The 114304-nt window shown below is 74.0% G+C and carries 106 protein-coding genes and 1 pseudogene (2 of these 107 running past the window's edge); 73 read left to right on the top strand and 34 right to left on the bottom strand.

The genetic code is table 11. The annotated features are described in order from the left end of the window. On the bottom strand, window positions 1-1962 hold the 5' portion of the coding sequence (locus L3X23_RS10940; protein WP_237192114.1) for a S9 family peptidase. It extends 78 nt beyond the left edge of the window; the window shows 1962 of its 2040 coding nt (coding positions 1-1962); it begins with the start codon at window positions 1960-1962; the stop codon falls past the left edge of the window. A gap of 192 nt (window positions 1963-2154) precedes the next feature. On the opposite strand from L3X23_RS10940, the gene L3X23_RS10935 reads away from it, so the two are divergent. Then, window positions 2155-2343, top strand: coding sequence for a hypothetical protein (locus L3X23_RS10935; RefSeq protein ID WP_237192113.1), 189 nt, complete (start codon window positions 2155-2157; stop codon window positions 2341-2343). A gap of 160 nt (window positions 2344-2503) precedes the next feature. On the opposite strand, the gene L3X23_RS10930 is transcribed toward L3X23_RS10935, so the two are convergent. Beyond that, on the bottom strand, window positions 2504-3739 hold the full coding sequence (locus tag L3X23_RS10930) for an LCP family protein (protein ID WP_237192112.1): 1236 nt from the start codon (window positions 3737-3739) through the stop codon (window positions 2504-2506). A gap of 391 nt (window positions 3740-4130) precedes the next feature. Here L3X23_RS10930 and L3X23_RS10925 point away from each other — a divergent pair, with 391 nt between their 5' ends. Continuing rightward, window positions 4131-4403 (top strand): hypothetical protein, encoded by a 273-nt coding sequence (locus tag L3X23_RS10925; protein WP_237192111.1) that lies wholly within the window; start codon window positions 4131-4133, stop codon window positions 4401-4403. A gap of 17 nt (window positions 4404-4420) precedes the next feature. After that, a complete protein-coding gene (locus tag L3X23_RS10920) occupies window positions 4421-4681 on the top strand; it encodes a hypothetical protein (protein WP_143029956.1) in 261 nt (86 codons plus the stop codon). A 10-nt stretch (window positions 4682-4691) separates the two neighbouring features. On the opposite strand, the gene L3X23_RS10915 is transcribed toward L3X23_RS10920, so the two are convergent. Further along, window positions 4692-5366 (bottom strand): MBL fold metallo-hydrolase, encoded by a 675-nt coding sequence (locus L3X23_RS10915; protein ID WP_237192109.1) that lies wholly within the window; start codon window positions 5364-5366, stop codon window positions 4692-4694. 412 nt (window positions 5367-5778) lie between these two features. Here L3X23_RS10915 and uvrA point away from each other — a divergent pair, with 412 nt between their 5' ends. From uvrA to L3X23_RS10890, 5 genes are all read left to right on the top strand, one after another. Further along, window positions 5779-8694, top strand: a complete 2916-nt coding sequence (gene uvrA / locus L3X23_RS10910; protein ID WP_237192107.1) for an excinuclease ABC subunit UvrA — start codon at window positions 5779-5781, stop codon at window positions 8692-8694. Window positions 8695-8923: 229 nt separating this feature from the next. After that, window positions 8924-10048, top strand: coding sequence for an ABC transporter substrate-binding protein (locus L3X23_RS10905; RefSeq protein ID WP_237192105.1), 1125 nt, complete (start codon window positions 8924-8926; stop codon window positions 10046-10048). Window positions 10049-10091: 43 nt separating this feature from the next. Further along, window positions 10092-10940: an ABC transporter ATP-binding protein gene (locus L3X23_RS10900; RefSeq protein ID WP_237192103.1), complete on the top strand. Its 849-nt coding sequence runs from the start codon at window positions 10092-10094 to the stop codon at window positions 10938-10940. After that, a complete protein-coding gene (locus L3X23_RS10895) occupies window positions 10940-11779 on the top strand; it encodes an ABC transporter permease (protein WP_093078330.1) in 840 nt (279 codons plus the stop codon). The genes L3X23_RS10900 and L3X23_RS10895 overlap by 1 nt, the downstream gene beginning before the upstream one ends. After that, window positions 11779-12681, top strand: a complete 903-nt coding sequence (locus L3X23_RS10890) for an ABC transporter permease (protein ID WP_093078327.1) — start codon at window positions 11779-11781, stop codon at window positions 12679-12681. Before L3X23_RS10895 ends, L3X23_RS10890 begins: the two co-directional genes overlap by 1 nt. A 68-nt stretch (window positions 12682-12749) precedes the next feature. Here the strand turns inward: L3X23_RS10890 and L3X23_RS10885 are convergent, their stop codons facing one another. The 4 genes from L3X23_RS10885 to L3X23_RS10870 form a co-directional block, all read right to left on the bottom strand. Then, entirely contained in the window at window positions 12750-13562 is an 813-nt protein-coding gene (locus L3X23_RS10885; protein ID WP_237192101.1) for an SWIM zinc finger family protein, read from the bottom strand. Further along, the gene (locus L3X23_RS10880) at window positions 13555-16608 is read right to left on the bottom strand and encodes a DEAD/DEAH box helicase (RefSeq protein WP_237192099.1); all 3054 of its coding nucleotides are present in this window, start codon (window positions 16606-16608) and stop codon (window positions 13555-13557) included. Before L3X23_RS10880 ends, L3X23_RS10885 begins: the two co-directional genes overlap by 8 nt. A 1398-nt stretch (window positions 16609-18006) precedes the next feature. After that, window positions 18007-18315, bottom strand: a complete 309-nt coding sequence (locus L3X23_RS10875) for a GNAT family N-acetyltransferase (RefSeq protein WP_237192095.1) — start codon at window positions 18313-18315, stop codon at window positions 18007-18009. Beyond that, window positions 18312-19298 carry a pirin family protein gene (locus tag L3X23_RS10870; RefSeq protein ID WP_237192094.1) on the bottom strand — a complete coding sequence of 329 codons (987 nt, stop codon included), beginning with the start codon at window positions 19296-19298 and terminating at the stop codon, window positions 18312-18314. Before L3X23_RS10870 ends, L3X23_RS10875 begins: the two co-directional genes overlap by 4 nt. Window positions 19299-19414: 116 nt before the next feature. Between L3X23_RS10870 and L3X23_RS10865 the strand changes: the two genes are divergently transcribed. Then, window positions 19415-20305: an SMP-30/gluconolactonase/LRE family protein gene (locus tag L3X23_RS10865; protein ID WP_237192092.1), complete on the top strand. Its 891-nt coding sequence runs from the start codon at window positions 19415-19417 to the stop codon at window positions 20303-20305. Next, complete coding sequence (locus L3X23_RS10860) at window positions 20302-20706, top strand: TIGR03668 family PPOX class F420-dependent oxidoreductase (RefSeq protein WP_237192091.1); 405 nt, start codon at window positions 20302-20304, stop codon at window positions 20704-20706. The genes L3X23_RS10865 and L3X23_RS10860 overlap by 4 nt, the downstream gene beginning before the upstream one ends. A 39-nt stretch (window positions 20707-20745) precedes the next feature. Here the strand turns inward: L3X23_RS10860 and L3X23_RS10855 are convergent, their stop codons facing one another. The 4 genes from L3X23_RS10855 to L3X23_RS10840 are packed head-to-tail and all read right to left on the bottom strand — an operon-like array spanning window position 20746 to window position 22978. Continuing rightward, complete coding sequence (locus L3X23_RS10855) at window positions 20746-21471, bottom strand: alpha/beta fold hydrolase (protein WP_237192090.1); 726 nt, start codon at window positions 21469-21471, stop codon at window positions 20746-20748. Next, on the bottom strand, window positions 21468-21824 hold the full coding sequence (locus L3X23_RS10850; RefSeq protein WP_093078309.1) for an MmcQ/YjbR family DNA-binding protein: 357 nt from the start codon (window positions 21822-21824) through the stop codon (window positions 21468-21470). The genes L3X23_RS10855 and L3X23_RS10850 overlap by 4 nt, the downstream gene beginning before the upstream one ends. Next, window positions 21821-22177, bottom strand: coding sequence for a VOC family protein (locus L3X23_RS10845; RefSeq protein WP_237192089.1), 357 nt, complete (start codon window positions 22175-22177; stop codon window positions 21821-21823). Before L3X23_RS10845 ends, L3X23_RS10850 begins: the two co-directional genes overlap by 4 nt. A 9-nt stretch (window positions 22178-22186) precedes the next feature. Further along, window positions 22187-22978 (bottom strand): AraC family transcriptional regulator, encoded by a 792-nt coding sequence (locus L3X23_RS10840; protein WP_237192088.1) that lies wholly within the window; start codon window positions 22976-22978, stop codon window positions 22187-22189. A 53-nt stretch (window positions 22979-23031) separates the two neighbouring features. Between L3X23_RS10840 and L3X23_RS10835 the strand changes: the two genes are divergently transcribed. Further along, on the top strand, window positions 23032-25422 hold the full coding sequence (locus L3X23_RS10835; protein WP_237192087.1) for a SpoIIE family protein phosphatase: 2391 nt from the start codon (window positions 23032-23034) through the stop codon (window positions 25420-25422). Beyond that, window positions 25410-25985: a nucleoside/nucleotide kinase family protein gene (locus L3X23_RS10830; protein ID WP_237192086.1), complete on the top strand. Its 576-nt coding sequence runs from the start codon at window positions 25410-25412 to the stop codon at window positions 25983-25985. Before L3X23_RS10835 ends, L3X23_RS10830 begins: the two co-directional genes overlap by 13 nt. 3 nt (window positions 25986-25988) lie before the next feature. Here L3X23_RS10830 and L3X23_RS10825 read toward each other — a convergent pair whose 3' ends face one another. Together L3X23_RS10825 and L3X23_RS10820 are read right to left on the bottom strand one after the other, a co-directional pair. Next, a complete protein-coding gene (locus tag L3X23_RS10825) occupies window positions 25989-28346 on the bottom strand; it encodes a transglycosylase domain-containing protein (protein ID WP_237192085.1) in 2358 nt (785 codons plus the stop codon). Between the two features lie 1859 nt (window positions 28347-30205). Continuing rightward, window positions 30206-30592: a nuclear transport factor 2 family protein gene (locus L3X23_RS10820; RefSeq protein WP_237192084.1), complete on the bottom strand. Its 387-nt coding sequence runs from the start codon at window positions 30590-30592 to the stop codon at window positions 30206-30208. A 291-nt stretch (window positions 30593-30883) separates the two neighbouring features. Here L3X23_RS10820 and L3X23_RS10815 point away from each other — a divergent pair, with 291 nt between their 5' ends. The 11 genes from L3X23_RS10815 to L3X23_RS10765 all read left to right on the top strand — a co-directional run bounded on the left by L3X23_RS10815 (window position 30884) and on the right by L3X23_RS10765 (window position 42267). Continuing rightward, the gene (locus tag L3X23_RS10815) at window positions 30884-32647 is read left to right on the top strand and encodes a hypothetical protein (RefSeq protein ID WP_237198202.1); all 1764 of its coding nucleotides are present in this window, start codon (window positions 30884-30886) and stop codon (window positions 32645-32647) included. Between the two features lie 159 nt (window positions 32648-32806). Then, a complete protein-coding gene (locus tag L3X23_RS10810) occupies window positions 32807-33250 on the top strand; it encodes a hypothetical protein (protein WP_237192083.1) in 444 nt (147 codons plus the stop codon). 34 nt (window positions 33251-33284) lie between these two features. Next, window positions 33285-34112 (top strand): hypothetical protein, encoded by an 828-nt coding sequence (locus L3X23_RS10805; protein WP_237192082.1) that lies wholly within the window; start codon window positions 33285-33287, stop codon window positions 34110-34112. A 73-nt stretch (window positions 34113-34185) separates the two neighbouring features. Next, a complete protein-coding gene (gene thrS / locus L3X23_RS10800; RefSeq protein WP_237192081.1) occupies window positions 34186-36228 on the top strand; it encodes a threonine--tRNA ligase in 2043 nt (680 codons plus the stop codon). 28 nt (window positions 36229-36256) lie between these two features. After that, a complete protein-coding gene (locus L3X23_RS10795) occupies window positions 36257-36775 on the top strand; it encodes an HIT domain-containing protein (protein ID WP_237197996.1) in 519 nt (172 codons plus the stop codon). Between the two features lie 65 nt (window positions 36776-36840). Beyond that, the gene (pgsA, locus tag L3X23_RS10790) at window positions 36841-37452 is read left to right on the top strand and encodes a phosphatidylinositol phosphate synthase (protein WP_237192080.1); all 612 of its coding nucleotides are present in this window, start codon (window positions 36841-36843) and stop codon (window positions 37450-37452) included. After that, entirely contained in the window at window positions 37449-38327 is an 879-nt protein-coding gene (locus tag L3X23_RS10785) for a phosphatidylinositol mannoside acyltransferase (RefSeq protein ID WP_237192079.1), read from the top strand. Before pgsA ends, L3X23_RS10785 begins: the two co-directional genes overlap by 4 nt. Then, on the top strand, window positions 38324-39397 hold the full coding sequence (locus L3X23_RS10780; RefSeq protein ID WP_093078278.1) for a glycosyltransferase family 4 protein: 1074 nt from the start codon (window positions 38324-38326) through the stop codon (window positions 39395-39397). Before L3X23_RS10785 ends, L3X23_RS10780 begins: the two co-directional genes overlap by 4 nt. Next, window positions 39394-39987, top strand: a complete 594-nt coding sequence (locus tag L3X23_RS10775) for an NUDIX hydrolase (RefSeq protein ID WP_237192078.1) — start codon at window positions 39394-39396, stop codon at window positions 39985-39987. Before L3X23_RS10780 ends, L3X23_RS10775 begins: the two co-directional genes overlap by 4 nt. A 24-nt stretch (window positions 39988-40011) precedes the next feature. Next, window positions 40012-40929, top strand: a complete 918-nt coding sequence (pdxS, locus tag L3X23_RS10770; protein ID WP_237192077.1) for a pyridoxal 5'-phosphate synthase lyase subunit PdxS — start codon at window positions 40012-40014, stop codon at window positions 40927-40929. Between the two features lie 249 nt (window positions 40930-41178). Beyond that, window positions 41179-42267, top strand: coding sequence for a glycoside hydrolase family 16 protein (locus tag L3X23_RS10765; protein ID WP_237192076.1), 1089 nt, complete (start codon window positions 41179-41181; stop codon window positions 42265-42267). Between the two features lie 12 nt (window positions 42268-42279). Here the strand turns inward: L3X23_RS10765 and L3X23_RS10760 are convergent, their stop codons facing one another. Continuing rightward, window positions 42280-42831, bottom strand: a complete 552-nt coding sequence (locus tag L3X23_RS10760; protein WP_093078269.1) for a helix-turn-helix domain-containing protein — start codon at window positions 42829-42831, stop codon at window positions 42280-42282. A 54-nt stretch (window positions 42832-42885) separates the two neighbouring features. On the opposite strand from L3X23_RS10760, the gene L3X23_RS10755 reads away from it, so the two are divergent. Next, window positions 42886-43560, top strand: coding sequence for an AzlC family ABC transporter permease (locus tag L3X23_RS10755; protein WP_237192075.1), 675 nt, complete (start codon window positions 42886-42888; stop codon window positions 43558-43560). Next, window positions 43557-43865, top strand: coding sequence for an AzlD domain-containing protein (locus L3X23_RS10750; protein ID WP_237192074.1), 309 nt, complete (start codon window positions 43557-43559; stop codon window positions 43863-43865). Before L3X23_RS10755 ends, L3X23_RS10750 begins: the two co-directional genes overlap by 4 nt. Before the next feature lie 12 nt (window positions 43866-43877). Here the strand turns inward: L3X23_RS10750 and L3X23_RS10745 are convergent, their stop codons facing one another. Beyond that, the gene (locus L3X23_RS10745) at window positions 43878-44477 is read right to left on the bottom strand and encodes a superoxide dismutase family protein (protein ID WP_237192073.1); all 600 of its coding nucleotides are present in this window, start codon (window positions 44475-44477) and stop codon (window positions 43878-43880) included. A gap of 116 nt (window positions 44478-44593) precedes the next feature. Here L3X23_RS10745 and L3X23_RS10740 point away from each other — a divergent pair, with 116 nt between their 5' ends. From L3X23_RS10740 to L3X23_RS36100, 4 genes are all read left to right on the top strand, one after another. Further along, a complete protein-coding gene (locus L3X23_RS10740) occupies window positions 44594-45994 on the top strand; it encodes a DUF2867 domain-containing protein (RefSeq protein WP_237192072.1) in 1401 nt (466 codons plus the stop codon). Between the two features lie 458 nt (window positions 45995-46452). After that, complete coding sequence (locus L3X23_RS35860; protein ID WP_308116892.1) at window positions 46453-48603, top strand: glycosyltransferase family 2 protein; 2151 nt, start codon at window positions 46453-46455, stop codon at window positions 48601-48603. Next, window positions 48600-49328, top strand: a complete 729-nt coding sequence (locus L3X23_RS10730; protein ID WP_237192071.1) for a hypothetical protein — start codon at window positions 48600-48602, stop codon at window positions 49326-49328. The genes L3X23_RS35860 and L3X23_RS10730 overlap by 4 nt, the downstream gene beginning before the upstream one ends. Further along, window positions 49325-51262 carry a glycosyl hydrolase gene (locus tag L3X23_RS36100; RefSeq protein WP_237192070.1) on the top strand — a complete coding sequence of 646 codons (1938 nt, stop codon included), beginning with the start codon at window positions 49325-49327 and terminating at the stop codon, window positions 51260-51262. The genes L3X23_RS10730 and L3X23_RS36100 overlap by 4 nt, the downstream gene beginning before the upstream one ends. A 59-nt stretch (window positions 51263-51321) precedes the next feature. On the opposite strand, the gene L3X23_RS10720 is transcribed toward L3X23_RS36100, so the two are convergent. Continuing rightward, window positions 51322-53415, bottom strand: coding sequence for an elongation factor G-like protein EF-G2 (locus L3X23_RS10720; protein ID WP_237192069.1), 2094 nt, complete (start codon window positions 53413-53415; stop codon window positions 51322-51324). Window positions 53416-53573: 158 nt separating this feature from the next. On the opposite strand from L3X23_RS10720, the gene L3X23_RS10715 reads away from it, so the two are divergent. The 4 genes from L3X23_RS10715 to L3X23_RS10700 all read left to right on the top strand — a co-directional run bounded on the left by L3X23_RS10715 (window position 53574) and on the right by L3X23_RS10700 (window position 56498). Next, window positions 53574-54983, top strand: coding sequence for an NAD-dependent malic enzyme (locus L3X23_RS10715; RefSeq protein WP_093078248.1), 1410 nt, complete (start codon window positions 53574-53576; stop codon window positions 54981-54983). Window positions 54984-55049: 66 nt separating this feature from the next. After that, window positions 55050-55649 (top strand): pyridoxal 5'-phosphate synthase glutaminase subunit PdxT, encoded by a 600-nt coding sequence (gene pdxT, locus L3X23_RS10710; RefSeq protein ID WP_237192068.1) that lies wholly within the window; start codon window positions 55050-55052, stop codon window positions 55647-55649. A gap of 34 nt (window positions 55650-55683) precedes the next feature. Continuing rightward, complete coding sequence (locus L3X23_RS10705; protein ID WP_237192067.1) at window positions 55684-56016, top strand: helix-turn-helix domain-containing protein; 333 nt, start codon at window positions 55684-55686, stop codon at window positions 56014-56016. Next, window positions 56013-56498: an SRPBCC domain-containing protein gene (locus tag L3X23_RS10700; protein ID WP_237192066.1), complete on the top strand. Its 486-nt coding sequence runs from the start codon at window positions 56013-56015 to the stop codon at window positions 56496-56498. The genes L3X23_RS10705 and L3X23_RS10700 overlap by 4 nt, the downstream gene beginning before the upstream one ends. On the opposite strand, the gene L3X23_RS10695 is transcribed toward L3X23_RS10700, so the two are convergent. Beyond that, window positions 56484-56795, bottom strand: coding sequence for a hypothetical protein (locus L3X23_RS10695; RefSeq protein WP_237192065.1), 312 nt, complete (start codon window positions 56793-56795; stop codon window positions 56484-56486). The two genes, L3X23_RS10700 and L3X23_RS10695, sit on opposite strands and share 15 nt — an antisense overlap. Before the next feature lie 227 nt (window positions 56796-57022). Here L3X23_RS10695 and L3X23_RS10690 point away from each other — a divergent pair, with 227 nt between their 5' ends. The 3 genes from L3X23_RS10690 (at window position 57023) to L3X23_RS10680 (ending at window position 61287) form a co-directional block, all read left to right on the top strand. After that, window positions 57023-57772, top strand: a complete 750-nt coding sequence (locus tag L3X23_RS10690; protein ID WP_093078233.1) for a YebC/PmpR family DNA-binding transcriptional regulator — start codon at window positions 57023-57025, stop codon at window positions 57770-57772. 75 nt (window positions 57773-57847) lie between these two features. Further along, the gene (gene polA, locus L3X23_RS10685) at window positions 57848-60601 is read left to right on the top strand and encodes a DNA polymerase I (protein ID WP_237192064.1); all 2754 of its coding nucleotides are present in this window, start codon (window positions 57848-57850) and stop codon (window positions 60599-60601) included. Between the two features lie 101 nt (window positions 60602-60702). Next, window positions 60703-61287: an AAA family ATPase gene (locus L3X23_RS10680; protein WP_237192063.1), complete on the top strand. Its 585-nt coding sequence runs from the start codon at window positions 60703-60705 to the stop codon at window positions 61285-61287. A 13-nt stretch (window positions 61288-61300) separates the two neighbouring features. Here L3X23_RS10680 and L3X23_RS10675 read toward each other — a convergent pair whose 3' ends face one another. Next, on the bottom strand, window positions 61301-61786 hold the full coding sequence (locus L3X23_RS10675; protein ID WP_237192062.1) for an MOSC domain-containing protein: 486 nt from the start codon (window positions 61784-61786) through the stop codon (window positions 61301-61303). Between the two features lie 17 nt (window positions 61787-61803). Between L3X23_RS10675 and L3X23_RS10670 the strand changes: the two genes are divergently transcribed. From L3X23_RS10670 to L3X23_RS10625, 10 genes are all read left to right on the top strand, one after another. Further along, window positions 61804-62214 (top strand): helix-turn-helix transcriptional regulator, encoded by a 411-nt coding sequence (locus L3X23_RS10670; RefSeq protein ID WP_237192061.1) that lies wholly within the window; start codon window positions 61804-61806, stop codon window positions 62212-62214. A gap of 28 nt (window positions 62215-62242) precedes the next feature. Continuing rightward, the gene (locus L3X23_RS10665) at window positions 62243-62653 is read left to right on the top strand and encodes a VOC family protein (protein WP_237192060.1); all 411 of its coding nucleotides are present in this window, start codon (window positions 62243-62245) and stop codon (window positions 62651-62653) included. Between the two features lie 77 nt (window positions 62654-62730). Next, window positions 62731-63315, top strand: coding sequence for a crossover junction endodeoxyribonuclease RuvC (gene ruvC / locus L3X23_RS10660; protein ID WP_237192059.1), 585 nt, complete (start codon window positions 62731-62733; stop codon window positions 63313-63315). Window positions 63316-63471: 156 nt separating this feature from the next. After that, a complete protein-coding gene (gene ruvA, locus L3X23_RS10655; RefSeq protein ID WP_237192058.1) occupies window positions 63472-64068 on the top strand; it encodes a Holliday junction branch migration protein RuvA in 597 nt (198 codons plus the stop codon). A gap of 53 nt (window positions 64069-64121) precedes the next feature. Further along, the gene (ruvB, locus tag L3X23_RS10650; RefSeq protein WP_255734650.1) at window positions 64122-65105 is read left to right on the top strand and encodes a Holliday junction branch migration DNA helicase RuvB; all 984 of its coding nucleotides are present in this window, start codon (window positions 64122-64124) and stop codon (window positions 65103-65105) included. 101 nt (window positions 65106-65206) lie between these two features. Next, the gene (gene yajC / locus L3X23_RS10645; RefSeq protein WP_237192056.1) at window positions 65207-65641 is read left to right on the top strand and encodes a preprotein translocase subunit YajC; all 435 of its coding nucleotides are present in this window, start codon (window positions 65207-65209) and stop codon (window positions 65639-65641) included. Between the two features lie 93 nt (window positions 65642-65734). Then, on the top strand, window positions 65735-67270 hold the full coding sequence (gene secD / locus L3X23_RS10640) for a protein translocase subunit SecD (protein WP_237192055.1): 1536 nt from the start codon (window positions 65735-65737) through the stop codon (window positions 67268-67270). A 1-nt stretch (window position 67271) separates the two neighbouring features. Continuing rightward, window positions 67272-68426: a protein translocase subunit SecF gene (gene secF / locus L3X23_RS10635; protein ID WP_237192054.1), complete on the top strand. Its 1155-nt coding sequence runs from the start codon at window positions 67272-67274 to the stop codon at window positions 68424-68426. Continuing rightward, window positions 68423-68965, top strand: coding sequence for an adenine phosphoribosyltransferase (locus L3X23_RS10630; RefSeq protein WP_237192053.1), 543 nt, complete (start codon window positions 68423-68425; stop codon window positions 68963-68965). Before secF ends, L3X23_RS10630 begins: the two co-directional genes overlap by 4 nt. 81 nt (window positions 68966-69046) lie before the next feature. Further along, entirely contained in the window at window positions 69047-71368 is a 2322-nt protein-coding gene (locus tag L3X23_RS10625; RefSeq protein WP_237192052.1) for a bifunctional (p)ppGpp synthetase/guanosine-3',5'-bis(diphosphate) 3'-pyrophosphohydrolase, read from the top strand. A gap of 89 nt (window positions 71369-71457) precedes the next feature. Here the strand turns inward: L3X23_RS10625 and L3X23_RS10620 are convergent, their stop codons facing one another. Continuing rightward, on the bottom strand, window positions 71458-72297 hold the full coding sequence (locus tag L3X23_RS10620; RefSeq protein WP_237192051.1) for a peptidylprolyl isomerase: 840 nt from the start codon (window positions 72295-72297) through the stop codon (window positions 71458-71460). Between the two features lie 77 nt (window positions 72298-72374). Here L3X23_RS10620 and L3X23_RS10615 point away from each other — a divergent pair, with 77 nt between their 5' ends. From L3X23_RS10615 to L3X23_RS10605, 3 genes are all read left to right on the top strand, one after another. Continuing rightward, complete coding sequence (locus L3X23_RS10615) at window positions 72375-73046, top strand: MBL fold metallo-hydrolase (protein ID WP_237192050.1); 672 nt, start codon at window positions 72375-72377, stop codon at window positions 73044-73046. Beyond that, window positions 73043-74314 (top strand): histidine--tRNA ligase, encoded by a 1272-nt coding sequence (hisS, locus tag L3X23_RS10610; RefSeq protein WP_237192049.1) that lies wholly within the window; start codon window positions 73043-73045, stop codon window positions 74312-74314. Before L3X23_RS10615 ends, hisS begins: the two co-directional genes overlap by 4 nt. A gap of 101 nt (window positions 74315-74415) precedes the next feature. Beyond that, window positions 74416-74985, top strand: a complete 570-nt coding sequence (locus L3X23_RS10605; protein ID WP_237192048.1) for a bifunctional 2-polyprenyl-6-hydroxyphenol methylase/3-demethylubiquinol 3-O-methyltransferase UbiG — start codon at window positions 74416-74418, stop codon at window positions 74983-74985. Between the two features lie 96 nt (window positions 74986-75081). Here L3X23_RS10605 and L3X23_RS10600 read toward each other — a convergent pair whose 3' ends face one another. Further along, window positions 75082-76191 carry a YibE/F family protein gene (locus L3X23_RS10600; protein WP_308116891.1) on the bottom strand — a complete coding sequence of 370 codons (1110 nt, stop codon included), beginning with the start codon at window positions 76189-76191 and terminating at the stop codon, window positions 75082-75084. Window positions 76192-76562: 371 nt separating this feature from the next. Between L3X23_RS10600 and L3X23_RS10595 the strand changes: the two genes are divergently transcribed. From L3X23_RS10595 to L3X23_RS10575, 5 genes are all read left to right on the top strand, one after another. Beyond that, entirely contained in the window at window positions 76563-77633 is a 1071-nt protein-coding gene (locus tag L3X23_RS10595; RefSeq protein WP_237192047.1) for an Rv2578c family radical SAM protein, read from the top strand. Window positions 77634-77667: 34 nt separating this feature from the next. Further along, window positions 77668-79434 carry an aspartate--tRNA ligase gene (gene aspS, locus L3X23_RS10590; RefSeq protein WP_237192046.1) on the top strand — a complete coding sequence of 589 codons (1767 nt, stop codon included), beginning with the start codon at window positions 77668-77670 and terminating at the stop codon, window positions 79432-79434. Beyond that, the gene (locus L3X23_RS10585; protein WP_237192045.1) at window positions 79434-80375 is read left to right on the top strand and encodes a DUF389 domain-containing protein; all 942 of its coding nucleotides are present in this window, start codon (window positions 79434-79436) and stop codon (window positions 80373-80375) included. The genes aspS and L3X23_RS10585 overlap by 1 nt, the downstream gene beginning before the upstream one ends. Before the next feature lie 61 nt (window positions 80376-80436). Continuing rightward, a complete protein-coding gene (locus L3X23_RS10580; RefSeq protein ID WP_237192044.1) occupies window positions 80437-81642 on the top strand; it encodes a hypothetical protein in 1206 nt (401 codons plus the stop codon). A 62-nt stretch (window positions 81643-81704) separates the two neighbouring features. Continuing rightward, on the top strand, window positions 81705-82514 hold the full coding sequence (locus L3X23_RS10575) for a GDSL-type esterase/lipase family protein (protein ID WP_237192043.1): 810 nt from the start codon (window positions 81705-81707) through the stop codon (window positions 82512-82514). Here L3X23_RS10575 and L3X23_RS10570 read toward each other — a convergent pair. The 4 genes from L3X23_RS10570 to L3X23_RS10555 form a co-directional block, all read right to left on the bottom strand. After that, entirely contained in the window at window positions 82511-82708 is a 198-nt protein-coding gene (locus tag L3X23_RS10570; protein WP_237192042.1) for a hypothetical protein, read from the bottom strand. The genes L3X23_RS10575 and L3X23_RS10570 overlap by 4 nt on opposite strands. Window positions 82709-82793: 85 nt before the next feature. Next, the gene (locus L3X23_RS10565; RefSeq protein WP_237192041.1) at window positions 82794-83948 is read right to left on the bottom strand and encodes an aminotransferase class I/II-fold pyridoxal phosphate-dependent enzyme; all 1155 of its coding nucleotides are present in this window, start codon (window positions 83946-83948) and stop codon (window positions 82794-82796) included. Further along, a complete protein-coding gene (locus tag L3X23_RS10560; RefSeq protein ID WP_218129726.1) occupies window positions 83945-84430 on the bottom strand; it encodes an Lrp/AsnC family transcriptional regulator in 486 nt (161 codons plus the stop codon). Before L3X23_RS10560 ends, L3X23_RS10565 begins: the two co-directional genes overlap by 4 nt. A 10-nt stretch (window positions 84431-84440) precedes the next feature. After that, a complete protein-coding gene (locus tag L3X23_RS10555) occupies window positions 84441-85610 on the bottom strand; it encodes a PLP-dependent aminotransferase family protein (protein WP_237192040.1) in 1170 nt (389 codons plus the stop codon). A 244-nt stretch (window positions 85611-85854) separates the two neighbouring features. Between L3X23_RS10555 and L3X23_RS10550 the strand changes: the two genes are divergently transcribed. Then, the gene (locus tag L3X23_RS10550; protein ID WP_237192039.1) at window positions 85855-86928 is read left to right on the top strand and encodes a hypothetical protein; all 1074 of its coding nucleotides are present in this window, start codon (window positions 85855-85857) and stop codon (window positions 86926-86928) included. Window positions 86929-87007: 79 nt separating this feature from the next. Beyond that, window positions 87008-88369 (top strand): replication-associated recombination protein A, encoded by a 1362-nt coding sequence (locus L3X23_RS10545; RefSeq protein WP_374204831.1) that lies wholly within the window; start codon window positions 87008-87010, stop codon window positions 88367-88369. Between the two features lie 136 nt (window positions 88370-88505). Here L3X23_RS10545 and L3X23_RS10540 read toward each other — a convergent pair whose 3' ends face one another. After that, window positions 88506-89393, bottom strand: coding sequence for a S1 family peptidase (locus tag L3X23_RS10540; RefSeq protein ID WP_237192038.1), 888 nt, complete (start codon window positions 89391-89393; stop codon window positions 88506-88508). Between the two features lie 87 nt (window positions 89394-89480). Continuing rightward, entirely contained in the window at window positions 89481-90719 is a 1239-nt protein-coding gene (locus L3X23_RS10535; RefSeq protein WP_237192037.1) for an arginine deiminase, read from the bottom strand. Window positions 90720-90738: 19 nt separating this feature from the next. Here L3X23_RS10535 and L3X23_RS10530 point away from each other — a divergent pair, with 19 nt between their 5' ends. From L3X23_RS10530 to rocD, 3 genes are all read left to right on the top strand, one after another. Then, a complete protein-coding gene (locus L3X23_RS10530; RefSeq protein ID WP_237192036.1) occupies window positions 90739-91185 on the top strand; it encodes an Lrp/AsnC family transcriptional regulator in 447 nt (148 codons plus the stop codon). A 183-nt stretch (window positions 91186-91368) separates the two neighbouring features. Next, the gene (gene ddaH, locus L3X23_RS10525) at window positions 91369-92133 is read left to right on the top strand and encodes a dimethylargininase (RefSeq protein WP_237197993.1); all 765 of its coding nucleotides are present in this window, start codon (window positions 91369-91371) and stop codon (window positions 92131-92133) included. Between the two features lie 8 nt (window positions 92134-92141). Further along, window positions 92142-93335 carry an ornithine--oxo-acid transaminase gene (gene rocD, locus L3X23_RS10520; protein ID WP_237197992.1) on the top strand — a complete coding sequence of 398 codons (1194 nt, stop codon included), beginning with the start codon at window positions 92142-92144 and terminating at the stop codon, window positions 93333-93335. A 6-nt stretch (window positions 93336-93341) separates the two neighbouring features. Here rocD and L3X23_RS10515 read toward each other — a convergent pair whose 3' ends face one another. Both L3X23_RS10515 and L3X23_RS10510 read right to left on the bottom strand, forming a co-directional pair. Next, window positions 93342-94412 (bottom strand): DNRLRE domain-containing protein, encoded by a 1071-nt coding sequence (locus tag L3X23_RS10515; RefSeq protein ID WP_237192035.1) that lies wholly within the window; start codon window positions 94410-94412, stop codon window positions 93342-93344. Between the two features lie 98 nt (window positions 94413-94510). Next, window positions 94511-95197 (bottom strand): TetR/AcrR family transcriptional regulator, encoded by a 687-nt coding sequence (locus L3X23_RS10510; RefSeq protein WP_237192034.1) that lies wholly within the window; start codon window positions 95195-95197, stop codon window positions 94511-94513. Window positions 95198-95711: 514 nt separating this feature from the next. On the opposite strand from L3X23_RS10510, the gene shbA reads away from it, so the two are divergent. The 6 genes from shbA to mltG all read left to right on the top strand — a co-directional run bounded on the left by shbA (window position 95712) and on the right by mltG (window position 101739). Beyond that, window positions 95712-96341, top strand: a complete 630-nt coding sequence (gene shbA, locus L3X23_RS10505) for an RNA polymerase sigma factor ShbA (RefSeq protein WP_308116983.1) — start codon at window positions 95712-95714, stop codon at window positions 96339-96341. A 134-nt stretch (window positions 96342-96475) separates the two neighbouring features. After that, on the top strand, window positions 96476-96871 hold the full coding sequence (locus L3X23_RS10500) for a DUF948 domain-containing protein (protein WP_237192033.1): 396 nt from the start codon (window positions 96476-96478) through the stop codon (window positions 96869-96871). After that, a complete protein-coding gene (locus L3X23_RS10495) occupies window positions 96868-97173 on the top strand; it encodes a hypothetical protein (protein ID WP_093078159.1) in 306 nt (101 codons plus the stop codon). Before L3X23_RS10500 ends, L3X23_RS10495 begins: the two co-directional genes overlap by 4 nt. Window positions 97174-97195: 22 nt before the next feature. Beyond that, window positions 97196-99856, top strand: coding sequence for an alanine--tRNA ligase (alaS, locus tag L3X23_RS10490; protein WP_237192032.1), 2661 nt, complete (start codon window positions 97196-97198; stop codon window positions 99854-99856). Window positions 99857-100009: 153 nt separating this feature from the next. After that, window positions 100010-100426 (top strand): Holliday junction resolvase RuvX, encoded by a 417-nt coding sequence (gene ruvX / locus L3X23_RS10485; protein WP_237197990.1) that lies wholly within the window; start codon window positions 100010-100012, stop codon window positions 100424-100426. Between the two features lie 110 nt (window positions 100427-100536). Continuing rightward, a complete protein-coding gene (gene mltG, locus L3X23_RS10480; protein ID WP_237192031.1) occupies window positions 100537-101739 on the top strand; it encodes an endolytic transglycosylase MltG in 1203 nt (400 codons plus the stop codon). Window positions 101740-101816: 77 nt separating this feature from the next. Here mltG and L3X23_RS10475 read toward each other — a convergent pair whose 3' ends face one another. Continuing rightward, a complete protein-coding gene (locus tag L3X23_RS10475) occupies window positions 101817-102674 on the bottom strand; it encodes a spermidine synthase (protein ID WP_237192030.1) in 858 nt (285 codons plus the stop codon). A 250-nt stretch (window positions 102675-102924) separates the two neighbouring features. Between L3X23_RS10475 and L3X23_RS10470 the strand changes: the two genes are divergently transcribed. The 5 genes from L3X23_RS10470 to aroQ all read left to right on the top strand — a co-directional run bounded on the left by L3X23_RS10470 (window position 102925) and on the right by aroQ (window position 107307). Next, entirely contained in the window at window positions 102925-103797 is an 873-nt protein-coding gene (locus L3X23_RS10470; protein WP_237192029.1) for a prepilin peptidase, read from the top strand. A 12-nt stretch (window positions 103798-103809) separates the two neighbouring features. After that, on the top strand, window positions 103810-105015 hold the full coding sequence (gene aroC / locus L3X23_RS10465) for a chorismate synthase (protein ID WP_237192028.1): 1206 nt from the start codon (window positions 103810-103812) through the stop codon (window positions 105013-105015). Further along, a complete protein-coding gene (locus L3X23_RS10460) occupies window positions 105012-105632 on the top strand; it encodes a shikimate kinase (RefSeq protein ID WP_237192027.1) in 621 nt (206 codons plus the stop codon). The genes aroC and L3X23_RS10460 overlap by 4 nt, the downstream gene beginning before the upstream one ends. A 158-nt stretch (window positions 105633-105790) precedes the next feature. Further along, on the top strand, window positions 105791-106882 hold the full coding sequence (aroB, locus tag L3X23_RS10455; RefSeq protein WP_237192026.1) for a 3-dehydroquinate synthase: 1092 nt from the start codon (window positions 105791-105793) through the stop codon (window positions 106880-106882). Then, entirely contained in the window at window positions 106879-107307 is a 429-nt protein-coding gene (aroQ, locus tag L3X23_RS10450) for a type II 3-dehydroquinate dehydratase (protein ID WP_237192025.1), read from the top strand. The genes aroB and aroQ overlap by 4 nt, the downstream gene beginning before the upstream one ends. Before the next feature lie 119 nt (window positions 107308-107426). Here the strand turns inward: aroQ and L3X23_RS10445 are convergent. Both L3X23_RS10445 and L3X23_RS10440 read right to left on the bottom strand, forming a co-directional pair. Continuing rightward, window positions 107427-108068 (bottom strand): annotated as a pseudogene (locus L3X23_RS10445) (MFS transporter); the annotation flags it as partial. A 21-nt stretch (window positions 108069-108089) separates the two neighbouring features. Further along, a complete protein-coding gene (locus L3X23_RS10440; protein WP_093078136.1) occupies window positions 108090-108791 on the bottom strand; it encodes an MBL fold metallo-hydrolase in 702 nt (233 codons plus the stop codon). An 18-nt stretch (window positions 108792-108809) separates the two neighbouring features. Between L3X23_RS10440 and L3X23_RS10435 the strand changes: the two genes are divergently transcribed. The 3 genes from L3X23_RS10435 to nusB all read left to right on the top strand — a co-directional run bounded on the left by L3X23_RS10435 (window position 108810) and on the right by nusB (window position 110942). After that, window positions 108810-109856 (top strand): Xaa-Pro peptidase family protein, encoded by a 1047-nt coding sequence (locus L3X23_RS10435; RefSeq protein WP_237192023.1) that lies wholly within the window; start codon window positions 108810-108812, stop codon window positions 109854-109856. Between the two features lie 101 nt (window positions 109857-109957). Continuing rightward, window positions 109958-110521, top strand: coding sequence for an elongation factor P (gene efp, locus L3X23_RS10430; RefSeq protein WP_093078130.1), 564 nt, complete (start codon window positions 109958-109960; stop codon window positions 110519-110521). A 1-nt stretch (window position 110522) separates the two neighbouring features. Next, window positions 110523-110942, top strand: a complete 420-nt coding sequence (gene nusB / locus L3X23_RS10425; RefSeq protein ID WP_093078127.1) for a transcription antitermination factor NusB — start codon at window positions 110523-110525, stop codon at window positions 110940-110942. 47 nt (window positions 110943-110989) lie between these two features. Here nusB and L3X23_RS10420 read toward each other — a convergent pair whose 3' ends face one another. The 3 genes in view from L3X23_RS10420 to L3X23_RS10410 are tightly spaced (at most 2 nt apart) and all read right to left on the bottom strand, a layout consistent with a single transcriptional unit that may run on beyond the window. Further along, entirely contained in the window at window positions 110990-111691 is a 702-nt protein-coding gene (locus L3X23_RS10420) for an SDR family oxidoreductase (RefSeq protein ID WP_237192022.1), read from the bottom strand. Then, window positions 111688-112611, bottom strand: a complete 924-nt coding sequence (locus L3X23_RS10415) for a DMT family transporter (RefSeq protein ID WP_237192021.1) — start codon at window positions 112609-112611, stop codon at window positions 111688-111690. Before L3X23_RS10415 ends, L3X23_RS10420 begins: the two co-directional genes overlap by 4 nt. Window positions 112612-112613: 2 nt before the next feature. After that, window positions 112614-114304: the 3' portion of a WS/DGAT domain-containing protein gene (locus tag L3X23_RS10410; protein WP_237192020.1), read on the bottom strand. It continues 730 nt past the right edge of the window; only the last 1691 of its 2421 coding nucleotides appear in the window; its start codon lies beyond the right edge, outside the window; the stop codon is at window positions 112614-112616.

Below are 114304 nucleotides of genomic sequence, written 5' to 3'. Positions count from 1 at the left end.
GTGCGTGACGCCGGAGAGCGGCAGCACCTCGTGCGCCCGGCCCGCGGCCAGCAGGGCGCTCGACAGCTGGAGCGTGTGCGCCGCGACCACGTTGTCGTCCGCGAGGCCGTGGATCAGCATCAGCGGGCGGTGGGTGCCCTCGGCCGCCGCGTCGGGGAACAGTGAGGACCGGTCGTACGCCGCCGACGGAGGCAGCCCCAGGTACCGCTCGGTGTAGTGGGTGTCGTAGAGCGCCCAGTCCGTGACCGGGGCGCCCGCCACGGCGGCGTGGAAGACGTCCGGGCGGCGCAGCACGGCGAGCGCCGCCAGGTAGCCGCCGAAGGACCAGCCGCGGATGCCGACCCGGTCCAGATCGAGGTCCGGGTGCTCGACGGCCAGCGCCTGCAGCGCCTCGACCTGGTCGTCGAGCACGGGCTGGGCCAGGTCGAGGTGCACCGCCCGCTCGAACTCCGGCCCGCGCCCCGGCGTGCCCCGCCCGTCGACCACCACCACCGCGAAGCCCTGCTCGGCGAACCACTGGCTGGTCAGGTGGGCGCCCCTGGCCTGGACCACGCGCTGGGCGTGCGGGCCGCCGTAGGGGTCCATCAGCACCGGCAGCGGGGTGCCGGGCTCCCACCAGCTCGGCAGCAGCAGCGCGGTGGCGAGCTCGCGGGAGCCCAGGCGGTGCAGGGTGATCCGCGGCTCCAGCTCCGGGACGATCGCGTGCGAGGTCAGCGGCCTGCCCGCCACCGTCGTCCGGGTGGGGGTGGTGAGGTCGGTGGAGCTCAGCACGAGCGTGCCGCCCGCCCGGGTGCCGGAGTGCAGCCCGGTGGCGGGGGACAGGCGCTCCAGACCGTCCGCGGACCAGCTCCACACCGCGGTGGACGTGGGCTCCTCCGAGGCGGTGAACAGCACGGCGTCGTCCACCCCGAGCACGGCCCGGACCAGGAGCGACGGCGGCGTCACCGGCTTGCCCGCGACGAGGAGCCTGCGCGCGTCGTCGACCTGCACGAGGCGCCCGTCGTCGGTCCGCGCGGGCACGCCCGGGACGATCTCCACCCAGACCGGGTCGGTGCGCTCGTCGAGCGGGGTCGTGGCGCCGGTGGCCGGGTCGACGGCGACGGTCCGCAGGGCCTTCTGGTCCCGCGGCTGGGTCTGGATCATCAGGCCGTGGGCGTCCCACACGACGTCGACCAGGTACTCGTCGGCGAACGGGACGGGGGTGCGGGTCCCGTCGAGCCCCACGATCTCGAGCGTGACGGCGGCGTTCGGGGTCCCCGCGGCGGGGTAGGCGACCTTTGTGGGCTCGCGGTCCGGATGCGCCGGGTCGCTGATCCACCACGTCCGCACGGGCGACTCGTCCACCCGCGCGACGGCGAGCTGCTCGCCCGACGGCGACCACCAGTACCCGCGCATCCGGCCCATCTCCTCGGCCGCGGCGAAGTCCGCCAGACCGTGGGTGACCCCGGGCTCCGCGGCCACGGTGGTGGTGCGGCCCGTGTCGATCTCGTGGACCTGCAGCGCGCCGCCCGCCACATAGGCGATCCGCTCCCCGGTGGGGTCCAGCCGCGGGTCGACGACCGCGCCCTCGGTCTCGATCAGCCGCGGCGCGAGGCCCCCGGCGAAGTCGGCGAGGAACAGCCTGCCGGACAGCGGGAACACGGCGCGGGTCAGCGCGCGGTCCGTGGCGTAGGAGACGATCCCGCCCGCCTGCTCGCGGGCGCGTTCGCGGCGGGCCCGCTCCTCGGCGGGGAGGTCCTCGTCTCCTCCCTTGCCTGCGTCCAGCTCGTGGGGGTCGACGACGAGCCGCTCCTCCGCCGTCGCGACCTCGTAGGACCACAGGCAGGTCACCGGGTCGGTGCCGGAGCCGCTGCGCAGGAACGCGACCCGGCCGCCGTCGGGGGAGACGGTGGCCCCGCGCGGTGCGCCGAGGGTGAAACGGCGGGTGCGGGCGTGCAGGCGGGGGAAGCTGTCCGTGCTCACGCGCGCAGTCTGCCGCAGGCGCGCCGGACCCGATCGCGGGACGGCGCCGAGCGGGCGGACGCACCCACGTGTCACCCGGGCGGAGGAATCGGCGTCCGCTCGTCCCACCGCCGCCACCACCCGCCCCACGACCCGTCGCCGCGGGGCCACCGATCCGTTGCCCACACATCCCCACCAACGGAGGTGTGAAGGATGATCAACGTGCCGTTGTCCGGGCGGGCCCTCGCGGCCGCCCGCTCGGTGGACCCGCTCGTGTCGCCCGCGGCGGTGCACGCCGCGGTCGAGATCGCGGTGGCCGAGCAGCTGCGGGAGGTGGCCACCTGGCCCGCCGAGCGGATCCGCGCCAAGGCGGACGCCATCACGGCGCCCCAGTCGAGCTAGTGCCCCGTGCGAAAAGGTTCGGCACCGAACTCGGCGGCCCAGCCGCACGCGGGCGGCGTTGCCGGCCCGCGCAGTACGCCCGGTACGGCCTGCGGACCGGCGGCCTTGCCCGCGAGCGGCTGGACCACCGATTCCGGCACCAACCTTCTCGCACGGGGCACTAGTTCACGCAGGGCACCCCGGCGGCGTCGAGCACCGGCCGGTTCGTCCACGGGTCGGCGGGCTGGGCCGTCGTCGTGGGCGCCGGGGCGGTGGTCTCGGTGGGTCCGCTCGCGCGGATCCGCGACGGGTCCGGCGTGGTCGGCGCGCTCGTCTCACCCGCCCGCGCGTCGGAGTACAGGACGGTGTGGGTGAACTGGCGCACGGCCGCGTCGTCGACCTCGACGGCCACGCCGTCCGCAGGGGTGCGCAGGTCCGGCCGCAGGGTGGGGATGGTGCGGAACACGACGTCCCCACCCGCCACCGTGCCGAGCTGCCCGACCAGCTGCTGCAGGTCCCATCCGGTGTCGAGCACCACGTAGCGGGTGATCACGCCGATCAGGGCGGACACCTGCGCCGGGTCGGTGAGCGTGCCGGTGCTGAGCACCTGGTGGGTCAGCCCGGCGAGGTAGGCCTGCTGGCGGGTGACCCGGTCGAGGTCCCCGCCGTCGAGTCCGTGGCGCTGGCGGACGAACGCGAGCGCGCTGTCCCCGGTCACGGTCTGCGGGCCCGCGGGCAGGTCGACGCCGGAGTAGGCCCGGTCGTCCACCGGGGCGTTCAGGCACACCGGCACCCCGCCTAGGGTGTCGGTCAGCTCGACGAACCCGGCCAGGTTCACCTCGGCGTAGTGGTCGACGGTCACCCCCGAGACCTGCTCGACGGTCGCCACCAGCGCCGCCCGCCCCGCCTCGCGCCCGGCCCGGTCCAGCTCGGCACCGGCCACGCCCTGCGCCCGCAGCCGGGTCTCCGCGGCCCGGTAGGCGCGCCCGTACGCCGAATTGATCTTGTGGCGCCCGCTGCCGTCCGCGAGCTCCACGTACGAGTCCCGGGGGAAGGACACCGAGACCACCGGCGCGCCCGCATCGGCGGGCACCCGGACCAGCATGATCGTGTCGGTGTGCAGCTCGCCCGCGTCGTCGCCCGCGTGGATGCGGGCCAGCAGCTCCGGGGGCAGCGGGTCGCCGTGGGCGTCCGTGCGGCTGTCCATGCCGACCAACAGGGCGGTGTAGCTGCGCCGGGGCTGCGGGGTGGGGTCGGCCGGTCGCGTGGCGAGGACGTCGCTGGTGGTGCGGTCGTCGTCCAGCGTGCGGGTCAGCGACCAGACGTAGCCGGTGCCGGCGAGGACGCCTGCGGCCAGGAGCGCGACGGCGGAGCGGCCGAGGGTCGACGCGACGCGGCGGACGCGGGATCGGTCCATCTGTCCTCTCAGGGGCGGGTGCACCGTGGATCCCGGTTCCTGATCCCGACGGTGCGACCCGACCGGAGGAGTCTGGTGTGTGCGGACCTTACGACGATTCGCGTCCTGCCGCCCCGCCGACCACCCGTCCGGAGCAGCAGCGGCGTCCGCACCGCAGACCCCGGTCGGCTCCGCTCGGCGCTACTCGGGGCCGCTCGGGGCCGTGCCCGCCCGCGGGCAAACCCGTTCGGGTGAACACGCTCCCGCGGAGTAACCAACGGTCGCTGCGCCTACCAGACTGATGCCCGCACGCACGGATCGGGGTAGGGGGATGCGACGGGTGAGCACGCACAGGGCGTCGACGAGCACCAGCGGCGGGTTCCGGGCCGTCCCGAAGCCATCCTCGCCGCCCGTGCCCTTTCCGCGGGCGGGCGCCCCGGCCACGGTGGGGGAGCAGGCCGCGCGGCAGGGGTGGGCGCCTGCGCCGCGGTCGGGCCCCGCGCACACCCCGCCGCGCGGACAACGGGCCGTGCCGGTCGGCGACGGCACCGCACTGCGGGTGCTGCGCGCGGTGACCTACGTCCTGGTCTCGGTCGCGAGCCTGCTGTTCATCCTGCTCGTGGCCTGGGGCGTGGTCTCCTACCTGCGGCTGAGCACGGAACTTCCTCGCCTGTTCGGCGCCTGAGCCGTACCCTCGACGTCATGAGACCAGGGGGTGTCCTGCTGCCCGCCACGCGGTCGACGCGCCACCCGGTGCCGCGTCCGACCCGCGGGGCGGCGCTGTCCCCGCGCCTGCGCGCCCTGCCCACCGTGAACGCCGCCGTCGCGCCCTCCGGGGGCCCGGAGCGGCCCAGCGAGCGGCAGCGCCGCCGCGTCGCGGAGCAGGCCGCCGTGGGCGAGGGCTGGACCCCGCCCACGGACCTCGAGCCGGTCGTCCCCGCCCAGGCCGTCGACCTGGACTGAGACCCCCGGGTCACCAGCCGCGCTCGCGCCATTCGGCGAGGTGGGGGCGCTGCTCGCCGAGGGTCGAGTCGTCACCGTGGCCGGGGTAGAACCACGTGTCGTCCGGGAGCTCGGCGAACACGCGGGACTCCAGGTCGTCCATCAGCTGGACGTGGTCAGCCACGGTCTGGGTGCGGCCGTGTCCGCCGGGGAACAGCGAGTCTCCGGTGAACAGGTGCGGGCGGTCCGGACCGCGGTAGAGCAGCGCGATCGACCCGGGCGTGTGGCCGCGGAGGTGGATGACCTCCAGCTGGATCTCGCCGAACTCGACGACGTCCCCCTGGCCGACGAGCTCGTCCATCGGGATCGGGAGCTCGCCCGCGTCCTCCGGGTGGGCGATCTGGCGGGTCTGGAACATCCCGGCGACCGCGCCGAGCGCCTCCCAGTGGTCCTTGTGCCGGTGCGTGGTGACCAGGTGCCGCAGCTCGGGGCGGTCGTCCGCCGAGCCGACCAGGTCCGCGATCCGCTCCGGCTCGTTGGCCGCGTCGATGAGCAGCGCCTCGCGGGTGGCCGTGCAGACCAGCAGGTAGGCGTTGTTGTCCATCGGCCCGACCGACACCTTGTTCACCGTGAGCGGGCCGAGCGCGCGGCGGAGGGCCGGGCCGCCGGGGTCGGTGTGCCCGCTGTACTCGTCGAGGACGTCCACGCGGGCACCTTAGGGCGTGTCTCCCACTCCGCCGCCACCGCTCCCGGCGCCCACGTCGCCGCCGGCGGCGTTGCGGGACCGCCCGAATACGCCCGGTATGAGGGCGGCCCGGCTGCCTTGCCGGCGGCGCCGTGGATCACCGGGCCCGGCGGCGCCGGAGTGGGAGACACACCCTATCCGGACCCCGGGGACCTCGCGGTCGAACATGCGTGCGAGAGTGGAAGACGGAGGGGTCCCGGTGCGTTGCAGGACTCGTATGTCGGGGTTTCCGACCCTCGGCGCGGGGCATCCGGCGCGCGGGGTGGCCCATCCGCCGACGCCGTCTGTCGAGACACCGTTCCCGACGGTTTCTGTCGGTGCCCCCGCTTAGCATCGACAGCGCATCCGTCCGTTCTCCGAGGAGGCCCCCGAAGTGGCATCCGCCCGCACCCCGTACGAGGCTCCGCGACTCGTCGTCCGTGGCGCGCGTGAGCACAACCTGCGCGGGGTGGACCTCGACCTGCCGCGGGACAGCATGATCGTGTTCACCGGTCTGTCCGGGTCCGGGAAGTCGAGCCTGGCGTTCGACACGATCTTCGCGGAGGGCCAGCGGCGCTACGTGGAGTCGCTCTCGGCCTACGCCCGCCAGTTCCTCGGGCAGATGGACAAGCCGGACGTCGACTTCATCGAGGGCCTGTCCCCGGCGGTCTCGATCGACCAGAAGTCCACGAACCGCAACCCGCGGTCCACGGTCGGCACGATCACCGAGGTCTACGACTACCTCCGTCTGCTCTACGCGCGGGCGGGCGTCCCGCACTGCCCGGTCTGCGGCGAGATCATCGAGAAGCAGACCCCGCAGCAGATCGTCGACCAGGTGCTGGAGATGGCGGAGGGCAGCCGCTTCCAGGTGCTGGCGCCCGTGGTCCGCACCCGCAAGGGCGAGTTCGTCGACCTGTTCACCAGCCTGCAGTCGCAGGGCTACTCGCGCGTGCTGGTGGACGGCACCGTGCACCAGCTCTCCGACCCGCCGAAGCTGAAGAAGCAGGAGAAGCACGACATCTCGGTGATCGTCGACCGCCTGGCGGTCAAGGCGAGCGCCAAGCAGCGGCTGACCGACTCGGTGGAGACGGCGCTGCGCCTCGCGGACGGCATCGTCGTGCTGGACTTCGTGGACCTGGACGAGGCGGACCCGCACCGCGAGCGCAAGTTCTCCGAGCGGATGGCCTGCCCGAACGGGCACCCGCTCACGCTGGACGACCTGGAGCCCCGCACCTTCTCCTTCAACTCGCCCTACGGCGCGTGCCCCACCTGCTCGGGCATCGGCATCAAGAAGGAGGTCGACCCCGAGCTCGTCGTGCCGGACCCGGAGATGTCGCTGGGCGAGGGGGCGGTCGCGCCCTGGAACAACGGGCACACCGCGGAGTACTTCGGCAGGCTGCTCACCGGGCTGTCGAAGGCGATCGGGTTCTCGATGGACACCCCGTGGCGCATGCTGCCCGCGGAGGCGCAGAAGGCCGTGCTGCACGGGTCCGAGGACCAGGTGCACGTGCGCTACCGCAACCGCTACGGGCGCGAGCGCGCCTACTACGCCAACTTCGAGGGCGTGATCCCGTTCCTCGAGCGGCGGATGGAGCAGACCGAGTCCGAGTCGCAGCGGGAGCGGTACGAGGGCTACATGCGGGACGTGCCGTGCCCCGCGTGCAAGGGCGCGCGGCTCAAGCCGGAGGTCCTGGCCGTCACGTTGGGGGAGCGGTCGATCGCGGACGTCTCCGCGATGTCGGTCGCCGAGTGCTCGGTGTTCCTCAACGGCATGGAGCTCAACGAGCGCCAGTCCATGATCGCGGGCCGGGTGCTCAAGGAGGTGCAGGCCCGGCTCGGCTTCCTGCTGGACGTCGGGCTGGACTACCTCTCGCTCGACCGCGCGGCGGGCACCCTGTCCGGCGGCGAGGCCCAGCGCATCCGGCTGGCCACGCAGATCGGGTCCGGCCTGGTCGGCGTGCTCTACGTGCTGGACGAGCCGTCCATCGGCCTGCACCAGCGGGACAACCGGCGGCTGATCGACACGCTGACCCGGCTCAAGGAGCTGGGCAACACGCTGATCGTCGTCGAGCACGACGAGGACACCATCCGGGCGTCGGACTGGGCGGTGGACATCGGGCCCGGCGCGGGCGAGCACGGCGGCCTGGTGGTGCACTCCGGGCCGGTGGCGGAGCTGGAGTCCCACGACACGTCGCTGACCGGCGCGTACCTGTCCGGGCGGCGGAGCATCCCGGTGCCGGACGTGCGGCGCACGCTGGACCCGGCCCGCACGCTGACGATCGTGGGGGCCCGCGAGCACAACCTGCGCGGGATCGACGTGGACATCCCGCTGGGCGGCCTCGTGTCGATCACCGGCGTGTCCGGCTCCGGCAAGTCGACGCTGATCAACGACATCCTGGCCACGGTGCTCGCCAACAAGCTGAACGGCGCCCGCCAGGTGCCGGGCCGGCACACCCGGATCACGGGGGTCGACCAGCTGGACAAGCTCGTGCGGGTGGACCAGAGCCCGATCGGCCGCACCCCGCGGTCCAACCCGGCCACCTACACCGGCGTCTGGGACAAGATCCGCACTCTGTTCGCGGCCACGACCGAGGCCAAGGTCCGCGGCTACCAGCAGGGCCGCTTCTCGTTCAACGTCAAGGGCGGGCGCTGCGAGGCGTGCTCCGGAGACGGCACGATCAAGATCGAGATGAACTTCCTGCCGGACGTCTACGTCCCGTGCGAGGTCTGCAAGGGCGCCCGCTACAACCGGGAGACCCTCGAGGTCCACTACAAGGGCAAGACCGTGGCGGACGTGCTGGACATGCCGATCGAGGAGGCCGCGGAGTTCTTCGCGCCGATCACCTCGATCAGCCGGTACCTGACCACCCTGGTGGACGTCGGGCTCGGCTACGTGCGGCTCGGCCAGCCCGCCCCGACGTTGTCCGGCGGCGAGGCGCAGCGCGTCAAGCTGGCGTCGGAGCTGCAGAAGCGGTCCAACGGGCGCACGATCTACATCCTCGACGAGCCGACCACGGGCCTGCACTTCGAGGACATCCGCAAGCTGCTGCTGGTGATCAACGGCCTGGTGGAGAAGGGCAACACCGTCGTGGTCATCGAGCACAACCTGGACGTGATCAAGACTTCGGACTGGGTGATCGACATGGGTCCGGAGGGCGGGTCCGGCGGTGGCACGGTCGTCGCGCAGGGCACCCCGGAGCAGGTCGCCGCGGTCCCCGAGAGCTACACCGGGAGGTTCCTCGCCGATCTCGTCACGCCCGCACCGGCGGCGCGCAGGAAGGCTCCGCGGCGGCGCAAGGCCGCGGTGTGACCCGGGCCGACGGGCGGTCTCACTCACCGTTCCCGTCGGCTGGCGCTGTGTGAGCGTCGGCCGGGGGTATGCGGAAGCGCGACCGTTCGGCATCACCGGCGTAACATTTCTGAAACCGCACTGATGCCGCCTTTTCCTAGATTCTGCGGGTCGGCGCGTCGGGGGACATCATGCCGAGCCTGACCGTCCGGCCCCGGACGCCACCCGTACGTCGTAGGAGAACGCACACATGACGCTGCTCGTCCCGCCGCCGAACCAGCGCCCCTCGGGCCCGATCCACGACCGGCGGGGCTTCTTCCGCCTGGCAGGCCTCGGCCTGGGCGTCGGTGCCGCGGGGGTCGCCCTCGCCGCCTGCGGCGGTGGCAGCTCCAGCGGCGGCTCGTCCGCCTCGGGCGCCGCCTCGGCCGCTCCCGGCGCCTACGGCACGCTCGCCCTCCAGCTGTCCTGGATCAAGAACATCGAGTTCGCAGGCGAGTACATGGCCGACTCGAAGGGCTACTACACCCAGGCGGGCTTCGAGAAGGTCGACCTCGTGACCGGCCCCGTGGACAGCGCGGACGCGCTGGTCCTGGCCAAGAACGTGGACGTCGGCCTCTCGGCGCCGGACGCCACCGCCCGCTTCATCACCGAGCAGGGCGCCCCGCTGAAGATCATCGGCAGCACGTTCCAGAAGAACCCCTTCTGCATCCTCTCCATCGAGGAGGGCAAGCCGATCCGCACGGTGCAGGACCTGATCGGCAAGCGCCTGGGCATCCAGGCGGGCACCAACCAGCAGATCTTCGCCGGCCTGCTCAAGGCGAACGGCATCGACCCGTCCCAGGTCGAGCAGGTCGTCGTGCAGTACGAGCCGACCCCGCTGACGGAGAAGTCGGTCGACGGGTTCATGGCCTACACGACCAACGAGCCGTTCATCGTCAAGGCGGACGGGTTCACCCCGGTCGTGCTGCCCTTCGCGGACAACGGGCTCCCGCTGACCGCGGAGACGTTCACCGTGCTGCAGGAGACCATCGACAACGACCGGGACAAGCTGAAGGCGTTCCTGAAGGCCGAGATCCAGGGCTGGAACGACGCGGTGGCGAACCCGGCCGAGTCCGCGCGGCTCGCCGCCGAGGTCTACGGCAAGGACCTGGGGCTGGACGTCCCGGGTCAGACCGAGCAGATGACGGCGCAGAACGAGCTCGTGGTCAGCGCGGACACGAAGGCGAACGGGCTGTTCACCCTCACCGACGCCCTGCAGGGCGAGATCATCAAGGCGCTGGGCGACATCGGCATCTCGATCACCGCGGCCGACCTGTTCGACCTCTCGCTGCTGGACGAGGTCTACTCGGCGGACCCGAGCCTCATCAAGGCCTGACGCGGTACCCGGGACAGCGAGCGGACGCGAGGGAGGACACCGCGTGACGGAGACGACCGAGCAGGCGGCGGCGGCGGGGAAGTACTCGACCACCGATCCGGCGGCGGCCCCCGGGGTCGCCACGGGGATCAACATCCAGGGCCTGCAGAAGGTCTTCACCATGGGCAGGCGGTCCGTGCAGGCGCTGGCCGCCACGGACCTCGGGACCACGCAGAACTCGTTCCTCTCGCTGCTCGGTCCGTCCGGGTGCGGCAAGTCGACGATCCTGCGGATCCTCGCGGGGCTCGAGACCCCGACGGAGGGCACGGCGCTGATCAACGGCCGGTCCACCCGGGAGATCCAGCGCGACCACGAGCTCGGCATCGCCTTCCAGGAGGCGGCGCTGCTGCCGTGGCGGTCGGTCACGAGCAACATCCGGCTGCCCCTCGAGGTCGCCGGGATCACGCCGGAGCCGGGGCTGGTGGACGACCTCATCGAGCTGGTGGGGCTGAAGGGCTTCGAGAAGGCCAAGCCCTCCCAGCTCTCGGGCGGGATGCGGCAGCGCGTGGCGATCGCGCGCTGCCTGGCCGTGCAACCCACCGTGATGCTGCTGGACGAGCCGTTCGGCGCGCTGGACGACATGACCCGCCAGCGGCTGAACGTCGAGCTGCTGCGGATCTGGACCGAGCGCCCGGCGACCACGCTGATGGTCACCCACGGCATCAGCGAGGCGGTCTTCCTGTCCGACGTGGTGGCCGTGATGTCGCCCCGTCCGGGGCGGATCGCGGAGGTGGTGGAGATCGACCTGCCGCGGCCGCGGCTGCCCGAGCTGCAGCGGACCCCGGAGTTCCACGCCTACGTGGACCGGCTGTCGGAGATCCTGTTCGGCCGCGGTGCCGGCGGGGAGCACTGATGGCCATCGCCGCGGCGCCCGCCGCGGAGGTGCGGCGGTTCGCCGGTCTGCGCGGCGTGCCGCCCTGGGTCGGTGGGGTGCTCGGGGTCGTCGTCATCGTCGTCGCGTGGTGGGTCGCGTCGCTGACCCTCTACCAGGGCAGCGGGGCCATCCCGACGCCGCCGAGCGTCGTCGCGAAGTTCTTCGACGGCGCGCAGTGGTCGGCCACGCTGAACAACGCGTCGGGCACCGTGGGCTCCGCGGCCCTGGGGTACCTGTGGGGCAACCTCGGCGCGATCGTGCTGGCGATCCTCGTGCTGCTCGTGCCCGCCCTGGAGCCGCTCGCGAACCAGATCGCGGTGGTCACCTACTGCATCCCGCTGGTGGCGATCGGGCCGGTGATCGTGATCGTCGCCGGTCGGGACTGGCCGTCCGGTGCGTCGGTCGTCCTGGCGGCGTTGAGCTGCTTCTTCACCACGGCGGTCGGGGCGCTGCTCGGGCTGCGGGCGGCGCCGCGCGCCAGCATCGACCTGATCAAGGCCTACGGCGGCGGCACGTGGACGTCGCTGCGCAAGGTGCAGCTGATCTCCGCGCTGCCCGCGCTGTTCGCCGCCCTGAAGATCGCGGCTCCGGCCGCGTTCCTGGGCGCGATCCTCGCCGAGTACCTCGGCAGCGGCGGGGACTCCACCCTGGGGCGGGCGATCATCGCCGCGCAGACCCAGTCGGACGCGCCGCAGCTGTGGTACCTCGCCCTGGTCAGCGGGATCATCTCCGGTGTCGGGTTCGTGCTCGTCGGGCTGATCGCGCGGCTGGTCACCCCCTGGACGTCGACAGGCGACGTGCCTGCGGGAGGCAAGTGATGAGCGCGGTCGTGGAGAACGCCCCGACGACCGGCCAGGCGTCGGCGACGGTGAGCGGGGGGACCGCCTCGCGGGCCATCGCGCAGAAGGCGGGGCGCGCGGTCCTCACGATCGTCGTCGCGCTGATCGTGCTCGGCCTGCTGTGGCAGCTGCTCCTCACGGTGTTCGACGTGTCCGCGTTCGTGGGCAAGTCGCCGATCAACGTGTTCCAGTACCTGTTCTCCGCCGAACCGCCGCGCGGGATCCGGCCGGCGTCGATGAGCGCCGAGCAGGCCCGGGCGGAGTCGTTCGGCGCCTTGGGGAACACCCTGCTCAACGCCCTGATCGGGTTCGCCTCCGGCATGGTCCTCGCCACCCTGGTGGCCATCGCGTTCGTGCTCTGGAAGCCGGTGGAGTTCGCGTTCATGCCGATCGCGATGCTGCTGCGCTCGGTGCCGCTCGTCGCGATGGCGCCGCTGCTCCTGCTGATCTTCGGGCAGGGGAAGCTGGGCATCGCGGTGATCGCGGCGATCGTCGTGCTCTTCCCGGTCCTGGTGAACGTGGTCGTGGGCCTCAACTCGGCCTCGCCCCAGTCCCTGGACCTGATCGCGGTGAACGGGGGGTCGGCACTGACCGCGCTCGTCAAGGTGCGCATCCCCTCCGCCCTGCCCGAGTTCCTCGCGTCGATGCGGATCTCCGTGCCGGGCGCGTTCGTCGGCGCGATGCTGGCGGAGTGGCTCGTCGGGTTCAGCGGGATGGGCGGCGTGCTGTCCGGCTACCGCGGGGCGGGCAACTACGGCGGCGTCTGGACGATCGTGACGCTCTCGGTCGTCGCGAGCATCGTGCTGTACGAGGTGGCGACGGTCTTCGAGGCCTGGGTCCTGAGCCGGTGGGGCCCGAACGCGGGCGTCAGCGCAGGCTGAGCATCAGGGAGCCACAACTGTCGTGTCGGGGCCCGACAACGACAGTTGTGGCTCCGTGATGCGGTGGGTCAGAGCGGGAACTGTCGGTACGCGGGGCGGAGCAGGGCGCGTACCTGGCGTCTCCGCACCGTGATCACCAGGTCGGGGACCTGGTCCAGGAGGGCGCCGGGCTCCGGGCTCGCCGGGACGAGCCTGCCGAGATCGATCTCGGGGGACTCGAAGAACGCGTGCAGCAGCTCACCGAGTGGCGCCGCCTGCTGCTCGACGACGGGTTCGAGCGCCGAGCCCGACCCGCGGCGGCGCCGCAGGTTGGCCAGCAGGGTCTCGCGGTCGCGGCCGCGCAGGGCCAGCACCTCGAAGGGATCCGCGTCGAACCGCTCCGCGAGCAGGTAGAACACCGCGGCCAGGTGCTTGCACGGCACCGTCGCGTCCGGGCAGGTGCAGTCCATCGTGAGGTCTCGCTGCGTGGCGGGGAACAGGCTCAGCCCGACGCCGGCGAACACCTCCTCGATCTCCGGCGGCATCCCGCCCGCCAGCAGCGCGGCGGCATACCAGGCGTCCTCCGCCAGGGCCTGCTCCGCGCGGGCCCACTCCGCCTTGCCCCAGGCCGGGACCCCGATCCGCACCTTGTACGGCGTGGGCCGGGTGCCCTGCACGAGCGCGACGACGGACCCGGCGTCGATCTCGCAGGACACGATCTGGCCCGCCCGGGCGTAGGTCTTGCCGCGCGCCATCCGACCGCCGACGCCGATCTCCTCCAGCACGGCGACGAAGCGCCTCGACCACCAGCTGCGGGCCACCCCGTCCGCCCGGACCCCGTTCTCGACGGCGATCCGGCGCTTAAGGTGGTCCTCCTCGGCCCAGAAGGGCTGGTCACTCATCTCCCACCGCCTCCGCGCCCAGGGCGAACACGGTCCGCAGCTCGCTCGTGGACAGCTCGGTGAGCCACCCCTCGCCGTCGCTGATCACCATGTCCGACAACGCCTTCTTCGACTCGATCAGGGCGTCCACCCGCTCCTCGACGGTGCCCGGGCAGACGAACTTCCGCACCTGGACGTTCCGCTGCTGGCCGATCCGGAACGCCCGGTCGGTCGCCTGGTCCTCCACGGCCGGGTTCCACCACCGGTCGACGTGGATGACGTGGTTGGCGGCGGTGAGCGTGAGCCCGGTACCGCCCGCCTTGAGCGACAGCAGGAACACCGACGGCCCGTCCGCGGACTGGAAGCGCTCCACCATCGCGTCCCGCTGCTTCTTGGGGGTGCCGCCGTGCAGGTGCAGGATCTCCTGGTCGAACCGGGCGGACAGGTGCGGCACCAGCATCGCGGCGAACTCGGTGAACTGGGAGAACAGCAGCACCTTGTCGCCCTCGGCGAGGATCTCGCCCAGGAGCTCCTCGAGCCGGGCGACCTTGCCCGAGCGCCTGCCGAGGGGCGAGCCGTCGTGCAGCAGGTGGGCGGGGTGGTTGCAGACCTGCTTGAGCTTGGTCATGGCCGCGAGGACGTTGCCCCGGCGCTGGATCCCCTGGCTGTCCTCGATCTTCTCCATCATGTCGTCGACGATCGTGCGGTAGAGCGAGGCCTGCTCGCGGGTGAGCCGGTACTCCTGCCGGATCTCGATCTTCTCGGGCAGGTCGTCGATGACGGTCGGATCGGTCTTGAGCCGGCGCAGCAGGTACGGGCGGGTCATGGCGCGCAAGGTCTCCGCGGCCTCGGGGCTCCCGTGCCGCTCGATCGGCACGGCGAAGCGCCTGCGGAACGCCTCCGGGGTGCCGAGCATGCCGGGGTTGAGGAAGTCCATCACCGACCACAGCTCGGCCAGCCGGTTCTCCATGGGCGTGCCGGTGAGGGCGATGCGGTGGCCCGCGACGATCCGGCGGGCCGCCTTCGACGGCGCGGCGTGCGCGTTCTTGATCGCCTGTGCCTCGTCCAGCACCAGGCGGTGCCAGGCGTGCGACTCCAGGTCCTCGACGTCCCGCGCCGCCGTGCCGTAGGTGGTGACGACGATGTCGGTGTCCGCCAGGACCTCCGCCAGCCGCTCGCCCTTGGCCCGCCCCGCGCCGTGGTGCGCGTGGACCCGGAGCTCGGGGGCGAAGCGGGCCGCCTCCCGCTGCCAGGTCCCGACCAGGGACATCGGGCAGAGGATCAGGGTGGGGCCGCGCCGCTCGCCGCCGCGTTCGCGTGCCTCCAGGGCCAGGAGCTGGATCGTCTTGCCCAGGCCCATGTCGTCCGCGAGGCAGGCCCCGAGACCGAGGTTCGCGAGGAAGGACAGCCAGGACAGGCCGCGCTTCTGGTACGGCCGCAGGGTCGCGCGGAACGACTCCGGCGGATCGAGGGGCTCGAGGGTGCGGTCCGCGGTGCCGCGCAACAGGTCCCCGACCCAGCCCTCGGCCGTGACGGCGGTGACCGGCAGCGGCGTGTCCAGCCTGCCCTGCGCGATGCCCAGCGTCTCGGCGACGGTGTGTGCCCGGCGCGTGCTCTGCGTGCGCAGGAACTCCAGGCCGCGGGCGAGGGCCTGTTGGTCCACCGACACCCACTGGCCGCGGATCCGCACCAGCTTGGCCTTGGCGGCCACCAGCGCGGCGATCTCCTCCTCGTCGAGCTCCTCGTCCCCCGCGGCCATCGTCCAGCGGAACCGCGCGAGCTCCTCGCGGCCCAACCCGCCGCGCGTGACGACGCCGGGTGCGCCGGGGGAGGACACGGACAGCTTGAGCCCCAGCGGTTTCCGGCCGTTCCACCCGGCGGGCAGCTGGACCCCGAACCCGGCGGCGAGCAGCCGCGCGGCGTCCTCGGTGAGGAACCGGTGGGTCTCCTCGATGTCGAGATCCAGCTCCTCGGGGCGGGCGCTGCGCAGGGCGGGGGTCAGCCCGGGAAAGACCAGCGCGGCGCGGCCCAGCTCGGCGAGCAGCAGCTCCTGGGCCGAGGTGATCAGACGGTCGGCCCGGCCCGCCCACACGTCCTCCGCGGGCACGATCAGGCTCGGGTCCTCGGTCGACTGGAGCTGGAACTCCAGGACCCAGCGCGTGCCGTCCCCGGTCTGGTCCAGCGGATCGTCCCCGGGGTCCGCGGGATCGTGCAGCGTGTCGATCTCGGCGAGCCGGAACGTGGCGCGCGCCGGGCCGGTCTCCTCGGTGGTGACCGCGTCCCACGGCTCGAGCGCGGCCGCCAGCGTGGCCAGCTCGCGCTCCGGCGCCTCGAAACGCGGGTCGGCCGCGCCGAGCGCGGCCAGCCAGGCCTCGGTGGCGGGCGTCGACTTCGGGGCGCGGCCGGTGCGTGGCGGGACCAGGGAGACGATCTCGGACGCCCGGCCGAGCCGCTCCCGGACCGCCGCGTCGACGAACACCGCCAGCGCGTCGTCCACCAGCAGGTCCGGCGCATGGCCCGCCACGTCCCCCGCGCGGCGCTGCTCGGCACGCCCCACCGGTGGCAGCGCCTCGACGAGCGACCGGCGGGCCACCGCGTCGAGCCCCTGGACGACGGGCCGCCACCGTGCCTCCGGACCGGGCCGCAGCGTGGGCAGGACGCGGCCCCGGGTCACGAGGTCGTCCGCGAACTCGCGCAGCGCCCGCAGGTGGGCGACGGACCGCCCGTACCGCACGTCCTCCGCCGGATCGTCCAGCTCCGCGGGGTCGACGACGACGCCCGGGACCGACCAGGGCAGCAGCGTGAGCTCGGCCGACCGGCGCCCGGAAGGCTTGGCGCGCACCAGCTCCGGGGAGTCCAGCGGCCCGCCGGAGCGCGAGGGCAGGAGGAGGTTCACCGACGTCTGCTTGCCCGGGTGGATCCCCGCGAGCTGGGACGCGGGTGCGGCGAAGGGATGTGGTCGCGCCGAGCGCAGCGACCGACGCGCGGTAGTGGCGGGCCGCTGCCCGTCCTCGGCCCACAGCACGGCACCCCGACCGGGGGACCAGAACGCGTGGACGACCAACACGCGCCCAGGCTACGAGGACCCCCCGACACTTCCGCGCCGGCCCGCTCCGCGCCAGCTCGCTCCACCCCGCGCGGAGCGATCTCTCTGGTGAGTGTCACGGAAGCGCGGTGGCGGCAGCGCTGGTGTCACGTTCGGAATGATCGCTGGTGCGGGCGTGACAGGAGCGTGGGCGCGGGAGCGCTCGTGTCACGTTCGGAGCGATCGCTGGGTGCGAGCGTCACAGGAGCGTGGCGCAGGAGCACTCGTGTCACGCTCGGAGCGATCGCGGGGCGCGAGCGTCACAGGAGCGTGGGCGCGGGAGCGCTCGTGTCACGTTCGGAATGATCACTGGGTGCGGGGGTCACAGGAGCGTGCGCGCGGGAGCGCTCGTGTCGCGTTGGGAATGATCACTGGGTGCGGGCGCGAGTGGCGGGAACGCCGTGGGCGGAGCGCTCCCGCGACAGTCGCAGTGGGTCTGCGGCGAATGTGACAGGAGCGCGGTTGCACGAGCTCTCCAGTCACACCCGCGATCTCCGCACGCGAGCGTGACGTGAGTGCAGAGCTGCGAACACTGGCGTCACGCTCGCAAGGATCTTTGCGGGCGAGTGCGACGGGAGCGCAGCTGCGGGAGCGGTCTCGTCACGCTCGGAACGATCTCGCGGCGAGCGGCGAGCGGCGGGCGTGGCGGGTCAGGAGCGGTGTCGCCGGTGCGCTCCTGCGACCGTTGGCGTGGGTCCGCGGCGAGTGTGACGGGAGCGCGGTTGCCAGAGCCCTCCCGTCGCTCCCGCCGTGATCTCTGCAGGCGAGTGTGACCGGCGCGCAGCTGCACGGGCGCTCCCGTCACCGCCGGAGTGATCACCGCTGCTGAGTGACACGGAAGCGTTCTCGCCACACACGGGGAGCGCATGCCTTTCGCGCTACGGGCGCGAGCCAGGCTGAGGCCGGGCGCTCGCGGAGCGGTGGGGGAGGACTCGCGGTCCGAGGAGTCCGACTCGCGTGTCCGAGGTGGGGGGCTCGCGGGGTCTACGGGCGAGCGTCACGGGGGCGTGGAGCTGGGAGCGCTCGTGTCACGTTCGGAATGATCACTGGATGCGAGCGTCACAGGAGCGTCGGCACGGGAGCGCTCCTGTCGCGCTCGGGATCGGAGCGTGCGAGTGTCACGGGGGCGTGGCGCTGGGCGCGCTCGTGTCACGTTCGGAGTGAGCACTGGGTGCGAGCGTCACAGGAGTGTGGGCGCGGGAGCGTTCCTGTCGCGCTCGGGATCTGAGCGCGCGAGGGTGACGGGGGCGCGGCGCTGACTGCGCTCGTGTCACTTTCGGAATCATCTGAGCGCGCGAGGGTGACGGGAGCGCGGCGCTGGGCGCGCTCCCGTCACACCCGGAACGATCTCTGCGGTGGAGTGTGCCGGGGCGGCGCTCCTCAGAGGCCGTAGAGCGGGCGGGCCTCCACCGGGACCAGGCCCTGGTAGTCCTCGTGCTTGGCGATCCAGCCGCGGATGAAGGGGCAGTCGGGGTAGACCGCCAGGCCCCTCGTGCGGGCGGCGTCGAGGGCGAAGCGCGCCAGCTTGCCGCCGAGGCCCTGCCCCTCGTAGGCCTCGTCGATCTCGGTGTGGATGAAGCGGATCGTTCCGGGTTCGGTGCGGTACTGGGCGAAGCCGGCCAACCTCCCGTCGACGTGGATCTCGAAGCGGGACCACTCGGGCACGTCCAGGACCATCGGCTCGCTCACGAGGTCGATCCTCCCAGGCCGCCGTGCGGGACGTACGTCGCGGGGATCACGCCGAGCCTGCCCTTCTGGTAGTCCTCGAACGCGGTCATGACCTCCTCGCGGGTGTTCATCACGAACGGGCCGCCCCACGCGACCGGCTCCCGGATGGGCCGCCCGCCCAGCACGACGACGTCGAGTGCGGGGGTGCGCGAGTCCTGCCCGACGTTGCCCGCCACGGTGATCAGGTCACCGGGGCCGAAGACGGCGAGCTGCCCCTCGCGGATCGGCCGGTCGTCCCGCCCGACGGTCCCCGCGCCCGAGAGCACGTAGACCAGCGCGTTGAAGTCCCGGCGCCAGGGGAGCCGCATGCGCGCGCCGGGGGAGACGGTCGCGTGCATCATCGCCATCGGGGTGTAGGTGGAGCCCGGGCCCTCCAGCCCGGCGAGCGAGCCCGCGATCACCCGGATCAGCGCGCCGCCGTCCGGTGTGGTGAGCAGGACGGCCTCCGCGGCGCGCAGGTCCTGGTACTTCGGCTCCAACCACTTGTCGGCCTTGGGCAGGTTGACCCACAGCTGCAGCCCGTGGAAGAGCCCGCCGCTCGCGACCAGCGCCTCCGGGGGCTTCTCGATGTGCAGCAGGCCGCTGCCCGCCGTCATCCACTGGGTGTCGCCGTTGGTGATCGACCCGCCGCCGCCGTGGGAGTCCTGGTGCTCGAACTCGCCGTCGAGGATGTAGGTGACCGTCTCGAAGCCGCGGTGCGGGTGCCACGCCGTGCCCTTCGGCTCGCCGGGCGCGTACTCGACCTCACCCATCTGGTCCATGTGCAGGAAGGGGTCCAGGTCACGCAGCTCGACGCCCTGGAAGGCGCGCCGGACCGGGAAGCCCTCGCCCTCGTACCCGCGCGGCGCGGTGGTGATCGAGCGGACACCGCGGTCGAGGTCGGTGGGGCCGGGTTCGGGGACACGCGGCAGGACGGTCACGTCGGCGACGGTGACGGCGGGCATCGGGACCTCCGGGAGGAGTGGGCAGGTACTTGCACTCGCAACAACATGAGCGGGTCTCGCTCTGTTCCCCCGGGTACGTTCGCGCTGGGATCACCTCCGGCGCAAGGGAGCACCGCATGCAGACCGTTCTCGAGAAGCTGACCTTCCTCGAAGGGCCGCGCTGGCGCGGCGGCCGGGTGTGGGTCAGCGACTTCTACACCCACCGGGTGCTGAGCGCGAACGAGGACGGCTCCGACCTGCGGGTGGAGGCCGCGGTGCCCGCCCAGCCGTCCGGCACCGGGGTGCTGCCGGACGGGCGGCTGCTCATCGTGTCCATGCGCGACCAGCGCATCCTGCGCCGCGAGCAGGACGGCACGCTGGTCACCCACGCCGACCTGAGCCCGCTGGCCACGGGGGTGCTCAACGACATGGCGGTCGACCCGCAGGGCCGCTGCTGGGTCGGCTGCTTCGGGTTCGACCTGATGAACGGCGCCCCGATGGAGTCGGCCGTGCTGATCCGGGTGGACCCGGACGGCTCGGCCGTGGTCGTCGCCGACGAGATGTTCTTCCCCAACGGCTCCGTCTGCGACGGACGCACGCTGGTGGTGGCGGAGAGCTTCGGAGAGCGACTGACGGCGTTCGACGTCGGGGGCGACGGGGCCCTGTCGAACCGCCGGGACTGGGCCCGCTTCGGCGACCCCCCGACCTCGCGGGACATCTCCGAGGTGCTGCCGTCCCTCGCCGTCGTCGCCGACGGCATCGCCGAGCCGGACGCCGAGGGCGCCATCTGGGTGGCCGACGCCGACCACCACCGCGCCCTGCGGGTGCGGGAGGGCGGCGAGATCGCGGCCGAGCTGGCCACCCCCGACGGGCTGAACACCTACGCGGTGGCGCTGGGCGGCGCGGACGGCAGGACCCTGTTCCTGGCCTGCGCCCCGAGCTTCCTCGAGCACGAGCGGGCGCACACCCGGGACGCGGTGCTGCTCGCCACGCGGGTCGAGGTCCCCGTGGGATCAGCGCCGGCATGACCGACTGGCTCGCACGGGCCGCGGCGCACCCGGTCGCCCGACTCGCCACGATCCGCCCCGACGGCACGCCCCGGCTCGTCCCCATCACGTTCGCGGTGGTGGACGGGCTGGTGTGCTCGGTGGTGGACGAGGTGAAACCCAAGCGCAGCACCCGGTTGGCGCGCCTGGCGGACGTCGAGCGCGACCCCCGGGCCGCCGTCCTGGTGGACCACTACGCCCCGGACTGGACCGAGCTGTGGTGGGTGCGGATCGACGGCACGGCACACGTCGTCGACTCGGGCGGGCTGTGGGAGCGGGCGCTGGAGGCGTTGCGCGCCAAGTACCCGCAGTACGCGCAGGCCGACCCCCGCGGCCCGGTCCTGGTCCTGACCCCCGCGTCCGTCCGGGGCTGGTCCGCGTAGGTCGTGAGCGGCGATGGTCGCTCTGGCGACCATCGCCGCTCACAAGGCCTCGAGGAACCCGGTGATGGTGGACTCGACGAGGGCGGGGCGCTCCAGGTGCGGAACGTGCCCGCAGCGGGGGAACAGCAGGTCGACCGGGCCCCGGGCCAGGTCCCGCACCGCCTGCACGTGGACGTCGCTGCCGTAGGGGTCCTCCGTGCCCTGGATCCCGAGGATCGGGCAGGTGATGCCGGGCAGCTCCGGCCGCAGGTCCCAGCTCGCGAAGGCCGGGTCGAGCCAGACGTCGTTCCAGTTGCGGAAGGTGCTCTCGGCGTCCCGGTGGTGGCGGGCCATCCGACGCGCCAGGTCGCCCGCCTCGAAGGCCGCCCGGGCCGAGCGGATCGTCTCCAGCGCGAACGGTTCCACCAGCACGTGCGGGGCCAGCACGACCAGGCCGGACACGGGCAGCGCCGCGGCCGCGAGCAGCGCGATCGAGCCACCGTCGCTGTGCCCCACCAGGACCGGCTCGCCGAGGCCCAGCTCCGCGATCAGCATCGGGACGACGGTGGTCGCCTCCTCGTGCATGAACGACGGCGTGCGCGGCCCGGGTGGGAGCTCGGAGAACCCGTGGCCCAGCCGGGAGTACGCCACCACCCGTCGCCCGGTCGCCGCGGCGAGCCGCTCCGGGAAGCCCTTCCACAGTCCCACGGACCCGAGCCCCTCGTGCAGGAACAGCAGCGCGGGACCCGCGCCGGGGACGTCGAGGACCTCGTGGCCGTGGATCACGGAAGGAGTGCTACCAGCTTCCTCGGCGCGACGCACCGGTAGGCCTCGGTGACGATCTCCTCGATCTCGGCCCAGTCCACCTCCACGTCCAGGTAGACGCCCAGCCAGCCGCGGTGCCCGACGTACGGCGGGCGGAAGAAGCGCGTGGGCTCCGCCGCGACGAGCTCCTCCTGTGTCCCAGGGGGTGCGGCGCACCAGAAGGCGAGCCGGTCGTCGTGGTGGTGGTCGGCGAAGGAGACGAACACCTTGCGGCAGAACCAGGTCGGCTCGCCGTGGCTGATCCGCTCCGTCGCCTCCGGGAGTGCCAGACACAGCGCCCGGAGCCGGTCGAGCGCCGAGGTGGGCCCCGTCACGGGCGGTACGTCCCGAAGCACCAGACGTTGCCCTCGGGGTCGGCCACCGCGAACTCGCGGGAGCCGTAGGGCTGGTCGACCGGCTCCTGGACGACCTCGGCGCCGCCGACCCGGGCGAAGAGCGCATCCGGGTCGGCCGCCGTGAGGTAGAGGACGGCGCGGCCGGTGTCGAAGCGGGGGTCGCCGCTGCGCGGTCCGAGCAGCAGCGTCGAGTCCTCCCACCGGAGCTCGGCGTGCGCGACGGTCCCGTCGTCCGCCGTCGCCACCCGGCCCTCGGTGAGCCCCAGCGTGCCGACGAGGAAGTCGAGGGCGGCGCGGGGGTCGTCGTAGCGGAGTGTCGCGTGGATTCCCATACCGGAAACCTAGGGCGACCCGGCCGTCACGTCTTGAACGAATGCGCGCGGCGGCAGTCCGGCCAGGTCGCGGAACTCCCTGGTCAGGTGGGCCTGGTCGCTGTAGCCGCAGAGCGCGGCGACCGTCCCGGGCGGCTCGCCCCCCACGACCAGGCGCGCGGCGCGCTCGAACCGCAGCACGCGCGCGGCCGTCTTGGGCGCCACGCCGATCTGGGAGCGGAACCGCGTGAGCAGGTGGCGCCTGCTCCACCCGGTCTCCGCCGCGAGGGCGCTCACCGCGATCCCGCCCGCGGTGCGCCGCAACAGGTTCCAGGCGTGCGCGACCTCCGGGTCGGGGAGCCGACGGTCCTCGGCGAGCAGCCGCTCGGCCAGGAACCCCTCGAGCGCGGCGAAGCGCGTCGGCCAGTCGGGGAGGTCGGCGAGCCGGTGCGGAAGCGCCGCCAGCGCGGGGTCGAGCCCGTCGAGGGTCGGGACGAGATCGGCCAGGTCCGCGCCGGGCCTGCGCAGCAGCACGAACGCGCCGATCGGCGTGAGGTCCACCTGCATGCCGTGCTGGTGGCCGGTGAACTCGGTGAGCACGGCCGCGGTGTGCAGGCCCGCGACGAACGACCGCGGGGCGGACGGGCCCGCCGGGCCGACCAGCCGCAGCTCGGGACCGAACCCCAGGATGAGCGTGCAGGACCCGACCGGCGCCTGACGGCGGCGCAGCGGGGCCGCGCTGAACTCCCGGTAGCCCTGCAGCCTGCGCACGAAGGGGCGCAACACGGGCGGCGGTCGCCGCTCGACGTACTCCCCCTCCATCCGTGCAGTGTGCCGCGTATCGCCCATCCGGCGCCGGCACCCATAATGCGGCCATGAACGGGCTGGCGGCATCGGTCGTCGAGCAACTGCCCCTGGGACTGTTCGCCCTGGATCCCGCGGGCCGGGTGCTGCTGTGGAGCACGGAGGCCGCGCGGCTGACCGGCTGGCCCGCGGACGAGGTGCTCGGCGAGATCCCGTTCGACCACGACCGGACCCCGGTGGACCGGGCGGGGGCGCAGGCCCTGTTCGACGCGGCGCGCGCGGGCCGGGTCTCGGTGCCGCTGCCCGCGAACGTCCCCACCGGGCGCACCCTGTTCGTCCACGCGGGGCCGGGCACGGGTGGGGTCGGGATCGTCGGCGCCCTGCAGGACGCCTCCGACGCGCGGGCGGGCACCGAGGCCTTCTCGCTGCTGGACGCGTTGTGGCAGAACGCCCCCGTCGGGTTGGCGTACTTCGACACGGACCTGCGGTACCGCAGGCTGAACACGGCGATCACCGCGATGGACGGCGGCACGGAGGACGGGCGGAACGGGCGCACCGTCGAGGAGCTGCACGGCGAGACGGGCGTCCGGATCGGCGAGGTCATGCGCGAGGTGATCGCCACCGGCGTCCCGCGCACCGACTGGCCGCTCACCGGCAGGCTGTGGCAGGGACACGGCCCCGAGCAGTCCTGGATGATCAACTGCTATCCGGTGCGCGACCGCAACGGGTCCATCCTCGGGGTGGGGCTCGTGGTCCTGGACGTCACGCAGTCCGAGCAGTCCCGCCGCGAGCTGGCCGCGCTCGCCGCGGCGCGCGAGCAGGTGCTGCGCCGCTACCGCAGCCTCGTCGACGCGACCGCCTCGGCGGTCTGGATCCGCGAGTCGGACGGCAGCGCGCGCGAGGACTCGCCGAGCTTCCGGGCGGTGTCGGGACAAAGCCGGGAGGAGTACCTGGGCTGGGGTTTCCTCGACGCCGTGCACCCGGCCGACCGGGCGGGCAAGCGGGCGGCGTGGGCGGCGGCCGTGGCGCGCGGCGCGGACTTCGAGCACGTCCACCGGCTGCGCGCCGGACGGGGCTGGCGCTGGTACCGGTCCCGTGCGGTGCCGGTGCTGGAGGACGGCGTGGTCGTCGAGTGGGTCGGCACCGAGACCGACATCGACGACGAGTGGCGCTCGCGGCACCGCCTCGACGTCCTGGCGGGCGCCACCCTCGCCGTGAACACCGCGCTGGACCCGGAGACCGAGCTGCTGGCCCTCGCCGACGCCGTCGTCCCCGAGTTCGCCGACCTCTGCCGCGTCTACCTCGTGGACGACACCGAGGCACCCGCGCCCGGCAGGCCCGTGCGCGGGCGGCGCTGGGTCACCCGGGCCGCGCCCGGGCTGCCCCCGGTGCCCGGCGCGGCCGACGGGACCACCGACGGGGCGGCGCGGTTCGTGTTCGGCCCCGACCACCCGCTGGCCAGGGCCGTGCGGACCCGGCGCCCGGAGCTGGAGCTGGACCCGATCGAGACCGACCACTGGGCGGGCACCCCGGAGATGTTCGAGTGGGCGCGCGCGGTCGGGATGAACTCCCGGCTCGTGGCGCCGGTCCTCTCCGGCGGCCGGGTCACGGCCGGGCTGCTGTTCGCGAGCTGCGGCGACCGGCCCGAGTACACCCCGGACGACCTGGCACTGGTCACCGAGCTCGCGGCGCGGGCGTCGGCGGCGGTGGAGCACGGTCGGCGGTTCCAGCAGACGCGCCAGGTGTCCCTGGCGCTGCAGGAGTCGATGCTCACCGAGCCGCCCGCCATGGCGGACATCGGCATCGGCGGGCTGGAGGTGGCCTGCCGCTACCGGCCCGCCGCCGCGGAGCTCGAGGTCGGCGGCGACTGGTACGACGTGTTCCGGCTCCCGTTCGGCGACCTCGCCCTCGCCGTCGGGGACGTGGCGGGGCACGATCTCGCCGCCGCGGCGACGATGGGGCAGCTGCGGAGCATGTTGCGCGCCTTGGCCTACGACACCGACGGGGCGCCGTCGGACGTGCTGCGCCGGTTGGACCGGGTGGCCTCGCGGCTCGACGTCACGCGGTTCACCACACTCGTCCACGGACGGATCCTGGTGCGCGGCGGCGGGATGGTGTTCCGCTGGTCCAACGCCGGGCACCCCGTCCCCCTGCTGATCGACGCCGACGGTGCGGTCGAGCACATCGGCGGCGCCGTGGACGTCGTGCTGGGGGTGGACCCGGAGCGGCTGCGCCACGACCAGGAGGTGCCACTGCCGCCCGGCTCGACCCTCGTGCTCTACACCGACGGCCTGGCGGAGCGCCGGGACGATCCCGACGACTGCGCGGACCGCGCCCTGCTCGCCCTGGCCCGGTCCGGCGCCGCGCTGGGCCTGGAGGAGCTCTGCGACCACCTGGTCGCGGGGACGCCCGCGGACACCGGTGACGACATCGTGGTGCTGGCGGTCCGGTGCACGAGCTGATCGCGCGGGCGCGCGGTCTCGCGGGCACCCCCGCGATCCTCGGCGTCACCGGGCCACCGGGCGCGGGCAAGACCACGCTCGCCCGCGCGGTCGTGGCGGCCGTGCCCGGCGCGGTGCACGTGCCGATGGACGGGTTCCACCTGGCGGACGTCGCGTTGGAGGGGCTCGGTCTGCGGGACCGCAAAGGCGCACCGGAGACCTTCGACGCGGACGGGTACGTGGCGCTGCTGCGTCGGATCCGGGCGGGCGAGGCGGTGTGGGCGCCGATGTTCGAGCGGGACCTGGAACAGCCGCTGGCCGGGGCCATCCGGGTACCCGCCGGGGCACCGCTGGTCGTGACCGAGGGGAACTACCTGCTGCTCTGGCCCGCGGTGGCCGCCGCGCTCACCGAGGTCTGGTACTGCGACCCGCCCGCGGGCGTGCGGCGCGAGCGCCTCGTCGCCCGGCACGTGGAGTTCGGGAAGAGCCCGGCCGACGCCGAGGCGTGGGTGGCGCGGGTCGACGAGCCGAACGCACGGCTCGTCGAGTCCACGCGAGAGCGGGCGGACCTGCTGGTCCCGTGACCCTCAGCCGCAGGGGGTGACGCTGCAGTCCGGGGCGGGCTGGTCTTGGGCGGTGCGGCCCTCGGGGGCGAGCAGCCCGCGCTCCCGCGGGTCCGCCGACTGCTGCTGCGGCGGCACGGGATCGGTGCCGTCGGCGGGGGCGCCGGGCTGCGGTCCGGCCGGTGGCCCGCCGTCGGGCGGGGGAGGGGCCGGGGTGTCGGCCGCGGGCGGGACCTCGGCCTGCGTGGTCGGCTCCGGGGTGGGGGTCGGCGTCGGCGTCTCGTTCGGCGGCAGCTCCGACGCCCGCTCGCCGATCGGGGTGTACCCGCCGAAGCTCTGCGGCGGCTGGTCCGCGACGGCCTCCTTCATGAAGGTCTGCCACACCTCACCCGGCAGCGACTTCCCCTCGATCGGGGTGCCGGACGCCGTCCGGATGGGGGAGTTCATGTCGGTGCCGACCCAGACCGTCGTCGCGAGGCCGGGGGTGAAGCCGGAGAACCAGGCGTCGTTGTTCTCGCCCTCGAACCGCGACTGCACCGTGCCCGTCTTGGCCGCGACCGGCCTGCCGATCGAGCGGTCGTCCGCGGGCGCGACGTCCAGCATGGCCTCCACGGTGTTGCGGGCCACCCGCTCGCTGAACCGGCGCTCGCCGGTGGCGTCGGGCGCCTCGTAGAGCACCCGGCCGTCCGCGGTGACGACCTTGGAGATGAAGTGCGGTGCGTGCCAGACCCCGCCCGCCGCGATCGTCGCGTACGCCGACGCCAGCTCGACGGGGGTGACCTCCTTGTTGCCCAGGGCGAGACGCGCGTCGGGGTCGTCGAGCGGGGAGGTGATGCCTGCGGCGCGGGCGGCCGCGGCGACGTTCTCCGGGCCGACCTTCGCCGCGAGCGTCGTGAAGATGACGTTGTTGGACAACGTCATCGCCTGCTTCACGTCGCAGCGGGGGCAGTCCGCCCCGTCCGCGTTGCGGGGACCGCCCTGCTCGCTGCCGTCGAACACGGTGCCGAGCCCGATCGGCGGGTCGTGCATCAGCGCGGCCAGGACCACGAACGGCTTGAACGTGGAGCCGGGCTGCTTGCTGACCCGCGCGTAGTCGAGGCCGACGCCGTTGTCCCCGCCGTAGTAGGCCTGGACGCCGCCGGTGTTCGGGTCGATGGCCACGACCGCGCTGCGCAGGTTGTCCGGCTGCCCGGCCAGGGCCTCCTGCGCCGCGTTCACCGCCTTCTCCTGCTGGGCGGGGTCGATCGTCGTGGTGATCGTGAGGCCCGCCTGCGACATCTCCTGGTCGGAGATCCCCAGGGAGTCCAGCTCGGCCTTCACCGCGTTCACGACGTGGCCGCGGCTGTCCGCGAACGTGCCCGTGCCGCCGACCTTGCGCTGCTGGGTAGCGGGGAAGGTGGCGGCGGCGCGGTCGCCGGGGGACAGCCAGCCCTCGCCGACCATGCCGTCCATCACGAAGTCCCAGCGCTGCACCGCCTTCTGCGGGTCGATGGCCGGGTCCCACCGCGACGGGGACTGGATGACGCCTGCCAGCAGCGCCCCCTCCGCCGGGGTCAGCTGCCCGACGTCCTTCGCGAAGTACGCCTGCGCCGCGGACTGGATGCCGTAGGCGCCGCGTCCGAAGTAGATGGTGTTCAGGTAGTCGGTGAGGACCTCGTCCTTCGACTTCTCCTGGCTCACCTTCAGGCTGACGATCAGCTCCTTGTACTTGCGCCACAGCGTCGCCTGGTCGCCGACCAGGGCGTTCTTGACGTACTGCTGGGTGATCGTCGAGCCGCCGCCGGAGCCGCCGCGCAGCTGGTTCCACACCGCCCGGGCGATGCCGGTGACGTCGAACCCGGGGTTGGAGTAGAAGCTGCGGTCCTCGGCCGCGAGCACGGCCTCCCGGACGTGCGGCGGGATCTGGTCGAAGGACACCTTCGTGCGGTTGCCCGCCTCCGGGACGAGCCGGGTCAGGTCGGAGCCGTCGGCGTAGGAGATCGTCGCGACCTGGTTGTTGACCGCCTGGTCGGCGGTCGGCACGGCGAACGCCAGGTAGCCGATCCCGAGCAGCAGCAACGGCACCCCGACGACGAGCCCGAGGCCCGCCGCGACCGACCACAGGATCGTGCGGCGGCGCCGCGCCGCCCGCTGCGCGGGGGTCATCGCGGCGAGTCGGGCGCGGGCGCCGGGGCCGAAACGACGCCGCAGCAGGTCGACGGGCGCGAACACACCCCGGCGGATCGGGCGGACCGGCTCGGGCGCGGCGGGGATCCCGGTGCTCAGCCCGCCGCCGCCGGTGGGGCGGCGGCTGTCGGGGGTCTGCCACCAACCCACCCCGGAGCGTTTGCCCGCCCGACGACGTCCGCTCGGCGCCGCGTGCTGCCTGGTCGGCGCGCTCACGGTGGTGTCGGCGGGGCCCGTGGTGGAGGTCCTGGTGGCGTCCGTGGTGGCGGCCGCGGTGGCACGGGTGCGGGTGGTGCGCGTCGACGCCGTGCGGTCTGGGGTTGTGCGGTCTGGGGTTGTGCGGTCGGAGCTCAGTCCGCGGGGAGATCGGCCGGGTTCCTCGCGGTGACCGGGGTGGACCGTGCGGGCAGAGTCGGGACGGTTCGGGTTCGTGCGGTCGGGGTTCGCGCGGTCGGGGTTCGTGCGGTCGGGGTTCGTGCGGTCGGCACTCGGGCCGACGTCCCCGGCGCGCAGACGTCCCGGGTGCTCGCGGTCCGGCGGGCGGACGGTGTGGGCGGCGCTCGGACGGTCCGGGCTCGTCTCGTCGGTTTCCGGGCGGTCCGAGCGCAGGTGGGCGGGGCCGGGACGGCCGGTGCGCTCGGAGTCCGAGGGGCGAACGGTGTGGTCCCGGCGCGGGCCCACGCCCGCGGAGCCGGCGGGTCCCGGTGTCGTCGCGCTCGGGACGCCCGGCGCCGGACCGGCTGATCTCGACCCGGCCGGCGGCGGGCCCGACGATGCAGGACCCACCGACGCCGACCCGACCGGTCCCGACCCGGCCGACGCCGGCCCGAGCGGTCGCGACCCGGCCGATCCGGGACGGGCCGGTGCGGGAGCGGCGGATCCCGGCGCGGCCGAGCGGCCTGCGGGAGGGCGGACGGAACCCGGCGTCGCGCTCCCCGCCGGACCCGCCTGCGGCACGTCGGCGCTGTTGCGTTGTTCCAAGGCCCGGCGGAGGAGCTCGGCGTGCCGGGAGCGCGGTCCCTGCGGTCCCCGCGGGCCGTCCGCGCCGTCGGGTCCGGAGGTGCCGGAGTCGGGCGCGGTGCGGGCCGCCGGCACCGACCGGCCCTCGGACGGGGGGACGGACGCATCGGGCCGAGCCGGGCCGTGGCCGCCTCCGCGCACGCTCATCCTCCCTCGCCGTCCGGTGCACCCGGTCGGTGGTGGACGGCCGGGCACGAAGAGGCCGTACGGCGCAACCCGAGGGATCCGTTCGGGTGCCTCGTACGACTGTCTGGAGGCTCAACGGCCCAGCCCAGGGCCGCGGTGCGGCACCAGATCGAACTCACCCGAATGACGGCACCCCGCCCCGGTCATCCTGGCGATCCCGACGACGGTGCGTGACAGCGACTGCTCCGGACGGATGTGAGCGTGGCCCCCCGCTGCAGCCGGGGCCGGTGCCAGGTGGCTCAGGTTCCTGACGGCCGGGGTTGCCGAGTGCCCCGGCGCCGGACGATGGAAGGCCCGGACCGACAGGTACCTGAGGCTCGCGGGGTGGGCTCGTAGCGGGTTTCTGGGCGGTTCGGATGGTCGGGCTGCTCGATGGTCCGGAACCTGAGTCTGGCGCGGGCTGTCCCTCGTCGGCTGCCGGGCGGGGCCGAATCGGGCCCGGCCGGATGGTCTGGGCTTCGGGTCGTCAGGGACCTGAACGTCGTGCAGGGACGCCCACGTCGGGTGTCGGTCAGGCCGGATGGTCAGAGCGCCGGATGGTCCGGAACCTGCGTTTGGTGCGGGTTGGCCCACGGCGGGTGCTGGGCGGGCCGGATGGTCGGATTGCGGGACGGCTCGGAACCTGCGGGTCGTGCGTGGTGGCCGCCGTCGGGTGTCGGGTGGGGGCGGATGGTCGGGTTGCTGGATGGTCCGGAACCTGCGGGTCGTGCGGGGCGGCCGCCGTCGAGTGTTGGGCGGGTCGGATTGTCGGGGCCTCGGATGGTCAGGGACCTGAGCGTCGCGTCCGGGGACGCGTGGCGGGTGCTGGGCCGGCCGGATGATCGGGGGTCGGATCGCCGGGAACCTGAGGATCCGAGGGACGCGCGTCGTCAGCCGGTGCCCTGCTCGGCGAGGAGGGCGGCCATGCGGGCGCGGAGCTCGGTGGCCGCGGAGTAGGGCCGCACCATGACGGTGAGCTCGACCAGCCCGTCGGCGCCGTCGCGCAGGATGTCGACGCCGTCGAGGGCCCGCTCACCGACCCGGGTCCGGAACCAGAGCACGTGCCCGTCGGGGCCGGCGAACTCGGCGTCGTAGCGGAAGTCCTCGAAGACCCGCACGACCGCGCGCAGGATCATCCGCAGCGACTCGCGGCCCTCGTAGGGCTTGTGCACGATCGGCGAGTGGAACACCGCGTCGGCGGTGAAGAGATCGGCCGCGGCGTCGGCGTCCCCGCGCTCGACCGCGGCCCGGAACCGGGCGAACCTGTCGCTGCTCATCCCGGCATCCGATCACGTGGGCCGGGCGGGCACCACCACCGTCCGGACGGCGGCGCGAGCCGGCGGCCGGATGCGCGTCCCGTCCCGTGCGGCGGCGCCGTGGCCGGGCGCCCTGTCGGCGGGTGCCACCCGCCAGGGCCGAAGGTCCCCTTTCTCGACGTTCTTCGCCGCAGCATCCGGGGGGCCGAACACTGGACCGAGTGGGTCAGGAGACTCGTTTCTCCGGCCCTGGAAATCGTCGGCCGAAAAGGTCGGCAATGAGGTCTCCGCGGAAGTGTGAGAGGGTTTCTCGTGCCCGCTCGAAAATCGTTCGCCGACACCCTGGGGAAACTGCCCGGGGTGTCGTACGCGTGCGTTCTCGACGCGGGCGACGGGTCGATCGTCGAGGCCGTCGGCGCCGGTGGGCCGCCGGTGCCGGTGGGGGAGATCCTCGACGCCTTCGTCGGCGTCGCGGGACTCGCGGGCGGGCGTGCCGGGGCGCTGCAGAGCGTCGTCGTGACCGGGCCGCGGACCGTGCAGGTGCTCGCTCCGGCGCCCCGCGGCGAGGTCGGCCGGGGCGCCCCCGGCGGGGCCGGAGACGCCCCGGCCGCACGCGATGTGCTGTACGTGCGGCTGATCCGTGCCCGCGCGAACGTGGCCGGCACGCTGCGCGAGATCCAGGTGCTCGCGGGGGCTCCGCCCCGTCCGGGCACCGGCTCGACGTCCGCGGCTCGTCCCGCGGTCCCGCCGACCGCGCTGCCCGCCGCCCCCGTCCGCTTCCCGGGGCCCGGCATACGGCCGCCGGGCACGCCCGACTCCGACATCGCCGGCCCTACGACGACGCCGACCGCGGCGCCTGGGACGACGCCCACCGCGACGCCCACCGCGACGCCCACCGCGGGGCCCACCGCGGGGCCCACCGCGACGCCCACCGCGACGCCCACCGCGGGGCCCACAGCGGCGCCTGGGACGGCGCCCGCGTCGGCGCCCACCACGACGACCGAAGGGGTCGACGCGCCCGGGGCCGCGGTGCTTCCCGGGACCGACGTGCCCGCCGGGACCGACGTGTCCGGTGCGGCCCCGGTGCCCCTCGGGGCCGACGTGCCTGGAGTGGTTCCCACGCCACGCGGGGCCGCCGGGCTCGTCGCGACCGAGGGCCGACGGCACGCCCCCAGTCGGGGGGATCCCGCTCCGACCAGCGCGAATCGGCTCCTCCGGGAGCCCGCGGCCCGGGCCGCCTCCGTCGCCGAGTTCTTCGCCGCGGCCCACCGGGCGCGCCCCCCGCTGCCCACGCCCGCGCCCAGGCCCGGGCCTGACGCCGCCCGCTCCGCCCCCGTTCCCGCCGCCCCTGTTCGCCCCGCCCCCGTTCCCACAGCGCCCGTTCCCGACGCGCCTGTTCGCCCCGCCCCCGTCCGTTCCGTCCCCGCCCGGCCCGCTCACCCGGTCCCCACGCCGCGCACCTCGCCCATGGATCCCGGACCGGCGCGCCGCGCACCGGACGGCGGGGGTCCGGACCCGAGACCGGACCCGGCGGCACAAGGCCCGACAGCACCGGACCCGACAGCACCGGACCCGACAGCACCGGACCCGACGGCACAAGGCCCGGCGGCACAAGGCCCGGCGGCACAAGGCCCGGCGGCACAAGGCCCGGCGGCCTCCGCCCCGGCGGCACCCGCCCCGGCGGCACCCGCCCCGGCGGCACCCGCCCCGGCGGCACCGGCCACGGCAACACCCCGCGCAGCGGTGTCGGAGGCCGCGGCCGCCCGCACCGCTGATGCCTCGGATCCGCCGGAAGAGGCCACCGGGGGTGCCGCGCCGGCGTCGGACGCGGTCCAGGAGCCGAGTGCGGACGCCGCGCGGGAGTCCTCCGGTGCGGCCGCCCGCGGCGGCCCGCTCGACACGGCCCATGCGGGCGACCCCGCGGGCCCGCCCGCCCCCCTGCCCCGGCGGACGGGGCGTGCCGTGGTGCCACCGTCGCGCACACCCCCCGACGGCGCCGCGGACGAACGGCGGTGGTCCACCGATCTCTCGACCCTGCGCCGGCTCGCCGACGGGTTGCGCCGGAGGCTGTCGTGACGCGCGCCGCCGCGCTGCCGGACAATCGCCGATATCGCCGGCGGTGCGATCCTCGACGCCCCCCGAAAACGTCCTCGTGACGATTCTGCGCTACCGTTCCCGTTCCCCCGTCCCCGCAATGGAAGATCATCCCGCAACGGATGATCGAAAGGCACACCGATGAGCTCGATCGAGCATTCTCTGGACATGGCCGCCAACATCAAGGGCGCGTTCGCCGTGGCCCTCGTGGACTACGAGAGCGGCATGACGCTCGGCTCCCGCGGCGGCAGCGCCGAGTTCGACCTGGAGGTGGCGGCCCCGGGCAACAGCGACGTGGTCCGCACCAAGATCGAGGTGACCCAGAAGCTGGGCCTGCGCGAGAACATCGAGGACATCCTGATCACCCTCGACAACCAGTACCACCTGATCCGGCTGATCCGCGGCCTGCCGGACGAGAAGCTGTTCTTCTACCTGGTGCTCAACCGCGCGCAGGCCAACCTGGCGATGGCCCGGCGCGACCTCAAGATCATCGAGCAGGAGTTCTACATGTCGCACCCGAACGCGGGCGCCCGTGCCCCGCAGGGCGGCGACAGCCAGTACTTCCAGGCGCCCGCCCCGCGCTGACCCCAGCCATCCCGACCCACCCGCGAGGACGTCCGTGCCGAGTCGAGCCGGAACCGCAGGCGCTCCCGGACCGCTGCGCAGCGCCGCCCACGAGGTGCTGCGCAGACCGGAGGTGCTGGCGGCCGCGCTGGTGGACGTCGAGAGCGGGCTGGCGCTCGACGTCGCGTTCTCCGACGGGCTCCGCCTGGACCCCGGGGTCGATCCCGACGCCGTGGCCGCGGCCCAGGTGGAGGTCCTGCGGTCGACCGCGGACCTCGCCCGGGTGCTGCGGCGCTCGACCGCGGAGGTCGTCGTCCGACAGGGCGAGGCGGTGTTCCACCTCGTGCGTCCGCTGCCGGATCCCGTCGGCGGCGGGGTCGCGGTCGCCGTGCTCGTCGCGGCACCCGAGCGGAACCTGCGGCGGGTGCGCAGGCTGCTCGACCGGATCGATCCCCGGGCGCTCGTGCCCTCGGGCCCGCCGGTCCGGCCCGCACCGCCGCGCCCGGCCGTCGAACCCCCTGCGGTCGCCGTCGCGGTCCCCGCCCCGCGTGCACCGGAGCACGGCGAGCCGGGCCCGGGTGGGCACACCGCGCCGGTACCGGCGACGGCGCCGTTCGCCGTCGTCCGGGCGCCGGGCGGATCCGAGCGCACGATCCGCCCGACTCGCGTGCCCGAGGTGGGGGACTCGCGGGCCGGGGGCGGGGGACTCGCGGGGACGCACTCGGGCGACCGGCACGCACCCGCACCCGCACCCGCACCGGAGCCGGCGTCCGCGGCCTCGGACTGGTTCGACCCCGTGGTGCCCGGCGAGCCGCCGCCGCCGCGGCGCACGCTGCGGACCCGCGCCGAGACCGATCATCTGGTGCTGCGCCGCCGGTCCTGACCCGCGAGAACCGGGTGGCGGCCCCGCACTAGCATCGGGGGGACCGTTCGTTCGATTCCTCGAGGAGTCTCCTGTGTCCGCAGCACCCGCCCCGCCCGCGTCCGCGCCGATCACGGTGCCCGCGGGGACGACCGCGGGGGCCCGGATCCGGGAGGCGGGCCTGCCGACGAGCGGGCCGCAGGCGATCGTCGTGGTGAAGGACGGGCAGGGGAACCTCAAGGACCTCGCGTGGGCACCCGAGGCGGACGCCGAGGTCGTGCCGGTCACCGCGGACTCCGACGAGGGCCGCAGCGTGATCCGGCACTCCGCCGCGCACGTCCTGGCGCAGGCGGTGCAGCAGCTGTACCCGGAGGCCAAGCTCGGCATCGGCCCGCCCGTCACGGACGGCTTCTACTACGACTTCGACGTCGAGAAGCCCTTCACGCCGGAGGATCTGCGCAAGCTCGAGTCGGCGATGAAGAAGATCATCAAGTCCGGCCAGCGGTTCTCCCGGCGGCTGTTCGCGTCGAAGGACGAGGCCCGCGCCGAGCTCAAGGACGAGCCGTACAAGCTGGAGCTGATCGACCTCAAGGGCCCCGAGGAGGACGTGGTCGAGATCGACTCCTCCGGCGAGCTCACGATCTACGACAACGTCCACGCGCACACCGGCGCCACCGTCTGGTCGGACCTGTGCCGCGGCCCGCACCTGCCGACCACGAAGTACATCCCGGCGTTCGCGCTGACCAGGACCGCCGCGGCGTACTGGCGGGGGTCGGAGAAGAACCCGCAGCTGCAGCGCATCTACGGCACCGCGTGGGAGTCGCAGGAGGCGCTCGACGCCTACCTGGAGCGCGTCGCCGAGGCCGAGCGCCGCGACCACCGCCGCCTCGGCGCCGAGCTGGACCTGTTCTCCTTCCCGGACCAGATCGGCTCGGGTCTGCCGGTGTTCCACCCCAAGGGCGGTGTGATCCGCAAGGAGCTGGAGGACTACTCCCGGCGCAAGCACGAGCGGGCCGGGTACGAGTTCGTCAACACCCCGCACATCACCAAGGGGCAGCTGTTCCGGACCTCCGGCCACCTCGAGTGGTACGAGGAGGGCATGTACCCGGGCATGATCCTCGACGAGGAGCGCAACGCGGACGGGACCGTCCGCAAGCCCGGCCAGGACTACTACCTCAAGCCGATGAACTGCCCGATGCACAACCTGATCTTCGACGCGCGCGGCCGCAGCTACCGCGAGCTGCCGCTGCGGCTGTTCGAGTTCGGGACCGTGTACCGGTACGAGAAGTCCGGCGTGGTGCACGGCCTGACCCGTGCCCGCGGCTTCACCCAGGACGACGCGCACATCTACTGCACCGAGGAGCAGATGGAGGGCGAGATCGCCTCCCTGCTGGACTTCGTGCTCAACCTGCTGCGGGACTACGGCCTGGACGACTTCTACCTGGAGATCTCCACCCGCAACCCGGAGAAGTCCATCGGCTCGGACGAGGAGTGGGAGCGCGCCACCGCGGTGCTGCGCAAGGTCGCCGAGGAGACCGGGCTCACGCTCACCGAGGACCCGGGCGGCGCCGCCTTCTACGCGCCCAAGATCAGCGTGCAGGTGAAGGACGCGATCGGCCGCAGCTGGCAGATGTCCACCATCCAGGTCGACCTGATGCTGCCGGAGCGCTTCGACCTGCAGTACACGGCGTCGGACGGCAGCAGGCAGCGGCCGGTCATGATCCACCGCGCGCTGTTCGGCTCCATCGAGCGGTTCTTCGGCGTGCTCCTGGAGCACTACGCGGGTGCGTTCCCGGCCTGGCTGGCGCCGACCCAGGTCGTCGCCATCCCGGTCACCGACGAGCAGGTGCCCGCCGTGGAGGAGGTCGTCGGCCTGCTGCGCGAGCGCGGCGTGCGCGTGGAGCTCGACGCGGGGGACGACCGGATGCAGAAGAAGATCCGCACCCACACCCTCGCGAAGGTGCCGTTCCTGCTGCTGGCGGGCGCGCGGGACGTGGAGGCGGGTGCGGTCAGCTTCCGCTTCCGGGACGGGTCGCAGGTCAACGGCATCCCGGTGGCGCAGGCCGTGGAGGCCGTCGTCGCGTGGATCGCGAGCCGCAGCAACGTGAACCCGACCGCCGAGACCTTCACCGTCTAGGCTCGCGGACGTGCCCGATCTGGAACCGATGGACGGTGTCGGCACGCCGGACGGGTTCCGCAGGCTGTGGACGCCGCACCGGCTCGCCTACATCAAGGAGGCGGGCGAGGGCGGCTGCCCGTTCTGCCGGATCCCGTCCCTGCCGGACGCCGACGGGCTGATCGTGGCGCGTGGCGAGACCGTGTTCGCCCTGCTCAACCTGCACCCGTACAACCCCGGGCATCTGATGGTCCTGCCGTACCGGCACGTCGCGGAGCTCGAGGACCTCACCGCGGCGGAGTCGGCGGAGCTGATGCTGTTCACCCAGCGCGCGATCCGGGCGATGAAGAAGGTGTCGGCGCCGCACGCCTTCAACACCGGGCTCAACCTGGGCACGGTCGCGGGCGGGTCGCTGGCCGACCACCTGCACCAGCACGTCGTGCCGCGGTGGGGTGGGGACGCCAACTTCATCGCGGTCGTCGGGCAGACGAAGGTCATCCCGCAGCTGCTCTCCGAGACCCGCGAGCTGTTGGCGGGCGCGTGGGAGCCCACCTGGAGCCCCGACTAGTCTGAACGACCCGGGACGTCCGGACCGGTGCACGGCGGAACCATGCGAGGAGTCGGCGCGACCCGATGCTCAACCTTCACGCCCGCGAGTACGTCAACCGGGTGACCGACCCGATCGGCCGCGCGCTGGTCGAGCGGGGGTTGACCCCGAACACCGTCACGGTGGTCGGGACGGTCGGCGCGTCGGCCGCCGCGCTCTGGTTCTTCCCGCGGGGCGAGCTCGCGATCGGCCCGTGGGTGATCACGTTCTTCGTGCTGCTGGACCTCGTCGACGGCGCCATGGCCCGCGCGGGCGGCAAGGGGACGGCGTTCGGCGCGGTGCTCGACTCGACCTGCGACCGGATCGCCGACGGCGCGCTGCTCGCCGGCCTGACCTGGTGGTGCCTGGGTGTCGGCGAGGAGCGGGTGCTCGGCATCGCCGCGATGATCTGCCTGGTCAGCAGTCAGCTGATCTCGTACGTGAAGGCCCGCGCGGAGGGCATGGGGCTCGACGCGGACGGCGGGCTGGTCGAGCGCGCCGAGCGCCTGATCGTCGTCCTGCTCGGCACGTTCCTGCACGGCGTCGGGGTGCCGTACGCGCTGCACGTGGCCCTGTGGGGGCTCGCGGCGGCCTCGGTGTACACGGTGCTGCAGCGCCTCGTCCTGGTGCACCGCAGCGCCCGGGAGCAAGCCCGGTGAACCCGGCCGAGCTCGGCTTCGGCGCCGCGTGGCGCGTGCTCCGGCACGTGCCGCGCCCGGTGGCGGGGCTCGGGTTCGAGGCGGGCGGCGATCTGGCGGCCCGCCGCGGGGGCGCCGGCGTCGCACGGCTGCGGGCGAACCTCGCCCGCGTCGTCCCCGGCCTCGCGGGCGCCGAGCTCGACCGGCTGGTCCGGGCGGCCATGCGCAGCTACGCGCGGTACTGGAACGAGGCGTTCCGGCTGCCCGCCCTGCAGCCCGGGACGATCCACGCCGGGATGCACGGCGCCGCGACGGGCATCGGGCCCGGGATCGCGGCCATGCAGGCGGGGCGCGGCGTGGTCTACGCGCTGCCGCACGCGGGGAACTGGGACGTCGCCGGGGTCTACATCCTCGAGGAGATGCGCAGGCACGGGCTGCCCGCGGAGATGACCACCGTCGTCGAGCGGCTGGAGCCGGAGTCGGTGTTCCGGCGGTTCGTCTCCTACCGCGAGTCGCTGGGGTTCGAGATCGTGGCGCAGGACGACGGGCGGGCGGCCCACCTCGCGCTCACCCGGCGGCTGCGGGCCGGGGGACTGGTGTGCCTGGTCAGCGACCGGGACCTGACCGGCGGCGGGGTGGAGGTCGGCTTCTTCGGCGAGTCGGTCCGGTTCCCCTCCGGCCCCGCGTCCCTGGCCGCGCTGACCGGTGCCGCCCTGTACCCGGTGGGCCCCTACTTCCTGCCGCGCGGGCGGTGGGGGGTCACGGTCCTGCCGGAGATCCCGGTGCCGGACCGGGCCGCCGTGCGCAAGGCGACCCAGGAGCTGGCGTCGGCGTTCGAGGAGCTCATCGCCGCGCACCCGGCCGACTGGCACATGCTGCAGGAGCTGACGCGGTGAGGATCGGGATCGTCTGTCCCTACTCGCTCGACGTCCCGGGCGGGGTCCAGAGCCACGTCGTCGACCTGGCGCGGGCGCTGCGCGCGCTGGGGCACGACGTCTCGGTGCTCGCCCCCGCCGAGGAGGGCGCCGACCTGCCGGACTTCGTGACCCCGGCCGGCAAGGCGCTCGGGGTGCCCTACAACGGGTCCGTGGCGCGCGTGACGTTCGGGCCGGTCACCTACGCGCGGGCCCGCCGATGGCTCGCCGACCACGAGTTCGACGTCCTGCACCTGCACGAACCCACCACGTTCTCCGTCTCGGTGCTCGCGCTGCTGGCGGCGGAGGGGCCGATCGTGGCGACCTTCCACACGTCCACGGAGCGGTCGCGCACCCTGCACGCGTTCGGCGGGGTGCTGCGGCCGCTGATGGAGAAGGTCACGGCGCGGATCGCGGTGTCGGCCACCGCGCGGCGGGTGCAGGTCGAGCACCTCGGCGGGGACGCGACGGAGATCCCGAACGGCGTGGACGTGGCGCGGTTCGCCCACGGGCCGCGGCTCCCGCTGGAGGGTCCGACGGTCGGGTTCGTCGGGCGCTTCTCCGAACCGCGCAAGGGCTTCTCGGTGCTCGTGGAGGCGCTCGACGGGCTCGGCGCCCGCCTGGTGGTGGTCGGGCGCGGGGACGCGGCCGAGCTGCCCGCGGGCGTGCAGTACCTCGGCGCGGTCGACGACGACACGAAGGCCGCCATGCTGCGCTCCGTGGACGTCTTCTGCGCCCCCAACCTGGGCGGCGAGAGCTTCGGCATGGTGCTCACCGAGGCGATGGCGGCGGGCGCCCCGGTCGTCGCGAGCGATCTGGAGTCCTTCCGCCGGGTGCTCGACGGCGCCGGTGTGCTGGTGCCGACGGGGTCCGTCGCCGGGCTGCGGGCGGCCCTGGGCGCGGTGCTCGCCGACCCCGCCCGGAGAGCGGCGATGTCCGCCGCGGGGCGGGCGCGGGCCGCCCGGTTCGACTGGCCGGTCGTGGCGGGCCAGGTGCTGCAGGTCTACCAGGCGGCGATCGCCGCCGATCCGCGTCAGGTGCCCGCCTCGTGAACGGGGCCACGACGTGGGTCGTCCTCGGCGTCGCCGTGCTGGTGCTCGTCTGGGTCACCGTGCTGTGCGTCGCGCGGTCGAGGCGGCTGGACCGGCTGCACCAGCGCACGGACGCCGCCCGGGTCGGCCTGGAGTCCGCGCTGGCGCGGCGGGCGTCCGTCGCGGTCGCCGTCGCGGAGGGGTTGGGCGCGGCGCGGGCCCCGGAGGGCAGCCCGGTCGCCGCGCTCGGGCACGCCGCCCGCGCCGCGGGCGCGGGCCTGGTCCGCGACCTGCCGCGCGAGTGGGACCAGGGCGTCGAGGCCCGGGAGCTGGTCGAGAACGCGCTCTCGCGCGCCCTGGGGGCGGTGGACCGGGACCTGCTGCCCACCGCCGTGCTGGCCGAGCTGGTGGACGCCGAACAGCTCGTCGTGCTGGCCCGCCGGGTCCACAACGACGCCGTCCGGGACACCCGTGGCCTGCGGTCGAGACGGCTCGTCCGATGGCTGCGGCTCTACGGCACGGCGCCGCTGCCGGAGTACTTCGAGATCGCCGAGTCGGCACCGCATAGTGGACGCGTAGCATCTACGGACGGCCCGGTCTCCCGGGAGTAACCGTCGAGAAGGAGCGCCACAGCAATGTCCGCGTCGTCGTCCGAGCAGGTCCCCGCCGGTCAGGAGTTGGGCACCGCCCGCGTCAAGCGTGGCATGGCGGAGATGCTCAAGGGCGGTGTGATCATGGACGTGGTCACGCCCGAGCAGGCGAAGATCGCCGAGGACGCGGGCGCCGTCGCCGTCATGGCCCTCGAGCGCGTCCCCGCGGACATCCGGGCGCAGGGTGGCGTGGCGCGGATGAGCGACCCGGACATGATCCAGGGGATCATCGAGGCCGTCTCGATCCCGGTCATGGCCAAGGCCCGGATCGGGCACTTCGTCGAGGCGCAGGTCCTGCAGTCCCTCGGCGTGGACTACGTCGACGAGTCCGAGGTCCTCACCCCGGCCGACGAGGCGCACCACATCGACAAGTGGGCCTTCACCGTGCCCTTCGTCTGCGGCGCGACCAACCTGGGGGAGGCGCTGCGGCGGATCTCCGAGGGCGCGGCGATGATCCGCTCGAAGGGCGAGGCCGGCACCGGGAACGTCGTCGAGGCGACCCGGCACATGCGCGCGATGCGATCGGAGATCAAGCGGCTCGGCACCCTGGACGAGGCGGAGCTGTTCATCGCGGCCAAGGAGCTGCGGGCGCCGGTGCAGCTCGTCGCCGAGGTCGCCGCGGCCGGGAAGCTGCCGGTCACGCTGTTCACCGCGGGCGGCATCGCCACCCCGGCGGACGCGGCGATGATGATGCAGCTCGGCGCCGAGGGCGTGTTCGTGGGCTCGGGCATCTTCAAGTCCGGCGACCCGGCGCAGCGCGCCGCGGCGATCGTCAAGGCCACCACGATGTTCGACGACGCGGACGTGATCGCCAAGGTCTCGCGCGGGCTCGGCGAGGCGATGGTCGGCATCAACATCCCGGACCTGCCCGACGCGCAGCGGTACGCCCAGCGCGGCTGGTAACGCCTTCGGGTGGTACCGCGGTGCGTGACGACGTCGGGTGGTCGAGACGTCGTCCGCCCGCCTGGCGCGGGGTGCGACCTGGGCGTCGGTCTCGGCGCCACTCGGTTGCGCTACGTGATCGAAGTGGCACGTTCCGGACACCGCGGCGCACTCCACGCCCACTCGAACGGGTGGCTGCTCCGATCGCGATCACGCTGGGGCTCCTACTGTCCGCTGTGACAGTTGGGGTTCGAGTGGTGGAGGCGACGGATGAGGTTCGTGCGTTCGGGCGTGCTCGGCGGTGTCGTCTGCTCGATCGTCGCCACGGCGATGATCACCGGATCGGCGGTCGCGGACCCCGGCGCACCGGCCGGATGCGTGCCCGTCGCCGTCGCTCCGGGCGCGGTCGCGGGTCCGGGGGCGACGGCCCAGGCCCCGCCCGCCCTGGCCCCGGCCACTCAGGCCCCGCCCGCCCAGACCCCGCCCGCTGAGGCCCCGCCCACTCAGGCCCCAGCCGCCGAGGCCCCGCCCGTCCAGACTCCGCCCGTCCAGACCCCGCCCGTCCAGACCCCGGCCGCCCAGACCCCGGCCGCCCAGACCCCGGCCGCCCAGACCCCGGCCGCCCAGACCCCGGCCGCCCAGACCCCGCCCGCCGGCGACGGGGCGGTCGACGGGGCGGCGGCCGGGTGTGCGCCCGCGGACACCAGCGCGGCGACCGCGTTCGGATGGGGCAGGCCGAACCGGGACGACGAGTTCGACGGCACCGCGCTGAGCGGCCAGTGGGAGCCCTACGACGGCCCCGGCCACAACGGCGCGGGCCGCCGCTCACCGGGCGCGTTCGCGGTGCAGGACGGGGTGCTCACCGTGAACGGCGGCGCCGACGGCACCACGGGCGGCATGGCGTGGGCGCCGGGGCAGCGGTACGGCCGCTGGGAGGCGCGGGTGCGCTCGCCCGCCGCGGACCCGAGCTACCACGCCGTCCTGCTGCTCTGGCCGGATGCCGAGAACTGGCCGAAGGGCGGCGAGGTCGACTTCATGGAGGACTCCGACCCGTCCCGCCAGGACACGGACATGTTCCTGCACTACGGCGCGGACAACAGCCAGCTCCACGGCGACGTCCGGATCGACGCGACCCAGTGGCACGACTGGGCCGTCGAATGGACGCCCGACCACATCACCGCGTTCGTCGACGGGAAGCAGTGGTGGACCACCGACGACACGAGCGCCCTCCCGCCCGGCCCGATGCACCTCACCGTGCAGCTCGACTGGTTCCCGGAGGGTAAGGGCCGGGTCAAGGCCTCGGAGATGCAGGTCGACTGGGTCAGGCAGTACCCCCTGGACCCCGTGAGCGACCGCTGAGCGCGGCTCGGCTCAGACGTACTCCATGATCAGTACGGCGGCCGTGCCCGGGGCGAGGGCCTGGTAGGAGTGGGGGAGATCGCCGGGGAAGCGGGCGTAGTCGCCCGGGCCGAGCTCCACCTCCTCGCCCTGCGGCCCCGCGACCCAGCGCCCCGCCGTCACGACCAGGTGTTCGGTGGTGCCCGGGATGTGGGCGTGGGCGGCCCGGGCCTCGCCGGGCTCCGCGGTGATCACGTGCAGGTCGCGCCGGGCGCCGGGTGGGCAGGCGGCCAGCAGGGTGCCGGTGAACGGCGAGTGGTCGGACGGGATCACCACGCCCTGCCCGGCCCGGACGACGGTCGTCCCGCGGTCGGGGGGATCGACGAGCCGGGAGAACGGGACGTCGAGCACGACGGCGATCGCCCACAGCGTCTCGACGCTCGGGTTGCCCGCCCCCGCCTCCAGCTGCGAGACGGTGGACTTGGACAACCCCGCCCGCCGCGCCAGCTCGCCGAGCGAGAGCTCCTGCCGGGTCCGTTCGCGGCGGACGGCCAGGGCGATGCCGTCGAGCGGTGTTCGGCTCATCGAACACTCAAACCGGTTTGACGAACGCCTGCCATGCCGGTCACTCTAGCGGACATGCGTTCGGCAGAGCGAACAGTCGACCTCCGGGACGTCGCCGCGTTGGCGGCGGCGGTGGGGATCGTCGGCATGTCGTACGGGGCACTCGCAGCGTCGGCGGGCGTCCCGTGGCCCCTGGTGGTCGGGATGTCGCTGCTGGTGTTCGCGGGCGGGTCCCAGTTCCTGGCGGTCGCGGTGGTGGTCGCGGGCGGTGCGCCGGCGGCCGCGGTCGCCGCCGGACTGCTGATCAACCTGCGGCACCTGCCGTTCGGGTTCGCGATCGGCGAGGTCGTCGGCCGGTCGTGGCCCGCGCGGCTGGTCGGGGCGCACCTGCTGATCGACGAGAACGTGGCGCTGACCCGCTCGCGCGGCACCGGGCCGCGCGGTACCCGCGTGTACTGGCTCTGCGGGGCGAGCCTGTTCGTCGCGTGGAACCTCGGCTCGGTGGTCGGGCTGCTGGCGGGCGGGCGGATCCCCGATCCCGCGGTCTTCGGGGTGGACGCGGCCTTCCCGGCGGCGCTGCTCGCGCTGCTGCTCCCGTCGCTGAGGCAGGCGGACGCGCGGCGGGTCGGGATCGCCGCGGCCGTGCTCGCGCTGGCCGCGACGCCCTTCCTGCCCGCCGGGGTGCCCGTGCTCGTGGGGCTGGCGGGGCTGCTGGTGGCCCTGCGCCCGGCGCAGGAGGTGCGGTCGTGAGCTGGCCCGCGCTGCTGGCGCTCGCCGTGGGCACGTACGGGATCCGGCTGGCCGGGATCCTGTTGCGGGACCGGCTGCGGCTCCCGGAGCGGGCGACCCGGCTCCTCGACCTGGGCGCGACGGCCCTGCTGATCGCCCTCGTCGCCACCGCGGCGCTCACCGAGGACGGCGGCTTCGCGGGCTGGGCCCGCCCCGCCGGCGTGGTGGCGGGCGCGGCGGCGGCGCTGCTGAAGGCCCCGTTCGTGCTGGTCGTGGTGTTGGCGGCGGGCGTCGCGGCCGGTCTGCGGGCGGTCGGGATCCCTTAGGGCGTGGTTCCCTCAGGGCGCGAAGTCCACCGTCACGCAGCCCACACGGTCGCCCGCGGTGCCCGCCTTGCCGGCCTCGGTGGCCGTCGCCTTCTCGTGCACCACGACGGACTGCGCCGCGCGGTCGGGCGTGAAGGCCCACTCCGCCTGGGTGGCGGTGACCGAGCCCGCGCCCGAGGCGTCGGTCGTGAAGTCCAGCCACACCTCGTTGGCCGGGTTGGCGAACGCCGGGTCGACGCTGGGGGTCACCGGGTCGGCCGCGTGCTGGAAGTGCGGCCCGGAGTCCGCCGCGGCCGGGCCGCAGGCCTTCTGGTGGGCGTGCGCGCCGTAGGTCCGGTTCGGCAGCAGGCCGGTCACGGCGAGTGTGATGGTGCTGGTGGCGTCGGTCGTCTCGCCGGTCACCCGGGCGGTCGCCCCCTCGGGGACCAGCTCGGGGTCGTAGGTCAGGGCGACGCCCTGCGTCCCGAACGTGCCGGTCACGTCGACCGCGGAGGAGGACGACGAGGACGCGGACGAGGACGGGGAGGACGGGGCGGCGGGGGAGGAGCCGCAGCCTGCGAGAAGGACGGCGGCGGCGGCGACGGGGAGCAGGAGCAGGCGCGTGGAGAGCATCGCCCAGAGATACCCCGCGGGGGTGTACCGGGCCGCGCCGACGGGCCCGGCGTCCCCCGATCGTGGCGCCGAGGGCTCGCCGCGCGGGGACGAGCGGTTCGCGCGACGATCGGGGTGTGCGTGCTCTCGTGATCGGTGCGACCGGCTATGTCGGCGCGCGGCTGGTGCCGCGGCTCCTCGGGGCGGGCGCGACCGTCCGGTGTCTGGTCCGGTCCCCGGAGAAGCTGGCCCGGACGGGGTTCGCCGACCGGGTGGAGGTGATCCGCGGGGACGTCCTGGAGACGGTCGCGGAGGCCTGCGCCGACGTCGACGTCCTCTACCACCTCGTCCACTCGATGGACGGCCCCGGGTTCGCGGAGCGGGACCGGGGGATCGCGGAGGCCGTCGCGGACGCCGCCGCCCGCGCGGGCGTGCGGCGGATCGTCTACCTGGGCGGACTCCAGCCGGTCGACGGCGGCAACTCGGCGCACCTGCGCTCGCGCGGCGAGGTGGGGGAGGTGCTGCTGGCGGGCCCGGTGCCCGCCGTCGTGCTGCAGGCCGGGATCGTCGTGGGGCGCGGGTCGGCGAGCTTCGAGATGATCCGGCACGTCGCGGAGACCGTCTTCGGGGGCCCGCTCGCGCTCCCGCTGCCGGACCAGGCCTGGAACCGCGTGCAGCCCATCGCGATCGACGACGTCCTGTACTGGCTGACCGCCGCGCTGCGGCTCCCGGCCGGGACGAACCGCACGTTCGACGTCGGCGGTCCGGACGTCCCCACCTACGTCGAGCTGCTCCGGGGGTACGCGCGCGAGGCCGGTCTGGCCCGGGCGGTGACCGTGCCGGTGCCGGTCGCGGCGCCCCGGCTCGGCGCCCGCGCCGTCGGGCTGCTGACCCCGGTCGACCGCGAGCTCGCCGCGCCGCTGCTGGAGTCGATGGCCCACGAGCTGGTCTGCCGCGAGGACGACCTGGCCGGGCTGGTCGGGGAGCCGCCCGGCGGCCGGACCCCCTACCCCGAGGCGGTCCGGCGGGCCCTGGCCGATCCCGGGACGCCGAGCGACCTGCCCGGCTCCGGGCCGCCCGAGATCACCGGCAGGCACGTGGTCGAGGTGGACGCCCCGGTCGAGGACCTCTGGGCGGTCGTCGCCGGGATCGGTGGCGACGAGGGCTGGCACACGCTCCCCGGGGTGTGGGCCGTGCGACAGCGGCTCGATGGTCTGATCGGCGGCGTCGGGCTGCGCCGCGGCAGGCCTCGGCGACTGGAGCCGGGCGCGGCGCTCGACTGGTGGCGGGTCGAGGAGGTCGAGCCGGGACGCTCGCTCCTGCTGCGGGCGGAGACCCGCATGCCGGGCACCGCACGGCTGCGCATGACCGCCGAACCCACCGGGCCGGGCACGAGCCGCTACACCCAGACCGTCACGTTCCGTCCCCGGGGTCTCGCGGGGCGCATCTACTGGTACGCCCAGAAGCCGGCGCACGATCTGGTGTTCGGGGTGACGGCACGGATGATCGCCTACCACGCGCAGGGCCGAACGGAGTAGCAGTAGGGCCCGCTCGGGGGCACCGGACTCTCAGGAACGGCGTTACTCGTCGAGGATCGTTGCGCCTGCACCTTTCGTTACCGAGTCGATCGGTGATCCTCCTCCCGTTGACCCGCCGGTTCGTCACCGAGAGCATTCGCCGCAGCCGTCCGCTCCCCGCAACGGCCGCACCCGCACCGCCCGCGGGTCGCCACGTTCCGCCGCGTTCCGGCCCGCCTCCCCCGAGGGCCGGGGCGCGGCGGTCGGCATTCGGGGGAGACCGCCGCCTCACGCGATCGGCCGAGAGCGACGGCTCGTTACCGATACCCACCGTGATGCCGTCCACCTTGACGGGTGAACGGATCGCCGACACGATCGACGACGCTGCCGACGCTCCCCGCTTCCGGTGGCACTCGCCCGCGGTCGCCGACGTCCCGGGCGCCGAGCCTCCACCCCGAGAGCCCCGGAGCTGCCCCGTCGTGCCCGTTCGACATACCGACCCGCCCCCCGCACCGTCGCGCGCACCGTCGTCCGTACCGGAGACGCCCGCCCGGACCCGCAGCCAGAAGGTCGCGGACTCGCCCTCGCTGATGGCGATCGTCGCCATCGCGGCGATCGGGGTGCTGCTCTACACCGTGTTCCTGTTCGACTTCGGCCATCGCGGCGACTGGCCCGCCTACCTGCTGGTCCTGGTCGCCGAGTCGTTCATCGTGGTGCAGGCGCTGATCTCGCTGTGGACCATCCTGTCCAGCGGCCACGACCCGCGCGACTACACGTTCAACGAGGCGCAGCGCGCGCTCTACGGCAACCAGGTCGAGCAGACCATGGCCATCGGCATCGGCATGCGGCACGCCGAGATGCAGCTCAACGACTTCCCGATCACGGTGGACGTCTTCATCACCACCTACGGCGAGGCGCTCGCGGACATCCGCAAGACCGTCGAGGCGGCCGTCGCGATGGACGGCGCGCACACGACCTACGTGCTCGACGACGGCAAGTCGGCCGCCGTCCGGGACCTCGCGCGCGAGCTCGGGGCCGAGTACGTGGCCCGGGAGGGCAACGCCCACGCCAAGGCGGGCAACGTCAACCACGCCCTGTCGATCACCACGGGCGACCTGTTCGTGATCCTCGACGCGGACTTCGTCGCGCGCCCGGACTTCCTCTACGAGACCGTCCCGTTCTTCGCGGACCCCACGGTCGCGTTCGTCCAGACCCCGCAGACCTACGGCAACCTGCGCGGGCTCATCTCGCGCGGCGCCGGCTACATGCAGACGGTCTTCTACAAGTTCACCCAGCCCGGGAAGAACCGCTTCAACGCGGCCTTCTGCGTCGGCACGAACGTGGTGTTCCGGCGGACCGCGGTCATGGAGATCGGCGGCATCTGGCAGGAGTCGAAGTCCGAGGACGTCTGGACGTCGATGAAGCTCCACGAGCGCGGCTGGCGGTCGATCTTCATCGGCACCGAGCTCGCCGTCGGGCACACCCCGGAGACGATCGAGACCTACACCAAGCAGCAGCTGCGGTGGGCCACCGGCGGCTTCGAGATCCTGTTCCGGGCCAACCCGATGGGCCGCGGCCGGGCGCTCACGCTGGACCAGCGCCTGCAGTACTTCGGCACGGCGACCTTCTACCTGGTCGGCATCGCGCCGGGGCTGCTGCTGCTCGTCCCGCCGCTGCAGATCTACTTCGGGATCGCCCCCATCAGCCAGGACGTCCCCGGTCTGACGTGGTTCTTCTACTACGCCGGCTTCTACTTCATGCAGATCGTGGTCGCGCTGTTCACCATCGGCTCGTTCCGGTGGGAGACGCTGCTGCTGGCCACGGCCTCGTTCCCGATCTACGTCAAGGCCTTCGCGAACGCGCTGCTGCGCCGCGACCAGGCCTGGAGCGTGACCGGGCAGAAGGGCGTGCGGAACTCGCCGTTCACGTTCATCGTGCCGCAGGTCCTGGCGTTCGTCTTCCTGCTCGCGACGTCCGTGGTGGGGGTCTGGCAGGCCCAGCTCGACCGGGCGTTCTCCCTGGCCGTGTTCTGGAACATCCTCAACACCCTCGTGCTGGGGGCGTTCGTGGTCACGGCGCTCAAGGAGTCCCGCGAGATCGCCCGCGCCTCCCGCGAGCTGCGCGCACTGCGCCGCGCCGGGCGAGAGCCGGTCGGGGAGCACGACGAGAAGGTGGTCACCCCGGTGCTGCCCGAGCCGCGCGAGGAGCGTCGCACGGCGGCGATCAGGCCGGTCGCGCCCGTCTCGCCCCCGCGTCCCGCGATCGCCGCCACCCAGGCCGTCGCGGCCGTGCCGCGGCGCCATCGCGCCGTGGCCGTCCGCGGACCGGCACCCCGGCCCACACCCCCGCCCGCAGCCCCGCGCCCGCCCGCGCCGGTGCTGCCCAGCCAGTCCGGGCCGCCGTCGATCAGCGGGCCGCTGCCCGGCCTGCCGATCGGGGGCGGGCCCGGGCGTGCCCGGCCACCCGCAGGCCGCCCGCAGGCCGCGGAGGTGCCGGAACCCCGGACGGCCCCCGTCCCGGTCGTCCCGTCCCCGCGCCGCCGCAGCGCGAGCGGCGCCGACCTGGCCGCGGAGGTCCTGTCGTTCAGCGGTGACGTCCCCGTCCGCCGGGGCGACCGGAGGTCCCGATGACGCTCGTGCGCCGCGTGCGGCTGCTGATCGGCATCATCGTGGTGCTGCTGGTCGCCGCCTACCTGACCATGCTGGTCAACGCCCGCAAGGGCGAGGTCGAGAGCGCCTCGGCGTCGCTGGCCGCGGAGAGCTACCCGGTCGGGACGGACTACTCCGGCACGCTCAGTGCCCAGCTGGTGCAGGTCGGTGACGAGGTGCAGGTCGGACAGCCCCTGTTCGAGCTGCAGAGCGCCACCCTCGCCCGCGACCTCGCCCAGGGCCTGGTCGACCCGGCCAAGGTGCCGTACCAGATCAAGGACGGCTCCACGATGGTCCTGACGGCGACGGACCAGGGCCGCGTCGAAGGCATCTCCTTCGCGGTGGGGTCCTTCGTGACCGCGAACTCCGAGCTCGCGACGGTGCAGGGGGCGGGCTCGCTCTACGTCGATGCCGAGTTCGTGCTGACCGCCCCGGACTACGCGCGGCTGCCGCCGAACGCCACCATCGACGTCCTGCTGCCGAACAACGAGACGGTCCGCGCCCAGGCCGGGCGGATCCAGGTCCGGACCGAGAACGGCGAGGCCCGGACCGTGGTGCAGGCCTTCAGCCCCGAGCTGGGGGACGCGACCGCGGACGGCCTGTTCGCCGTCGGGTCGCCCGTGCAGGCCACGCTGCACCTGCGCAACGACGGCGTGGTCACCGACGTCACGCAGTGGTTCACCGACCTGACCGGGTTCACCCCGTGAGGCGGGTGGGCCTGCTGCTGCTCACCCTCCTGCTCACGGGCTGCACCGTGCAGATCGAGGGGACCCCGGTGGCCGAGGGCGGCAGCGACCCCGAGCTCGCCGCCGCGGTCGCCGCGCTGCCGCAGCGCAGCATCGGCACCGCCCCGGCGATGCGACTGGCCGCGGGCCTGGTCCCGCCGACCAACCGCTGGTTCTCCGGGCTGGTGTTCCCGCCCGAGCCGCAGCCGGTCTTCCCGCTGCCGCTCTCGGTCGGGCTGAAGCCCGGCGGGCTCACGATCGGGGTCCCGCAGGTCCGGGCCGAGGACAAGACGGTGTTCGGCTCGCACACCCCCGCCCTGGACGTCCCGATCGACGCCACGGACCTGCAGGTCGCGGCCTACGACGACCTGACGGTGACCGTCGCCTACCTCGACCGCGGTGCCGAGGTGGGGCGGGTCGTCCTCACCCGCGGCTCGCCGTTCGTGCACTACACCGCGACCCGCGCCCAGTCTCTCACGGTCGGGCCGCAGCCGCTGCGCGCGGACGGCACGGTCGACATCCGCGGCGGCACCTACGGGGTGGCGACCGACGGGTCGTTGCGCGGGTCCGCCCTCGACCTGCCCGCGGGCGGGGCCGCCACCTTCTACGCCGTCCCGGCGGACGGGGACCCGGCGGAGTTCGCCGCCGCCGCGCGGGTCGCGGTGACCGGCGGCTCGGTCGTCGAGCAGGTCGACGGGGACACCGTCGCGACCACGCTGACCTACCGGACCTCCGGCGGCGACACGATCGTCGGCGCGATGCCCGGCCAGGGTGCGGCGGGGTGCCCGAGCGTGGGGTCGTTCGCCACGCTCTACGGCCGCATGGACCTGTGCCGCACGACGACGCTGCAGCTGCGCACGCCTGCGCTGACCCCGTCCGGCGCCCTCGACCTCGGCAGGCTCGACGCGGCCGAGCGGACCGAGCTCGAGCGGGCCGTCACGGCGGACACGGCAACGTTGCAGCTGACGGCCGCGGACACCTACTTCGGTGGGAAACAGCTGGCCAGGGCCACGAACCTGCTGACCCTCGCCGAGGGCCTGGACATGGCGCCGACCGCGCAGCGGATCCGCGACCAGCTCGTCCCGGTACTGGAACAGTGGGCCGACCCCATGGGATGCACCGAGCGGACCACGCACTGCTTCGTGTACGACCCGACGCTGCGCGGCATGGTGGGGCTCGAGAACTCGTTCGGCTCCGAGGAGTTCAACGACCACCAGTTCCACTACGGCTACTTCCTCTACGCCGCCGGGATCCTGGGCCGGGACGACCCCGCGCTCGTCGAGAAGATCGCGCCGGTGATCGACCTGCTGGCGGCGGACATCGGCAACGCCCGCGCCACGGGGGAGTTCCCCCGGGCCCGGGCGTTCGACCCGTACGAGGGCCACTCGTGGGCGTCCGGGTTCAGCCCGTTCGGCGACGGCAACAACCAGGAGTCCAGCTCCGAGTCCGTCACCGCCTACAACGGGCTGGCCCTGTGGGCGGAGCTGCGCGGACGGCCCGAGCAGCGCACGCAGGCCGTCGCGATGCTGTCCCGCGAGGCCTCGTCCGCGGTGCGGTACTGGACGCAACCCGACCTGCCGTCGGGGTTCGGGCACGAGATCGTGTCCATCAACTGGGGCGGCAAACGGGACTACGCCACCTGGTTCAGCGCCGAACCCAGCGCGATCCTGGGGATCCAGCTGATCCCGATGTCGCCCGTCGCGGGCTACCTGGGCGGGGACGTCGACCGGATCCGCCGCAACGTCGCCGAGGCCGCCCCGAACGGCTACGACGTCCCGCTGGGCGACTACGTGCTGATGTACAAGGCGATGGCGGACCGCGACGAGGCCCTGCGCATCGCCCGCACCCTCCCGAACGACGCGATCGACGACGGCAACTCCCGCGCCTACCTCCTGGCCTGGATCCTCACCCGCTGACCAGGAACGAGCGAACGGCGCGCTCGCTCACACCTGGTGAGCGAACGCGCCGTTCGCCGTCAGGGGGTGTCGTACCTCGCGAAGCGTCGCGTGAACGTCGCGGTGCCGCTCGTGAGGGCGCGCAGGTCCACGGCGTAGCGGAGCAGCTCGGCCGCCGGCACCTCGGCGCGGACCACGGTGCGGCCCGGCACCTCCGTCGGCTCGGTGCCCAGCACGCGTCCCCGCCTGCCGGACAGGTCGCCCAGGACGGCACCCAGGTGCGCGTCGAGGATCGTCACGCCGACCTCGTCGACCTGCTCCAACAGCACCAGCCCGCACTCCTGGGCCGCCGCGCGCAGGGCGAGCGCCCCGGCCGTCTGGAAGGCGGCGTCCGAGGAGTCGACGCTGTGGGCCTTGCCGTCCACCAGCGTCGCCCGGACGTCGACGACCGGGTGTGCGACGCCGTCGACCGCAGGCCCGTGGGCGAGCTGCGCGCGGATGCCCTTCTCGACGCTCGGCACGTACTGCGTCGGCACCGACCCGCCGACCACCGCGGAGCGGAACTCGAACCCGGACCCGCGGGGGAGCGGCTCGAACTCGACGTGGCACACCGCGTACTGCCCGTGCCCGCCGGACTGCTTGACGTGCCGCCCGGTCACCCGCGCCGCGGACCCGAGCGTGACCCGCATCGGCACCCGGACGTCCTCGGTGCGGACGTCCGCGCCCGCCTCCCGCAGCCGCGAGAGCACCACGTCCGCGTGCGCCTCCCCGGTCGTCCACAGCACGGTCTGGTGGGTCTCCCGGCTGCGTTCCAGGCGCAGCCCCGGGTCGGCGGTGACCAGCGTGGCGAGGGTCCGCGCGAGCTGGTCCTCCGCGCCCGGCTCCGTCGGCACGACGGCGATCGGCAGCAGCGGCTCGGGCAGCTCCCAGGCCCGCAGCAGCAGGGGGTGGTCCGCGGCGGACACGGTGTCGCCCGTCTCGGCCCCGGAGACCTTCGTCAGGGCGCAGATGTCCCCGGCCACGCAGACCTCGGTGTCGACGAGCGTAGCGCCGAGCGGCGTGTAGAGGTGGGAGAGCCGGTCGTCGAGGTCGTGACCGGTGTCCTCGGGGCTGCTGCGCGGCGCCGGGACGTGCCCGGACACGTGGATCGCGGTGTCCGCGCGCAGGGTCCCGGAGAACACCCGGACCAGCGAGACCCGGCCGACGTACGGGTCCGCCGAGGTGCGCACGACCTCCGCGGCCAGCGGCCCGTGCGGATCCGCCGTCAGCGCGGGGTGGGGGTCGCCGTCGATGGTGCTCACCGGCGGCAGGGGGTGCTCCAGCGGCGACGGGAACCCGCCGGCGAGCAGCTCCAGCACCGCGTCCAGCCCCGTCCCCGTCGCGGCGCAGACCGGCACGACGGGGTGGAAGGCCCCGCGGGCGACGGCGGTCTCCAGGTCGGCGACCAGCGTCTCGACGGCGATCTGCCCGCCGTCCTCGCCGTCCCCGCCGCCCAGGTAGCGGTCCATCAGCGACTCGTCCTCGGACTGCTCGATGATCCCCTCGATCAGGCTCGCCCGGGCCTCCTCGGCGCCGTCCGGCGCGGCTCCGGGACCCTGTGTGAGCAGGCCGTACAGCCCGTCGTCGGTCGGCAGGTACAGGGGGGCGACGCCCGCGCCGAACGCCTCCCGGCACGCCAACCGGGTGGCCTCGACGTCCGCCCGGGCCTGGTCGCACCGCGCGACCACGACCGCCCGCGGCATCCCGACGGCGGCGCACTCCCGCCACAGCGCCGCGGTGGCGGGGTCGATCACGCCGTCGGCCCCGGCGGTCGCGGGGACGACGAACAGCGCGGCGTCCGCGGCGCGCAGGCCCGCCCGCAGCTCGCCGACGAAGTCCCCGTAGCCGGGGGTGTCGATCAGGTTGATCTTGAGCCCCGCGTGCCGCAGCGGCGCGACGGCGACGCCGACCGAGCGGTGCCTGCGGACGGCGGCGGGATCGTGGTCACAGACCGTCGTCCCGTCCACCACGCTGCCGGCGCGGGGGATGGTGCCGGTGTGGGCGAGGAGGGCCTCGACCAGCGTCGTCTTGCCCGCCCCCGAGGGACCGACGAGCACGACGTTCCTGATCAGCGCGGGATCGACCACCCCGGCCGGGTCGGCTCCCGAGGCTCTCCGGTCTTGTCTGACGGTCATGGCCGCACCTCCGCGGGCATCCGCGCGGCACGCCGGTGTGCCGCCGGTCACACCGATTGGACTCCGGTGTCCGGTCGCGCACAACCCCTCAAGGCTTGCTCAAGACCGACCCCGGCGTGTGCGTGGCCACGTCGGCCCCGCGAGTAGGGTCCCTGGCCGTGCCCATCCCCGGTCCCGGTTACGCCATCACCGTCCGCGTCGAGGCCCCGTCGTCCAGCAGCGCCGCGGGGGATCTCGCGGTCGCCGTCGGCAACGTGGGCGGCGTCGTCACCGCGTTCGACGTGGTGGAGTCGCGCACCGACGCGATCGTCGTCGACATCTCCTGCAACGCCCTGAACTCCGAGCACGCCGAGGAGATCACCGCGGCGCTCGGCGCCGTGCCGGGCGTGACCGTGCGGAAGGTGTCCGACCGGACGTTCCTGATCCACCTCGGCGGCAAGATCGAGGTCTCGTCGAAGGTGGCGCTGCGCAACCGGGACGACCTGTCCCGGGCCTACACCCCGGGCGTCGCGCGGGTCTGCCAGGCGATCGCGGCGAACCCGTCGGACGCCCGGCGGCTGACGATCAAGCGCAACACCGTCGCCGTCGTCACCGACGGGTCCGCGGTGCTGGGCCTGGGCAACCTGGGCGCCGCCGCGTCGATGCCGGTGATGGAGGGCAAGGCGGCGCTGTTCAAGCGCTTCGCGAACGTCGACGCGTGGCCGGTCGCGCTCGACACCCAGGACACCGAGGAGATCATCCGCACCGTCCAGGTCATCGCGCCCGCGTACGGCGGCATCAACCTCGAGGACATCGCCGCGCCGCGCTGCTTCGAGATCGAGCGCAGGCTGCGCGAGCTGTTGGACATCCCGGTCTTCCACGACGACCAGCACGGCACCGCCGTCGTCGTGCTCGGTGCGCTGCGCAACGCGCTGCGGGTCGTGCACAAGTCGATCTCCGACGCCAAGATCGTGGTCTGCGGCGTCGGCGCGGCGGGCTCGGCGATCATCCGGCTGCTGGCCTCGGAGAAGCCGGGGGAGGTGCTCGCCGTGGACATCGACGGGATCGTGCACGCCTCGCGGCCGGGCCTGGACGAGAACCTCACGTCGATCGCGGCGCAGACCAACCCGACCGACCGCTCCGGCTCGCTGGCCGACGCCCTCGTCGGCGCGGACGTGTTCATCGGCGTCTCGGCGCCGAACCTGTTCGGGGCCGACGAGGCCGCCACCATGGCGGACGACGCGATCATCTTCGCCCTGGCCAACCCGGACCCGGAGATCGACCCGAGCGTCGCCATGCAGCACGCGGCCGTGGTGGCCACGGGCCGCTCGGACTACCCGAACCAGATCAACAACGTGCTGGCCTTCCCGGGGGTGTTCCGCGGCCTGCTCGACGCGCAGGCCCACGACATCACCGACCGGATGCTGCTGGCCGCCTCGGCCGCGATCGCGGACGTCGTCGCGGAGCCCAACGCGAGCTTCATCGTCCCCAGCGTCTTCGACCAGTCGGTCGCGCCGGCCGTGGCGGACGCCGTCCGCCACGCCGCCCAGGAGGCCGCGGCGGCGGGCGAGGTCACCGCGGGTCTCTGACCCCGGCCGCGTGCCGTCCGCTCGTCGGGGTCGGGGTGCGCTGGGTCACTGTCTACCCTGGTCGGCGTGGTTCCGACGATCGGTGTGCTGGCCCTGCAGGGTGACGTCCGCGAGCACCTCGCCGCGCTGAGCGCGGCCGGGGTCGGCGCGGTGCCCGTGCGCAGGCCCGCCGAGCTCGCGGCCGTGGACGGGATCGTCCTCCCCGGCGGCGAGTCGACGACGATCAGCAAGCTCCTCGGGATCTTCGAGCTGCTCGAGCCGCTGCGCGCCCGGATCGCCGACGGCCTGCCCGCGTACGGGTCCTGCGCCGGGATGATCCTGCTGGCGGGCGAGGTGCTCGACGGGCGCCCCGACCAGGAGCAGCTCGGCGGCCTGGACGTCGTGGTGCGCCGCAACGCCTTCGGCCGCCAGGTGGACTCCTTCGAGACCGACCTGGACATGACCGGCGTCGGGTCGGTGCGGGCGGTGTTCATCCGCGCGCCGTGGGTGGAGAAGACCGGTGCGGACGTCGAGGTCCTGGCCACGGTGCCGGGGGACGCCGCCCAGGCCGCGGGCCGGGTCGTCGCCGTCCGGCAGGGGAACGTCCTGGCCACCTCCTTCCACCCGGAGATCACCGGGGACCTGCGCGTGCACGCCTACTTCGCGGACCTCGTGCGCTCGGCATAGACAACCGATCGGTTGCACGTTAACGTACAACCGCGTGGTTGCAGATCGGCTGACCGACGAGGACTGGGACCGCCTGTTCCACGCCCTCGCGGACTCCACCCGCCGCGACATCGTGGTGCAGGTGCTGCACGAGGGCCAGTCGATCTCGACGCTCGCCGGCCGGTACGCCATGAGCTTCGCGGCGGTGCAGAAGCACGTCGCGGTGCTGGAGCGGGCGGGGCTGGTCCGCAAGGAGAAGCGCGGGCGGGAGCAGCACGTCCACGGCGAGCCCGTGGTGCTGAGCCGCGCCACCCGGCTCCTGGAGTCCTACGCGCAGCTCTGGCGCCATCGCGCGCAGTCCATCGACGCTCTGCTGGAGGAGACATGACCGTCGTCGACGTCGTCCGCGACACCGAGAACCTCACCCTCACGTTCGTCGCGGAGTTCGCGGCGCCCGTCGAGCGGGTGTGGCAGGTCTGGGAGGACCCGCGCCTGCTGGAGCGCTGGTGGGGGCCGCCGACCCACCCGGCGACCTTCGAGCTGCTGGAGGTCGAGCCCGGCGGTCGGGCCGTGTACTTCATGACCGGCCCGGAGGGGGCCCGGTTCGACGGCTGGTGGCGCATCACCGCCGTCGACGCCCCGCGCAGCCTCGCCTTCGAAGACGGCTTCGCGGAGGCGGACGGCACCCCGTCGGACGCCATGCCGACGACGTCCGCCCTGGTCACGCTGGAGGCGACGGACTCGGGGACCCGGATGACGACGGTCTGCACGTTCCCCTCGCTCGAGGCGCTGGAGAAGCTCTCCGAGATGGGCATGCCGGAGGGCATGCGCCTGGCGATGGGGCAGATAGACGGGCTACTGGCCGCCTGAGTGCAGCAGCTGCCCGTCGATCCACGGGTCGAAGCTGCGCGTGCGACCCAGGTCGTCGGTGTAGGCGCAGGCCCGGTTGGTGATCGTGTCCGGGTTCGCGGGGTCGCCGAACTGCGGCGGGCTCTGCAGGTCGCAGGTGTACAGCGGCTGCGCGGGCCCGGTCACGGTGACGGTCAGCGGGGCGGCCTCGGCGTGGTCGGCGGTGCCGAGGACGGCGGAGAGGGCGGACGACCCGGTCGCGAGCGCGGCGGCACCCGCCGCGGCGAAGCCCAGGCGCGCGATCAGCGTGCGGTCCATCGTGTCCCCCTCGTGTCGTCCCTGCCTCGCTATCGCGGGCCGGTCGACCGTCATTAACGCCTGACCTGGGCTTTCACCGAGGTCGGTGAATTCGGGGTACCCCGTGTAACGCCGGGTGCACCCTCTGGCGATGAGGCGCCGGACACCAGGTCGGTAGCATGGACGGGATATCCGGCAGGGGCCCTGGGCCGCCTGCGTGCCGCGAGCGAGGAGGGACGGGGCAGCCGATGAGTGGCCACTCCAAATGGGCGACGACCAAGCACAAGAAGGCCGTCATCGACGCCCGGCGCGGCAAGATGTTCGCGAAGCTGATCAAGAACATCGAGGTCGCGGCCCGCACCGGCGGCGGTGACCCGGACGGCAACCCCACGCTCTACGACGCCATCCAGAAGGCGAAGAAGAGCTCGGTGCCGAACGACAACATCGACCGGGCGGTGAAGCGCGGCTCCGGTGCGGACGGCGGCGGCGCCAACTACGAGACGATCACCTACGAGGGCTACGGCCCCAACGGCGTCGCGATGCTGATCGAGTGCCTGTCGGACAACCGCAACCGCGCGGCCACCGAGGTGCGCACGGCGATGACCCGCAACGGTGGGACCATGGCCGACCCCGGCTCCGTCGCCTACCTGTTCACGCGCAAGGGCGTCGTCGTGCTGCCGAAGGGGTCGCTGACCGAGGACGACGTGCTGCTGGCCGTCCTCGAGGCGGGCGCCGAGGAGGTCAACGACCTGGGGGACAGCTTCGAGGTCGTCTCCGAGCCCACCGACCTGGTCGCGGTGCGCACCGCGCTGCAGGAGGCGGGCATCGACTACGACTCGGCCGAGCCGACCTTCCTGCCCTCGATGCAGATCGAGCTGGACGCCGAGGGCGCCAAGAAGGTCTTCAAGCTGATCGAGGCGCTCGAGGACTCCGACGAGGTCCAGAACGTCTACTCGAACTTCGACGTGTCCGACGAGGTCATGGCCGAGGTCGGCTGAGGTACCACCCGGTCCCGGGCGGGGGAGCGCTTCCCCCACCCGGAACCGTCGGTGCCCGGTCCTAGACTCGCGGCCGTGACCGCACCGACGAAGAACGCGACCGACACGAAGCGACTCCTGCTGCTGGACGGGCACTCGCTGGCGTACCGGGCCTTCTTCGCCCTGCCCGCGGAGAACTTCCGCACGGGCACCGGGCAGACCACGAACGCCGTCTACGGCTTCACGTCGATGCTCATCAACCAGCTGCGGGACGAGCAGCCGACGCACCTCGCCGTGGCGTTCGACGTCTCGCGCAAGACCTTCCGGTCGGAGCGCTACGCCGACTACAAGGCGAACCGCACGACCACGCCGGACGACTTCCGCGGCCAGGTGGACCTCATCAAGGAGGTCCTCAAGGCGCTCAACATCCCGGTGTTCGCCGTGGACGGGTTCGAGGCGGACGACATCATCGCCACCCTCGCCACCCAGGCGGAGCAGCAGGGCTTCGACGTGCTGATCACCACCGGCGACCGGGACGCCTTCCAGCTGGTCACCGACCACGTCACGGTGCTCTACCCGAAGCGCGGCGTCTCCGACCTCGGTCGGATCGACCCGGCCGAGGTGGACAAGCGCTACGGGCTCACCCCGACCCAGTACCCGGACTTCGCCGCGCTGCGCGGGGACCCCTCGGACAACCTGCCCTCCATCCCCGGCGTGGGGGAGAAGACGGCGGCGAAGTGGGTCCGCGAGTTCGGCTCCCTCGGCGAGCTGACCGACCGGGTGGACCAGGTCAAGGGCAAGGCGGGGGACGCGCTGCGCGCCAACCTGGCGAACGTGCTGATGAACCGCCAGCTCACCGAGCTCGTCCGGGACGTGCCGCTGGACAGCGTCCCCGCCGAGCTCGAGGTGCGGCCGTGGGACCGGGACGCGGTGCACCGGCTGTTCGACGAGCTGGAGTTCCGCGTGCTGCGCGAGCGGCTGTTCGCCACGCTGCAGAGCGCCGAGCCCGAGGCGGAGTCCGGGTTCGCGGTGCAGGGCGGGATCATCGCGCCCGGGGAGCTGGGCGACTGGCTCGCCGAGCACGCGCGGGACGGGCGGCGCGTGGGCGTCGCGTTCTCGGGGGTCGCCGGGGCGATCACCGAGCGGGACTTCTCCGGGATCGCGCTGGCCACGGGCGAGCCGTCGGTCGAGGACCGGGCGGACGGGGCGGCGGCGGGGGTGCCCGTGGCCGGGTACGTGGACGTCCGGCTGCTCACGCCGGAGGACGAGGCCGCGCTCGGGGCGTGGCTGGCGGACCCGACCGTGCCCAAGGCCTCGCACGACGTCAAGGCGGTGCTGCACGGCCTGCGCTCGCGCGGGTGGGCGCTGCGGGGGCTGACCAGCGACACCGCGCTGGCGGCGTACCTGGCCCGGCCCGGCCAGCGCTCGTTCGACCTGGCGGACCTGGCGCTGCGCTACCTGCGCCGCGAGCTCGCCATGGAGGGCGGCCCCGCGGACGGGCAGCTCTCCCTGCTCGGCGGCGAGGAGGAGGCGGACGCGCAGCACGCCGAGGCCGAGATGGTCGCCGCGTCCGCGGTCGCCGAGCTGGCGGACGCGCTGGGCACCGAGCTGGCCGAGAAGGAGCAGACCCGGTTGCTGCTGGAGCTGGAGCAGCCCCTCGCCTTCGTGCTCGCGGACTGCGAGGCCGCGGGCATCGCCGTGGACCAGTCGCACCTCGGCATGCTGGAGGCGGAGTTCGGCGGGCAGGTCACCCAGGCCGCGCACCTCGCCTACGAGGTCATCGGCAAGGAGATCAACCTCGGCTCGCCCAAGCAGCTGCAGGTCGTGCTGTTCGACGAGCTGAACATGCCGAAGACCAAGCGCACCAAGACCGGCTACACCACGGACGCGGACGCGCTGCAGAGCCTGTTCGAGCAGACCGAGCACCCGTTCCTGCAGCACCTGCTCACCCACCGGGACGCCACCCGGCTCAAGGTCACCGTGGACGGGCTGCTCAAGTCGGTCGCCGCGGACGGGCGGATCCACACCACGTACTCGCAGACGATCGCCGCGACGGGCAGGCTGTCGTCCACCGACCCCAACCTGCAGAACGTGCCGATCCGCACGGCGGCCGGGCGGCGGATCCGCGAGGCGTTCGTCGTCGGCGCGGGCTACGCGGAGCTGATGACCGCGGACTACAGCCAGATCGAGATGCGGATCATGGCCCACCTCTCCGAGGACGCCGCGCTGATCGAGGCCTTCAACTCGGCGCGGGACTTCCACTCGGAGACGGCGTCGAAGGTGTTCGGGGTGGCGCCGGACGAGGTCACGCCCGCCCAGCGCGCCAAGATCAAGGCGATGAACTACGGGCTGGCCTACGGGCTGTCGGCCTTCGGCCTGTCCGGGCAGCTGCGGATCTCCACCGAGGAGGCCCGCGCCCTGATGGACGACTACTTCGAGACCTTCGGCGGCGTGCGGGACTACCTGCGCTCGGTCGTCGACGTCGCCCGCCGGGAGGGCTACACGGCCACCATGCTGGGGCGTCGGCGCTACCTGCCGGACCTGACCAGCGACAACCGCCAGCGCCGCGAGATGGCCGAGCGGATGGCGCTCAACGCCCCCATCCAGGGCTCGGCGGCGGACATCATCAAGGTCGCGATGCTCGGGGTGGCCAGGGCGCTCGCCGAGGAGGGGCTGCGCAGCCGGATCCTGCTCCAGGTGCACGACGAGCTGGTGCTGGAGGTCGCCGAGGGCGAGCACGAGCGGCTGGAGAAGCTGGTCCGCCGCGAGATGGCCGCGGCCGAGGACCTCTCGGTGCCGCTCGAGGTCTCGGTCGGCTACGGCCGCAGCTGGGACGACGCCGCCCACTGACCGCCCCGCGCCGCGAGTCCCGCACTTCGGACACGCGAGTCCGCCGCTCCGTGCGCGCGGGCGTCGGTGACCGCTGAAATCGGGTTGCCGCGGGCGGCAGGATGCTCGGAGTGCTGTGCGCCACGGACCCGCTCCCGCCCGCCCGTCGGATCCTGCTCCGCGGGGCGTCGGGGTCGGGGAAGACCACCCTCGGCCGCGCGCTGTCCCGGCGGACCGGCATCCCGTACATCGAGCTGGACGCGCTGTTCCACGGTCCCGACTGGGTGCCGCGGGCCGAGTTCGAGGCGGACGTCCGGGCGCTCGCCGCCGGACCGGAATGGATCACCGAGTACGGCTACGAGCCGGCCCGCCCGCACCTCGGCCCCCGCGCCGAGCTGCTGGTCTGGCTCGACCCGCCGCGCACGCGGGTGATGGCCCAGGTCGTGCCGCGGACCCTTCGGCGGCGGCTCGGGCGGGTGGAGCTGTGGAACGGCAACATCGAGCCGCCGTTGCGCACGTTCCTCACCGACCCCGACCACATCGTGCGGTGGGCCTGGCGCACTCAGCCGACGGTGGGCGAGCACGTGCAGGCGCTCGCCGCCGCGCGTCCCGACCTGCCGGTCGTCCGGCTGCGCTCGCGCGCCGAGATCAGGACCTGGCTGGACGGCCCCGCGCGCTCCCTGGCCCCGCCCGCCGTGGACACGTGATCGTCCGCCGCGGTCACCCGCAGCGGTCGAGGGTCGTCGGGCCCAGGCGCAGGACGCCGGACGTCAGCGGTTCGCACCGGATGCCGCCGCGGCGGCGGAGGGCCCGGAAGGCGCCCGGCGCGAGCACCCGGTCCATCCAGGCGCACGGGTTGGCCGGGCGGTGGGCCCGGAACCCCACGCCGCCGAGGGTGAACTCGCCGGTCAGCCCGTCGACGTCCGCGCCGCGCAGCACGACGGTGCGTCGCGCGAGGACCGGGTCGAACGGCGGCACCCCGAGCTCGGCGGCCACCGCCTCGAGGGACTCGACCGCGATCAGCGTCACGGAGGCACGGCGGTGCGCCGGGTGGCCGAAGTACCGGTCGCCCACGACCCCGAGGCCGGCCCTGACCTCGACGGACGTCCGGCCCGGAGGCTCGGGATCGGGCCGCGGCCCGTCGGACGGGCGACCCTCGAACGCGTGGATCGGCGACGCCATCAACGCGACGATCTCGACCTGCACGGCCCTATCCTGCCCCGATGAGCCCGCCGCCCGTCGCGCACGTCCGGCGGGCACGTGACCTGATCGACCGCTGCTACGCCGAGCCGCTCGACCTGGAGGCGATGGCGGTCGCGGCCGGGTACTCCCGGTTCCACTTCGCCCGGGCGTTCCGCACGGCCTACGGGGAGCCGCCGGGCGCGTACCTCACCCGGCGTCGGATCGAGCGGGCCCAGGACCTGCTGCGCTCGGCGAACCTCACGGTCACCGAGATCTGCCACCTCGTGGGGTTCACGAGCCTGGGGACGTTCAGCCGCCGCTTCTCCGAGCTGGTCGGCCGCTCGCCGACGGCCTACCGCCGTGACCACGAGACGCCCTCGGTCGTCCCCGGCTGCGTGCTGATGCGGTGGAGCGCAATCGCGGAGAAGCGGCGGGCCGCGGACGAGCCGTAGGTTCTCCTCGCGACGGAGGGAGCGACGAGTGATCGAGCGCATGTCCCACACCTGCGTGTGGGTGCTGGACCAGGACTCGGCGAAGGACTTCTACACCGGGAAGCTCGGCTTGGAGGTGCGCAGCGACGTGGTGATGGGTCCCGAGTTCGGCGGCTCCCGCTGGCTGACGGTCGGGCCGCCGGGCGGCGTGGGCGAGATCATCCTGGCGGACCCGGCGATGGGCCACGACCCGACGACCGCCGCACAGATCCGCGAGCTGGTGGCGAAGGGCGCGTTGGGGATGGGCGTGTGGGCGACGGCGGACTGCCGGGCCACGTTCGCCGAGCTCAGCGGGCGCGGGGTAGAGTTCCTGCAGCCGCCCGCCGAACGCCCGTACGGCGTCGAGGCCGTGTTCCGGGACGACTCCGGCAACTGGTTCAGCCTGACCGAGCGGGCGTAGGCCCGGCCCGTCCGCGCGTCGGACGTCCGCGGCGGAGCCGGGCGCCGGTAGCGTCCTCCCGGACGAGGGGAGTGCGTGTGCGGGTGCTCGGAGTCGACCCGGGGCTGACCCGGTGCGGGCTCGGCGTGGTCGACGGCACGGGCGGGCGCCAGGTCGCGTGCGTCGACGTCGGCGTGGTGCGCAGCGACACGGACGTCCCGGTGGACCGGCGGCTCCTCGTCGTGGCGGACGAGGTGGAGCGCTGGATCGCGCGGCACCGGCCGGACGTGGTCGCGATCGAGCGGGTCTTCGCCCAGCACAACGTCCGCACCGTGATGGGCACCGCCCAGGCCAGCGGGGTGGTCGCGCTGGTCGCCGCGCGGGCCGGGCTGCCGGTCGCGTTCCACACCCCGAGCGAGGTCAAGGCCGCGGTGACCGGCGCCGGTCGCGCGGACAAGGCCCAGGTCACGGCCATGGTGACCCGCGTGCTGGGGCTCGCCGAAGCGCCCCGGCCCGCGGACGCCGCGGACGCCCTCGCCCTCGCCATCTGCCACTGCTGGCGGGCGCCGATGATGACCCGGATGGCCGAGGCCGAGCGCCGGGCCGCCGAGATCGCGAAGCAGCACAAGGCGCGGTTGGCGGCGGCCCAGAAGGAGCGGCTCGCGGCGGCCCGACGGCGCTGAGCGAGGGCCGGGGTGAGAGCCCGGTCGCGCGGCGCCTCCGCCGCCCGAGTGCAGGACTCGCGGTGGGACACGCCGTCGGGTGGGGGTGGATCGGTTCGGGGGACCGGGCCGGTAGCCTTCGGCTCGAACTAGTGTTCGTACCTGCGAGGAGTGCTTGTGATCTCGTCCGTGCGCGGGCCCGTGCTGGAGATCGGGTTGGACCACGCCGTGGTCGAGGTCGGTGGGCTCGGGTACGCCGTGTTCTGCACGCCGAACACCCTGGCCGGGCTCCGGCGGGGGACCGAGGCGAAGCTCGCCACCACGTTGATCGTGCGCGAGGAGTCGCTGACCCTCTTCGGGTTCGCCGACGTCGACGAGCGGGAGCTGTTCCTGCTGCTCCAGACCGTGTCCGGGATCGGCCCGCGGCTCGCGCTGGCGACCATCGCGGTGCTGGAGCCGGACACGCTCCGCCGTGCCCTGCACGACGGGGACCTGGCGACGCTGCAGCGCATCCCCGGCGTCGGGAAGAAGAGCGCGGAGCGGCTGGTGGTGGAGCTGCGGGACAAGGTGCTGGTCACGCCCGCCGCCCCGCCCGTCGCGCAGGTCGCGGCCACCGGCGGGCACCGGGACCGGGTCGTGGAGGCGCTGCTCGGGCTCGGTTTCACCCAGAGACCCGCCGAGCAGGCGGTGGACGCGGTGCTCGCCGAGAACCCCGCGGCGGATCCGTCGCACCTGCTCCGGACCGCGTTGAGCAGCCTGGGCCGTAGCCGGTGAGCGAGGAGTCGCGCGAGTTCAGCGGGGTCGCCGCCGAGGCGGTACCCGAGGACCTGGACGTCGAGAACTCGCTGCGGCCGCGGAACCTGCGGGAGTTCATCGGGCAGCCGCGGGTGCGCGAGCAGCTCGAGCTCGTGCTCGAGGGGGCGCGGCGGCGCGGCGACCCGCCGGACCACATCCTGCTCTCCGGGCCGCCCGGGCTCGGCAAGACCAGCCTGAGCATGATCGTCGCGGCCGAGATGGGGGCGTCGATCCGGCTGACGTCCGGGCCGGCGTTGGAACGCGCGGGCGACCTCGCCGCGATGCTGTCCAACCTGCTCCCCGGGGACGTGCTGTTCATCGACGAGATCCACCGCATCGCCCGGCCCGCCGAGGAGATGCTGTACCTCGCGATGGAGGACTTCCGGGTGGACGTCGTGGTCGGGAAGGGGCCGGGGGCCACCTCGATCCCGCTGGACATCGCGCCGTTCACGCTGGTCGGGGCCACGACCCGGGCCGGCGCGCTGACCGGCCCGCTGCGCGATCGCTTCGGCTTCACCGCGCACATGGAGTTCTACGAGCCGCACGAGCTGGAGCGGGTGCTGACCCGCGCGGCCACCATCCTGGACGTCGACCTCAAGGCGGACGGCGCCGAGGAGATCGCCGGGCGCTCCCGCGGCACCCCCCGCATCGCGAACCGCCTGCTCCGCCGCGTGCGGGACTTCGCCGAGGTCCGCGCGGACGGCACCGTGAACCGCGCCGTCGCCCGGGACGCGCTCGCGGTGTACGACGTCGACGAGCTGGGTCTGGACCGGCTGGACCGCGCCGTGCTGGGGGCGTTGGTGCGGACGTTCGGAGGAGGCCCCGTCGGCGTGTCGACGCTGGCTGTGGCGGTGGGCGAGGAACCCGGTACCGTCGAGGAGGTCTGCGAGCCGTACCTGGTACGGGCCGGGATGCTCGCCCGCACGCCGCGGGGCCGGGTGGCCACACCCGCGGCCTGGGCCCATCTGGGGTTGCGTCCTCCGGAGGAGAGCACCGGTCCGCAGGCACTGTTCTAGGCGAAACCGCACGTCACGAGCCCGGCCCGGTGGTCGAGGCGCGAGCCCGGACTGGCAGACTCGCACCGCCGACGTGCTCGAATACGGAAGAAAGCGACATCATGGACCTGAGCCTGCTGTTCCCCATCCTCATCCTGCTGCTGTTCATCCCGATCTTCCTGTCGGGGCGCAAGCAGAAGCGGCAGTTGGCGGAGACCCAGCAGATGCAGAACGCCCTGGCGGAGGGTGACGTCGTCACCACCACCTCGGGCCTGCGCGGCACCGTGGTCGACGCGTCCTACGAGGACACCATCGACCTGGAGATCGCGGACGGCGTCGTCACCACGTGGCTGCGCGCCGCGGTGCGGGACAAGGTCGCGACCGACACCCACGCCGAGGACGCCGCCGAGGACGCCGCGGACACCGAGTCGGACACTCCGGCCGAGCTGCCCGCGACCGGCACGACCACCGCGAACGGGACGAGCCCGACGACGGCGACCACCTCGGACACCCCGGCGGGTGCGACCGTCGAGACCCCGGCCGACGACAAGAAGTGACCGCGGGGGCGCTGTCCGCGCCCATCGACCCGTGGTGCAGCATCGTCGGGTGCGCACGCAGCGCAGTCCGAGGCGACCGGGAGTGGAAGAAGAGTGGCAACGACCCCGGGGCGGATCCGCCCCTGGCGGTACCTCGCGGGGTTCGCGGGCATCGTCGTGGCGCTGTACGCGTTGGTGGCCTTCACCGGTGACCGGTCCTTCGCGCCGAAGCTCGGCATCGACCTTCAGGGTGGCACCCGGGTCACGATGACCGCGCGCACCGCGGACGGTCAGACCCCGCCGCGGGACCAGCTGATCCAGGCGCAGTCGATCATCGAGCAGCGCGTGAACGGGCTCGGCGTCAGCGGCGCCGAGGTGGTGCTGGACGGCAACAACCTCACGATCACCGTCCCGGGTGACGGTGGCGAGCAGGCCCGCGACCTGGCCCAGACGGCGCAGCTGCGGTTCCGGCCGGTCATCGGGCAGCCGGTCCCGGCCACCCCCGCCGACCCGGCGCAGCCCCCCGCGGCGGACCCCGAGTCGCCGGACGCCGTCGCGCAGGCCAAGCAGCTGCGGCAGAGCACGGACCCGACGACGCAGCAGATCGCGCTGCAGACGCTGGACTGCAACGCTCCGGACCCGCTGCAGGGCTACGACGACCCGGCCCTGCCGCTCGTCGCGTGCGACCAGAACAAGACGGCCAAGTACGTGCTCGGCCCGACGATCGTCGAGGGCACCGAGATCGCGTCGGCCACGGCCACCCAGGACCCGAACGGCGTCGGCTCGGTCGTCGACCTGACGTTCAAGTCCGCGGGCAACGCGGCGTGGGGCGCCTACACGGCGGCGAACGTCGGCGCCCAGGCGGCCTTCGTGCTCGACGGCGAGGTCGTCTCGGCCCCCACCATCCAGGGCGCGCTCTACGGAAACACCCAGGTCAGCGGCAACTTCAGCCAGGAGCAGGCGCAGAACCTCGCCAGCGTGCTGCGCTACGGCTCGCTGCCGCTGTCCTTCGAGTCCTCCGAGGCCCAGACGGTCTCCGCGACGCTGGGGCTCGCCTCGCTGGAGGCGGGGCTGCTCGCCGGTGCCGTCGGCCTGATCCTGGTGTTCGTCTACTGCCTCTTCTACTACCGGGTGCTCGGGCTGCTCACGATCCTGTCGCTGATCCTGTCCGGCGCGGTCGTCTACGCCGTGCTGGTGCTGCTGGGGCGCTGGATCGGGTTCACCCTCGACCTCGCGGGCGTCGCCGGGTTCATCGTGGCCATCGGCATCACGGCGGACTCGTTCGTGATCTTCTTCGAACGGCTGAAGGACGAGGTCCGCGAGGGCCGCTCGTTCCGGTCCGCCGTGCCGCGGGCCTGGGTCCGCGCCCGCCGCACCATCCTCACCGCGGACGCCGTCAGCTTCCTCGCCGCGGCGGTGCTCTACATCCTGGCCGTCGGCCAGGTGAAGGGCTTCGCGTTCACCCTCGGCATGTCCACGGTGCTCGACCTGGTCGTCGTGTTCCTCGTGACGCACCCGCTGGTGGCGCTGGCGTCGAACTCGAAGGTCTTCTCCAGTCCCGCGCTGTCCGGCCTGGGCTCGGTGGCCAGGATCGGGGCGCAACGCCGCCGCACCCGCGAGACCGCCTCGTCCGGCACGAAGGGGGCCTGAGATGTCCGTGTTCAGCAGGCTCTACTCCGGGACCGGCGCGTTCGACGTCGTCGGGCGCCGCAAGGCCTGGTACGTCACCTTCGGGGTGCTCGTCCTGATCTCGGTGCTGTCCATCGCGATCCGCGGGTTCAACCTCGGCATCGACTTCACCGGCGGCTCGCAGATCCAGCTGCCGGCCGCGGGCGTGAACGGCACCATCACCACCGAGCAGGTGGAGCAGGTCTACCGGTCCGCCGTGGGCGAGGACCCCGCGACCGTCCAGTCGGCGGGGGTGGGGGACTCGGCGACGATCATCATCCGGTCGGAGTCGCTCGAGCCCGCCCAGCTCGCGGCCCTCAAGGACGGCCTGAACGCGCAGCTGCAGCCGGTCGGCGGCGAGCAGGTGATCAGCGACAGCGCCGTCTCGGGCACCTGGGGCGGGGAGATCACCCGGCAGGCGCTGATCGCGCTCGGGGTGTTCCTGGTGCTGGTCACGCTGTTCCTGGCGCTCTACTTCGAACGCTCGATGGCGATCGCCGCGCTCGTGGCGCTGGTGCACGACGTCGTCGTCACCGCGGGCATCTACTCGCTCGTCGGGTTCGAGGTCACGCCGTCCACGGTGATCGGCCTGCTCACGATCCTCGGCTTCTCGCTCTACGACACGGTCGTGGTGTTCGACAAGGTCAAGGAGAACACCCGCGGCCTGCTGCAGCTGACCCGCCGGACCTACGGCGAGCAGGCCAACCTCGCGGTGAACCAGACGCTGATGCGCTCCATCAACACCTCGCTGATCGCGGTGCTGCCGGTGATCGGGCTGATGGTGGTGGGCGTCGGGCTGCTCGGCGTCGGCACGCTCGCCGACCTGGCGCTCGTGCAGCTCGTCGGCATCATCGCGGGTGCGTTGTCCTCGCTGTTGCTGGCCACGCCGCTGCTGGTCGACCTCAAGATGCGGGACCCGCGCTTCCGCAAGCAGGCCGAGCGGGTCATGGCCCGCCGGGCGCGGGCGGCCGCGACCCGGTCGGGTGAGGCCCCGGAGTCCGCGGACCTCGACACCACCGACGACGAGGCCGTGGCCCGGGAACTGCGCCGCGAGCGGGCCCTCGCGGCGGCGGCGAGCTCGCCGCGGCGGGCGCAGCCGCAGCCGGGTCGCCCGCAGGGCAAGAGGCGCCGCCGGTGACCGCCGCAGGCGACGACTCCGAGTACGAGCTGGAGCGGGTGCGGGACCTGGTCCGCAGCGTGCCGGACTACCCCGAGCCGGGGGTGCTGTTCCGCGATCTCACGCCGGTCCTCGCGGACGCCGAGGCGTTCGCGACCCTGACCACCGAGCTGGCGGCCCAGGCGGGTGCCGCGGACCTGGTCGCCGGGGTGGAGGCGCGCGGATTCCTCATCGGGGCCGCGGTGGCGCTCGTCGCCGGGACGGGCGTGGTGCCGATCCGCAAGGCCGGGAAGCTGCCGTCGGTCGCCGGGACACGGACCTACGACCTGGAGTACGGCACGGCCACGCTCGAGCTGCCCGCCGGCGTCGTCGAGCCGGGGACGACGGTCTTCGTGGTGGACGACGTGCTGGCCACCGGGGGCACCGCCGCCGCGGCCTGCGGGCTGCTGACGGACGCGGGCGCCGAGGTCACCGGGTTCGCCACCGTGATCGAGCTGGCGGCGCTGCGGGGGCGGGACAAGCTGCCCGGCGTCGAGGTCCACTCCCTGCTCTCCTACTGAAGCGCTCCGCGCCCGTGAGTGGTAAGTGGTGCCCTGGCACCACTTACCACTCACGGGCGCGGAGCGCCTATCGTTGAGGGGGTGACGGACGTCCAGCAGACCAGCCCCGCCGAGCTCGATCCGGCGCTGGAGTCGGCCAGACCGTCCGCCACCCGGCGCGTGCGGGCCCGCATCGCCCGCCGGATGACCCCGCAGCGCGTGGCGATCGTGAAACCGGTCCTCGAGCCGCTGGCCAGTGTGCACCGCACGTTGCACCCCAAGGCCGACCTGGTGCTGCTGCAGCGCGCCTACGACGTGGCCGAGGAGAAGCACGCCCACCAGAAGCGCAAGTCCGGGGATCCGTACATCACGCACCCCCTGGCCGTCGCCACGATCCTCGCCGAGCTGGGCATGGACACGACCACGCTGGTCGCGGCCCTGCTGCACGACACCGTCGAGGACACCGACTACTCCCTCGACCGGCTGCGCGCGGAGTTCGGCGACGAGGTCGCGCACCTGGTGGACGGGGTCACCAAGCTCGACAAGGTGGAGTTCGGCACGGCCGCGGAGGCCGAGACGATCCGCAAGATGGTCGTCGCGATGGCGCGGGACCCGCGGGTCCTGGTGATCAAGCTGTCCGACCGGCTGCACAACATGCGGACCATGCGCTACCTGCCGCCGGAGAAGCAGGCGAAGAAGGCCCGCGAGACCCTCGAGGTCATGGCCCCGCTGGCGCACCGGCTCGGCATGGCCACGGTGAAGTGGGAGCTGGAGGACCTGTCCTTCGCGATCCTGCACCCCAAGAAGTACGACGAGATCGTCCGGCTCGTCGCGACCCGCGCGCCGTCCCGGGACACCTACCTCAAGCAGGTCATCGCCGAGATCTCGCGACAGCTGCAGGCCGCCCGGGTGGACGGCACCGTCGAGGGCAGGCCCAAGCACTACTACTCGATCTACCGCAAGATGATCGTCAAGGGCCGCGAGTTCGACGACATCCACGACCTGGTGGGCGTGCGCGTCCTGGTGGACGAGGTGCGGGACTGCTACGCCGCGATGGGCATGGTCCACGCGCTGTGGCAGCCGATGCCCGGCCGGTTCAAGGACTACATCGCCCAGCCGCGGTTCGGCGTCTACCAGTCCCTGCACACCACGGTGATCGGGCCGGACGGCAAGCCCCTCGAGGTGCAGATCCGCACCCACGAGATGCACCGCACCGCCGAGTACGGCATCGCGGCGCACTGGCGGTACAAGGAGACCCGGGGCCACAACAACGGCTCGTCGGTCGAGATCGACGAGATGTCCTGGATGCGGCAGCTGCTCGACTGGCAGCGCGAGGCCGCGGACCCCGGGGACTTCCTCGAGTCGCTGCGCTACGACCTCGCGGCCAAGGAGCTGTTCGTCTTCACCCCGAAGGGGGACGTGCAGACCCTCCCGGTCGGCTCCACCCCGGTCGACTTCGCCTACGCCGTGCACACCGAGGTCGGGAACCGGTGCATCGGCTCGCGGGTCAACGGCAGGCTGGTCGCGCTGGAGCGCACGCTCGAGTCCGGGGACGTCGTCGAGATCTTCACCTCGAAGGCCGAGGGCGCCGGGCCGTCGCGGGACTGGCTGGGCTTCGTCCAGTCGCCGCGCGCCAAGACCAAGATCAAGCAGTGGTTCGCGAAGGAGCGCCGCGAGGAGGCCATCGAGGAGGGCAAGGAGGCGATCACCCGGGAGGCCCGCCGCACGGGCATGCCGCTGCAGCGCCTCGTGTCCGCGGACGCGATGAACGCGGTCTCCCGGGAGCTGCACTTCACCGAGATCTCCCAGCTCTACGCGGCGATCGGCGAGGGGCAGACCAGCGCCCGGCACGTCGTGCAGCGGCTCACCGCCCTGCTCGGCGGCATGGAGGACGCCGAGGAGGAGCTCGCCGAGCGGGCCACCCCGTCGACGGTGCGGGTCCGCCGCCCGAGCGGGGACGCCGGCGTCGTCCTGCAGGGCGCGGACGGCGCCGAGATGGGAGACGTCTACTGCAAGCTCGCCCGCTGCTGCACCCCCGTCCCCGGGGACGAGATCCTCGGGTTCGTGACGCGCGGGGGAGCGGTCTCCGTGCACCGCACCGACTGCACGAACGCGGCGGACCTCAAGTCCCGCAGCGAACGGCTCGTGGACGTCGCGTGGTCGGTGTCGCCCGCGTCGGTGTTCCTGGTGGCGATCCAGGTCGAGGCGCTGGACCGGCACCGGCTGCTGTCCGACGTCACGAAGGTGCTGGCGGACGAGAAGGTCAACATCCTCTCGGCCTCGGTGACCACGAGCCGCGACCGGGTCGCGGTGAGCCGGTTCTCCTTCGAGATGGGCGACCCCAAGCACCTCGGCCACGTGCTGCACGCCGTCCGCAACGTCGAGGGCGTGTACGACGTCTACCGGGTCACCAGCGCCGGCTGACCCCGTGAGCGGCGATAGTCGCTATAGCGGCTCCGCTGACCCACCCCGCCGCCTCCGGCGGCTGCCGACCCCCGGCCGCCGCTCACGGCTCAGGCGACGGTGGCGGTCTCGATGGTGACCGGGGTGGCGGGGGCGCCGTCCCCGGAGCCGCTGGTCGTGCCGCCCGCGGCGACCGTGTCGAGGGTCTGCAGGCCGGGGGCGTCGATCGTGCCGAACACGGTGTAGTTCGGGTCCAGCTGGGCGTTGCCGTAGATCATGAAGAACTGGCTGCCGTTGGTGTTCGGGCCCGCGTTCGCCATGGCGAGCAGCCCGCGGCCGTAGGTGATCTGCGGGAACGTCTCGTCCGCGAACGAGTAGCCGGGGCCGCCGCTGCCGCTGCCCGACGGGTCGCCGCACTGCAGCACCTGCAGGCCGGGGGCGGTGGTGAGCCGGTGGCAGGTGGTGCCGTCGAAGTAGCCCTGCTGCGCCAGGCTGACGAAGCTGTTGACCGTGCAGGGGGCCAGCGCCCGGTCCAGCGTGAGCCCGATCGGGCCCGCGGACGTGGTGAGGGCGGCGGCCACCGTGCCCTGTGCGCTCACCCCGGTGGTCTGCGCGGGCGGGGTCGCCGGCTTGGCCGCCTGCCCGCCCGCCGGGTACGCGCAGTCGACCGCGGCCGGCAGCGGGGAGGGCCGGGCCGGGACCGGGGCGTTCTCGGTGGGGACGTTCTGGGCGGCGTCCGTCGGTGCCGCGGCGGGCTGCGGGGCGGCGGAGGTGTCGGACTTCCACGGGGCGGTGACCAGCAGCACCACGGCGACGACGACCACGACGACCGCCCCGGCCGAGGAGAGCACCGCGACCCGCTTCTGTCGGCGCGCCCGCTCCTCCCGGTGCTTCTGCTGGTTCGCCAGCTTCCGCTTGGCCGCCTCCCGGCGCATCTGGTTCGTGGCCACCCGAGAATCCTCCGTCACTAGATCGCCCCGGCAGGGTAGCGAGGTCGCCTGTGTGACCCGCGTCTAGGCTGGTCGCCGTGCTCGTGGCCGGTTTCCCCGCAGGGGCGTTCCAGACGAACTGCTACCTCGTCGCGACCGGTGTCGGGGAGGCGTGCGTGATCGTCGACCCGGGCCAGGACGCCGAGGAGCCGCTCTCCGCCGCGCTGGCGGAGCACCGGCTCACCCCGGTCGCCGTGCTGCTGACCCACGGCCACTTCGACCACACCTTCAGCGTGCAGCCGGTGTGCGACGGCGCGGACATCCCCGCCTGGATCCACCCGGAGGACCGCGAGCTGCTCGCGGACCCGATGAAGGGCATCAGCAAGAAGTCCGCGGCCTTCTTCGGCGGCCGGCTGGAGCTGCGCGAGCCGCGCTCGGTCGAGCTGCTGGTAGACGGCGCCGACCTCGAGCTGGCCGGGATGCGGCTGCGGGTCGACCACACGCCGGGCCATACCCGGGGCTCGGTCGTGTTCACCACCGAGACCGAGGACGGGGTCGAGGTGATCCTCGCCGGGGACACCCTCTTCGCGGGCTCCATCGGGCGGACCGACCTCCCCGGCGGCTCGCACGAACAGCTCCTCACGAGCATCCAGGACCGGCTGATGACCAGGCCGGACAGCGGCGTCGTGCTCCCCGGGCACGGCCCCACGACGACGATCGGCCGGGAACGGGCCGCAAACCCGTTCCTCCAGACGAGGCAGGGACTGTGAGCACGTTCTCGGCGCCCAAGGGCATCCCGGAGTACTACCCGTCGGACGGCGGGTCGAGCTCGGCCGGGTTCGTGCACGTGCGGGACACGCTGTCCGCCGCGGCGGAGCGGGCGGGCTACGGGTACATCGAGCTGCCGGTCTTCGAGGACACGGGGCTGTACGCGCGCGGCGTGGGGGAGTCCACGGACGTCGTCAGCAAGGAGATGTACACCTTCGCCGACCGCGGGGAACGGTCGGTGACGCTGCGGCCCGAGGGGACCGCGGGCGTCGTGCGGGCGGTGATCGAGCACCACCTCGACAAGCAGGGGCTGCCGGTCAAGCTGCGCTACGCCGGCCCGTTCTTCCGCTACGAGCGGCCGCAGGCCGGGCGGTACCGGCAGCTGCAGCAGGTGGGCATCGAGGCGATCGGCGCGGACGACCCGGCGCTGGACGCCGAGGCCATCGCGATCGCCGACGAGGGCTTCCGGGCGCTGGGGCTGCGGGGCTACCGGCTGGAGCTGACCTCGCTGGGCGACGCGGCGAGCCGCCCGGCCTACCGCGCCCTCCTGCAGGACTTCCTCGCAGGCCTGGACCTCGACGAGGCCACCCGGGCGCGCGCCGCGCTCAACCCGCTGCGGGTGCTGGACGACAAGCGCCCCGAGGTCCGCAAGCTGATGCTGGACGCGCCGCTGCTGCTCGACCACCTCTCGCCCGAGGCGCAGGCCCACCACGAGGCCGTGCTCGGCCACCTGGACGACCTGGGCGTCGCCTACACGATCAACCCGCGGATGGTGCGCGGGCTGGACTACTACACCAAGACGACGTTCGAGTTCGTGCACGACGGGCTCGGCGCCCAGTCCGGCATCGGCGGCGGCGGGCGCTACGACGGGCTGATGGCCACCCTGGGCGGACCGCAGCTGTCCGGCGTCGGGTTCGGGATCGGGGTCGACCGCACCCTGCTGGCCTGTGCCGCCGAAGGGCTGCAGCCGTGGTCCACGGCCCGGGTCGAGGTGTTCTGCGTGCCGCTGGGCGACGAGGCCCGACGCAGGCTGGTCACCGTCGCCGGCGCGTTGCGGGCCGCCGGGGTCCGGGTGGACGTCGCCTACGGCGGCCGCGGCCTCAAGGGTGCGATGAAGTCCGCGGACCGCTCGGGCGCCCGCTACGCGCTCGTGCTGGGGGAGCGCGACCTGGAGTCCGGGACCGTGGGGGTGAAGGACCTCGCCTCCGGGGACCAGCGGTCGGTGCCGCTCGAGTCCGTGGTGACGGAGCTCGCCTCGCTGCTCGCGTGAGAGGGGTCTCGTCCCCGGTGAGCAGGCGCCGGTGAGCAGGCGCCGGTGAGCAGGGACCGGTGAGCAGGCGCCGATGAGTAGGGACCGATGAGCAGGGACCGATGAGCACGGCGGACCGGAAGCGCTGGGACGCCCGGCACGGGGCCGTGGGGCTCGGCACCCCGATGCCGCCCGACGGGCTGCGGGGCCGGGAGTCGCTGCTGCCCGGGGCGGGGCGGGCCCTGGACGTCGCCTGCGGGCGGGGCGCGGTCGCCGTGTGGGCGGCGCAGCGGGGTCTCGCGGTCGACGCGGTGGACGTGTCGCCCGCGGCCGTGCGGTCGGGGCGGGCGCTCGCGGAGGCGGTGGGGGTGCGCGCGGTCGAGGTCGGTGAGACGGCCGCGCCGGGCGAGGTGCGGTTCGCGGTGGCGGACCTGGACGCCTGGCGGCCGCCCGAGGGCGTCTACGCGCTCGTCGTGTGTCAGCGGTTCCGCGATCCGGCGCTCTACCCGGCCCTGGCCGCGGCCCTCGCACCCGGCGGCCTGCTGGTGGTCACGGTGTTGTCCGAGGTCGACGACGAGCCCGGGCGGTTCCGCGCGCGACCCGGCGAGCTCCGCACGGCGTTCGGGCACCTCGACGTGCTCGCGGACGAGGAGCGGAACGGGGAGGCGACGCTGGTCGCCCGGCGCCCGTGAGGCTCCCGGCGGCGGTCACGGGCGGGTCATGATCCACCGGTGGGGAGGAGGGGGGTCGATTTCCGACCGTCCCGCTCCCGGTTTGTGGATCACCCCTCAGGCCCGCTCCCGGCTCGCGACGACCGCCGCGAAGGCCGTCGTGATCGGCACCGACGCGACCAGACCGATGCTGCCGACCAGGGTGCGGACGACCTCGGTGGCGACGTCCTGCGAGGTCAGCACCGCTCCCGGGCCCTGCCCCGCCACCGTGAACAGCAACAGCAGGGGCAGCGAGGCACCGGCGTAGGCGAGCACCAGGGTGTTGACGGCCGACGAGACGTGGTCGCGCCCGATCCGCATGCCGGCGGCGAACAGCTCTCGCGGGCCGAGCGAGGGGTTGGCGGCCCGCAGCTCCCAGACCGCGCTGGTCTGGGTGACGGTGACGTCGTCGAGCACGCCGAGCGCGCCGATGATCACTCCGGCGAGGACGAGGCCGCGGGCGTCGACGGGCGCGCCGAGCGTGGCGATCAGGCCCGCGGTCGTGTCGTCGAGCCCCGTGAGCCGGGCGAAGGCCGAGAACACCGAGCTCAGCACCGCGATGAGGCCGAGCGAGAGCAGGGTGCCGAGGACGGTCGTCGACGTGCGCGCGGAGAAGCCGTGGGTCAGGTACAGGACCAGGAACATGATCACCGACGCACCGATCACGGCGACCGTGACCGGGCTGGACCCGGCCAGGATCGCGGGCAGCACGAACACGACGAGCACCACGAGGCTCAGCCCGAGCGCGACCAGCGCCGCCAGCCCGCGCCACCGCCCCAGCGCGAGCACCGCCAGCGCGAACGCCGCGCCCAGCCAGATCAGCGCGCTCCCGCGCTGGAAGTCGACCACCTGGTACGAGCCCGGGTCCGCCGCGTCACCGCCCGAGTAGGCGACCTGCACCGCGTCGCCGACGGCGAAGCGGGGGGTCGACGGCTCGATCGGCACGAGCTGCACCAGGTCGCGGCCGGGCAGCGGCCCGCCCTCCATGTGCAGCGTCAGCCCGGCGCAGCCGCCGTCTCCGGAGCCGGGCGAGCAGTCGGCCGCCTGCGCCGCCGTGACCTCGGCGTGGAACACCTCCTGGGGCCGCTGCGTGCTGTGCGGCAGGTCGCCCGTCGGCCAGAGCACGACCAGTCCGACCAGCGTCGCGAGCGCACAGGGGACCAGCAGGGCGGCCAGCAGGACCCGCACCCGACGCCCGGCAGGCGCCGCGGGCCCGTGGCCGTGACCGTGGCCATGACCGTGGCCGGTTCCGGGCGCCGGCTCGGGCTCCGGCTCCGCGACGGGTGCGGGCGGGACGACCGGGATCGGCTCCGTCCGCTCCGCAGCCGAGCCTCCCGCAGCCGAGTCTCGCGCGGCCGAGTCTCGCGCGGCCGAGCTTCCTGCGGCCGAGCCTCGCCGAGCCGGGTCGCCCGACGCCCCGCGCGCGGGTACCCCGTGCTCGGGCCGGAGCGCACGACGGTCGTGACGGGCCATCCCCGCATCCTCGCGACCCCCGCCGCGGTGACGACGCGCGGGTCCGGGCTTGCGCACCATCTCGAACATGTGTTCGACTGGCGCTCGTGCGATGGAGCGGGCAGGAACCCCAGCAGGCGCTCCCGGGACTGGTCCGGACGGTCCGGGCCCCGGAGTTCGCCGGCGTCGTCTTCCACGAGGTGGAGGCGAGGTCGGCGCTCAACCGGGTGCCCGGTTCGTCGCCGATGCCGTTCTCGTGGACGGTGAACCCGTACCGGGGCTGCTCGCACGCCTGCGTCTACTGCTTCGCCCGCACCACCCACACCTACCTCGACCTCGACGCGGGCCGGGACTTCGACTCCCAGATCGTGGTGAAGGTGAACGTCGGCGGGGTGCTGCGCCGCGAGCTCGCCCGGCCGCGGTGGGCGCGTGAGCCGGTCGCGATGGGCACCAACACCGACCCCTACCAGCGTGCCGAGGGCCGCTACCGGCTGATGCCCGGGATCGTCGAGGCGTTGGCCCGCTCCGGCACGCCGCTGTCCGTCCTGACCAAGGGCACCGTGCTCGCCCGTGACCTGCCGCTGCTCGCCGCCGCCGCGCGGGACGTGCCGGTCGGGCTCGGGGTGTCGCTCGCGCTGCTCGACCGGGACCTGCAGGGCAGGCTGGAGCCGGGCACGCCGAGCCCGCGCGCCCGGCTCGACCTCGTGCGCCGGATCGCCGACGCGGGCCTGGACTGCGGCGTGATGATCGCGCCGGTGCTGCCGTACCTGACCGACTCCCGCGAGGCGCTCGACGCGGTGCTGGCGCAGGTGAAGGAGGCGGGCGCGTCCGGGGTGAGCGTCCTGCCGCTGCACCTGCGGCCGGGCACCCGCGAGTGGTTCCTGGCCTGGCTGGCCCGGGAGTACCCGCCCCTGGCCCCGCGCTACGAACGGCTCTACCGCCGCGGCGCCTACGCCGACCCGCAGTACCGCAAGGCCCTCGCCGCCCGGGTCCGCCCGCTGCTGCGCGCGCACGGCCTGGACCGCGGGGAGGGCGTGCGCCGCAGCGCCCAGGACGACGGGGTCTCCGCCGGCCGGGTGTCGGCCCAGGCGGGTTTCCCGGCGTCGGACGTGGCGCGGCAGGCCCCGCCCGCGGAGCACCTGGCGGCCCCGGTGGTGGAGCAGTTGACCCTGCTCTGAAATGCGGTCGCACCGGCGGATAGCCTTGCCGACCGTGATGCGAACCCACCCCGTCGGCACGCTGCGTGCCGAGCACGCCGGCCAGACCGTGACCCTCGCCGGATGGGTGGCCCGTCGCCGCGACCACGGCGGCGTGATCTTCGTCGACCTGCGGGACGCGTCCGGCTCCGCCCAGATCGTGTTCCGCGAGGGCGAGATGGCTGAGCGGGCGCACCGGCTGCGCTCCGAGTTCTGCCTGCAGGTGACCGGCGAGGTCGTGCCGCGCCCGGCGGGCAACGAGAACCCCGACCTGCCCACCGGGGCGATCGAGGTGACCGTCACCGAGTTCACCGTGCTCTCGGAGTCCGCGCCGCTGCCCTTCCAGATCGACGAGCAGACGGTCGGCGAGGAGGTCCGGCTCAAGTACCGCTACCTGGACCTGCGCCGCGCCGAGCCCGCCGCCGCGATCCGGCTGCGCAGCAAGGTCAACCAGGCCGCGCGCAGCGTGCTGGAGAAGCACGACTTCGTCGAGATCGAGACGCCGACGCTCACCCGCTCCACCCCCGAGGGCGCCCGGGACTTCCTGGTCCCCGCCCGCCTCAAGCCCGGCTCCTGGTACGCGCTGCCGCAGTCCCCGCAGCTGTTCAAGCAGCTGCTGATGGTCGGCGGGATGGAGCGCTACTACCAGATCGCGCGCTGCTACCGGGACGAGGACTTCCGCGCCGACCGGCAGCCGGAGTTCACCCAGCTCGACATCGAGATGAGCTTCGTCTCCCAGGACGACGTGATCGCCCTGGCCGAGGAGGTCCTCGCGAGCCTGTGGCGGCTCGTCGGACACGAGATCACCGGGCCCATCCGGCGCATCTCCTACGCCGAGGCCATGTCCCGCTACGGCAGCGACAAGCCGGACCTGCGCTTCGACCTCGAGCTGACCGAGCTCACCGAGTACTTCGCCGAGACCGGGTTCCGGGTGTTCCAGAACCCGTACGTCGGCGCCGTCGTCATGCCGGGCGGGGCGGCCCAGCCCCGCAAGCAGCTGGACGCCTGGCAGGAGTGGGCCAAGCAGCGCGGCGCCCGCGGCCTGGCCTACGTGCTGGTCGACGAGGACGGCACCGCGTCCGAAAAGGGCCCGGTGGTCAAGAACCTTTCCGAGGAGGAGCGCGCCGGGCTGCCCGCGGCGGTCGGGGCCAACCCGGGCGACTGCATCTTCTTCGCCGCCGGCCGGCCGAACGAGGCCCGCGCCCTGCTGGGTGCGGCCCGCCAGGAGATCGCCCGGCGCACCGGCCAGATCGACGAGAGCGCCTGGTCCTTCGTCTGGGTCGTCGACTTCCCGATGTTCGAGAGCACGGCCGACACCACGGACGTCGCGGTGGGCAAGGGCGCCTGGACGGCCCTGCACCACGCCTTCACCTCGCCGACGCCCGAGTGGATCGACAAGCTGGAGTCCGACCCGGGCCACGCGCTGGCCTACGCCTACGACATCGTCTGCAACGGCAACGAGATCGGCGGCGGGTCGATCCGTATCCACCGGGCCGACCTGCAGAAGCGGGTCTTCGAGATCATGGGCCTGTCGGACGAGGAGGCGCAGGAGAAGTTCGGCTTCCTGCTCGACGCGTTCGCCTACGGCCCGCCCCCGCACGGCGGGATCGCGTTCGGCTGGGACCGGATCACCGCGCTGCTGGCCGGGCAGGACTCGATCCGCGAGGTCATCGCGTTCCCGAAGACCGGCGGCGGCTTCGACCCGCTCACCGCCGCCCCGGCGCCGATCACGCCGGAGCAGCGCAAGGAGGCAGGGGTCGACGCCCAGCCCCCGACGCCGTAATGCTGCACCTGCGGGTCGTCAGCCCCGCGCAGACGACACCGCAGGTCCTCCGGCTGCTGGAGGCCGAGGCCGGGGTCGCGCACCTGGTCCTGCACCGCGGCGCGGCCGTGCGGCCCGCGGGGGACGTCGTCGAGGCGGACGTGGCCCGCGAGTGCGCCGACGCGCTGCTCAGCGACCTGCGCACCCTCGACCTGGACCACCACGGCGCCCTCACCCTCGAGTCGCTGGACACCGTGCTGTCGGACTCGGCGGACCGGGCCGAGGAGGCGGCGCCCGGCGAGGGCTCCGACGCGGTGCTGTGGGACGAGCTGATCGCGCGCACGGGGGAGGAGTCGCGGCTGTCGTTCTCCTTCCAGGCCTTCCTGACCATCGCGTGCCTGCTGGCTGCGATCGGGGCGATCACCGACTCGTCGGTGCTGGTCGTGGGGGCGATGGTCCTGGGACCGGAGTTCGGCCCGCTGGCCGCCGTGGCCGCCGGGCTGGTGCTGCGCAGGCGCGACCTCGTCCGCCGCGGCGGCACCGCGCTCGCGGTGGGCTTCCCGCTGGGGATGGCCATCACCGCGGCGGCCACGGTGCTCTTCGACGCCACCGGCCTGCTGGTCAGCGCCGATCTCGACGGCCTCGACGACGTCGCCTTCATCTACCAGGTCGGCCCGTTCTCGCTGATCGTCGCGCTGCTCGCGGGGGTGGCCGGGACCCTGGCGCTGACCTCGGCGAAGTCCGGGAGCCTCGTCGGGGTGTTCATCTCGGTCACGACGGTCCCGGCGGCGGCGTTCGCCTCCGTCGCGGCCGTGGAGGGCCGGTGGTCCGAGGCCGGGCTGTCGGCCTTGCAGCTGCTGGTCAACCTCGTGGGGATCGTGGTCGCGGCGGCCGGGACGCTGCTCGTCGCCCGGTGGACGAGCGCCCGCCGCGACCGCGGCCGGGAGCTCTCGGCGGGCTGAGGGCGCGCCGGTGCCCGTGCGCCACCCGGCGCGGCAGGCCACAGGGGGTAGGGTCGACCCGATGTCACGTGACCTGGCCGACTTCCCCAGGCCCGTGCTCACCGCCCTCGCCGCCGCCGAGCGCTTGTTGACCCGCCGCGCCGGCGCGAGCGTGGTGCTCGCCGACCCCGAGGACCTCGGCGGCAGCGAACGGTCGGTGGTGGCGCGCGCCCGGGTGGCGCGCAACCCGTTCTCGCTGCCGCGCACCCTCGTGGTGAAGCACTACCTCGGCGATCCCGGGCCCGACCGGCCCGACCCGTTCCACTTCGAGGTCGCGAGCTGCCAGCTGTTCACCGCCCTGCCGGTCGACTCCCGGCCCAGCCCGGTGCTCATCGCCCACGATCCCCAGGCCCGGCTGCTGGTGCTGGAGGACCTCGGCCGCAGCTCCACGCTCGCGGACACCCTGTTCGGCACCGACCCGGTCGCCGCCCAGCGCTGCCTGCTGAGCTGGGCCCGCGCGCTGGGGCGCATGCAGGCCGCCACCGCGGGCCGGGAGAACGACTTCGGCGCGCTGTTGCGCAGGCTGGGGGAGCGGGCCCGCCGCGACCCGATCGCGGACGAGGCCCGGGCGGCGTTCGCCGGGGTGCCCGAGCTGCTGCGGCAGGCGCTCGGGGTCACCGTGTCCGCGGCGGCCGAGGCGGAGGCCCGCGAGACCGCCCGGCTGCTGGGCGGGACCCGGTTCCGGGCCTTCAGCCCGTCGGACACCTGTCCGGACAACAACCTGGTGACCAGCCGCGGCGTCCGCTTCGTGGACTTCGAGTGGGGCTGCTTCCGGGACGTCGCGCTGGACGCGGCCTACTTCCGGGTCCCGTTCCCCGGCTGCGAGTCCAGCTTCGCCCTGCCGGACGGGATGGCCGACGCCATGCTCGAGGCCTGGCGCAACGAGATCGCGACGGTGTGGCCCGACCTGGACGACCCGGCCCTGCTCGGCGCCCGCCTGCTCGACGCCCAGGTGCTGTGGGTCTGGCTGTGCACGTGGTGGCTGCTGCCCCGGATCACCGGGCCGGACGCCACCGACACCGCGTTGGGTCCCGATCCCGGCCGCTCCCCGCGGACCAGCGTGGCGCTCGCCGAGTACTGGCGCCGCCTCGAGCAGGACGCCCGCGGAGCCGGGCGCACGGCGACGGCCGAGCTGGCGCAGGCGATCGCCGCCGCGCTGGGGGCCCGGTTCGACCCCGAGGGCGGGCACACCCTGGCGGTGTACCCGGCGTTCCGCGAGTTCGCCTGACCGTCCGCCGACCGTCACCACGCGCACATCGGACGGGTCGGGCGAGGATCGATCATGCCCTCGTGACCGTGCAGACCCTCGCACCTGCCCGTTCCGGCACCCTCGCCCCCCGCCCCATCCGGACCCTGGCCGCGCTGGGCGACTCCACGGTCGTCGGGGTGGGGGATCCGCTGCCCGGCGGCGGCTGGCGGGGCTTCCCCACGCTGCTGCGGGACGCCGTCGGGGCCGACCTGCTCAACACCGGCCGCACCGGCGCCCGCATGGCCGACGTGCGGAACCTCCAGCTGCCCGCCGCCGTCGCCGCCCGTCCGGAGGCGGCGGTGGTCTGCGCGGGGATGAACGACACCCTGCGCTCGGACTTCGACCCGGCGGGCATCCAGCGCGATCTCGCGGCGGTCCTGCGGGCGCTGCACGGGGTCGGCAGCCATCCCGTGGTGCTGCGCTACCACGACCACACACAGGTCTTCCGGCTGCCGCACCGGCTGCGGGCCGCGCTGCGCGCGCGGGTCGCGGCCTTGAACACGGCGATCGACGGGGCCGTGCAGGGGACGGGGGAGCCGGGGGCGACCGGGGTGCTCGACCTGCACCGACTCCCGGGCGGCTACGAGCGGACGGCGTGGAGCGTGGACCGGCTGCACCCCTCGGAGCAGGGGCACCGGCTGCTGGCCCGGGGCACCGCCGAGCTCTACCGGGCGGCCGGGTTCGCGGTGCCCGGTGAGGTGAGGCTGGAGTGCGCGGGCGGGCGCGAGGTCACGGCGCTGCACCGCGGGGCGTGGATCGTCGTCAAGGGCACGCCGTGGCTGGTGCGCCGCGGCCGGGACCTCGGCCCGGTGATCCTGCGCGGCCTCCTCGACGGAGACCGCGCCCGCTAAGCGGACTTCTGCAGCGGGGCGGGCGCCAGGGGCAGTCCCGTCTCGATCTCGAAGAGGGAGGCGCGGGTGCAGGGTCCGCACACCCAGCTGATCCCGGCGACGGTGTGGTGGCTGCTCCACGCGAGCCCGCGGACGTCACGGGCGGTGCGTGGACCGTGACAGACGGCGCAGCGGCTGGGCGGGTTCTCGTCCATGCCTGCCGAGGATGGCCGAGTCGCATTGCCGTTCTGTGAACGCCACACCCCTCGATGTTGCTTTCCGGGGAAGACTGTGAGCCTGTTACAGCGAACGCAGGAACCGGCCCATCCGGACGAGGGCCTCCTCCAGCAGCGGCAGCGCCGTGGCGTAGGAGCAGCGGACGTGCCCCTCGCCGCTGGGCCCGAACACGTTCCCGGGCACCACGGCCACCGACTCCGCCTTGAGCAGCCGCTCGGCGAAGGTCTCCGAGTCCAGGCCCGACGACCGGATGGACGGGAAGGCGTAGAACGCGCCGCCCGGCTCCGGGCAGTCCAACCCGATCTCGCGCAGGCCCTTCACGAACACCCGGCGGCGCCGGTCGTAGTCCGCGACCATCTCCTCGACGTCCCCGTCCGCCTCCTTCAGCGCCTCCACCGCGGCCAGCTGGGAGACGTGCGGGGCGCAGAGCATCGTGTACTGGTGCACCCGGACGCACAGCTCGGCGATGGCCTGCGGCGCGCAGATCCAGCCGACCCGCCAGCCGGTCATCGCCTGGGCCTTGGAGAACCCGCCCAGCACGACGGTCCGCTCCCGCGCCCCGGGCACGGCGCCGAGGCTGGTGTGCACGCCGTCGTAGGTGAGGCGGTCGTAGATCTCGTCGGAGAGCAGGTAGAGGTCGTGCTGCTGCGCCACCCGGACCAGGCCCTCCAGCGCGCTGCGCGGCTGCACCGCGCCCGTCGGGTTGGCGGGGGAGCCGATCAGGATCGCCTTGGTCCGCGGGGTCACTGCCGCCGCGACCACCGCCGGGTCCACGGCGAACCCGTCCTCCGCGCGCGTCGGCACCCGGACGGGGGTGCCGCCCGCGAACGCCACGCACGGCTCGTAGGCCACGTAGCAGGGCTCCGGGACGATCACCTCGTCCCCGGGGTTGAGGACCACCCGCAGCGCGAGGTCGAGCCCCTCCGACACCCCGGTGGTGATGAGGCACTCGGAGTCCCAGGCGTAGCTCGCCGAGTACCGCTTCTGCAGGTCGGCGCAGATCAGCTGCCGCAGCTCGGGCAGCCCGGCGTTCGAGGTGTAGGTCGTGTAGCCGTGCTCCAGGGCGTAGATGCCCGCCTCGCGGATCCGCCAGGGCGTGACGAAGTCCGGCTCGCCGACGCCCAGGGAGATGACGTCCTCCAGCTCCGCGGCGATGTCGAAGAACCGCCGGATGCCCGACGGCGGGGTGGCCCGGATCGTGTCGTTGAGCGGCTTCACGGGGTCACCGGCAGCCGGTGGTCCGGCTCGGGGTCGGAGAACGAGTCCCCGTCCCGCTTGTGGGTCTTGAGCACGAAGTGCGTGGCGGTGGCCTGCACGCGGTCGATCGTGGACAGCTTGCGGCTGACGAAGTCGCTGACCGCCCGGATGTTCGGCCCGACGACCGTGCACCGCAGGTCGTGCCCGCCGGAGACGAGGTAGCAGCTCAGGACCTCGTCGAAGCGGGCGATCCGCTCGGCCACGTCGTCGAACCCCACGCCGCGGGCGGGGGTCACCGCCACGTCGATGAACGCGGTCACCTCACCGGAGTCGCCGTCGACCTTCTCCCAGTCGACGACGGCCTTGTACCGGCGGATGACGCCCGCCCTCTCCCACTCCTCGACCTGGGCCGTGACCTCGGCGACGGACCGACCGGTCATCGTCGCCAGGGTGTCGTGACCCAGCGTCGAATCCTTCTCCAGAAGCTCGAGGATCTCGCGCACGTCGGCGACCCTACGACAGGCTGCGCGCGAGCCGCCGGACCGCCTCCCGCAGCTCGTCCGGCGGGTAGGTGGCGAAACAGACCCGGGCGCTGTGGGCGAAACCCGCGTCGACCGAGAACGCGGAGCCGGGCACGAAGCCGACGCCGTTCTCGACGGCCCGGGGGAGCAGCGCGGTCGTGTCGGGCGCGTCGGGGCCGTCGAAGTCCAGCCAGACGAACATCCCGCCGGTGGGGGTGGAGCGGCGGACCCCGCCCAGCTCGGCGTCGATCGCCGCGGTGAGGGCGGCGGCCCGCTCCCGGTTGGCGGCGCGGAGCCCGTCGAGGTGGGCGGCGAACCACGGCTCGTCGGCCAGCAGCTCGGCCGTGATCGCCTGGGTCAGGGAGGAGCCGCAGAGGTCGGTGGACTGCTTGAGCCGCTCGACGGCCGCGGTCAGCGGCGCGGGCCCGGTGAGCCAGCCGACCCGCAGGGCCGGCGCGAGGACCTTGCTGGCGCTGCCCAGGCGCACGACCCGGTCGCCGTGGGCGGCGACGGGGGTCGGCGGCGCGCCGTCGAAGGCCAGCAGCCCGTAGGGGTCGTCCTCGAGGACGAGGAAGCCGTAGCGCTCCGCGAGCCCGGCCAGCGCGCGGCGGCGCTCCTGGCTCAGGGTGACCCCGCGCGGGTTGTGGAAGCTGGCGACCGTGTGGACCAGCCGCGGCCGCAGCCCGCCCGCCAGCCGCTCGGCGAGCAGGTCGACGCGCAGGCCGTCGTCGTCGACGGGGACGGCGTGGACCGCCGCCCCGGCGGCCTGCAGGACCTGCAGGGCGCCGACGTAGACGGGGTCCTCGACGACGACCGGGTCGCCGGGGTCGAGCAGCGCGCGGGCCACCAGGTCGAGGGCCTGCTGCGACCCGCTGGTGACGACGACGTCCCCGCCTCCGACCGGCCGCCCGATCCGGGCGGTCTCGTGGGCGGCGACGACCTCGCGCAGCACCGCGATCCCGGTCGTCTCGCAGTACTGGGCGGCGGCCGGGTCGGCGAGCGCCCGCGCGGCGGCCTCGGCGATCCGTGCGCGCGGCAGGGCGTCGGCGGCGGGCAGCCCACCGGCCAGGCTGAGCACGTCGGGGCGAGCGGTGAGGGTGAGCAGGTCCCGGATGGCCGAGCCGCGGACGGCCGACAGACGGGTGGACAGCGTGAGCGACATGAGCGTTCCCGAGGCAGACGGTGGGGAGCCGGACTCCGGGGTCGGAGCGTGGTGGCCGGGTCCCGCGGGGGTCGTCCGCGGCGTGGGGGTGCCGAACCGGGTGGGGTTCCGCTCCATGGTGCAACAGTCGTCCTGCGATCCGGAACCGAGTTTCCATCATCTGGGACGGCGTCGAGGTTGCGAACCGATCACGACAGCATTCGGGTGATGGCCCCACCTGCACGGACCCTCTAGGTTGCCGGGCATGAGCTACCCGCCCGGTGACGACGGCGACCAGGCCCGTCCGCAGCAGCCCGGCCCGAACGACCCCGGCTACCCGCAGCAGGGCGGTCACCCCCAGCAGGGCGGTTACCCCCAGCAGGGCGGTTATCCGCAGCAGGGCGGCTATCCCCAGCAGGGCGGTTATCCGCAGCAGGGCGGCTATCCCCAGCAGGGTGGGTACCCCCAGCAGGGCGGCTACCCGCCGCCCGCGGGCTACCAGGGCGGCTATCCGCAGCAGGGCGGCTATCCGCAGGGTGGGTACCCGCCGCCCGCATACCCGGGGCCCGGGGGCGCTCCCGCGCTGCCGGACCCGCTGGTGGCGGCGGACTTCGGCGACTGGTGGACCAAGGTCATCGCGGTGCTCGGCCGCAGCTGGCAGCCCCTGCTGATCATCCAGCTGGCGACCGCGCTGCCGGCCCTGATCATCGGCGCGCTGGTGGCGTGGGCGATCGCCGCCGCGGCGGCGGGCAGCGGCGGCGGTGCCGCGCTCGCGTTCGTCGGCGTCGGGCTGTCCCTCATCATCGTGGTCGCGGCGTCGTTGCTCGCCCAGGGCGCGTCGGTCTACGTCGTCACCCGGCAGGCCGCCGAACAGCCGGTGAGCGCCGGTGAGGCGCTGTCCTTCGCCGCCAGCCGCGCGCTGCCGCTGCTCGGCTGGGGCATCGTCGCCGGGATCCTGGTCGTGATCGGCCTCATCCTGCTGGTCATCCCCGGCATCTACCTGGGCGTGGTGTTCGCCGCCTCGCTGACCGGTGTGATCATGTACGAGCGGGCGGGCATCGGTCGCACGTTCGAGCTGGTCAACCCGCAGTTCTGGCCCACGCTGGGCAGACTGATCACGTTCGCGATCGCCGCCTGGGTGTACTCGCTGGTCATCGGCCTGATCATCGGCAGCTTCACCGAGCAGGGCTCGGCGGTGCAGGGGATCCTCACCAACATCTTGACCCTGCCGGTCTCCCTCGCCTCCGCCGGCGTCGCCGTCGTGACCTACGCGAGCCTGCGCAACAAGGAGAACCCCCAGGTCGGCACCCCGACCCTGGTTCAGGAGATCCAGCGCTAGTTCCCCGTGCGAGGAGGTCGGTGCCGAGTTCGGTGCCGAGCTTTTCGTACGGGGTACTGGGGATGGCACCCTGGTCGTCGTGACGGACGGCCTGTTCGACCTCGGCGAGCCCGCCGCCCCCACCCCCGACCCGGAGGTGCGGGCGGCGGGCTCGCCGCTCGCCGCGCGCATGCGGCCCCGCACGCTCGACGAGGTGGTCGGCCAACAGCAGTTGCTCAAGCCCGGCGCGCCCCTGCGGCGGTTGCTGGAGGGCGGGTCGGCGGCGTCGGTGCTGCTCTACGGCCCGCCCGGGACCGGCAAGACCACGCTCGCCCGGCTGATGGCCCGGGCCGGGGGCGACCGGCAACGCCGCTTCGTTGCCCTCTCGGCGCTGTCCGCAGGCGTCAAGGAGCTCCGCGCGGTGATCGAGGACGCGCGGCGCCGCCGGGACTACGACGGCGGCTCCACCGTCCTGTTCATCGACGAGGTGCACCGCTTCTCCAAGACCCAGCAGGACGCGCTGCTCGGCGCCGTCGAGGACCGGGTCGTGCTGCTCGTGGCGGCGACCACGGAGAACCCGTCGTTCTCGGTGGTGTCCCCGCTGCTGTCCCGGTCGCTGGTGCTGCAGCTGCAGTCGCTCACCGAGGACGAGGTGCGGGAGGTGCTGCGCCGCGCGGTCGCGGACGAGCGGGGGCTGAACGGGGCCGTCACGCTGTCGCCGGACGGCGAGGCGGCGCTGGTCCGGCTGGCGGCGGGAGACGCCCGTCGGTCGCTCACCGCGCTGGAGGCGGCCGCGGACGGCGTGCTCGCCGACGGGACCGGGATCGTGGACCTGGCGGCGGTGGAGCGGGCGGTCACGGAGGTCGCCGTGCGCTACGACCGCGCGGGCGACCAGCACTACGACGTCATCAGCGCCTTCATCAAGTCCATCCGCGGCTCGGACCCCGACGCGGCGCTGCACTACCTCGCCCGCATGATCGTCGCGGGGGAGGACGCCCGGTTCATCGCGCGGCGACTGATGGTGCACGCCAGCGAGGACATCGGGCTGGCCGACCCGACGGCGCTGCAGGCCGCCACGGCGGCGGCGCAGGTCGTGCAGCTCGTCGGGATGCCGGAGGCCCGGATCGCGCTGGCCCAGGCCACGATCCACCTCGCCACGGCGCCGAAGTCCAACGCGGTGATCACGGCGATCGACGCGGCGATGGCGGACGTGCGCAAGGGCGCCGTCGGCTCGGTGCCCGCCCACCTCCGGGACGGGCACTACGCGGGCGCGGAGAAGCTGGGGAACGCGGTGGGCTACCGCTACCCGCACACCGATCCCGGCGGCGTCGTCGGGCAGCAGTACCCGCCGGACGACCTGGTCGGCACGGACTATTACGCGCCCACCACCCACGGCGCGGAACGGGTGCTCCACGATCGGCTGCCCAAGCTGCGGCGCGTGGTGCGCGACCAGAACCCGTGAGCGGAGATGGTCGCCGGGGCGACCATCGCCGCTCACAGGGTGGGGTGTGGGGGGCGCTCCCGCTCGGACCCGTGATGGGGAGCGGGAGCGCGCGCCCGTCGCCGGGGAGCGGCTGGGGTCGGCGGTCGCCGAGGGGTTACGTGGTGCGCAGGGTGAGGCCGAGCGCGCTCAGCGCCTGGCCGATCGGGGTGAAGTAGGCGGTGCACTGCCCGCCGCCGCCGGAGTGGACGCCCTGGGCCTGGCCGTCGGGGGTGAGGTAGGGGCCGCCGGAGTCGCCCTGGGCGCTGCAGACCGTGGCGACGACCATGTTCGTCTGCCGCTGGCCGTCGAAGTTGACGGTGCGCCCGCGCGCGGTGATCTTCCCGCAGGACTTGCCGCTGGTGCTGCCGTAGAGGCAGACGTCCGACCCGACCGGGGCCTCGGTCGTCCCGCGGACCGGGACGCCCGCGACGTCCGGGAGGGCCTGCATCGCGCTGGTCACCGGGATCCCGCCGACGTCCACGGCGCCGGGCGCGGTGGTCGCGCCCGTGCCGATGAGCTCGCCGTCCGCGTCCTCCCAGCGGTCCGCCTCCCGGGTGCAGTGCCCGGCCGTGATGATCCAGTCCTGGGCGCCGCGGCCCGCGGTGAAGCCCAGCGTGCAGCGGGTCCGGTCGCCGACGATCCGTTGCCCGCCCTCGAGGGCCTGGTGCCGGGGCGGCGCGGCGTCGGTGTGCACGCGCACCAGCGCGGGGTCGATGCCCGCCAGCAGGGCATCGAGCCCGGGGCCCGCCGGTCCGGTCAGCCGGATGTCGACCGCGTCCCCGTCGATGCCGTAGTCGGCGATCTCCGGCGGCATGGTGGCGGCGGTGCGGGCGTCGAGCAGTGCCATGACGGCCGCGGGGGCGGCGAGCGGGGCGGCGGCCTTCGGGGTGTCCGGCGCGGCCGCCGCGACACCCGCGCTCGCCAGCACGCCGACGGCGGCCAGCACGAGCAGACCGCGCAGGACCGACCGCACCCCGGGAAGCTGCTGTTCGACCACCGCCACGCCCCACCAACGACGGCGGGGTTGCCGCGGCAGCGGGGCGCCACCCGGCCGGGCGTCACCCGTTCAGAGTAGTTACACGGACGGTGTTCAAAGACCGTCGCGCTGCACCGGACAGCTCATGCAGCGGGGGCCGCCCCGGCCCCGTCCGAGCTCGCCGCCGGGGATCTCGAGCACCTCGACGCCCTCGCGGCGCAGGTAGGTGTTGGTGGTGACGTTCCGTTCGTAGGTCACGACCACGCCGGGGGAGACGGCCAGGACGTTGCACCCGTCGTCCCACTGCTCGCGTTCGGCGGCGTGCACGTCCTGCTCGGTGGTGAGCACCCGGATGTCCGGCAGCCCCAGCGCGGCGGCGATGGCCCGGTGCATGTCCTCGGGCGCGTGGTCGGTCACCACCATCTCCTTGCCGGGATCGTCCAGGTCGCCGGGCGCCACGGTGTAGCCGGGCAGCATCCCCAGCCCCGCGTACTTCACGAACGTCTCCGGGTCGACCATGGTCAGCACGGTGTCGAGGTGCATCAGCGCCCGCGTCTCGGGCATCCGCAGGGCCACGATCCGGGTCACCTCCCCACCCGCGAACAGCGACCGGGCCAGCCGCTCGACGCCCGCGGGCCGGGTCCGCTCGCTCATCCCGACCAGCACCGCGCCCCCGCCGAGCACGAGCACGTCCCCGCCCTCCACGGTGGCGGGGCCGCCCGCGGCGCCGTCGGACCACAGCGCGAACGACTCGCGCGCGAACAGCGGGTGCCAGCGGTAGATCGCCTCGTAGTGCACGGTCTCGCGCATCCGGGCCTGCTTGCGCATGGAGTTGATCGCGACGCCGCCGTGGATCCAGGCGGTGGTGTCCCGTGTGTAGAGGTGGTTGGGCAGCGGCTCGAGGACGAACTCGTCGGGCCCGAGCACGTGGAAGGCGACCGAGCGCGGCTCGGGGATGCGGTCGAGCACCTCCCGCTTGGTGATGCCGCCGATCATGTGTTCGGTCAGGGTCTCGGTGTCCATGGCGTCGAACAGGTTCCGCAGCGCGTCGACGGCGAGCGGGCCGTAGATGCGGTCGTCGAAGATCCGGTCGAGGGCGTAGGCCTTCGCCTCGGGCAGGGCGAGGGTCTCGCGCAGCAGCCGGTCGAACAGGTGCACGGTCACCCCGCGCTCGCGCAGGACCGCGGCGAACCGGTCGTGCTCCTCCTGCGCGCGGCGCACCCACAGGACGTCGTCGAACAGCAGCTGGTCCTTGTTCGAGGGGGTGAGCCGCTTGAGCTCGAGGCCCGGCCGGTGCAGCAGGACCTGACGCAGCGTGCCGACCTCGGAGTCCACCCGGTACATGGGGGTCATCGTGGTCGATGATGGGCGCGTGCGCTGGGACGACCTCGATGAACGTCTTGTGACGATGCTGCTGGCGGACAGCCGCCGCAGCTTCGCCGACCTGGGCGCGCAGGTCGGGCTGTCGGCGTCGGCGGTCAAGCGGCGGGTCGACCGGCTGCGGGCCGACGGGGTGATCACGGCGTTCACGCTGCGGCTGGACCCGGCGGCGCTGGGGTGGACGGTCGAGGGGTACGTCGAGCTCCACTGCCGACCGTCGACGTCCCCCGCCGCCATCCGGCGGGCAGTCGAGGGGCTGGCCGAGGTGGTCGATGCCAGCACGGTCTCCGGGGACGCCGACGCCCTCGTCCGGATCGTGGCCCGGGACATGCGGCACTTCGAGGAGGTCCTCGAACAGATCGGCGCCGAGCGGTTCGTGGAGCGGACCAAGTCGGTACTGGTGCTGTCCCCGTTGATCCGCCGGCCGCCGCCGCACTGATCGTGCGTCGAAGCGCCTGTACACGCAACGATCGTGCGTGAACGGGCAACATCCGTCCGTTGTGTGCGCGCACCGCCCTTCTTTACCGTTGCAGCCATCCCCACCTGGGAGGCGCGCGTGACCAGTGTCCTGACCCGCCCCGAGCTGCACCGCGACCGGCTGCCCACCCGCAGGCACTACGTGATGTGCCCGCCCGCCCACTTCGCCGTCGAGTACGCGATCAACCCCTGGATGGATCCCGCCGTCCCCGTCGACCGGGACCTCGCCCAGCGCCAGTGGGACGCCCTGCGCCGCACCTACCTCGAGCTCGGGCACGAGGTGACCGTCGTCGAGGCGGTGCCCGGGCTGCCGGACATGGTGTTCGCGGCCAACGCGGCGACCAGCGTCGCGGGGCGGGTCTACGGCGCCCGGTTCCGCTACCCGGAGCGGGTGCCGGAGGCGGCGGCCTTCCGGGCCCACCTGCCGGGCGTGTACGTCGAGCCCCGGTTCGTGAACGAGGGCGAGGGCGACCTGCTCGTGGCGGGGGACGTGCTGCTCGCGGGCACCGGCTTCCGCACCGACCCGCGCGCCCACCGCGAGGCGGCCCGGGTGCTGCGGCGACCCACCCTGTCGCTGGAGCTCGTCGACCCGCGCTTCTACCACCTCGACACCGCCCTCGCGGTGCTCTCCGCGCAGGAGGTGGCCTACCTGCCGTCGGCCTTCTCGGCCCGGTCCCGGGGGATCCTCGCGGGCCGCTACCCGGAGGCGGTGCTCGCCACCGAGCCGGACGCCGCCGTCCTCGGCCTCAACGCGGTGTCCGACGGCAGACACGTCGTCCTGCCCGCCGCCGCGACCGGACTGGCGGCGGACCTGCGGGAGCGCGGCTTCGAGCCGATCGGGGTGGACCTGTCCGAGCTGCTCAAGGGCGGTGGCGGACCCAAGTGCTGCACACTGGAGGTACGACCGTGACGCTCCCCCTGGTGCGGCCCTGCGCCACCGTCGACCACGAGCGGCTGGTCGCGGACCACTCCGCGCACAACTACGCCCCGCTCCCGGTGGTGATCACCCGCGGCGAGGGCGCCTGGGTGACCGACGTCGAGGGCCGCCGCTACCTGGACCTGCTCGCCGGGTACTCGGCGCTCAACTTCGGGCACTCGAACCCTCGGCTGCTGGCCGCCGCGCACGCCCAGCTCGACCTGGTCACGCTGACCAGCCGGGCCTTCGGCCACGACCAGCTCGGCCCGTTCTGCGCCGAGCTCGCCGCGCTCGTCGGCAAGGACATGGTGCTGCCGATGAACACCGGCGCCGAGGCCGTCGAGTCCGGGATCAAGGTCGCCCGCCGGTGGGGCTACGAGGTCAAGGGCGTGGCGCCGGACCGGGCGCGGATCGTGGTGGCCGCGGGCAACTTCCACGGCCGCACCACCACCGTCGTCTCCTTCTCCACCGACCCCGAGGCCCGCGGCGGGTTCGGCCCCTTCACCCCCGGCTTCGACGTGGTGCCCTACGGCGACCTCGCGGCGCTCGAGGCGGCACTCGGCCCGGACACGGTGGCGGTGCTGCTCGAGCCGGTCCAGGGCGAGGCGGGCGTGGTCGTGCCGCCGCCCGGCTACCTCGCGGGGGTCCGGGCGCTGTGCACCGACGTGCTGTTCATCGCGGACGAGGTGCAGTCCGGGCTGGGCCGCACCGGCCACGTCCTCGCGTGCGAGGCGGACGGCGTGGTGCCGGACGTCGTGCTCCTCGGTAAGGCCCTCGGCGGCGGCGTCGTGCCGGTGTCGGCGGTGGTGGCGGACCGGGACGTCCTCGGCGTGCTGCGCCCCGGCCAGCACGGCTCGACCTTCGGCGGCAACCCGCTGGCCTGCGCGGTCGGCCGGGAGGTGGTGCGGCTGGTGCCCGAGGTCCTGCCGCGGACCCGGCGGCTGGGCGAGGTGCTGCACGCGCGGCTGCGGGCGATGCCCGGGCTCACGGCCGTCCGCGGCCGCGGGCTGTGGGCCGGGGTGGACGTGCACCCCGAGATCGGGACCGGCCGCGAGGTGAGCGAGCGACTGGCGCGGGCGGGCGTGCTGACCAAGGACACCCACGGCCCCACCCTGCGCCTGGCCCCGCCGCTGGTGATCGAGGAGCCCGACCTGCACACCGCCCTCGACACCCTGGAGCGGGTCCTGAACCACTGACGCCCGTCAGGTCAGGGTCAGGTGCGGGACGGTCGCGGTCTCGGCGGAGGCGAAGCGCTTCCAGGACTGCGGATCGGTCTCGTCCGCGGCCTTGACTACCACGGTGCCGCGGGTGGCGCCCGCCGCGAGCCACTCCTGGACGAGCGGGGTCACGTCCACGCTCGACCAGCCCGCCGCGCACGCGGGCGCGTTGCCCCGGGTGTCGGTGCTGGTGGCCCACATCCGCTGCGGCGCGGGCTGGTTCGCCCAGCGGAGCTTCGGGCCGACCACGCTGCCCGCGGGCAGGGTCCACACCTCCCAGGCGGTGGCCTTGCAGGTCGAGGACCAGGTCTGGAACAGCTCGAGGGAGGCCCGGGAGACCGTGCGGCCCGCGGCCGGGGCGAGGTCGAAGGTGAGGTAGCTGCGCGCGGCCTCGACGCCGTCGTAGCTGCCCACGCGCAGGTCCGGGTCGCCGGAGGCGTCGGTGTTCCGCACGGTGGTCTGCGTGGTCGTGTCGAACGGCACGGGCGCGTCCTCGGTGACCGGCGCGGCGGCGACCACCCGGTCGACCGCGGACGCCGCCTCGGCGCCCGCCCGGCCGGTGAGCCGCAGCGGCGGCGGGGGAGCGGTGGGCGTGCCCGCCTCGCGCAGCGACGCCGCGAACCCGGTGCGGGTGGCCTCGACCTCCAGGTCGTAGCCGGGTGCGGCCTGCGGGTAGGTGGCCGTCGGGCCGTCCAGGACGGGGGCGGGCAGCGGGGTCGGCCACGGCAGGGCCTGCTCGCCGCCCGCGGCGTAGCGGACCGACGGTCCGGCCGGGGTGAGCGTGAGGTCCTGCGGCGAGGCCACGGGCCGGACGACGCCGTCGGGCCCCGCCTGCAGGGTCAGGTCCACGTCCTGCCACTCGGCGCCGCGCTGCACCCGCACGGGGCCCGAGTAGAGGGTGAGCGCGTTCTCCGCGACGGTGGCGGACTCGGTGCGGACGGGCCCGGCGCCCGCGGGCTCGGCGGCGTGGGCGGGGGCGGGCAGGCCGAGCGTGAGGGCGAGGGGCAGGGCGAGGGAGAGCAGGGTGGCGGCGACGGTCACCGCGCGACGTTCCATGATCGCTAGGGGTACCGGTGCCGGGTCGTCCGTGGCGCGCGACGCGCCGCTCGTCGCGGGCGGCCCCACCCGTTCGGGAGGCCGCCGGGCGGGGCTGGTCAGTGGGCGCCGGAGAAGGGCCGTTCGGCGTCGAGCAGGAGCGCCGGTTTGAGTAGTCCGAACATCGCGGTGAGTAACAACTCGGCGGTGCGCTCCGGCGGGTCGTGCGGCCGGTTCACGGCCCGGATGAGGAGCATGTTGGCGATCGTCGCGGCCACGTCGCCCGCCTCGGGATAGGACCGGAACTCCCCGGACCCCTGGCCGTCGGCGACCAGCCCGAGCACCGTCTCGGGGATCGGGGCGAGCACCCGCGGGTCGTCGGGGTCGCCCGGCTCGGCGGGCCCGGCGGGGCGCCCGCCCGCGTAGTCGTTCAGGGCGAACCAGAACGCGGCGGTCAGCCCCTGGTTCCGGGAGGTCATCCGGGTCAAGGCGCTGACCTGGTCCTTCAGCGCGTCCACGAGGTCGCGTCCGCGCTCGCGGTCCTGGTCGGCCTGGTCGACGAGGGCGGTGACGTACGGGGCGTACACGTGGCCGATCAGCGTGTGCTTGCTGGCGAAGTGGTTGTACGCCGAGGCCGGGCTGACCTCCGCCGTGGCGGCGATGTCCTCCATCCGGGTGCGGGCCCAGCCGCGCGTCGCGAACGTCATGTCCGCAGCCTCGAGCAGGGCGCGACGGGTGCGGTCGCGTTTCGTCTGGGCGGCGCGGGCGCGTGCGTCACCCGAACGGCCCCCGGGGTCGGCGGACATTACACAAAGCGTAACCGAAACTCGCCGAGTTGGGCTTGACTCCAAGATGGAGGTCACCTAAGATGGTGACGTACTTGAAAGTCGAACGGTCCGGGTGTGCAGGGCACGGCCACCGGGGCGCGAAGGTTCGACCGGACGGTACGCCGACATCCGTCGGGGGTCGTCGTCAGAACTGGGGACGGCTCGGGTGGCGGCGGTACGGGCCGTCCCGCGAGGGGCGGATCACCGCGGGATCCGAAGGGCACATCGGATCCGGCGGTCACACGGTGACGCACAGGGGGACGTTCCGCGGTCCCGCCTGTCCAGGGGAGGGGTTCCCGATGTACCGCACGTTCCCGATGTACCGCACCAGCGCGAGGTCCGGCCGATGACGGCCGCCGTGGCCGAGCCGCTGGAGCCGCTCGGGCCGCACGCCCTCGGGACCGTCGAGTCCGAGGACGGAGTCGAGGGGCCGGGTCGACCGCAGCTCAACGTCCTGCAGGGCGGCAAGGTCGAGGCCGTCGAGGCCGTCGAGATCATCGCCGAACCGGCCGCCGAGCCGGTCGAGCAGGCCCGCACGGCGAACGGCAGGCCGGTCCCGGCCCCCGCGCCGCTCGAGCAGTACGTCGCGGCCGCGGTGGCGGGCGACGAGGCGGCCCGGGACAAGCTGCTGCAGGAGATCCGCCCGCTCGTGCTGCGCTACTGCCGCGCCCGGCTGGGGCGCCAGGAGAGCGTGATCGGCTCGGCGGAGGACGTCGCGCAGGACGTCTGCGTGGCCGTGCTGGCCGCGCTGCCCGGCTACACCGTCAAGGGGCTGTCGTTCCGCGCCTTCGTCTACGGCATCGCCGCGCACAAGGTCACCGACACGTTCCGGGCCATCGGCCGGAACAAGTCGGAGCCGGTGGCGGACGTGCCGGACACCGGCGTCGTCCTCGACGGACCGGAGCACCAGGCGCTGATGGCCGAGCTGAACACCCGTCTGGGTGGTCTGCTGACGGTCCTGACCGACCGTCAGCGCGAGGTGCTCGTGCTGCGCGTCGTCGTGGGCCTGAGCGCCGAGGAGACCGCGCAGACGGTCGGCTCCACCCCGGGCGCGGTCCGGGTCACCCAGCACCGCGCCCTGGCCCGGCTGCGTTCGCTGGTGACCGGCGGGGCGTCCGACTGACCGTCGCCGAGGAGCCCGCAGGCGGACCGCGGCAGGTCGGGGTTCTGCAGCGGGCTCCTCGTGGTCGGCGGTAGCCTGACCGCCGACCTCCACCCGCCGGTGGGGGCGATCTCGGAAAGTCGCTGGAGGGCCCCGTGTCGGCTGGTCAGATCGCTGCGCTCATCGCGGCGATCGCGTTCGTGGTGCTCGTCGTGCTGCTCGCGATCCCCTTGCTCAAGCTCGGCCGCACCCTGGACGAGGCGACCGTGGCGATCCGCAAGGCCCACGAGGGCTCGACCCCGCTGCTCACGGACGCCCACACCACGCTGACCAGTGTCAACACCCAGCTGGAGCGGGTCGACGGGATCACGTCGAACGCCAAGACGGTCACGAGCAACGTCTCCGTGCTCACCTCGCTGTTCACCGCGACGCTCGGCGGGCCGCTGGTGCGCGCCGCCGCCTTCTCCTACGGCCTGAACAAGGCCCTCAAGGCGCGGCGCGGGGCGAAGGACGCGGGGCAGCACAGCAAGCGGCGGGGGCGTCGCAAGTGAAGCGCCTGTTCTGGGTCGGCGTCGGGGCGGCCGCGGGCGCCTACGTCATGCGCCGCATCACCGAGACCAAGCAGCAGCTGACCCCGCAGGGCATCGGCGCGAACCTGGCGGACGGCCTGCGCGAGCTGGGGGCGGGCCTGGGCGCGTTCGGGGCCGAGGTCCGCGCCGGCATGCAGGACCGCGAGCAGGAGCTGACCGCGCTCGTCGAGAAGCGGACGGGTGGGCACGTCCCGACGTACGGTGAAGCCCTGAGCGAGGACCCGCCTGCGAACGACGCCACGCAGCCGATCCGTCGTCGCTAGAACCCCTTTCGAGAGAGACATCGTGCAGACCCACGAGATCGTCCGTCGTTTCACCGATCACTTCGTCAAGGCCGGGCACACGCCCGTGCCCAGCGCGTCGCTGATCCTCGACGACCCCAACCTGCTGTTCGTCAACGCGGGCATGGTGCAGTTCAAGCCCTACTTCCTGGGTCAGGCCCCGGCGCCGTACCCGCGGGCGACGTCCATCCAGAAGTGCGTGCGCACCGGGGACATCGACGAGGTCGGCAAGACCACCCGGCACAACACGTTCTTCCAGATGGCCGGGAACTTCAGCTTCGGCGACTACTTCAAGGCCGGGGCGATCGAGCACGCCTGGAACCTCGTGACGGGGGACCTGGCGTCGGGCGGGTTCGGGTTCGACCCGGACCGCATCTGGGTCACCGTCTACGAGACGGACGACGAGGCCATCGCGCTCTGGAAGCGGATCGCCGGGCTGCCCGAGGAGCGCATCCAGCGCCGGGACGGCAAGGACAACTACTGGGACATGGGCGTGCCCGGTCCCGGCGGGCCCTGCTCGGAGATCTACTACGACCGCGGCCCGGAGTTCGGCAAGGACGGGGGCCCGGTCGTCGACGAGGACCGGTACCTGGAGATCTGGAACCTCGTCTTCATGCAGGACGAGCGGGGCGAGCTCTCGCCGAAGCTCGGGCACCCGCCGATCGGGACCCTGCCGTCGAAGAACATCGACACCGGCATGGGCGTCGAGCGGGTCGCCTACCTGCTCCAGGGTGTCGCGAACGTCTACGAGACGGACCTGGTCCGGCCGGTGATCGCGCGGGCGGAGGACTTCTCCGGCCGCCGCTACGGCGCGTCGCCCGAGGACGACACCCGCTTCCGGGTCATCGCCGACCACGCGCGCTCCGGCGTGATGATCATCGGTGACGGGGTCACCCCGTCGAACGAGGGCCGCGGCTACGTGCTGCGCCGGCTGCTGCGGCGGATCGTGCGCTCGGCGCGGCTGCTCGGCATCACCGAACCGGTGCTGAAGGCGTTCGCGGAGGTCGTGCGGGACGAGATGTCCCCGACCTACCCCGAGCTGACCACCGACTTCGAGCGCATCTCCGCGGTCGTCGAGGCGGAGGAGGAGGCGTTCCGCGCCACCCTGTCGTCGGGCACCCGGATCTTCGACACCGCGGTGGCCGACACCCGGTCCTCCGGTGCGCTCGTGCTGCCGGGGGACAAGGCCTTCCAGCTGCACGACACCTACGGCTTCCCGATCGACCTGACCCTGGAGATGGCCGCCGAGCAGGGGCTGTCGGTGGACCAGGACCGGTTCACGGCGCTCATGCAGGAGCAGCGCTCGCGCGCCAAGGCGGACGCCGCCAAGCACAAGGTCGGGCACGGGGACGGCACGATCTACCGCGCCGTGCTCGACACCCACGGCACCACGGACTTCCTCGGCTACACCGAGCTGGTCGCCGAGGGCACCGTCGTCGGACTGGTGGTGGACGGGCAGTCCGTGCCCGCCGCCCCCGAGGGCTCGTCGGTCGAGGTCGTGCTGGACCGCACGCCCTTCTACGCGGAGTCCGGCGGTCAGCAGGCGGACCGCGGCGTGCTCAGGTCCGGGTCCTTCGAGGTCCGGGTGGACGACGTCCAGTCCCCGGTCGCGGGCCTGCGGGTGCACCGCGGCGTGGTGACCGCCGGGACCGCGACCCTGGACTCGTCGGTCATCGCCGAGGTCGACGTGGCCCGCCGGGCCGCGATCTCGCGCGCCCACACCGGCACGCACCTCGTGCACGCCGGCGTCCGCGGGGCCCTGGGCACCTCGGCGGCGCAGGCCGGTTCGCTGAACGCCCCGGGCAGGCTGCGGTTCGACTTCACCTCGCCGTCGGGCGCGGTGTCGCCGACGCAGCTCGCGGAGGTGGAGGGCGAGATCAACGCGGTGCTGCAGGAGAACCGCGAGATCGCGACCTACGAGACGTCGATGGACGAGGCCAAGCGGCTCGGCGCCATGATGCTGTTCGGCGAGAAGTACGGCGACCGCGTCCGGGTCGTCGACATGGGCGACTACTCGCGCGAGCTGTGCGGTGGCACCCACGTGGGCCGCACCGGCGAGATCGGCCTGATCAAGGTGCTCTCCGAGGGCTCGATCGGCTCCGGGGTGCGGCGCGTGGAGGCCCTCGTCGGGCTGGACGCGTTCGACTACATGTCCAAGGAGCACCTGCTCGTCGCGTCGCTGGCCGAGCAGCTCAAGGCCAAGCCCGAGGACCTGCCGGAGCGGATCAACGGGCTCGTCGAGCGGCTGCGAGACGCCGAGCGCGACCTCGAGAAGCACCGCGCCGAGGCCGTCCTGGCCTCCGCCGGGTCGCTCGCGGCGCAGGCCGAGGACCTGGGCGGGGTGTCGCTGGTCGCCGTCGAGGCCCCGGCCGGGCTGGGCGGCAACGACCTGCGCAACCTCGCCTCGGACGTCCGCGGTCGGCTGGGCTCGGCGCCCGGGGTGGTCGCGCTGTTCTCCTCGGACGGGGACAAGGTCGCGTTCGTGGTCGCGACCACGGCCGCGGCCCGGGACCGCGGTCTGGCGGCCGGGAAGCTCATTCCCACGTTCGCCCCGGCCGTGGGCGGGCGCGGTGGAGGCAAGCCCGACCTGGCCCAGGGCGGCGGCACGGACCCGGCGGGGGTGGGAGCGGCGATCCAGCAGCTCCGCGAGGCCGTGCGTGGGTGACGCTGGTGCTGCTCGTGCCGCGTGCGCTGCTCGGGCCGCTCGGGTGCCGGCTGACGCTCGGGTGCCCGCTGACGCTTGGGACGCCCAAGCGTCGCTGAGCGGTGCTTGGGCGTCCCAAGCGTCACCGGCCCCGTCGGCCCCACCGGCGCGCGCATGATCACCCCGCGCGGGCGCAGGCTGGGGGTCGACGTCGGCTCGGTGCGGGTGGGGACGGCGCTCTGCGATCCCGACGGGCTCGTGGCGACCCCGCTCGAGACCGTGCCCCGCGCGGACGCGGCCCGGCGGATCGCGGAGCTGGTCGAGGAGCATCTCGTGGTCGAGGTCGTCCTCGGGCTGCCGCGGACCCTCGCGGGGCGCGAGGGCCCGGCGGCGGAGGCGGCCCTCGCCTTCCGGGACGAGCTGACCCTGGTCGTCCCCGCCGTGCCCGTCGTGCTGCAGGACGAGCGGCTCACCACGGTCGTGGCGACGCAGCAGCTGCGCGGCCGGGTGAAGGGCCGTCGGCAACGCGCCGTGATCGACCAGGCGGCAGCGGTGGCCATCCTGCAGGGGTATCTGGACTCCCAGGGCTGACCGGCCGTTACAGTCCGGGGCGTGAACCGGACGTCTCGCCCCCACGTCCCCGTCCTCGGCGCGACCGCACACGGCCGGCTCCGCACGGTCCACCCCCGGGTCCGGCGCGCGTGAGCCACCCGCCGCCCGGACCGTTCCTGACCCGCCGCGAGGAGCTCGCCGCCCGGCGGGCCGAGCTGCGGGAGAACGCCCGGCGCAGGCGCAGGCGGGGGGTGCTCGTCCTGCTGGCCGCGTTGCTGCTGCTGGGCGTGGTCTTCGGGGGCGGTGCCTACCTGGTGGGGTCGCGGTTCTTCACGGACGACTTCGACGGGCCCGGCGAGGGGGACGCCGTCGTCCGGGTCATCGACGGGGACACCACCGGCCAGATCGCGACGATGCTGGCCAACCGCGGCGTCGTCGCGAGCCGGGAGGCGTTCACCGAGGCCGCGGCCGAGGACAGCCGGATCCTCGCCATCCAGCCCGGGTACTACCAGGTCAAGCTCAAGATGTCCGGCGCGGCCGCGGTCGCCGCGCTGGTCGACCCCGGCTCCCGGGTCGGGCGCCTCGAGGTCCGCGGCGGGACCCAGCTCGACGACACCCGCTCACCCGACGGCACGGTCGCCCCGGGCGTTCTGAGCCTGATCGCGGCGGCGAGCTGCGCCGAGCTCGACGGCACCCGCACCTGCCTCACCGCGGACGATCTCCGCCAGACCATGGCGACCGCCGACCCGGCCTCACTGGGCGTGCCGGAGTGGGCGGTCGAGGACGTCGCGCGGGCCGAGCCCGGCCGCCGCTTCGAGGGCCTGATCACCCCCGGTCTGTACGACGTCGCGCCCGGCACCTCCGCCGCGGACGTCTGGAAGTCCCTGCTCGCCGTGTCGGTGGCCAAGCTGGAGTCCGACGGGCTGACCGGCGACGCCACCCACGACGGCCTGACCGCCTACCAGCTGCTCGTGCTGTCCTCGATCGTGGAGAAGGAGGGGATCACCCCGGACATGCCCAAGGTGGCGCGGGTGATCACCAACCGGCTGGACGTCAACCAGCGCCTCGAGATGGACTCCACGGTCAACTACCCGCTCGACCTGCAGGCTCTGCGGACCACGGCCGAGGCGCGCGCGACGGCCGGGCCGTACAACACCTACCAGAACACCGGCCTGCCACCCACGCCCATCGCCGCGGCGGGCAAGAACGCCATCGCCGCGGGTCTGGCCCCCGAACCCGGCCCGTGGACCTTCTTCGTCCGCTGTCAGACCGACGGCACCAGCTGCTTCGCCACCAGCCTCGCCGAGCACCAGGCGAACGTCGGACGAGCCATCGCCAACGGCGCCTTCTAGAACGGGCCCCGTAGGACCCGCGAGTCCCCCGCCTCGGACACGCGGGTCGGACGTCTCGGGGCCGGCGCCGCCGCGGCCTACTGGCCGAAGAAGCCCGCGGGCGGAACCGGCGAGGGGGTGGTGGCGCGGTCCCGCCGGACCCGCGCGCCCCGGATCCGCTGCCGCAGCTCCGCACCCGACAGGACGCGGGCGCGGAAGGGGTCCGCGGCCGTCCGGCGGACGAGCTCGTCGAGGGGCAGTTCCCGGGCCGACGCGACCACCACGACGTTCCCGAACCGCCTGCCCGAGAGGAGGTCCGGGGCGGCGATCGCGGCGAGCCGCGGGAAGGACTCGGCCACCGTCGCGAGCTGGTCGCGGGCGAACGCGAGGTCCCCGCCGTCGGCGACGTTGGCGAGGTAGACCCCGTCCGCGGCGAGGACCCGCCGGACGTCCGCCACGAACTCCGCGGAGGTCAGGTGCGCCGGGGTGCGGGCCCCGGCGAACACGTCCAGCACGACGAGGTCGGCGGACCCCGCGGGGTGGGTCGCCAGGATGGCCCGGGCGTCTCCGCTGGTCAGGCGGAGCCCGGGATCGTCGACGGGCAGCCGCGCGGCGACCAGGTCGATCAACGCGGCGTCCAGCTCGACGACGACCTGCGCCGACCCGGGGCGCGTCGCCGCCAGGTAGCGGGGCAACGTCCAGGCCCCGCCGCCGAGGTGCAGGGCGCGCAGGGGCGTCCAGGGCGGGGCGGCGAGGTCGATCACGTGTCCCATCCGCCGCACGTACTCGAACTCCAGGTGCTCGGGATCGGCGAGGTCGACGTGCGACTGGGCGGTCCCGTCGACCAGCAGCGTCCACGCCTGCGGGCGGTCCGGGTCGCCGATCAGCTCCGCGCGTCCGTGGTCCACCTCCGCGCGCACGACGGCGCGGGCGGTCCCGGGGTCACGAGGGGGCACCCCTCGATCCTGCCGCAGCCGCGGCGGGCGCCGGCGGTGACGCGCACTACCACGCCGAGCGGACGGTTCCCGGCGGGCGGGCGGCACCGAGCCCCGGTCATCCACGGGAAACGGCACCTGTGGACCGAATCCGTCGACGTCGGTCGGGGCCTCGCCGGACGGGGCAGGCTCGCGGCGGCGGTGGAGGACGACCGGTGCGGACCGGTATCGAGCCGGAAGGGGTGGGGCGGACGTGGACGGAAGCGGCGCAGTGGCTGCAGCGGGGGAGTGGCTCTCGGGGCGGGAGGCCTGGCTCGCCTGGGCCCTGCTGGGCGCGGGAGCCGGGATGCTCGCCGGCGCGGTGGGACGCGGGCTTCTCGGGCGGCTCAGGCGCGGCACGGCGATCCCGCCGCCCTGGTGCGAGGTCGCCGTCGGTGGGCTCTGGACGGGCATCGCGGCGGGCGCGGCGACGGCGCACGTCCCGCTCGCCTGGGTGCCCTTGCTGGCGGGCGCGGCGTGGTTGGCGGTGGTCGCGGGCGTGGTCGACGTGCGCCACCACCGCCTGCCGGACGCGCTGACCCTCCCGGCCCTGCCTGCGGCCCTGGCGCTGGTCGTGCCGCTGGGTGGGTCCGCGGTCGGCAGGGCGGCGGCCGGGGCGGGGCTCCTGGCGATGGTCCACCTGCTGGTGCACACGGTCTCGCCCACCGCGCTCGGCCTCGGTGACGTGAAGCTCGCCGCCCCGGTGGGTGCGGTGCTGGCCGCGGGATCCTGGTCGGCGCTGGTCCTCGGCTGTGCCCTGGCCGCGCTGTTCAGCGGGCTCCTGGGGGCGGCCGTCGGGGTCCGGCGGCTGCTCCGCGGGCGCCGTCGTGACTCGGCGCCCGCCCCGGGCGGGGATGCGGGGGCCGAGGGGGGTCCTGTCGCGTCGGCGCGGGTCGCGGGGGCCTGGCGCGCGCGTCCCGCCTCCAGGGCCCCGCGGGCGCCGTCGCGGCTCGGGCCTGCCGCCGCGGGCGCCGAGGAGGAGGGGGTGGGACCGGCGGAGCTGCCGCACGGGCCGTCGATGCTCGCCGCGGCCTGGCTGACCGCGGCGGCGACGGCGGTGGGTGCCGGGCTGACCGGGCCCGTCGGGGCGGTGGTGGTCGGGTGAGAGAATCGCGGGGTGTTGCGTTGGATCACCGCAGGCGAGTCGCACGGCCCGGCCCTGGTCGCCGTCCTGGAGGGCATGGTGGCCGGCGTCGAGGTCACCACGAAGGAGCTGCAGGCCGAGCTGGCCCGCCGCAAGCTCGGTCACGGCCGCAGCCCCCGGATGGCCTTCGAGGCGGACGAGCTGGAGGTGATCGGCGGTCTGCGACACGGGGTGACCCAGGGCGGCCCGGTCGCCGTGCGGATCGGCAACACGGAGTGGCCCAAGTGGGAGACCGTGATGGCGGCCGACCCGGTGGACCCGGAGCTGATCGCGAACCGGGCGCGCAACGCGCCGCTCACCCGTCCGCGGCCCGGCCACGCCGATCTCGCGGGCATGACGAAGTTCGGCTTCGACGAGGCCCGTCCGGTGCTGGAGCGGGCGAGCGCGCGGGAGACCGCGGCGAAGGTCGTGATGGGGACGGTCGCGAAGGCCTTCCTCAAGCAGGCGTTCGACGTCGACGTCGTCTCGCACGTGGTGGCGATCGGCGCGGTGGACGCCCCGGAGGGCGACCCGGTGCCGGGCCCGGCGGACCTGGACCGGGTCGACGCCAGCCCCGTGCGTGCGCTGGGCGAGGACACCGCCGCCCGGATGATCGCCGAGATCGACGCGGCGCACGAGGCGGGGGACACCCTGGGCGGCGTGATCGAGGTGCTGGCCTACGGCATGCCGGTGGGCGTGGGTTCCTACGTCCAGTCCGACCGCAGGCTCGACGCCAAACTCGCCGGCGCGCTGATGGGCATCCAGGCCATGAAGGGCGTCGAGATCGGAGACGGGTTCCGGACCGCGCACCGCCGCGGCAGCGAGGCGCACGACGAGATGGTCCCGGGCGACCCGGTGAAGCGGCTCTCCAACCGCGCCGGGGGCATCGAGGGCGGCATGACCAACGGCGAGCCGGTGCGGGTGCGGGTCGCGATGAAGCCGATCTCCACGGTCCCGCGCGCGCTGCGCACCATCGACACGGCGACGGGGGAGGAGGCCACCGCGATCCACCAGCGGTCGGACGCCTGCGCCGTCCCCCGGGCCGGCGTGGTCGCCGAGTCCATGGTGGCGCTCGTGCTGGCGGAGGCGGCGCTCGAGAAGTTCGGCGGCGACTCGCTGGCCGAGACCCGGCGGAACGTCGCCGCGTACCGCGAGGACGTCGCACGCCGGTTCCACCACGGGCCGCAGGACCCCCGGTGAGCCGCCCGCTGCTGGTGCTGGTCGGTCCGCCCGGCTCGGGCAAGAGCACGGTCGGCAAGGTGCTGGCCCGGCGGCTCGCGGTGACCTTCACCGACGTCGACACGGTCGTCGAGGAGCGGGTCGGCACCACGATCGCGGACATGTTCACCACGCAGGGGGAGCCCGCGTTCCGGGCCGTCGAGCGGGAGGTGGTGGCGGAGCTGCTCGATACGGAGTGCGGTGTCCTCGCGCTCGGCGGCGGTTCCGTGCTGGCCGCGGAGACCCGCGCGCTCCTCGCGGCGCACCGGGTGGTGTCCCTGCAGGTCAGTCTGGCGGACGGGATCCGTCGCACGGGCATGTCCACCGCGCGGCCGCTGCTCGCCGGGGTCAACCCCCGCGCCACCTTCCGGACGCTGCTCGAGGCCCGTGCGCCGCTGTACGCGCAGGTCGCGACGATCCAGGTCGACACGGCCAGGCGCAGCGCCAACCAGGTCGCGGCGGCGGTCCTGGCCGGGCTGGGCCTGGAGACGGTGGAACAGCAGGCGGGCGGGTCCGCGGACGCGGACCCGAACGACCAGATCACCCCGAGCGAGGCGGCCCCGCTGCCGGACCCCGTCCTCGGCCGACCCACGGACTGACCCCGGACCGCGAGCCCGGACCGCGAGCCCGGACCGCGAGCCCCGCGCCGCGAGCGAGCGCAACGGCGTGCCCGGCGGCCGGTCGGACCGGGACCGGTCGGGACCGGTCGGGACCGGGCGGGCCGGGGCTCGGCGGGGCCGCCGGTTAGGGTCGTCGCATGTCGGCTCCTCCCGCCCCCACCAGCATCCGTGTCGCGGCCGAGAACCCGTACGAGGTCGTCGTCGGGCGGGGGGTGCGCGCCGGGCTGGCGGGCACCGTCGAGGGGCTCGGGGCCGCGAAGGCGCTGCTCGTGCACCAGCCCGCCCTGGCCGAGGCGGCCGAGGCGGTCCGCCAGGAGCTGGAGTCCGCGGGGCTGGACGCCCACCGCGTCGAGATCCCGGACGCCGAGGAGGGCAAGTCGCTCGCCGTCGCGGGGTTCTGCTGGGAGGTCTGCGGGCAGATCGGGCTGACCCGGCAGGACGTCGTCGTCGGGTTCGGCGGGGGCGCGGCGACCGACCTGGCCGGGTTCGTCGCGGCGACCTGGATGCGCGGGGTCAAGGTCGTGCACGTCCCGACCACCCTGCTCGCGATGGTCGACGCGGCCGTCGGCGGCAAGACCGGCATCAACACCGCGGCCGGCAAGAACCTGGTCGGCTCGTTCTACGAGCCCGGCGCGGTGCTCGTCGACCTGGCGACCCTGGACACGCTGCCCGCGGACGAGCTGGCGGCCGGGATGGCCGAGGTCGTGAAGGCCGGGTTCATCGCGGACCCGGTGATCCTCGACCTCGTGGAGCAGGACCCGCAGCGGGCGCTCGACCCCACGGGGGACGTCCTGCCGGAGCTGGTCACGCGGGCGATCCAGGTGAAGGCGGACGTCGTCGGGGCGGACCTGCGCGAGTCCCACCTGCGGGAGATCCTCAACTACGGCCACACGCTGGGCCACGCGATCGAGCGCCGCGAGGAGTACCGGTGGCGGCACGGGGCGGCGGTGAGCGTCGGGCTGGTGTTCGCCGCCGAGCTGTCGCGCGCGGCGGGGCGCCTGGACGACGCCACCACCGACCGGCACCGCGCCATCCTCACCTCGATCGGCCTGCCCACGACGTACGAGGCGGGTGTGCTGCCCGAGCTCGTCGAGACGATGCGGGGCGACAAGAAGTCCCGCGCGGGCACCCTGCGGTTCGTGGTGCTCGACGGGCTCGCGAAGCCCGGACGCCTGGAGGGCCCGGCCCCGGAGCTGCTCGAGCAGGCCTATGCGACGGTGTCCGCATGACGCGCGTGCTCGTCCTCAACGGCCCCAACCTGAACCGGCTCGGCCTGCGCGAGCCCGGCATCTACGGGCACACCACGTACGCGGACCTGGAGAAGCTCTGCGTCCAGACGGGCACCGAGCTCGGCCTCGAGGTGGAGGTCCGGCAGACCAACACCGAGGGCGAGCTGCTCGGCTGGCTCCACGAGGCCGCGGACGCGGGCACCCCGGTCGTGCTCAACCCGGCGGCGTGGACCCACACCAGCGTCGCGGTGCGGGACGCCTGCGCCATGCTCACCGGCGGGCTCGTCGAGGTGCACATCAGCAACGTGCACCAGCGCGAGGAGTTCCGGCACCACAGCTACGTCAGTGCGGTCGCCACCGGGACGATCGTCGGGCTGGGTGTGCAGGGCTACGTCCTCGCGCTGCGCTACCTCGCCCAGCGGTAGCCCCGGCGGGTGGGTTCAGGTCGTCGCGACCGCCACGGGTGACGGCGGGCGCAGGCCGTGGCGTTCGGCGTCACGGTCCGGGCGGACCACCAGCATGGTGACCAGCCCGCCCACCACCATCAGCAGGCTCGCGATGTCTGGTCGACGCGGCCGCCACGCCGCTGGAGGGGTTCGGCCGCGCCGTCGAGGTGCCGCGACACCCCGCGGCGCAGCAGCCGCTGGGAGAGCCCGCCGCCGAACCCGACCGCCGCCAGGTAGAGCTGCAGGAACGCGATCGCGAGCGCCAGCCCCCAGTAGACGGTGAACCCGGAGAGCACGGTGCCGAGCCAGGTCCCGGACGTCAGAAGGCGTCGGTACGGGACCCGGGGTTGCGTGACCGGGGCGGCGGGGGAGGTCACCGCGTGCGGTCCGTCGCCGCCGATCGCCGGCCAGGCGACGCACCACAGCAACCCGATCCCGCCGAGGATCCCGAAGGCGGCGCGCCGGCCCCAGGCGTTCATCGCCGCGTTCAGCAGCGGCGCGCCGAGGATCACGCCGAGCCCGGACCCGACGGTCAGCAGCGCGGCGGTGACGCCCCGCTTGCGCTCGTCGACCCAGGTGAACGCGACGTGCATGCCGAGCGGGACACCCGGCCCCTCACCCGCACCGAGCAGGATCCGGGTGACCAGCAGGACGGCGAACCCGGCCGCGGGCACGAGGATCGGCAGCTGCGCGGCCGACCAGATCAGCGCCAACGCGACCAGCATCCACCGGGCGGAGAACCGGTTGCCGAGGAAGCGACATCAGTTCCCGAACGCGAGGACGAACTCCTCGGCCGACCGGGGCCGGAAGACGACGTTGGTGCGGCGCACGTCGAGCAGCGGGGCGGACGGGTCCTCGGAGTACAGGTGCCCGGGGTAGACGATGGGGTTGCCCGCGAGCGCCCCGAGCCGCTGCAGGCTGCGGTACATCGCCTCGACGTCCCCGCCCGGGAAGTCCGTGCGCCCGCAGCCCTGCAGGAACAGCGTGTCGCCCGCGACGAGCTTCCCGTCGACCAGGAAGCACTGGCTGCCGGGCGTGTGGCCGGGGGTGTGCAGCAGCCGGATGGGGATGTCGCCGACCGTCACCACCTCGTCGTTGCCGTGGGGAACCAGGTCGGTGACGCCGGTGACCTTGGTGACCCAGTCCGCCTCGGCGGCCTGCACGTGGACCGGCACCTGCGTGCGCTCGAGCAGCCCGGTGAGCCCGTCGAGGTCGAAGCCCATCATCGACCCGCCGACATGGTCGGGGTGGTGGTGCGTGGCGAGGACGCCGGTGAGGCGCATCCCGTCCGCCTCGAGGACGTCCAGCAGCTCGCCGGGCGCGTACGCGGGGTCGACGACGACCGCCTCGCGGGTCTCGCTGTCCCCGATCAGATACGCGAAGTTGACCATCTGTGTGGCGACCCGGTCGCCCACGGCGAAGTCCCTGCCGGACAACAGCTGCTTGAAGTACAGCGCACCCATGGGCCTACCTTAGGCGCCATGACGACCGCCGCCCGCCGCGTTGCCCTGCGCGCCCTGCTCGACGCCGCCGGGCTCGACGGCCTGCTGGTCACCGACCTGCTCAACGTGCGCTACCTGACCGGGTTCACCGGCTCCAACGGGGCGCTGCTGCTCACCCGGGACGGCGCGCTGTTCGGCACGGACAGCCGCTACACCGCACGCGCCGCCGTCGAGGTCCCGGACCTGGAACCGCTGATCGAACGCGGGACGGTCGCGGCGCTGGCCGCGCGCGCCACCGGCCGGATCGGCTTCGAGTCCGACGCCGTGACCGTCGAGGGCCACGCCGCGCTCGCGGCGGTCACGGACGCGGAGCTGGTCCGGGCCCCGGGCCTGGTCGCGCAGCTGCGGGTGGTGAAGGACGAGACCGAGATCGCGGCCCTGCGCCGGGCCTGCGCGATCGCCGACCAGGCCCTGACCGACCTCCTGCACGGCCCCCTGGAGGGCCGCACCGAGCGTGAGATCGCCCTCGACCTGGAGTTCCGGATGCGGACGCTCGGCGCGGACGGGCCCGGCTTCGACTCGATCGTCGCCGCGGGCGCGCACTCCGCGATCCCGCACCACGCCCCGTCCGACACCCCCGTCGCCGCGAACGACCTGCTCAAGCTGGACTTCGGCGCGCTCGTCGACGGGTACCACTCGGACATGACGCGCACCGTGGTCGTCGGGCGGGCGGCGGACTGGCAGCGGGAGCTGTACGCGCTGGTGCACGCGGCCCAGGCCGCGGGCTGCGCGGCCGTCGAGCCCGGGGTGGCGACGAAGGAGGTGGACGCCGCCTCGCGGGACGTCATCGTCGCCGCGGGGCGCGGAGAGTTCTTCGTGCACGGTCTGGGGCACGGGGTCGGGCTGCAGATCCACGAGGCGCCCGCGCTGTCGGCGTCGTCCGCCGACGTGCTGGAGGCCGGCATGTGCGTGACCGTCGAACCGGGCGTCTACCTGCCCGGACGCGGCGGGGTCCGGATCGAGGACACCCTCGTCGTGGACGGCGAGACCCTCACCGGGTTCCCGAAGGAGCTGCTCGAGGTCTGACCGGTACGCTGGGGCCATCCGCCGTGTGCGGTCGTACCGGTTCCACGGGAGCGACCCCGCGCGCGTCCCCCGGCGAACCGAGTACGAGGAGAGTCCCGCACGTGGCCACGACGAACGACCTGAAGAACGGCCTGGTGCTCAACCTGGAGGGCCAGCTGTGGACCGTCCAGGCGTTCCAGCACGTCAAGCCCGGTAAGGGCGGCGCCTTCGTGCGCACCACCCTGAAGAACGTGATGACCGGCAAGGTCGTCGACAAGACCTTCAACGCCGGCACCAAGGTCGACACCGCGACCGTGGACCGTCGCGACATGACCTTCCTGTACAAGGACGGCCAGGACTTCGTGTTCATGGACGGCGACACGTTCGACCAGCTCAACATCCCCGCGTCGGCAGTCGGTGACAACGCGAACTACCTGCTGGAGAACCAGGTCGCGCAGGTCAGCTTCCACGAGGAGGCGCCGCTGTTCATCGAGCTGCCGACCTCCGTCGAGCTGGTCATCAGCCACACCGACCCGGGCCTGCAGGGCGACCGCTCCACCGGCGGCACCAAGCCCGCCACCCTGGAGACCGGGGCCGAGATCCAGGTGCCGCTGTTCCTCGAGACCGGCACCAAGGTCAAGGTCGACACCCGCGACGGCCGGTACCTCGGCCGCGTCAGCTCCTGACGTGCGGGCTCGCACCAAGGCCCGCAAACGCGCCCTCGACATCCTGTTCGAGTCCGAGGCGCGGGGGGACGACGCGCTCGCGGTGCTGACCCAGCGCCGCGAGACCGACGACGCCCCGCCCGTGTCGGACTACGCGGCGATGCTGGTCCGCGGCGTCGTCGCGCACAGGGAGCGGATCGACCAGCTGCTGGCGGAGCACGCCGAGGGCTGGACGGTCGCCCGGATGCCCGCCGTCGACCGCACCCTGCTGCGGATCGGCATCTACGAGCTGCTGTGGGTGGACGAGATCGACGACCCGGTGGCGATCACCGAGGCGGTCGAGCTCTCCCGCACCCTGTCCACGGACGACAGCCCCCGGTTCCTCAACGGCGTCCTGGGCCGCATCGCCGACATCGCCCCGCAGCTGCGCGCGACCCTCTGATCCGCGGCTCCGCCGCTCGTGCGCGGGAAGTGGTGCTCTGGCACCACTTACCGCGCACGGGTGCCGTAGGCGCTCTGGGCTCGGGCGAAGAGCCCCGGGGCCATGCCGTGCACCTTGGCGCCCAGGGTGAGCCAGCGCGGGGTGATCACCTCGGGGCTGCCGCGGCGGACCGCCCGCAGGATCTCCTCGGCCACGTGGTCGGGGGAGACCGGGCGCGGGAACGGCCTGCGCTCGGCCCCGTGGAACGGGGTGTCGACGATCCCCGGCAGCACCGTCGTCACGCCGATCTCGGGGACCTCCGCCCGCACGGCGTCCGCGTACCCCCGCAGGCCGGCCTTCGTCGCGGAGTAGACGGCCTCGCCCGCCACCCCGAGCGCCGCGATCGACGCCACGAACACCAGGTGCCCGCGTTCCGCGCGGAGCCCGGGCAGCAGTGCCCGGGTGAGCGCGATCGGGGCCCGCAGGTTCACGTCCAGCAGGGCGTCCGCGGTCTGCCCGGGGCCGATCCCGGCGCTGTGCACGACGAGCGCGGGCGGGCCCGGGAGCGCCGCGACCAGCGCCTCCACCCCGTCGGCCAGATCGGCGACCACCGCCTGCCCGCCGACGCGCTCGGCCACCGCGCGCAGCCGCTCCGGGTCGCGACCGGTGACGACGAGCCGCGCCCCGTCCCCCGCCAGCCGCAGCGCCACGGCCCGCCCGATCCCCGACGACGCCCCGGTCACCAGGGCGAGCCTGCCGTCGAGCCTCATCCGGGGGCCAGGTCGTGTCCGCCGCGCCCGGTGGCGAGGCGCTCGGCGTCGAACTCGTGCAGGAGGTGCTCGCCGCGCCAGGTGATGAACGTGATCCCGGCGATCACCACGACCGCCGCGAGGCACTGCCCGGCCAGCAGCGCGGGGGAGGAGTCGAGCCGCTCGCCCAGCCAGTACACACCGATGAGCACCGCGACCACCGGATCGGCGCTCGTGATCACCGCGACCGCGGGCGAGACCATGCGGCCCTGCTGGAAGGTGTTCTGGGACAGCAGGAAGCCGATCGGCCCCAGCACGCAGACGGCGTAGAGCGTGGCGTGGTGGAAGGGCTCGAGCAACCCCACCGCCAGCTGGCCGGTCAGGACCTTCATCAGCCCCGCCGTGACCCCGTACATGATCCCCGTCGCCAGCGCGAGCGCGAGCACCCGCGACGGGTGCCGGGACGCCGACGCGTAGACCAGGCACCCCACGACGGCCGCGGCCAGCGCGATGGCCAGCGGCAGCCCGTTCCAGACGTCGATGTGCTCCTGGGCGCCGGGGATCGGCCGGGCCAGCAGCAGGAACGCCGCGATGCCCACGGCGCAGAGCAGCGCGCCCAGCAGGATCAACGGGTCCGGACGCCGCCGCGACATCAGGGAGGAGAACGCCGCGGCGAACACCACCCCGGTGACCAGCAGCGGCTGCACGACCGCGATCGCCCCGAACGAGAGCGCCACCAGCTGCAGGACCAGGGCCACGATCGTCGAGAACAGGCCGAGCAGCCACATCGGCCTGCGCAGCAGCCGGGTGAGGAGCCGCGGGTCGAGTGTGCCCGCCGTCTCGACCTCGTGCGTGGCCCGTTGCTGCGCGGCCGTCGCGAGACCGAACCCGGCCGCGCCCAGCACGGCGGCCGGGACCGCGATCAACAGGTCGCCGTTCATCCTCACCCCCCGTGGACGCCCCCCGGATGCATACACCTCAACGACCGGATGAGGCCGGCGGGTATTCCCCCGATGTCGGGAACGACCGCCGTGTCCACGGTGATCCCGATGCAGGTGTGGCGCCCCCAGTGCAGCGCTCCGACCGCCAACCCGACGCCGTCCGCCAGCGGGAGCACCGGTGCCACCTCGGTGATGAGGCCCCCGCGGATGTGCAGCGGGCGCCGCGCCCCGGGCATGACCGACGCGATCAGGTGAAAGAACCGTCTGCCGTAGACGAGGCGGACGAGCGGGGCCTGCAACGGCCCGGGCAGCAGACCCAGCCCGGCCAGCACGGCGGCGGCCCCCTCCGGCTGCCCGGCGGCGGACCCTCTGGCCAGCGCCCGCTCGACGGCGGCGACCCGGTCCGCGGGTGACATCGGCCCGGTGGGGAGGTCCAGCGCCACGGCGGCGGTGCGGTTGCCGTCCGCGCGCGTCCCCGTGGCGGCCCGGGTGCGGGTGGTCAGCGGCACCATCGCGCGGGTGCGGGCGGGCACGCCGAGCTGCTCGTGCAGGGTCTGGGCGAGCGCCGCGAGCACCACGACGGTCGTCCCGACGCCGCGGCCGCGCGCCGCGCGGCGCACCTCGGCGCCGTCGAGGGTCACCGACAGTCGGCGCGGCGCCGGCTGCGAGGTTCCGACCAGCGGCGATCGTCCCGCGGGCCGCTGCAGCGCGAGGCTCGCGATCCCGCGGGCGACGGTGAGCCCGTGCCGCAGCCGGGCGGTCCACGGGGTGGACGCGTCCGTGGCGGCGGAGCGGCGCGCGGCCGGTGTGCCCGCGCCGTCGTCGGTGAGCAGCCGGATCAGGCCGTCGGTGACCGCGAGGCCGTCGCCGAGGGCGTGGTGCACCCGGGCGAGGACGTGGTGGGTGCCCGCCGCGGGATCGTGCGCCACCTGCAGCTCCCACCCCACCGTGGGGTCGAGCGCGTCGGCGAAGAAGGCGGTGGTGGCGGCGTCGACGTCCGGGAAGTCCGCCGCGGAGTCCGGGCCGATGCGCCACACGGTCGGCCGGACGTGCCGCGCCGGGTCCGGGGCCGGGACGTGCCGCCAGCGCAGCGGCCGCCCGGGTCGCGCGGGCTCCAGGACCCGGTTGAGCAGGGTGTTCTGCGGCGCCCGCGCCCGGACCAGGGCCGCGAGGGCGGCCGGCCAGCCGTCCGCCGGCGCGCCGGCGACCGTGATCCGGGCCCCGACCTGCTGCGGGACCGCGGCCGTCGAGGCGTGCAGGAACAGCGCGTCCGGGGCTCGGACCCGGCTGAACCCGCCCGTGTCGGGCTCCGTCCGGGTCGCCGGGAGGAGCTTCCCACCCCTGCGGAGCACCCCGGACGGGGGGCGAGGTCGGGTTCGGGCGGCGGCGGCGAGATCGGCGTCCAGGTCGTCGGACTCCGCGCGGCGCCGCAACGTCTTCACCACGATGGCGTGCTCCTCCGGGTCGGCCAGGGCGCGGACCGCCGCGGCGACGCCCGCCCGGCCGTGGACGACCCGGGCGAGGCCCTCGGCCTCCAGCACGGCGGCGTTGGCCCGGCCGTGGCCGGGGAGGGGATCGGCCAGGACGAGCGGGCGCGCGCAGGCGAGCGCCTCGAGCGCGGTGGCACCGCCGCCGTTGGTGATCACCAGGTCGCAGGCCTGCGTGGCCGCCGCCGGGTCGTCGATCCAGTCGA

Source organism: Pseudonocardia sp. WMMC193, assembly GCF_021728735.1.
GTDB lineage: Bacteria > Actinomycetota > Actinomycetes > Mycobacteriales > Pseudonocardiaceae > Pseudonocardia > Pseudonocardia oroxyli.
The sequence above is the reverse complement of the archived record's forward strand: the minus strand, read 5'-3'. Positions and strand labels throughout refer to the sequence as shown.

Coding starts and splice junctions, on each gene's coding strand:
- ruvX (WP_237197990.1), top strand. CDS start 100,010: ATGATCACCCCGCGCGGGCGCAGGCTGGGGGTCGACGTCGGCTCGGTG.
- L3X23_RS10510 (WP_237192034.1), bottom strand. CDS start 95,197: ATGTCCGCCGACCCCGGGGGCCGTTCGGGTGACGCACGCGCCCGCGCC.
- L3X23_RS10860 (WP_237192091.1), top strand. CDS start 20,302: ATGACCGACTGGCTCGCACGGGCCGCGGCGCACCCGGTCGCCCGACTC.
- L3X23_RS10845 (WP_237192089.1), bottom strand. CDS start 22,177: ATGGGAATCCACGCGACACTCCGCTACGACGACCCCCGCGCCGCCCTC.
- L3X23_RS10700 (WP_237192066.1), top strand. CDS start 56,013: ATGACCGTCGTCGACGTCGTCCGCGACACCGAGAACCTCACCCTCACG.
- aroB (WP_237192026.1), top strand. CDS start 105,791: ATGTCGGCTCCTCCCGCCCCCACCAGCATCCGTGTCGCGGCCGAGAAC.
- L3X23_RS10720 (WP_237192069.1), bottom strand. CDS start 53,415: ATGACCGTCAGACAAGACCGGAGAGCCTCGGGAGCCGACCCGGCCGGG.
- secF (WP_237192054.1), top strand. CDS start 67,272: ATGTCCGTGTTCAGCAGGCTCTACTCCGGGACCGGCGCGTTCGACGTC.
- L3X23_RS10835 (WP_237192087.1), top strand. CDS start 23,032: ATGAACGGGCTGGCGGCATCGGTCGTCGAGCAACTGCCCCTGGGACTG.
- L3X23_RS10760 (WP_093078269.1), bottom strand. CDS start 42,831: ATGAGCCGAACACCGCTCGACGGCATCGCCCTGGCCGTCCGCCGCGAA.
- L3X23_RS10935 (WP_237192113.1), top strand. CDS start 2,155: ATGATCAACGTGCCGTTGTCCGGGCGGGCCCTCGCGGCCGCCCGCTCG.
- ddaH (WP_237197993.1), top strand. CDS start 91,369: ATGTGCCCGCCCGCCCACTTCGCCGTCGAGTACGCGATCAACCCCTGG.
- L3X23_RS10920 (WP_143029956.1), top strand. CDS start 4,421: ATGAGACCAGGGGGTGTCCTGCTGCCCGCCACGCGGTCGACGCGCCAC.
- L3X23_RS10795 (WP_237197996.1), top strand. CDS start 36,257: ATGGACGGTGTCGGCACGCCGGACGGGTTCCGCAGGCTGTGGACGCCG.
- L3X23_RS10810 (WP_237192083.1), top strand. CDS start 32,807: ATGAGCTCGATCGAGCATTCTCTGGACATGGCCGCCAACATCAAGGGC.
- pgsA (WP_237192080.1), top strand. CDS start 36,841: ATGCTCAACCTTCACGCCCGCGAGTACGTCAACCGGGTGACCGACCCG.
- L3X23_RS10695 (WP_237192065.1), bottom strand. CDS start 56,795: ATGGACCGCACGCTGATCGCGCGCCTGGGCTTCGCCGCGGCGGGTGCC.
- L3X23_RS10865 (WP_237192092.1), top strand. CDS start 19,415: ATGCAGACCGTTCTCGAGAAGCTGACCTTCCTCGAAGGGCCGCGCTGG.
- L3X23_RS10605 (WP_237192048.1), top strand. CDS start 74,416: ATGAGCACGGCGGACCGGAAGCGCTGGGACGCCCGGCACGGGGCCGTG.
- L3X23_RS10435 (WP_237192023.1), top strand. CDS start 108,810: ATGACGACCGCCGCCCGCCGCGTTGCCCTGCGCGCCCTGCTCGACGCC.
- L3X23_RS10670 (WP_237192061.1), top strand. CDS start 61,804: ATGAGCCCGCCGCCCGTCGCGCACGTCCGGCGGGCACGTGACCTGATC.
- aroQ (WP_237192025.1), top strand. CDS start 106,879: ATGACGCGCGTGCTCGTCCTCAACGGCCCCAACCTGAACCGGCTCGGC.
- L3X23_RS10820 (WP_237192084.1), bottom strand. CDS start 30,592: ATGAGCAGCGACAGGTTCGCCCGGTTCCGGGCCGCGGTCGAGCGCGGG.
- L3X23_RS10905 (WP_237192105.1), top strand. CDS start 8,924: ATGACGCTGCTCGTCCCGCCGCCGAACCAGCGCCCCTCGGGCCCGATC.
- L3X23_RS10680 (WP_237192063.1), top strand. CDS start 60,703: ATGCTCGGAGTGCTGTGCGCCACGGACCCGCTCCCGCCCGCCCGTCGG.
- L3X23_RS10890 (WP_093078327.1), top strand. CDS start 11,779: ATGAGCGCGGTCGTGGAGAACGCCCCGACGACCGGCCAGGCGTCGGCG.
- L3X23_RS10550 (WP_237192039.1), top strand. CDS start 85,855: ATGAGCTACCCGCCCGGTGACGACGGCGACCAGGCCCGTCCGCAGCAG.
- L3X23_RS10690 (WP_093078233.1), top strand. CDS start 57,023: ATGAGTGGCCACTCCAAATGGGCGACGACCAAGCACAAGAAGGCCGTC.
- L3X23_RS10840 (WP_237192088.1), bottom strand. CDS start 22,978: ATGGAGGGGGAGTACGTCGAGCGGCGACCGCCGCCCGTGTTGCGCCCC.
- L3X23_RS10885 (WP_237192101.1), bottom strand. CDS start 13,562: ATGAGTGACCAGCCCTTCTGGGCCGAGGAGGACCACCTTAAGCGCCGG.
- L3X23_RS10580 (WP_237192044.1), top strand. CDS start 80,437: ATGTCACGTGACCTGGCCGACTTCCCCAGGCCCGTGCTCACCGCCCTC.
- L3X23_RS10930 (WP_237192112.1), bottom strand. CDS start 3,739: ATGGACCGATCCCGCGTCCGCCGCGTCGCGTCGACCCTCGGCCGCTCC.
- L3X23_RS10745 (WP_237192073.1), bottom strand. CDS start 44,477: ATGCTCTCCACGCGCCTGCTCCTGCTCCCCGTCGCCGCCGCCGCCGTC.
- L3X23_RS10870 (WP_237192094.1), bottom strand. CDS start 19,298: ATGCCCGCCGTCACCGTCGCCGACGTGACCGTCCTGCCGCGTGTCCCC.
- L3X23_RS10730 (WP_237192071.1), top strand. CDS start 48,600: ATGACGCTCGTGCGCCGCGTGCGGCTGCTGATCGGCATCATCGTGGTG.
- L3X23_RS10555 (WP_237192040.1), bottom strand. CDS start 85,610: ATGTCGCTCACGCTGTCCACCCGTCTGTCGGCCGTCCGCGGCTCGGCC.
- L3X23_RS10585 (WP_237192045.1), top strand. CDS start 79,434: ATGCTGCACCTGCGGGTCGTCAGCCCCGCGCAGACGACACCGCAGGTC.
- L3X23_RS10515 (WP_237192035.1), bottom strand. CDS start 94,412: ATGGAACGTCGCGCGGTGACCGTCGCCGCCACCCTGCTCTCCCTCGCC.
- L3X23_RS10765 (WP_237192076.1), top strand. CDS start 41,179: ATGAGGTTCGTGCGTTCGGGCGTGCTCGGCGGTGTCGTCTGCTCGATC.
- L3X23_RS10420 (WP_237192022.1), bottom strand. CDS start 111,691: ATGAGGCTCGACGGCAGGCTCGCCCTGGTGACCGGGGCGTCGTCGGGG.
- L3X23_RS10570 (WP_237192042.1), bottom strand. CDS start 82,708: ATGGACGAGAACCCGCCCAGCCGCTGCGCCGTCTGTCACGGTCCACGC.
- pdxS (WP_237192077.1), top strand. CDS start 40,012: ATGTCCGCGTCGTCGTCCGAGCAGGTCCCCGCCGGTCAGGAGTTGGGC.
- L3X23_RS10535 (WP_237192037.1), bottom strand. CDS start 90,719: ATGACCCCCATGTACCGGGTGGACTCCGAGGTCGGCACGCTGCGTCAG.
- L3X23_RS10755 (WP_237192075.1), top strand. CDS start 42,886: ATGCGTTCGGCAGAGCGAACAGTCGACCTCCGGGACGTCGCCGCGTTG.
- L3X23_RS10415 (WP_237192021.1), bottom strand. CDS start 112,611: ATGAACGGCGACCTGTTGATCGCGGTCCCGGCCGCCGTGCTGGGCGCG.
- L3X23_RS10440 (WP_093078136.1), bottom strand. CDS start 108,791: ATGGGTGCGCTGTACTTCAAGCAGCTGTTGTCCGGCAGGGACTTCGCC.
- yajC (WP_237192056.1), top strand. CDS start 65,207: ATGGACCTGAGCCTGCTGTTCCCCATCCTCATCCTGCTGCTGTTCATC.
- L3X23_RS10895 (WP_093078330.1), top strand. CDS start 10,940: ATGGCCATCGCCGCGGCGCCCGCCGCGGAGGTGCGGCGGTTCGCCGGT.